This is a genomic window from Clostridium sp. TJA020, from assembly GCF_058310295.1.
The window spans coordinates 1-98,626 of the sequence record NZ_JBZEFC010000004.1 but is presented as its reverse complement, the minus strand read 5'-3'; the positions used below and the strand labels follow the sequence as shown (position 1 = coordinate 98,626).

General features: G+C 25.7%; 86 protein-coding genes, 1 other RNA gene, 1 pseudogene, 1 riboswitch and 1 other annotated feature. Of the genes and pseudogenes, 77 read left to right on the top strand and 11 right to left on the bottom strand.

All coding sequences use genetic code 11. The features are described 5' to 3' along the window. From AC4FQ1_RS08410 to AC4FQ1_RS08385, 6 genes are all read left to right on the top strand, one after another. The coding region (locus AC4FQ1_RS08410) for an SH3 domain-containing protein (protein WP_491169457.1) at positions 1-536 on the top strand (536 nt) is incomplete at its 5' end. A 254-nt stretch (positions 537-790) separates the two neighbouring features. After that, positions 791-1,149: a transfer-messenger RNA gene (gene ssrA, locus AC4FQ1_RS08405) on the top strand. Between the two features lie 457 nt (positions 1,150-1,606). Continuing rightward, positions 1,607-2,788: a NupC/NupG family nucleoside CNT transporter gene (locus AC4FQ1_RS08400; RefSeq protein ID WP_491169456.1), complete on the top strand. Its 1,182-nt coding sequence runs from the start codon at positions 1,607-1,609 to the stop codon at positions 2,786-2,788. A 252-nt stretch (positions 2,789-3,040) separates the two neighbouring features. Beyond that, the gene (locus tag AC4FQ1_RS08395; RefSeq protein ID WP_491169455.1) at positions 3,041-4,006 is read left to right on the top strand and encodes a tRNA dihydrouridine synthase; all 966 of its coding nucleotides are present in this window, start codon (positions 3,041-3,043) and stop codon (positions 4,004-4,006) included. 138 nt (positions 4,007-4,144) lie between these two features. After that, complete coding sequence (fliB, locus tag AC4FQ1_RS08390; protein ID WP_491169454.1) at positions 4,145-5,284, top strand: flagellin lysine-N-methylase; 1,140 nt, start codon at positions 4,145-4,147, stop codon at positions 5,282-5,284. A 126-nt stretch (positions 5,285-5,410) separates the two neighbouring features. Continuing rightward, on the top strand, positions 5,411-5,680 hold the full coding sequence (locus tag AC4FQ1_RS08385) for a hypothetical protein (RefSeq protein WP_491149043.1): 270 nt from the start codon (positions 5,411-5,413) through the stop codon (positions 5,678-5,680). 144 nt (positions 5,681-5,824) lie between these two features. Here the strand turns inward: AC4FQ1_RS08385 and AC4FQ1_RS08380 are convergent, their stop codons facing one another. Next, positions 5,825-6,289, bottom strand: coding sequence for a GreA/GreB family elongation factor (locus AC4FQ1_RS08380; RefSeq protein WP_303131083.1), 465 nt, complete (start codon positions 6,287-6,289; stop codon positions 5,825-5,827). Between the two features lie 181 nt (positions 6,290-6,470). Here AC4FQ1_RS08380 and AC4FQ1_RS08375 point away from each other — a divergent pair, with 181 nt between their 5' ends. The 8 genes and pseudogenes from AC4FQ1_RS08375 to AC4FQ1_RS08340 all read left to right on the top strand — a co-directional run bounded on the left by AC4FQ1_RS08375 (position 6,471) and on the right by AC4FQ1_RS08340 (position 13,589). Next, positions 6,471-7,322 (top strand): ParA family protein, encoded by an 852-nt coding sequence (locus tag AC4FQ1_RS08375; protein WP_491169453.1) that lies wholly within the window; start codon positions 6,471-6,473, stop codon positions 7,320-7,322. A gap of 3 nt (positions 7,323-7,325) precedes the next feature. Then, entirely contained in the window at positions 7,326-7,835 is a 510-nt protein-coding gene (locus AC4FQ1_RS08370) for a hypothetical protein (protein ID WP_491149040.1), read from the top strand. A gap of 154 nt (positions 7,836-7,989) precedes the next feature. Beyond that, the gene (locus AC4FQ1_RS08365) at positions 7,990-8,541 is read left to right on the top strand and encodes a hypothetical protein (protein ID WP_491149038.1); all 552 of its coding nucleotides are present in this window, start codon (positions 7,990-7,992) and stop codon (positions 8,539-8,541) included. A gap of 146 nt (positions 8,542-8,687) precedes the next feature. Further along, entirely contained in the window at positions 8,688-9,995 is a 1,308-nt protein-coding gene (locus AC4FQ1_RS08360) for a M20 family metallo-hydrolase (RefSeq protein ID WP_491169452.1), read from the top strand. Positions 9,996-10,155: 160 nt separating this feature from the next. Beyond that, complete coding sequence (locus tag AC4FQ1_RS08355) at positions 10,156-10,722, top strand: TetR/AcrR family transcriptional regulator C-terminal domain-containing protein (RefSeq protein WP_303129548.1); 567 nt, start codon at positions 10,156-10,158, stop codon at positions 10,720-10,722. Between the two features lie 185 nt (positions 10,723-10,907). Then, positions 10,908-12,269: a radical SAM/SPASM domain-containing protein gene (locus tag AC4FQ1_RS08350; protein ID WP_491149035.1), complete on the top strand. Its 1,362-nt coding sequence runs from the start codon at positions 10,908-10,910 to the stop codon at positions 12,267-12,269. A gap of 151 nt (positions 12,270-12,420) precedes the next feature. After that, positions 12,421-13,074 (top strand): annotated as a pseudogene (locus AC4FQ1_RS08345) (DUF711 family protein); the annotation flags it as partial. An 11-nt stretch (positions 13,075-13,085) separates the two neighbouring features. Beyond that, positions 13,086-13,589, top strand: coding sequence for a GNAT family N-acetyltransferase (locus AC4FQ1_RS08340; RefSeq protein WP_491169451.1), 504 nt, complete (start codon positions 13,086-13,088; stop codon positions 13,587-13,589). A gap of 34 nt (positions 13,590-13,623) precedes the next feature. Here AC4FQ1_RS08340 and AC4FQ1_RS08335 read toward each other — a convergent pair whose 3' ends face one another. Both AC4FQ1_RS08335 and AC4FQ1_RS08330 read right to left on the bottom strand, forming a co-directional pair. Next, the gene (locus AC4FQ1_RS08335) at positions 13,624-15,114 is read right to left on the bottom strand and encodes a response regulator transcription factor (RefSeq protein WP_491169450.1); all 1,491 of its coding nucleotides are present in this window, start codon (positions 15,112-15,114) and stop codon (positions 13,624-13,626) included. 15 nt (positions 15,115-15,129) lie between these two features. Next, positions 15,130-16,899, bottom strand: coding sequence for a sensor histidine kinase (locus AC4FQ1_RS08330; protein WP_491169449.1), 1,770 nt, complete (start codon positions 16,897-16,899; stop codon positions 15,130-15,132). A gap of 134 nt (positions 16,900-17,033) precedes the next feature. On the opposite strand from AC4FQ1_RS08330, the gene AC4FQ1_RS08325 reads away from it, so the two are divergent. From AC4FQ1_RS08325 to AC4FQ1_RS08300, 6 genes are all read left to right on the top strand, one after another. Further along, entirely contained in the window at positions 17,034-18,341 is a 1,308-nt protein-coding gene (locus AC4FQ1_RS08325; protein WP_303129543.1) for an ABC transporter substrate-binding protein, read from the top strand. 91 nt (positions 18,342-18,432) lie between these two features. Then, the gene (locus tag AC4FQ1_RS08320) at positions 18,433-19,443 is read left to right on the top strand and encodes a carbohydrate ABC transporter permease (RefSeq protein WP_303129542.1); all 1,011 of its coding nucleotides are present in this window, start codon (positions 18,433-18,435) and stop codon (positions 19,441-19,443) included. A 15-nt stretch (positions 19,444-19,458) separates the two neighbouring features. Next, positions 19,459-20,295: a carbohydrate ABC transporter permease gene (locus AC4FQ1_RS08315; protein ID WP_303129541.1), complete on the top strand. Its 837-nt coding sequence runs from the start codon at positions 19,459-19,461 to the stop codon at positions 20,293-20,295. Between the two features lie 36 nt (positions 20,296-20,331). After that, positions 20,332-22,332, top strand: a complete 2,001-nt coding sequence (locus tag AC4FQ1_RS08310) for a beta-galactosidase trimerization domain-containing protein (RefSeq protein ID WP_491169448.1) — start codon at positions 20,332-20,334, stop codon at positions 22,330-22,332. A 17-nt stretch (positions 22,333-22,349) separates the two neighbouring features. Continuing rightward, a complete protein-coding gene (locus AC4FQ1_RS08305) occupies positions 22,350-23,228 on the top strand; it encodes an ROK family protein (RefSeq protein WP_303129539.1) in 879 nt (292 codons plus the stop codon). A gap of 142 nt (positions 23,229-23,370) precedes the next feature. Beyond that, positions 23,371-23,991 carry a hypothetical protein gene (locus AC4FQ1_RS08300; protein ID WP_491169494.1) on the top strand — a complete coding sequence of 207 codons (621 nt, stop codon included), beginning with the start codon at positions 23,371-23,373 and terminating at the stop codon, positions 23,989-23,991. A gap of 170 nt (positions 23,992-24,161) precedes the next feature. Here the strand turns inward: AC4FQ1_RS08300 and AC4FQ1_RS08295 are convergent, their stop codons facing one another. Further along, positions 24,162-24,902 (bottom strand): GntR family transcriptional regulator, encoded by a 741-nt coding sequence (locus tag AC4FQ1_RS08295; RefSeq protein WP_303129537.1) that lies wholly within the window; start codon positions 24,900-24,902, stop codon positions 24,162-24,164. Between the two features lie 221 nt (positions 24,903-25,123). On the opposite strand from AC4FQ1_RS08295, the gene udp reads away from it, so the two are divergent. From udp to ygjK, 11 genes are all read left to right on the top strand, one after another. Continuing rightward, positions 25,124-25,936 (top strand): uridine phosphorylase, encoded by an 813-nt coding sequence (gene udp / locus AC4FQ1_RS08290; protein ID WP_303129536.1) that lies wholly within the window; start codon positions 25,124-25,126, stop codon positions 25,934-25,936. A 24-nt stretch (positions 25,937-25,960) separates the two neighbouring features. Further along, complete coding sequence (locus AC4FQ1_RS08285; protein WP_491169447.1) at positions 25,961-27,151, top strand: phosphopentomutase; 1,191 nt, start codon at positions 25,961-25,963, stop codon at positions 27,149-27,151. A gap of 118 nt (positions 27,152-27,269) precedes the next feature. After that, on the top strand, positions 27,270-28,073 hold the full coding sequence (zupT, locus tag AC4FQ1_RS08280) for a zinc transporter ZupT (protein ID WP_491169446.1): 804 nt from the start codon (positions 27,270-27,272) through the stop codon (positions 28,071-28,073). A gap of 68 nt (positions 28,074-28,141) precedes the next feature. Beyond that, a complete protein-coding gene (locus AC4FQ1_RS08275; RefSeq protein ID WP_303129533.1) occupies positions 28,142-29,617 on the top strand; it encodes a catalase in 1,476 nt (491 codons plus the stop codon). A gap of 411 nt (positions 29,618-30,028) precedes the next feature. After that, positions 30,029-31,216 (top strand): acetate/propionate family kinase, encoded by a 1,188-nt coding sequence (locus tag AC4FQ1_RS08270; protein WP_303129532.1) that lies wholly within the window; start codon positions 30,029-30,031, stop codon positions 31,214-31,216. 557 nt (positions 31,217-31,773) lie between these two features. Continuing rightward, positions 31,774-32,712, top strand: a complete 939-nt coding sequence (locus AC4FQ1_RS08265) for an ABC transporter substrate-binding protein (RefSeq protein ID WP_303129531.1) — start codon at positions 31,774-31,776, stop codon at positions 32,710-32,712. Between the two features lie 69 nt (positions 32,713-32,781). Next, positions 32,782-33,798, top strand: a complete 1,017-nt coding sequence (locus tag AC4FQ1_RS08260) for a FecCD family ABC transporter permease (RefSeq protein WP_303129530.1) — start codon at positions 32,782-32,784, stop codon at positions 33,796-33,798. Between the two features lie 3 nt (positions 33,799-33,801). Next, complete coding sequence (locus tag AC4FQ1_RS08255) at positions 33,802-34,806, top strand: FecCD family ABC transporter permease (protein ID WP_491169445.1); 1,005 nt, start codon at positions 33,802-33,804, stop codon at positions 34,804-34,806. Between the two features lie 17 nt (positions 34,807-34,823). Next, entirely contained in the window at positions 34,824-35,606 is a 783-nt protein-coding gene (locus AC4FQ1_RS08250; protein WP_491169444.1) for an ABC transporter ATP-binding protein, read from the top strand. 32 nt (positions 35,607-35,638) lie between these two features. Beyond that, on the top strand, positions 35,639-36,982 hold the full coding sequence (locus tag AC4FQ1_RS08245; protein WP_303129527.1) for an MATE family efflux transporter: 1,344 nt from the start codon (positions 35,639-35,641) through the stop codon (positions 36,980-36,982). A gap of 461 nt (positions 36,983-37,443) precedes the next feature. Next, entirely contained in the window at positions 37,444-40,119 is a 2,676-nt protein-coding gene (gene ygjK, locus AC4FQ1_RS08240; protein ID WP_491169443.1) for an alpha-glucosidase, read from the top strand. 41 nt (positions 40,120-40,160) lie between these two features. On the opposite strand, the gene AC4FQ1_RS08235 is transcribed toward ygjK, so the two are convergent. Further along, positions 40,161-41,276, bottom strand: a complete 1,116-nt coding sequence (locus tag AC4FQ1_RS08235) for a DEAD/DEAH box helicase (protein ID WP_491169442.1) — start codon at positions 41,274-41,276, stop codon at positions 40,161-40,163. Positions 41,277-41,511: 235 nt separating this feature from the next. Between AC4FQ1_RS08235 and AC4FQ1_RS08230 the strand changes: the two genes are divergently transcribed. From AC4FQ1_RS08230 to AC4FQ1_RS08200, 7 genes are all read left to right on the top strand, one after another. After that, complete coding sequence (locus tag AC4FQ1_RS08230) at positions 41,512-43,245, top strand: ABC transporter ATP-binding protein (RefSeq protein ID WP_491169441.1); 1,734 nt, start codon at positions 41,512-41,514, stop codon at positions 43,243-43,245. Beyond that, on the top strand, positions 43,238-45,019 hold the full coding sequence (locus AC4FQ1_RS08225; protein ID WP_491169440.1) for an ABC transporter ATP-binding protein: 1,782 nt from the start codon (positions 43,238-43,240) through the stop codon (positions 45,017-45,019). The genes AC4FQ1_RS08230 and AC4FQ1_RS08225 overlap by 8 nt, the downstream gene beginning before the upstream one ends. A 183-nt stretch (positions 45,020-45,202) precedes the next feature. Beyond that, entirely contained in the window at positions 45,203-45,355 is a 153-nt protein-coding gene (locus AC4FQ1_RS08220) for a zinc-ribbon domain-containing protein (RefSeq protein ID WP_303131111.1), read from the top strand. Between the two features lie 362 nt (positions 45,356-45,717). Continuing rightward, positions 45,718-48,939 carry an MMPL family transporter gene (locus AC4FQ1_RS08215; protein WP_491169439.1) on the top strand — a complete coding sequence of 1,074 codons (3,222 nt, stop codon included), beginning with the start codon at positions 45,718-45,720 and terminating at the stop codon, positions 48,937-48,939. A 134-nt stretch (positions 48,940-49,073) separates the two neighbouring features. After that, the gene (locus tag AC4FQ1_RS08210; protein ID WP_491169438.1) at positions 49,074-50,774 is read left to right on the top strand and encodes an ABC transporter ATP-binding protein; all 1,701 of its coding nucleotides are present in this window, start codon (positions 49,074-49,076) and stop codon (positions 50,772-50,774) included. Positions 50,775-50,922: 148 nt separating this feature from the next. Further along, positions 50,923-51,024: riboswitch (purine riboswitch) on the top strand. Between the two features lie 66 nt (positions 51,025-51,090). Further along, positions 51,091-52,401, top strand: a complete 1,311-nt coding sequence (locus AC4FQ1_RS08205; RefSeq protein ID WP_491169437.1) for an NCS2 family permease — start codon at positions 51,091-51,093, stop codon at positions 52,399-52,401. A gap of 384 nt (positions 52,402-52,785) precedes the next feature. Continuing rightward, the gene (locus AC4FQ1_RS08200) at positions 52,786-54,201 is read left to right on the top strand and encodes a L,D-transpeptidase family protein (RefSeq protein WP_491169436.1); all 1,416 of its coding nucleotides are present in this window, start codon (positions 52,786-52,788) and stop codon (positions 54,199-54,201) included. A 37-nt stretch (positions 54,202-54,238) separates the two neighbouring features. On the opposite strand, the gene AC4FQ1_RS08195 is transcribed toward AC4FQ1_RS08200, so the two are convergent. Next, positions 54,239-54,394, bottom strand: coding sequence for a hypothetical protein (locus tag AC4FQ1_RS08195; RefSeq protein WP_491169435.1), 156 nt, complete (start codon positions 54,392-54,394; stop codon positions 54,239-54,241). 105 nt (positions 54,395-54,499) lie between these two features. On the opposite strand from AC4FQ1_RS08195, the gene AC4FQ1_RS08190 reads away from it, so the two are divergent. Beyond that, a complete protein-coding gene (locus tag AC4FQ1_RS08190; RefSeq protein ID WP_491149000.1) occupies positions 54,500-54,967 on the top strand; it encodes a L,D-transpeptidase in 468 nt (155 codons plus the stop codon). A gap of 199 nt (positions 54,968-55,166) precedes the next feature. Here AC4FQ1_RS08190 and AC4FQ1_RS08185 read toward each other — a convergent pair whose 3' ends face one another. Next, the gene (locus tag AC4FQ1_RS08185) at positions 55,167-55,778 is read right to left on the bottom strand and encodes a class I SAM-dependent methyltransferase (protein ID WP_491169434.1); all 612 of its coding nucleotides are present in this window, start codon (positions 55,776-55,778) and stop codon (positions 55,167-55,169) included. Between the two features lie 269 nt (positions 55,779-56,047). Between AC4FQ1_RS08185 and AC4FQ1_RS08180 the strand changes: the two genes are divergently transcribed. From AC4FQ1_RS08180 to AC4FQ1_RS08155, 6 genes are read left to right on the top strand one after another with little or no spacing between them, the layout of a single operon-like run. Beyond that, positions 56,048-57,061, top strand: a complete 1,014-nt coding sequence (locus AC4FQ1_RS08180) for an ABC transporter ATP-binding protein (RefSeq protein ID WP_491169433.1) — start codon at positions 56,048-56,050, stop codon at positions 57,059-57,061. 1 nt (position 57,062) lies between these two features. After that, positions 57,063-58,343 carry an ABC transporter substrate-binding protein gene (locus AC4FQ1_RS08175; protein ID WP_491148995.1) on the top strand — a complete coding sequence of 427 codons (1,281 nt, stop codon included), beginning with the start codon at positions 57,063-57,065 and terminating at the stop codon, positions 58,341-58,343. 55 nt (positions 58,344-58,398) lie between these two features. Continuing rightward, positions 58,399-59,211: a carbohydrate ABC transporter permease gene (locus tag AC4FQ1_RS08170; protein WP_491169432.1), complete on the top strand. Its 813-nt coding sequence runs from the start codon at positions 58,399-58,401 to the stop codon at positions 59,209-59,211. Next, the gene (locus tag AC4FQ1_RS08165; protein ID WP_303129126.1) at positions 59,192-60,031 is read left to right on the top strand and encodes a carbohydrate ABC transporter permease; all 840 of its coding nucleotides are present in this window, start codon (positions 59,192-59,194) and stop codon (positions 60,029-60,031) included. Before AC4FQ1_RS08170 ends, AC4FQ1_RS08165 begins: the two co-directional genes overlap by 20 nt. Continuing rightward, entirely contained in the window at positions 60,031-60,960 is a 930-nt protein-coding gene (locus tag AC4FQ1_RS08160) for a prenyltransferase (RefSeq protein ID WP_491169431.1), read from the top strand. The genes AC4FQ1_RS08165 and AC4FQ1_RS08160 overlap by 1 nt, the downstream gene beginning before the upstream one ends. A 16-nt stretch (positions 60,961-60,976) precedes the next feature. Next, on the top strand, positions 60,977-61,807 hold the full coding sequence (locus tag AC4FQ1_RS08155; RefSeq protein WP_491169430.1) for an ABC transporter substrate-binding protein: 831 nt from the start codon (positions 60,977-60,979) through the stop codon (positions 61,805-61,807). A 59-nt stretch (positions 61,808-61,866) separates the two neighbouring features. Here AC4FQ1_RS08155 and AC4FQ1_RS08150 read toward each other — a convergent pair whose 3' ends face one another. Continuing rightward, entirely contained in the window at positions 61,867-62,388 is a 522-nt protein-coding gene (locus AC4FQ1_RS08150) for a Gx transporter family protein (protein WP_491169429.1), read from the bottom strand. 5 nt (positions 62,389-62,393) lie between these two features. Next, entirely contained in the window at positions 62,394-62,789 is a 396-nt protein-coding gene (locus AC4FQ1_RS08145) for a NusG domain II-containing protein (RefSeq protein WP_303129132.1), read from the bottom strand. 196 nt (positions 62,790-62,985) lie between these two features. Between AC4FQ1_RS08145 and AC4FQ1_RS08140 the strand changes: the two genes are divergently transcribed. The 12 genes from AC4FQ1_RS08140 to AC4FQ1_RS08085 all read left to right on the top strand — a co-directional run bounded on the left by AC4FQ1_RS08140 (position 62,986) and on the right by AC4FQ1_RS08085 (position 74,387). Continuing rightward, complete coding sequence (locus AC4FQ1_RS08140) at positions 62,986-63,465, top strand: FMN-binding protein (protein WP_303129134.1); 480 nt, start codon at positions 62,986-62,988, stop codon at positions 63,463-63,465. A 262-nt stretch (positions 63,466-63,727) separates the two neighbouring features. After that, positions 63,728-64,765, top strand: a complete 1,038-nt coding sequence (locus AC4FQ1_RS08135; RefSeq protein ID WP_491169428.1) for an FAD:protein FMN transferase — start codon at positions 63,728-63,730, stop codon at positions 64,763-64,765. 13 nt (positions 64,766-64,778) lie between these two features. Then, complete coding sequence (locus AC4FQ1_RS08130; RefSeq protein WP_303129136.1) at positions 64,779-65,654, top strand: LysR family transcriptional regulator; 876 nt, start codon at positions 64,779-64,781, stop codon at positions 65,652-65,654. Positions 65,655-65,667: 13 nt separating this feature from the next. Next, positions 65,668-66,630 carry a 1,4-dihydroxy-2-naphthoate polyprenyltransferase gene (locus tag AC4FQ1_RS08125; protein ID WP_491148987.1) on the top strand — a complete coding sequence of 321 codons (963 nt, stop codon included), beginning with the start codon at positions 65,668-65,670 and terminating at the stop codon, positions 66,628-66,630. 230 nt (positions 66,631-66,860) lie between these two features. After that, complete coding sequence (locus tag AC4FQ1_RS08120; protein ID WP_491169427.1) at positions 66,861-68,783, top strand: FAD-dependent oxidoreductase; 1,923 nt, start codon at positions 66,861-66,863, stop codon at positions 68,781-68,783. Between the two features lie 148 nt (positions 68,784-68,931). Continuing rightward, positions 68,932-69,900: a polyprenyl synthetase family protein gene (locus AC4FQ1_RS08115; RefSeq protein ID WP_303129142.1), complete on the top strand. Its 969-nt coding sequence runs from the start codon at positions 68,932-68,934 to the stop codon at positions 69,898-69,900. Between the two features lie 142 nt (positions 69,901-70,042). Then, a complete protein-coding gene (locus AC4FQ1_RS08110; RefSeq protein ID WP_303129143.1) occupies positions 70,043-71,200 on the top strand; it encodes an AI-2E family transporter in 1,158 nt (385 codons plus the stop codon). A 25-nt stretch (positions 71,201-71,225) separates the two neighbouring features. Then, positions 71,226-71,666 carry a type II 3-dehydroquinate dehydratase gene (gene aroQ / locus AC4FQ1_RS08105; protein ID WP_491148983.1) on the top strand — a complete coding sequence of 147 codons (441 nt, stop codon included), beginning with the start codon at positions 71,226-71,228 and terminating at the stop codon, positions 71,664-71,666. A gap of 148 nt (positions 71,667-71,814) precedes the next feature. Next, positions 71,815-72,747, top strand: coding sequence for a nucleoside hydrolase (locus AC4FQ1_RS08100; RefSeq protein ID WP_303129146.1), 933 nt, complete (start codon positions 71,815-71,817; stop codon positions 72,745-72,747). 85 nt (positions 72,748-72,832) lie between these two features. After that, a complete protein-coding gene (locus AC4FQ1_RS08095) occupies positions 72,833-73,261 on the top strand; it encodes a UDP-N-acetylglucosamine pyrophosphorylase (RefSeq protein WP_491169426.1) in 429 nt (142 codons plus the stop codon). 103 nt (positions 73,262-73,364) lie between these two features. Further along, the gene (locus AC4FQ1_RS08090) at positions 73,365-73,691 is read left to right on the top strand and encodes a hypothetical protein (RefSeq protein WP_303129150.1); all 327 of its coding nucleotides are present in this window, start codon (positions 73,365-73,367) and stop codon (positions 73,689-73,691) included. A gap of 129 nt (positions 73,692-73,820) precedes the next feature. After that, a complete protein-coding gene (locus tag AC4FQ1_RS08085) occupies positions 73,821-74,387 on the top strand; it encodes a flavodoxin domain-containing protein (RefSeq protein WP_491169425.1) in 567 nt (188 codons plus the stop codon). Positions 74,388-74,434: 47 nt separating this feature from the next. On the opposite strand, the gene fba is transcribed toward AC4FQ1_RS08085, so the two are convergent. Continuing rightward, on the bottom strand, positions 74,435-75,298 hold the full coding sequence (gene fba, locus AC4FQ1_RS08080; protein ID WP_303129153.1) for a class II fructose-1,6-bisphosphate aldolase: 864 nt from the start codon (positions 75,296-75,298) through the stop codon (positions 74,435-74,437). A 324-nt stretch (positions 75,299-75,622) separates the two neighbouring features. On the opposite strand from fba, the gene AC4FQ1_RS08075 reads away from it, so the two are divergent. Beyond that, positions 75,623-76,636, top strand: coding sequence for a polysaccharide deacetylase family protein (locus tag AC4FQ1_RS08075; protein ID WP_491169424.1), 1,014 nt, complete (start codon positions 75,623-75,625; stop codon positions 76,634-76,636). 57 nt (positions 76,637-76,693) lie between these two features. Here AC4FQ1_RS08075 and AC4FQ1_RS08070 read toward each other — a convergent pair whose 3' ends face one another. Beyond that, a complete protein-coding gene (locus tag AC4FQ1_RS08070) occupies positions 76,694-78,043 on the bottom strand; it encodes a tetratricopeptide repeat protein (RefSeq protein WP_303129156.1) in 1,350 nt (449 codons plus the stop codon). Between the two features lie 237 nt (positions 78,044-78,280). Here AC4FQ1_RS08070 and AC4FQ1_RS08065 point away from each other — a divergent pair, with 237 nt between their 5' ends. The 19 genes from AC4FQ1_RS08065 to AC4FQ1_RS07975 all read left to right on the top strand — a co-directional run bounded on the left by AC4FQ1_RS08065 (position 78,281) and on the right by AC4FQ1_RS07975 (position 98,385). Next, entirely contained in the window at positions 78,281-78,781 is a 501-nt protein-coding gene (locus AC4FQ1_RS08065; protein ID WP_303129158.1) for a DedA family protein, read from the top strand. A 202-nt stretch (positions 78,782-78,983) separates the two neighbouring features. After that, positions 78,984-80,312 (top strand): FAD-dependent oxidoreductase, encoded by a 1,329-nt coding sequence (locus tag AC4FQ1_RS08060; RefSeq protein WP_491169423.1) that lies wholly within the window; start codon positions 78,984-78,986, stop codon positions 80,310-80,312. 159 nt (positions 80,313-80,471) lie between these two features. Then, positions 80,472-80,756: a hypothetical protein gene (locus AC4FQ1_RS08055; RefSeq protein WP_303129163.1), complete on the top strand. Its 285-nt coding sequence runs from the start codon at positions 80,472-80,474 to the stop codon at positions 80,754-80,756. Beyond that, on the top strand, positions 80,744-81,775 hold the full coding sequence (gene fni, locus AC4FQ1_RS08050; protein ID WP_303129165.1) for a type 2 isopentenyl-diphosphate Delta-isomerase: 1,032 nt from the start codon (positions 80,744-80,746) through the stop codon (positions 81,773-81,775). Before AC4FQ1_RS08055 ends, fni begins: the two co-directional genes overlap by 13 nt. 96 nt (positions 81,776-81,871) lie before the next feature. Continuing rightward, positions 81,872-82,009 (top strand): six-cysteine ranthipeptide SCIFF, encoded by a 138-nt coding sequence (gene scfA, locus AC4FQ1_RS08045; RefSeq protein ID WP_035279055.1) that lies wholly within the window; start codon positions 81,872-81,874, stop codon positions 82,007-82,009. Positions 82,010-82,087: 78 nt separating this feature from the next. Further along, positions 82,088-83,440 (top strand): thioether cross-link-forming SCIFF peptide maturase, encoded by a 1,353-nt coding sequence (gene scfB / locus AC4FQ1_RS08040; RefSeq protein ID WP_303129172.1) that lies wholly within the window; start codon positions 82,088-82,090, stop codon positions 83,438-83,440. Positions 83,441-83,479: 39 nt separating this feature from the next. Continuing rightward, a complete protein-coding gene (locus AC4FQ1_RS08035; protein WP_491169493.1) occupies positions 83,480-84,691 on the top strand; it encodes a M16 family metallopeptidase in 1,212 nt (403 codons plus the stop codon). A gap of 51 nt (positions 84,692-84,742) precedes the next feature. Further along, entirely contained in the window at positions 84,743-86,161 is a 1,419-nt protein-coding gene (locus AC4FQ1_RS08030) for an aminotransferase class I/II-fold pyridoxal phosphate-dependent enzyme (RefSeq protein WP_491169422.1), read from the top strand. 105 nt (positions 86,162-86,266) lie between these two features. Further along, positions 86,267-86,641, top strand: coding sequence for a hypothetical protein (locus tag AC4FQ1_RS08025; RefSeq protein WP_303129176.1), 375 nt, complete (start codon positions 86,267-86,269; stop codon positions 86,639-86,641). A 201-nt stretch (positions 86,642-86,842) separates the two neighbouring features. Next, positions 86,843-87,098: a binding site (T-box leader), on the top strand. Between the two features lie 53 nt (positions 87,099-87,151). Further along, entirely contained in the window at positions 87,152-87,634 is a 483-nt protein-coding gene (locus AC4FQ1_RS08020; RefSeq protein ID WP_303129177.1) for an Lrp/AsnC family transcriptional regulator, read from the top strand. After that, positions 87,631-88,800, top strand: coding sequence for an aminotransferase class I/II-fold pyridoxal phosphate-dependent enzyme (locus tag AC4FQ1_RS08015; RefSeq protein ID WP_491169421.1), 1,170 nt, complete (start codon positions 87,631-87,633; stop codon positions 88,798-88,800). The genes AC4FQ1_RS08020 and AC4FQ1_RS08015 overlap by 4 nt, the downstream gene beginning before the upstream one ends. 85 nt (positions 88,801-88,885) lie before the next feature. Next, positions 88,886-90,268: an MATE family efflux transporter gene (locus tag AC4FQ1_RS08010; RefSeq protein ID WP_491169420.1), complete on the top strand. Its 1,383-nt coding sequence runs from the start codon at positions 88,886-88,888 to the stop codon at positions 90,266-90,268. 131 nt (positions 90,269-90,399) lie between these two features. After that, on the top strand, positions 90,400-91,110 hold the full coding sequence (locus AC4FQ1_RS08005; RefSeq protein WP_491169419.1) for a phosphatase: 711 nt from the start codon (positions 90,400-90,402) through the stop codon (positions 91,108-91,110). 66 nt (positions 91,111-91,176) lie between these two features. Then, positions 91,177-91,863, top strand: coding sequence for a hypothetical protein (locus AC4FQ1_RS08000; RefSeq protein ID WP_491169418.1), 687 nt, complete (start codon positions 91,177-91,179; stop codon positions 91,861-91,863). 220 nt (positions 91,864-92,083) lie between these two features. Then, positions 92,084-93,151, top strand: a complete 1,068-nt coding sequence (locus AC4FQ1_RS07995; protein ID WP_303130931.1) for an AEC family transporter — start codon at positions 92,084-92,086, stop codon at positions 93,149-93,151. 114 nt (positions 93,152-93,265) lie between these two features. Beyond that, positions 93,266-94,264: a 2-hydroxyacid dehydrogenase gene (locus tag AC4FQ1_RS07990; protein ID WP_303130930.1), complete on the top strand. Its 999-nt coding sequence runs from the start codon at positions 93,266-93,268 to the stop codon at positions 94,262-94,264. 136 nt (positions 94,265-94,400) lie between these two features. Continuing rightward, positions 94,401-95,939, top strand: a complete 1,539-nt coding sequence (locus AC4FQ1_RS07985; RefSeq protein ID WP_303130929.1) for an ATP-binding protein — start codon at positions 94,401-94,403, stop codon at positions 95,937-95,939. Positions 95,940-95,941: 2 nt separating this feature from the next. Then, positions 95,942-96,625 carry a response regulator gene (locus tag AC4FQ1_RS07980; protein WP_303130927.1) on the top strand — a complete coding sequence of 228 codons (684 nt, stop codon included), beginning with the start codon at positions 95,942-95,944 and terminating at the stop codon, positions 96,623-96,625. 257 nt (positions 96,626-96,882) lie between these two features. Continuing rightward, complete coding sequence (locus tag AC4FQ1_RS07975; RefSeq protein ID WP_303130924.1) at positions 96,883-98,385, top strand: DUF1846 domain-containing protein; 1,503 nt, start codon at positions 96,883-96,885, stop codon at positions 98,383-98,385. The last annotated feature ends 241 nt before the right edge of the window (positions 98,386-98,626 follow it).

The window sequence follows — 98,626 nt, the reverse complement described above, 5'->3', positions numbered from 1 at the left end:
TATCAGCAGATTATGTAAAAATAAATGATTCATCCTCAAGTAGTAACAATAGTTCATCAAATAACAATAGTAGCAATAATAAACCAGAGAGTACAGTAAAGACAGGAACAGTAACAGCAAGTGCATTAAATGTAAGAAGTGAAGCATCAACAAGCTCATCAATAAAAGGAAGCTTAAGCAGAGGAAGCAAAGTAGAAATAGTATCAACATCAAAAGGATGGCACAAAATAAAATATAAAGGCTCATATGGATATGTATCAGCAGATTATGTAAAAATAAATGATTCATCCTCAAATAGTAACAATAGTTCATCAAATAACAATAGTAGCAATAATAAACCAGAGAGTACAGTAAAGACAGGAACAGTAACAGCAAGTGCATTAAATGTAAGAAGTGGAGCATCAACAAGCTCATCAATAAAAGGAAGTTTAAGTAGAGGAAGTAAAGTAGAAATAGTATCAACATCAAAAGGATGGCACAAAATAAAATATAAAGGCTCATATGGATATGTATCAGCAGATTACGTAAAAATTTAATAATATAAATTACAGCTATTAAAACTATATTTAAAATAATAGTTTTAATAGCTTTTTAAAATTAAGTATGTAAAATTTTTCAATAAGTCTTTAAAAATAAAACAAAAAGGAAATAATAAAAATGATTAAAAATTTTTGGTTTAATATGCAGAATTTTTAAAAGAATGCTAAGTTGACAGTTAAGTTTATGTACTATATAATTATTTCATAAAGCAAAACTGAATATAGCGTTTTACAAATTAAACTTACAACATGGGGATGTTTTGGCTTCGACGGGGGTAAGTGAGATTTGGTAAGCGGGCCGAGGGAAGCATGGTGCCTCGATAATAAAGTATGCATTAAATATAAACGCAGAAGACAATTTTGCACTAGCAGCTTAATAAACGCTGCTCATCAGCCCCGGGTTGCCCACGACTTGGGATGTCTGGTGTCATTATTAGTGGGGAACCGAGCTTGGCAAAGCTTTGAGCTAGGAACGGAACTTATGAAGCTAGCGAACATGATGCCTGTCTGTAGGCGTTCATGTAAGCGAATTTTAATATATAGACTACGCTCGTAGAAAGCTGAATTAAACTACTTTCGGACACGGGTTCGACACCCGTCATCTCCACCAAATAATTTATAATATAATGGGAAACTTTTTATTGAGGTTTTCCATTATTTTTATTTTCAAACAATTATATATTTTTAATTAGCAACTAGTATATTAAAAAAGTAATTTTATAATTTCATATAAGTTAATAAATTTTAATAAAAATATATAGTAAAAAGAACTCTACTGCAATAATAGAGTTCTTTTTTATATTAAAAAACACATTTAATTTATTTATAAAATATAATTATATTAAAATAATTTTGATATAATTTAAAACAATACTTTACAAATATTGATAATAAATTTATAATAAGAATGTTTGTGATTAATTTTTGATTAATAAGAAAATTATACTTAAATTTAAGTTAAAAATCATAAAAGAATAAAGAGCAATCTACTAAAAGTGAAGTGTATTTATTTTAACATAGATGAACATAGTAATATTAAAGTTGTCGCACTTAAAAGGAGGATAAAAATGAAATATATCATTGGAATCGTAGGATTATTTGTTGTTTTGGCACTTGCGTGGGTTGCTAGTAGTGATAAGAAAAATGTAAAATACAAGCCTGTTATTATAATGCTTATTTTACAATTTATATTTGGTTTTGGATTACTAAATACTCAATTAGGAAATTATTTAATAGGTGGTATAGCAAATGGGTTTGAATCATTGCTTACATGTGCAGGAGATGGAGTAAATTTTGTATTTGGTGGCTTAGTAAATAATGATCAATTCTCATTTTTTATTAGTGTTCTTTTACCAATAATTTTTATTTCTGCTTTAATAGGTATTTTACAATACTTAAAAATACTTCCTTTTGTAGTAAGGGGAATAGGTGTAGTTTTAAGTAAAATTAATGGAATGGGTAAATTAGAATCTTATAATGCTGTAGCATCAGCTATACTTGGACAATCAGAAGTATTTATCTCAGTAAAAAAGCAACTTGGCTTATTACCTAAACATAGATTGTACACTCTTTGTGCGTCAGCTATGTCAACAGTATCAATGTCAATAGTTGGTTCTTATATGGTTCTTTTAGAGCCTAGATATGTTGTAACAGCACTTGTTTTAAACTTATTTGGTGGATTTATTATAGCATCAATTATAAATCCTTATACTGTAACAGAAGAAGAAGATATTTTAGTAGTAAATGAAGAAAATAAACAAACATTTTTTGAAGTTCTTGGAGAATACATTTTAGATGGGTTTAAAGTAGCTGTTATAGTAGCTGCTATGTTAGTTGGATTTGTAGCAATAATTGCTATGATTAATATGATATTCAAATGGATTTTTGGTATTAGCTTCCAAGAAATACTTGGATATTTATTTTCTCCAATTGCATTTTTAATGGGTGTACCTTTTAATGAATCAATACAAGCTGCTAGTGTAATGGCAACTAAGTTAGTATCTAATGAGTTTGTTGCGATGAATTTATTAAAAAGTGGAAGCATACATTTATCAGCAAGATCAATTGGTATTGTTTCTGTATTCTTAATCTCTTTTGCAAACTTTTCATCAATTGGAATTATTTCAGGAGCAGTAAGAGGTCTTCATGAAGAGCAAGGAACTGTAGTTGCACGTTTTGGATTAAAATTATTATATGGTGCAACCTTAGTAAGTATATTAACAGCAACTATTGTTGGATTAATTATATAAAATAAAACATATTAAAAATTTATATTTTATTATACATATAAAAATAATAGTACATAGAAACAGCAATGATATTTTAAATATTATTGCTGTTTTATTTATATTAGTTACTTTAAAAAAAGAAAAGTTTAAATAATAGAGTTAATAATTTAAAAATATAATTTTATAAAATTGAAAAGAAAAGAATTAAATAATGTGGATAAGAAAAAAGAAGGTTGATATAATAGTTTATATTAACAACAAAGGAGAAAATAAATGAAATATTATTTTGCACCAATGGAAGGAATAACAGGTTATATATATAGGAATGCTTACAAAAAGTTTTTTGATAATATTGATAAATATTTTACACCTTTTATTGTTCCAAATAATAGTAGAAGTCTTAAAACCAAAGAACTTAGAGATATATTACCTGAAAATAATAAAGGTATAAATATAGTACCGCAAATACTTACTAATGATTCAGAAGGATTTATTTTTACTGCAAATAAATTAAAGCAATTAGGATATGATGAAATTAATTTAAATTTAGGGTGTCCATCAGGAACTGTTGTTGCGAAAAATAGAGGTTCAGGATTTTTAGCAAAAAGAGATGAACTAGATAAATTTTTAGAGGAAATATTTAAAATAGATGATATGAAAATTTCTATAAAAACTAGAATAGGAAAAGATACTCCAGATGAATTTTATAAACTTATAGAAATTTATAATAAATATCCTATGGAGGAATTAATTATTCATCCTAGAACGCAAAAAGATTTTTATGGGAACAAGCCTAATTTAGAAGTATTTAGAGATGCTTTGAAATTAAGTAAAAATGATATATGTTATAATGGAGATATTTTTACAAAAGAAGATAATGATAAATTAATTAAAGAATTTAATCAAGTTAATAAATTTATGTTAGGAAGAGGAATACTTGCTAATCCAGGATTGATGAATGAAATTAAAAATAATGTGTTTATAGATAAAAAAATATTAAAGAATTTTCATGATGAAGTTTTTAATGAATATAGGGAATTATTTAATGAAGATAGAAATGCTATATTTAGAATGAAGGAATTATGGGGATATATGGTTCATATATTTTCAGATAATAAAAAATACGCTAAAAAAATAAAAAAAGCACAAAAGTTAGATGCTTATAATGATGCTGTTTCAAGTTTATTTGAGGAACAAGAAATTATAAAAGGAGCTGGATTATTTACTAATCAAGGTTAAAAATATAATTTTAATTTTAATTAAAGCATTACTAAAGCTCACAGTTAATTGTGAGCTTATTTTTATAAATTCACTTAAATATTATATGATAAGTAAAATATAGTTTTATTTAAGTAGAGAAAAATGGAGTTAGGTTATATGAATAAAGAAAATAATATATTTAAAATTTCAAATTATAATAAATTTAAGTGTGTAGCTAATAAATGTAAATTTACATGTTGCGAAGGTTGGGATATAAGTATAGATAGTATTACTTATGATAAATGGAAAAATGTAAAAGGTGATTCAACGTATATTTTAAAAAATGTAAAGAAAATTGATAATAAAAATACTTATTTAATAAAAAAATCTACTTATGAAGCATGTCCTTTTTTAGATAAAAAGGGGTTATGTTATATAGTTAAAAATTATGGGGAAGGATATTTATCTTCAACATGTCATATGTTTCCTAGAATAGAGAATGTTTTTGATGATAGAAAAGAACTTTCATTATCTTGTTCTTGTCCTGAAGTAGTAGAAATAATAAGTGATATGAGGGGAAAAATAGATTTATATTCAGATAATGCTATTAAATTTGAAAATAATTTATTAGAATTTAAAATTAGAGAAACTTTAATTAATATTATAAAACAAGAAGATTTTAGTTTAGAATATAAGCTAATTATATGTTTTGAAATGTTATCATCTATTTTAGAAGTTTCAAATTTAGATAATATTATATTAGAAGAAATAGAAAAATATAAAGATAAAGACTATATAGAGAATGTTTTTTATAAATATAAAGAAATTACTTTAAATATAGATGAGTCAATTGAAGAAATTAATTATTTATTTTTAGATATTATACAAAATTATAAAGAAGTACCTATGTTTAATAAATTTTTACAACATATTTCATACTTTTCCGAAGAAGTTGAAATTAATGTACTTGCATCAAAATGGAAAGAATTTAAGATTTTATTTGATAAATATAATAATTTAATTGAAAATTGTATATTATCTAAAATTATTAGTAATTGTGCAAAAGATAATGTTGAAGATACGTCAATATCTTTTCAAATGATTATTCTTAATTATTTATTTATAAGATATGTTGTATTTTTAAAATATTGTATTGATAATAAAGAGAAAATATATATTGAAGATGTAAAAGATTATATAGTTGTTTTTTCAAGAATTATTGAAAATAATGAAGAAGCAGTTAAAGAGTTTTTATTTGATGGATTTGGTGATGTTATTTTAGAAGTAGGATATTTATGTTTTATCTCTTTATTTTAATAAAATTTGTAAAAATAAAATATATTATAAATTTAAAAAAATAAAGTAAGTTTACTCTTATGTAAATTAATAAATTTAGTTTTAAAATAATAATATATAGAAAGAAATAATTTTTAAGGAGTAATAATGGAGGTTCTATATATTATTGGTATTATACTTTGTTTTGTATGTTATACAATAATATCAGTAACATACATTAGACTTGCAATTATTTTAGAAATGCCAATACTTTTGATATTATTTGCATTAGTAGTTTTTGTATTTGTTAGGAATTTAATTAAAATATTAAAAGGAAAAAAGGAGAGCAAATACTTTAAGACAAAAGTAACTTTGGCAGGATTTATTGGAATAATATTATGTATAGTTATTCTTAATATATTATCTAATTATATTTAGTTTAAATGTTAAATAAAAGGGGCTGTTAAAACAGTCCCTTTATAATTTTTATTTAGTTTAAATATTTTTATAAGTTTAAATTAGATAAATAGTATTAAAAATAGTTCTATAAAATAAATGAATTCTATTTTTATATAGTTTTTATTATAATATTTCTAATACTTCAACTGTATAATTTTCTCCAGGAGCATTAACTTCAACTATGTCTCCTGCTTTTTTACCTGATAATGCTTTACCTAAGTCAGATTCAATACTTATAAGCATATTCTCAGGGTCTAAATCCATTGTTGTTACAAGTGTTATTGTAACTTCATCACCATCTTCAACAAATTTAATTTTAGCTTTACTATTAATTCCAAGAGTTGACTTATCAATTTCGTCTTCATCTATTAAAGTCGCAGTTGAAATCATAGTCATTAAATATTGAATTCTATTATCGTTTTCTCTATAGTTTGCACAAGCCTCTTTATATTCAGCATTTTCAGATCTGTCACCATGGGCAGCTGCAACTAATTTTTCTTTAGCAATTTCAGCTCTTTTTACAGTCATTCTATATTCTAATTCATCTCTTAATTTTTTTATATTTTCCGCTGTTAGTTTATTATTCATAAAGTTTTAAACCTCCAAAATAATTTATGTCAATACTAATAGTATATATAAGAAAATAAAAGAAGACAAATAAACTTCATATAGCATATTAAAAACTTTTTTAAATTAATAAATAATTTATACTATTTAGAATATATTTTAATGAATAATATTTAAATTAAGCAATTTTTAGGAGATAAATATGTCAAAAGTAATTAGTTTCATTAATCTTAAAGGGGGAGTTGGAAAAACAACACTATTAGTAGCAACAGCAGAAGTTTTAGCATCACAGTATAAGAAAAAAGTTTTAGTTATAGATTTAGATCCACAAACAAATGCAACTGTACTACTTATTAGTCAAGATAGATGGAGTAAGGCTAATGAAAATAATAAAACAATACATCAATTATTTTTAGATAATATTGAAAATACTAAAGCATTTGATATTAATGAATCAATAATAAAAAATGTAAGTAATATAGGTGGAGGAATAGAAAATTTAGATATATTACCATCTAGTATAGATTTAATTGATATTTGTGATGATGTTTCATGGTTAAATAAAGAAAAAAATTCAATTTCAATACTAAAAAATGAACTTAAAAATTTAAAGAAAGAATATGATTATATATTAGTAGATTGTCCTCCAAATTTAGGGGCAATAACTATGTGTGGAATATATCTTAGTCAGTATTATATTATTCCTGTAATTGCTGATAGATTATCAACATATGGTTTAAGTCAAGTAATAAAAAAGATTAATAAAAAGTCTAGAGAAATTAAGAGGATAGATAAAGATTATTCTATAGAAGGTCTTGGAGTTATAATAAACAGATTTAGAAATAATAAACCTTATACAACTATAAAAGAAGCGTTAAGTATACAAAGTAATAATGGTGATATACCAAAGTTATTTAATACAGTTATAGGAAATAGGTCAATTATATCAAATTTATCTAATTTTGATGAAAGTAAAAATACAATAAAGGGTAAATATGAGCGTGAATTTAATACAATAAACAGTTTTGTTAGAGAAATAATGGAAAGGTGTTAAAATATGAGTAGAAAAGGTATATTATATGAGATAAAAGAAAGATTATTAAATGGAGAAAAAAGAGAAGATTTAAATAATGAATATAATAAGTCTACAGTTTCAAGGGTATATAATAAATTAGAAAAAGAAGGTTTATTAAAAATAGGAGAAGAAGAAAGTTTTTATAATAATAAAGAAAAGGATATTTTAAATCTACTTAAAGAAGCTTTAAATTTAATTAATGATGGAGAAGAATATAAAATAGATATATCTATAAGTAAAAAAAATATGAAGGATTTAAAAAAAATAACAGATGAAAATGAGATGATAAATCCATTTATTTTATACAATAATTCTAGTAAAGAATTAATGGAAAAAGAACTTAAATCTAAAAGTAAAGATTCAATGATATGTATAATAAAAAAATATTTTAAATATAATAATAAAATGCTAAAAAAATCTAAAGATGAATTAGCAAAATATATTTGTTTAGAAGTTGAAAAAGTATTAAATATAGGAAAGTGTTTTAAATAATATATTTAAAGCTGATACTAAAAAACAGACAATTTTAAGTTGTCTGTTTTTATTTTAAAATTAAAATTACATTTTAGCAAAGCTTTATAAAAAATAGGTTAATATGGTAAAATTGTAATTGGTATATTGTAGGTAATTATTTAGGGGGATAAAAATGAGAAATTATAAGAGCTACATAAATGATTTACAAAAGTATAAAGATATTGACTTAATAAATACAAGTGGAATAATAAAAATAAATATTGGACAAGAAGATTCATATATAACTTATGGTAATTCTATAGCAAAGGCTTTTATAACTACATTAGTACAATTAGAGCATAATAATGGAATGAATAGAAAATTAAAAAAATTATATAATGATATAGGCGATTCAGGAGTTAGTGTAGATATATTAGAAATATTAGAATCTGATAAACTTAAAGAAAAGTCTAAAGAATATATAGAAAAGTTTGATCCAACTCTTAATTATCAAAGAACTAAAGAGGGATTTACAGAAGAACATAAAAAAAAGTTATCAAAATGTAAAAGAGGAGAAAAACATAATAGAGCAAAACTTACTGAAAAGGAGGCTAGAAAAATAAAGGTTTTAGCAACTCAAGGGAAAATGACATCAACAGAAATAGCAGAACATTTTAATATTAGTCCAGAACAAGTTAGAAAAATAAAATTAGGATTAGCGTGGAGTCATATAAAAATAAAATAATATAGTAGAAGATAATTTTAGAAATATAAATTATCTTCTTTTTAATGTAATCAAACATAACAAATATTTATTTAAAAGAAAGATAAATAAAATTTTACTTATATTCATAATAATAAATGTAATATTAAACTAAGGATGTGTTTTTAGTGAATGAATTAATAGAAGAATTAGTTAATGATATAAAAGATAAAATAATAAATTATAGAAGGGATTTTCATAAGTTTCCTGAGATTGCATGGATGGAATTTAGAACAGCTTCTTTAATAGGTAAAGCCTTAATAGATATGGGATATGATGTTTATATAGGAAAAGAACTTATAAATGATAGGTATAGAATGAATATTCCTAATTTAGAATCTTTAGATGAAGGTTATAATAGGGCCATAAAACAAGGTGCATATAAAGAGCTTTCCAAAAGGATGAAAGGAGGGTATACAGCAGTAGTAGGAGTTTTAGAAAATGGAGAAGGCCCTACAATAGCCTTAAGATTTGATATCGATGCAGTTAAAGTAAGTGAAAGTAATGATGATTCTCATATACCTTTTAAGTATAGTTTTTCATCTGTAAATAATGGAGTAATGCATGCATGTGGACATGATGGGCACATTGCTATTGGATTAGGAGTTGCAGAAGTTATTTCAAAGCTTAAAGATAAATTTAAAGGAAAAATAAAACTTATATTTCAACCAGCAGAAGAAGGGGTTAGTGGAGCACTTGCTGTATCAGAATCAAAAGTTTTAGATGATGTAGATTATTTAATTGGTGGTCATATTGGAATAAAAGCAAGAAAATCTAAAGAAATAGTATGTGGGACAGATGGTTTTTTAGCGACTACTAAAATTAATGCAGAATTTAAAGGAAAGACTTCACATGCTGGTGTAGCTCCAGAAAAGGGACATAATGCATTACTTTCAGCTTCAACAGCAGTTTTAAATTTAGATGCAATACCAAGAAATAGTGAAGGAACTACTAGAATAAATGTTGGAAAATTAGTTGCTGGAAGTGGAAGAAATGTAATACCAGGACGAGCGTTTATGGAAATAGAAACTAGAGGTGAAACAACTGATCTAAATGAATATATGCAAGAATATGCAGAAAGAATTTTAAAATCTTCAGCAGATATGCATGATACACATGTTGATATTAAATGTGTAGGGAAATCAATAAGTGGAGAAAGTGATTATGAATTAATAAAAATAATTGAAAATATAGCAAAGGAAATAAATTATTATGAAAGTATAATTGAAAAAGAAGATTTTGGGGCTAGCGAAGATATATGTTATATGATGAAAAAGGTTCAAGAAAATGGAGGAAAAGCATCATATATTATGTTTGGTAGTGAACTTAGAGGAGAACATCATTCAGAAAAATTTGATTTTAATGAATTAGATATGATAAATGCAGTTAAAGTTTATTGTAGAATTATAATAAAGATACTTTCTGAAAAATGTTAGTAATTTATTTAATTAGAAGTATTATTGAGAAGAATATATTTAAGCTTAAATAAGGTTGTTTTACTAAAAAAAGCATATATGATACATTATAATAAATGGGATTAAAAAGTAATAAAGGACTTATTATATAATAAAAGCAAATAATGGATGTAGGTGAATTATGAATATTAAGAGAGAGGAAGTTCATTTAGCATTACAAGAAAGCTTCAAAAAATTAATATTAACACACAACTTTGAAAAAATAACAGTAAAAATGATTACTGATGGGGCGTCTCTTATTAGACCAACCTTTTATAATCATTACTCAGACAAATATGAGTTATTAGAAGAGATTTGTCATAATGATATATTTAGTGGAATTGAAATGCTTATTGAAAATAATATGCCAAAAGAAGCAATTTCTTATATGTTTACAAGAATTGAGAATAATAAAGAATTTTATTTTCAAGCTGTAAAAGTAACAGGACAAAATTCCTTTGAAGAAATTATGATTAAATATTCAACAAAAGTATTTTTGGAGTTGTTTAAAAAATGTAAAAAAAATTATAGCAATTTAAATGAAATATTTAATCCAAGTTATGTAGCAGAATATTATGCTAGGGGCTTAACATATTTAATAAATAAATGGATTGAAAATGGAATGAGTATACCAGCAAAAGAATTAGCAGAAAAATATGAAATTATATTAACTCAACCATTAGATAATATAATAGAAAATTTTATATAATTATATTAAATTTATACAATTTATATAATTTGTAAAAAGACAGCTACAAAGCTGTCTTTTTGTATATGTTTATAAGCATAAAAGTAAGATTGTACATTTAAAATGTTAAATAATTAGGTAAAATTGAATTATAAATTTATAAAATAAGGAGAGTTTTTACTTTTTTAAAAAGGGGGAAAAGGTCTATGTTAAGTCCAAAATACAAAGCAGAGCAATTAGTAATAAAGCAACTACTTAATTATTTAAGAAAAAATCCAGAAAAAAATCTAGGTAATATTGTTTCCTTAGTAAGAAAGTTTGATAACAAGGGTCTTTATAAAGAACAGTATGATGTTATAGAAGGATTTATAAAAGAAGAAAATAATAACTGGGTTAAGCTTATGAGCAAAATAGCAACTGAAGTAAATCCACATATAGTAGAAACAGTCTTTACAAACTTTTTATTAAATGCGGCTATTAGAGGATGTGAAGAAATAGATAAAAATATAGAAAAGTATGGTTATAGTATACCTTTTACTATATTAGTAGATCCAACTACAGCTTGTAATAAAAAATGTATAGGTTGTTGGGCTGCTGATTATAATAATGCATTAAATTTAAGTTATGATCAGTTAGATAAGTTATTTACTGAAGGAAAGGAACTTGGAATTTATTTTTATATTATGACAGGTGGCGAACCTTTAGTAAGAAAAGATGATATATTAAAGTTAGCTAAAAAGCATAATGACTGTGTTTTTATGATATTTACAAATGGAACACTTATAGATCAAAAATTCTGTGATGATTTATGTAAAGTTGGAAATATAGTTCCAACAATAAGTGTTGAAGGATTTGATGATGCAACAGACGGAAGAAGAGGAAAAGGTTCATGGGATGATATTATGAGAGCTATGGATCTTATGAAATCAAATCATGTACCTTTTGGTTTCTCAACATGCTTTACTACAGCAAATTGTGATAGTGTGTTATCAGATGAGTTTATAGATTTGATGATAGATAAGGGAGCATATTTTTCATGGTATTTTACATTTATGCCAATAGGATGTAAAACAGATACATCATTAATGGCAAATCCAGACCAAAGAGAAAAGTTATATAGAACTATAAGAGCTTGGCGTAATACTAAGCCAATATTTAACATGGATTTCTGGCATGATGCAGAATATGTAGGCGGATGTATAGCAGGAGGAAGAAGGTATTGTCATATCAACGCAAATGGTGATGTTGAACCATGTGTTTTCTGTCATTATTCAAGTGCAAATATTAAAGATGTATCATTAATAGAAGCTTTAGGACAACCTTTGTTCTTAGAATATCAAAAGAATCAACCATTTAATGAAAATCAATTTAGACCATGTCCAATATTAGATAATGCACCTAAGATTGCAGAAATGGTAAAGAATTCAGGAGCAAAATCAACAGAATTTATTGATCCAGAAGATGTTGATTCTTTATGTGAAAAGACAATAGAATACGGTAAAACTTGGGCAAAAAGAGCAGAGCCATTATGGAAAGAGAATATAGAGAATAAAAAGAAAAATAAGTAATAAATAAAAAAGGTGGTACAAGAATTTGTGCCACTTTTTATTTATTAAAATGAATATATAATTATTAAATAATACTATTAAAAATATAAATTTATATCAATATTGTATAAATTGACAAATTTATTTCATGAGTATAAAATTATAATAAAAATTTGATGTTGTTTCAGAAACTATAAATAAGACTGCATTTAAAAGAACAAGAATGGGTCAATTAGTAGCAAAAGAAGCGTCAAAAAGATTAGATGTTCCATTTGGAATAGTTGATTTATCATTAGTTTCAACTCCAGCTGTTGGTAACTCAGTTGCACATATTTTAGAAGAAATGGGACTAGAAGTTGTAGGAACACACGGAACTACAGCAGCACTTGCACTTTTAAATGATGCGGTAAAAAAAGGTGGAGTAATGGCAAGTAGTCATGTTGGAGGATTAAGTGGAGCATTTATACCAGTTTCAGAAGATGCTGGTATGATAGATGCAGTATTAAATGGTTCATTAAATTTAGAAAAGCTTGAAGCTATGACAGCTATATGTTATGTTGGATTAGATATGATAGCAGTTCCAGGAGATACAAGTGCTGAAACATTGTCTGCAATGATTGTAGATGAGTCAGCAATTGGGATGATAAATAATAAAACAACAGCAGTTAGGGTTATACCTGCACCAGGATGTAAAGTTGGTGATATGGTTGAATTTGGAGGACTTTTAGGTAGAGCACTTGTTATGCCGGTTAATAAATATTCATCTTCATTATTTATTAAAAGAGGAGGAAGAATTCCAGCACCAATACATTCATTTAAAAATTAAGGGAGATGTTTATGTTAATAAGAAAATCAGCTTATGAAGATGTGAAAGTTATAATGAAAATTATAAAGTCAGCACAGAAAAGTTTAAAAATGCAAAATGTAGATCAATGGCAAAATGGATATCCAAATGAAAAATCTATAAAAAGTGATATTTCAAATGATATAAGCTATGTTGTAATAAAAAATAATCAAATTGCAGCAACACTTGCTATTTCATTCGATGGTGAAAAAACTTATGATGAAATTCATGATGGTAAATGGATTAGTAATGGAGAATTTTGTGTTATACATAGGATTGCTATAGATGAAAATTATAAGGGAAGTGGATTAGCTTCTGATATTATAAAATATGTAGAAAGTACTTCTTTAAATAGAGGAGTAAATAGTATAAAAATAGATACTCATGAGGACAATATAGCTATGCAAAAATTACTTAAGAAAAATGGCTTTAAATATTGTGGTATCATTTATTTAGAAGATAATAGTAAAAGAATAGCTTTTGAAAAATTATTTTAAATATAAAGAAATCAGTAAAACATATAAGGTTGTTTTACTGATTTTTTATAGTATCATAAGATAGCTGTTTATATTTAAGTGGAGGTATACCAACATATTTTTTAAATATTTTGCTAAAATAATAATAGTCTTTATATCCAACTTTTTCAGCTATTTCGGAAATTTTTATTTCATTATTTTTGATTAATGACTTAGCTTTATCTATACGTCTTTTTGTTATATATTCAATTAAGCTTTCTCCAGTAATTTTTTTAAATGTAGAGCTTAGATGAGATGAATTTATAAAAAATTTATTAGATAAATATTCTAAGTTTAGGTTTTCAGATGTATAATTTTTATCTATATAATTTTTAACTTTTGTTATAATTTTAGTAGAGTCATTAAGTTTAGTTGGCTTATTTATTGATATTATTTTATTGTAATAACTAATACAATATACTTTTATATCTTCTAGACTTTTACTAGAATATAATAAATTATTTATTATGTAGTCCATATCTATTAATGATAAACTACTTTCATCTTTTAAAATTACAATATCTAAGGCTGTAAGGAAATATGATACTAATGTTTTTAAAGCATTTATATCTTTAAATTTTTCTATTTCATACATATAATATATAAGCTTAGATATAAGTTTATCTTTTGAATTTGTTCTAGCTAATAATTCAAAATCTAACTTTAAATTATTAGGAAGAGATAATGATTTATATTTTATTTCTTCAAATAAAAATATGCAATTTTTATTAAAAAATATTTTGGATGGAAATACTGTTAAACACTCAAATACTTTATCTTTTATTTTATTAGTTGATGCACTAAAATAGCAGTAATCTACTAATTTAGTATTTATAAGGGATAAAAATAAATTTTTAATATTTTCAGAATAAGTGCAATCTAAAATTAATATTTTATTATATTTTGAAAGACCATATATTACATCATAACTTTTAAAATTATTATCTAAAAATTTATACAAGTCTATTATATAAGATGTTTTACTTAATTCTACTGAAACAACTAAGTTTAAATTATCTTTAATAGTTAATGGAGAGTAATTTAAATTCAAGTCTTCACATAAAGAATCAATAATAAATTGATATTTCTTTTTTTCATTTATTTCATTTAAAGCTATTAAGTTTTTTTGTTCAGAATATATAATTGAAAAGCATTTTTCAATTGAATTATAAAGTTCATCTTTTTTTATTGGTTTTAATAAATATTCAATAATGTTGTATTGAATAGCTTGTCTTGCATATTCAAATTTTTCAAAGCCAGTTAAAAATATAATTTTAGTTTCATAGTATTCTTCTCTTAAAATTTTTACGAATTCAATTCCATTAATTAATGGCATTTGAATATCTACTATTGCAATATCTACATTATTGCTTTTAATTATTTCTAAAGCATCTAACCCGTTTGATGCTTCATAAATATTATCAAATTTAAATATACTATCCTTTAAGTATTTATTTATTTTAGCTCGTATTAAATATTCATCATCAACTAAAAGTATATTTATCATAAAAAGGTCTCCTTTCTATTTTTTATAAATTGCAGGAATAGTTATAATTATAGTAGTTCCTATGTTCTTTTTACTTATAATATTAAAGGTACAATTTTTATCATAAAATAAATTTAATCTTTCTATAGTATTTTTAACAGCAAATCCACCTTTTGAAGAGGAGGCTATTTTACCTTCAATAACTCTTTTTAACTCACTTTCTGTCATTCCAATTCCGGTATCTTTTATAATTATTTTAATATTATTCTTAAATTTTTCTATATCAATATTTATAAGCCCTTTTGTTTTACTATTTTTAATTCCGTGATATATAGAGTTTTCAACTAGGGGCTGTAAAAGTAATTTAAGACAAGTAAAATTTTCAATAGATTTATCATAGTTTATTTTGTAATCAAAAATATCATAATATCTGTACTTCATAATTTTTAAGTAATTTTCAGTTAAAGATATTTCTTCTTTAATTGTAATGAATGTATTGCCTTTATTTAATATACTTCTATAAAATGTTGAAAGATTTTCTAGCATATTAACAGCTTCATCATTCTTTTCTAGCTCTATAAGAGCAGATATATTTTCAAGTGAATTATATAAAAAGTGGGGTTTTATTTGAAGTTGTATTAATTCAAATTCAAATTCCTTTTTCTTATTTTGTTCGTATTTGATTTTATCTAAAAGATTTTTAATATATACAATTAGATGATTAAATTTTTTAGATAAAATCCCAATTTCGTCTGATGATGTAATTTTTATTTCAGTAGACCAATTACCTTTCTCTACTTCAGCAATAGCATAATATAAGTTATGAATAGGTTTTATTATTGATTTTGAAATTAATTTTGATAGTATATAAGAACATAGAAGTCCTATAAATATTAAAATTATTAATGAAATTATAAGAGATTCTTTTTCATGGATTATATCTTCTAAATATATATCAGCAACTATATTCCAATTAAGTTTATTATTATATAACATAAGAGTTAATTTATCTTTCGATTTATCTTCAATAATTAAAAATGGATTATCCTTATTAGCAAATTTAATGTTAGGTATTTTTTTATATATATTATTTGTAATGTCTTCACTATTAGAAGAGGAAGTTATAAATCCATCATCATTTATTAAAAAGAAATTTATATAATTACTTTTGCCTTTATTGTTTGTATAATTTTCTGAAAGAAAGGTTTCTTTAATGAAAAGCTCTAAATATCCAATTAGTTTTCCTGTATTCATATCAAAAATTTGTCTTGATATATATAGATTTGGCTTTCCTTGTATATCTAATATTCCACCATACCATTTATTAAAATCAATAGTTATATGATTTGAATGTATTAGACTTATGAATTTGCTATTTGATTGCATTTTAAATCCGTTTGTAGAATGAAGGATAGCACCAGAAATAACAGAATCTTTATACATAATTTTATCTATTTCTCTTTGTAATTTTAAGATTTCTTCTTTAGTAGGATATATATTATTTAATGAGCATTTTTTCAGTATAGTTTGTACATCATTATCAACCATAAGATTTGTGGAGTTAGATTCTGCAAAATTTAAAGTTATTTCTGTTTGATTTGAAATTAATTCTAAAGTAGTTTTTTCTCTAGAAATTGAAGTGTTTTTTAGTGTCCTGTATGTAAAAAAATAAGAAGTAAAAATAATTAAAAATATAATTGAAATAGAAACAAAGAAAGAAAAGTAAAATACTTTATCTTTAATAGATTTAAACTTAATATTATTTAATTTATTTATAATCTTTTCTTTAATTTTATACTGATTCATAAAACCTCCTTAAAATTTTACAAAATATGTAAACTCTAAAAATAATACAACTAAATGAAAAATAATACATTTAAACCTATTATTGTAAATGTTATCATAAAATTAACCAAAATAAAAGTGTGGGGGGATATTTTATGAGGAAAAAGATTATTGCTTGCATATTAGCTGCAATGACTATGACATCATTAGTTGCATGCGGAAGTAAACAGACTACTGCAGAAGGTGGAGGAGATACAGTAACTATAAAAATGTTATCAAGGTATAGTAGTGATCAAGGTCCTGATGACATAATGATTAACAGCAGAATTGAAAAATTTATGGAAGAAAATCCTAATATAAAGGTTGAGCATGAAGCTATAGGTGATGAAGCAACTTATAATAATATGTTTAAAACATCTATTGCAACAGGAGATGCACCGGACTTATTTGTAAATTATGGTGGAACACAATTTCAAGAATATGTTGAAAATGGATTATTTTTAGATTTAAGCACTGTTGCAAGTGAGGATAAGAAATGGGCTGATAAATATATACCAACAATGTTAGAAGCATGGAAATTTGAAGGTGTTGATGGATTTTATGGTGTTCCAGTTTCATGTTTCGCAACAGGAATTTATTATAATAAAGAATTATTTGAAAAGAATGGTTTAAAACCACCTAAAACAATTGAGGAATTTGAAAAGGTTTGTGATTCATTTTTATCAAAGGGTATAACACCATTTGTTTTAGGTGATAAAGACAATTTCAGAGGTGCACATCTTTTAGCAAACTTAGCATTAAAGAGAGCAGATTTTAAATATACAAAAGATGTTATTGATGGAAAAGTTAAATGGAATGATCCTGTTATGAAAGAAATGTTTGAATTAATGCAAAAGTGGCAAAAGAAAGGTTATTTAGGAGAAAATGTAACAACTATGGATTCAAGTGCAGAACAATCATTATTTTTAAATGGTGACACACCAATGCATTTAAATGGATCATGGTTTATGAATCAAATAAATGATTCAGATATTCCAGATAAAATAGGTTTTATTCCTTTCCCATATTTTGAGAAGCACCCAGAATATAAAAATAATTGGCATTCAGGTACTTCAGAAGGTATAAGCTTAGCAGCAAATAATGGAGAAGAAAAATTAGAAGCATCAATAAAATTATTAAAATATTTAACTGATGAACAAGCATATAATGAATCTCAAAAATTATCTAAGGGTGGAATATTCCCAGTAACAACAATGGAAAAAATTGATGATATTACACCAATTGCTAAATCTTTTAATGAAGTTTTTGTAGATGTTAAAGATACAAAACTTGAGCCAGGAGATTATGCAAAAAATCCACAATTAAGAGAAGAAATAAGAGATGCAATTCAAGGTATGTTTGCTGGTACAAGTGTTGATGACACTTTAAGTAGAATACAAAAAGTAACTGATATGAAAAAATAATCTATATTAATTAGGCAAAAATATTATGGGTCGTATATATTGCGACCCGTTTTACCTAATAAAGAATATTAATAAGTTTAGGAGGTAAAGGATGGGAAGGTTAGAAAATAACACAATGACAAAAGAAAATGCTAAAGAAAAATTTAATTTACAACCTAAAGAAGGTAATTATAAAATTGTTGAACATAAAAAAAATAATAAAATGAAGAAATCAAAATTTAAAAAGAGTTTAAAGGATAATTCTGCATGTATATTATTTATACTTCCTGCAATTTGTCTATATACTTTCTTTTATATATCACCTGTTATTAAGTCATTATATTTATCATTTGTAAAGTGGAACGGTATTCCAGCAGTTCCTAAAAAGTTCGTTGGGTTAGATAACTTTTTTAATATATTCCAAGATCCAGCTTTTTATAATGCTTTAAAAAATGTAGGTATTTTTATAGCTGTTAGTTTTCTTGTAATAATGCCTTTTGCGTATCTGTTAGCTCTTTTAGTTAGTAGCAGATATATTAAAGGAAAAAGATTTTTCAAAACAGTATATTTTTTACCTTCAATTTTACCAACAGCAGCAACAGGTTTAATGTGGACATTAATACTTTATAAATCAGGAGGAGCTTTAAATACATTATTAATAAATTTAGGAATGAATAATGCAGCACAAGATTGGCTTGGAAATCCTAAATTTGCTATTTTTACAGTTGCATTAGTAAATGCTTGGGTATTTATTGGATATAACATGTTAATATTTGTAGCTGGACTTACTAATATACCAGATGAGTTAATTGAGGCTGCAAAAATTGATGGGGCTAATGGATTTAAAGAACAAATACACATAGTGTTACCTCTTATGAAGGAAAGTTTCAAAATATTCTCTGTATTAGCTATAGTAGGGTCATTTAAGGTGTTTGATATTATTTATATTATGACTGGAGGAGGCCCAGGAGGTGCTACAGATGTACCAGTAACTTTATTATATGATCAAGCATTTAAATACAATAATTTTGGATATGGTAGTTCAATAGGTATGTTAATATTAGTGGCTGCAATTATATGTACATTAATATTAAATGGAGTATTTAAGTCAAAAGATGATTAGAATAGGAGGGATTATATGTTAAATAATAAAGAAAATAAATTAATGAAATATGGTATGTATATTTGTGCAATATTATGGGCTGTATTTAGTATTGCTCCATTAATATTTACACTTATGTCATCTTTTAAAAGTACAAATCAAATATACGGTGATGCTTTTGCACTTCCAGAAAGTTTAGATTTTACTAATTATCAAACTGCAATAAATAAAGCAGATATTGCAAAGGCTGTGTTTAATTCATTTTTATTAGCTATTTCAACAACTATATTAGTAGTAATTTTAGCTACTTTAGTTGCTTATGTAATAACAAGAACAAAGTTTAAGCTTAGAAATTTAGTATTAATTTATTTTGTAATGGGATTAACTATTCCAATGCATACAACAATAATTCCAATTGCAGATATTATAAATAGATATGGATTTAAAAATCAATTTATACCACTTATATTTTTATATGCAACATTCCAATTACCTTTTGCGATATTTATGATGTCAGGTTATATGAAAGGAATAAGTAAGGAAATAGATGAAGCAGCAATTATTGATGGATGTGGACGTTTAAGATTATTATTTGGAATATTACTTCCTTTAAGTAAACCTGCAGCAGCAACAATTTCTATATTCTCATTTTTAGGAGTATATAACGAATTTATTTTTGGTCTTATGTTCTTAACTGATAAAGCAAAGTATACAATTTCAGTAGCTCTTATGAGTTTAAATGGAAGATATTCATCTGATAAGGGAGCAATATTTGCAGCTATATGTATGTTTATAATTCCAATAATAATAATTTATATAGCATGTCAAAAACATGTTGAAAAAGGAATTACAGCAGGAGCAGTTAAGGGATAAAAGAATAATTATTTTAAAATTGGGGGAGAAGAATTTATGAGTTATAAAACAAGAAGTAGACAAGTTCATTTAGATTTTCATACAAGTCCATTAATTGAAGGAATAGGTAAAGATTTTAATAAAGAAGAGTTTGGGGAAGTTTTAGAAAAAGCTAGAGTTAATTCAATAACATGCTTTGCAAGATGTCATCATGGTTATTTGTATTATGATTCAAAAATAAATAAAGAGAGAATTCATCCTAATTTAGTAAACAAAAACTTATTAAAGGAGCAAATAGAAGCTTGTCATGAAAGAAACATAAAGGCGCCAATATATTTACCAGTTCAATGGGATAAGTTTACTTATGATGAACATCCAGAGTGGGTTTCAAAAGATTTAGACGGCAATATAATTAAAGGTGAAGGTGGAAAACCAGGATTTTATGAATTTTTATGTGTTAATACACCTTACAGAGATTTTCTTAAAAATCATGTGAGAGAAATATTAGAAATGTTTCCAGAGGCAGATGGATTATTCTTTGATATAGTTATGGTTGTTCCTTGTGCTTGTGAAAATTGTAAAAAGAGTATGGAAGAGCTTGGAATAGATTATACAATAAAAGGTGAAAGATTAAAATTCTCAGAAAAGATGTTAAATGAATTTAAACATGAAATGACTGAGTTTGTAAAAGAAATAAATGAAAATGTAACTATATTTTATAATGGTTCTCATATAAGTCCAGCACTTAAGGATTCAATAGATTCTTATAGTCATATTGAAATTGAATCATTACCAAGTGGTGGATGGGGATATATGCATTTCCCTATAACAGTTAGATATGCTAGAAATTTAGGTAAAGATTGTTTAGGAATGACAGGTAAATTCCATACTTATTGGGGAGATTTTCATTCATTCAAAAATTTAGCGGCACTTCAATATGAATGTTTTAATATGTTAGCTCAAAATACAAAATGTTCAATTGGAGATCAATTAGACCCAAGTGGAAAAATTTCAAAAGAAGTTTATGATTTAATTGGAAAAGTTTATAGTGAAGTAGAACAAAAAGAACCATGGTGTGAAGATGCTAAGCAAGTTTGCGAAATTGCTGTATTTACTCCAGAAGAGTTTATAGATTATAATGCAGTTAGTCCATTTGGGCTAAAACCTGCAATAACTGGCGCAACTAGAATGTTACAAGAAGCATCTCTTCAATTTGATATTATTGATAGTAAAATGGATTTTAATAAGTACAAATTATTAGTTTTACCAGAAAGAACTATAGTAAATGATGAATTTAAAGAAAAATTAGAATCATTTGTAAGAAATGGTGGTAAAGTAATAGCCGTTAATGAAGGTGGATTAAATGAAGAAGTAAATAAGTTTAATCTTCCATTTTTAAAAGTTAATTATGAATCACAAGGAGAATTTGCACCAACATTTATAGTTCCTGAAGGAAATTTATCTAAAGATTTATATAATACAGAGTATGTTATGTATGAAGAATCATTAAAGGTTTCTGCACAAGATGGTGCTGAAGTTTTATCATATTCAATAGAGCCATATTTTAATAGAACACCAGAACATTTCTGTTCGCATCAACATGCACCAAGTAGTGGAAAAGTTTATGGTCCAGCTATAATTAAAGGAGATAACTCAATTTATTTTGCTCATAAAATCTTCTCACAATATCAAAGTTATGGTTCAGTATGGTGTAAAAAGTTATTTATAAATGCTATTGATATGCTACTTGATAATAGATTAGTTAAACATGACGGGCCAAGTACAATAATAAGTACTTTAAATGAGCAAGAAAAAGAAAGTAGATATATACTTCATCTTCTTCATTATGTTCCAGAAAGAAGATGTCAAAGAATTGATGTTATAGAGGATATAATTCCTATATATAATTTAAATTTAAATATGGTATTAGATAAAAATATTAAGTCAGTTAAATTAGTTCCACAAAATGAAAATGTAGATTTTAATATTATAGATGGAAAGTTAGAATTTACTGTTAATAAAATAAATGGACATCAAATGGTGGAAATAAGTTATTAAGAAATGGGGAAACATTTATGAAAAAAATAATTTCTATAGATATTGGAGGAACTTTTATTAAATATGGATTAGTTGACCATTTAGGAAATATTATAGATAGTGGAAAAAAGCCAACTAATAAAAGTGGTATAGAAAGTTTTGTAAATGAGTTATGTGAAATAATAGATTCATATAAAAGCAATAAAGATATTTTTGGTGTATCTATTAGCATGCCTGGTTTTATAAATAATAAAGAAGGTATTCCATTAGCTTGTAGTGCATTAAGATTTATAGAAAATTATAGATTAAAAGATGTTTTAGAATGGAAAAGTGGTTTTACTGTAAAGGTAGAAAATGATGCAAACTGTGTTGCTTTAGCGGAAAAGTTTAATGGAAATGCATCAGAATGTGAAGATTTTATATGTATAACTATAGGTACTGGAATAGGTGGAGGAATTTATTTAAATGATAATTTGATTAGAGGTAAGCAGTTTAAGGGCGGTGAGTTTTGTTATATGATAACAAAAGATAAGAAAAATTATCAAAGATTAAATGAAAATTCATCTATGACAGCACTAATTAATATGTATAAGGAATACAAAAATATAGATAGCAAAGAAAAGATACTTGGAGATAAGATATTTGAGGAAGCTGAGTATGATGAAAATATAAAAGCTATTATTAAAGAGTGGTATGGAAATATTGCAAGAATGATATATAATGTTTCTTCAATATTAAATCCTGAAAAAATTTTAATAGGTGGAGGGGTAAGTGCTAGAGAAGACTTAATAGATGAGTTAAATAAAGCACTTAATGAAATACCATGGTGGCACTTTGTTGAATGTAAAATAGAAAAGTGTAAGCATGAAAATGATGCAGGTTTAATTGGCGCTGCTTATAATTTCTTTAACCTTTAAATAATAAAGATAGAAAGTATAATTAATTGTACTTTCTATTTTTTATTTAAAATTAAGTTATTTAAAATTTATATATTATAAATAATTATAAAATGTTATAATCTATTTTATGTTTAATATTAAAAAAGAAAGTGAGAAAACTATGGATAAAGAATTAATAGATGTAGTACTTATAAATAATTTAGGAGCAGAAGAACTTTTAAATGAGTTATATGGAGAAAAATTAAATTCTAAAAAGACTATATTAGAATATATAGAACTTACAAGTGTTTTTAAGCAAGAAGATGTAGATTCAGAAAAGATACAAGAAACTTATAACTATATTTATGAATGTATAGAAGCGATGGGAAATGCAATAAAGCCAAATACTATGATGTATTTAAAAAATACACTTAAAGGAAAACTTGGAAAGTTAGTTAAAGATAAAGATCCAAAAAAGGAAAATAGCTTTATTAAGTTTTTTAAAAAAGCATATCCTGCAAAAGAAAGAAGAAAAAACTTTACGTGGGTTCTTATGGATATAAATAATATAAAAAGTGATCAAATATGGACTACTTTAACTTATATAAATAGAGAATTAATAAAAAATAATATAAAGTTATCTCAAGAAGAAAAGAAAGATATAATAACCATGATAGAAAAATTAGTAAGCAAAAATAATATAAAATATGTAAATCAGGTTAAAAGTATGGAAAAACTTATTAATGAGTTAAAAATAAAAGTAGTCAATAAAAAAGATGGATTTAAGGTAGAAAAAAGATAAAAATATAAATATATTATTTTAAAATGAAATACGCAATAAATTTAAAAGAATAGTTTATTAAAGTTTAAAATAAGAAGAATTTTGAAAATAATTAAAAGATAAATAAAAAGATACTGTCATTAAATAATTAAATCTGTTTATGATAGTATCTTCTTCATTATTAATAATTATTATTTTATTGGATGAAATTTTATATCTGCATACTGCATAGGAATATAATTTTTATTAAATACTATTGGGTATTTATTGTTTTTATAAATAGCTTCTTCTATTAAATAAAATTGTTTTTCACAAGAAATAGGGTGACTTTTTGTTACGAAGCTACCGGCTGTTGAAAATTTTATATCAACTAAGGCATCGGTGCATTCATTATAAACTCTTTCTTCAACAAAATTTAAAAGCTCTTTTTTATTATTTAAATTAAGATTAAAAGAAGATATTGCTTCAATTGGCATTATTGTAAAGATATAAGCTATAGTGGTTCCTTTATGAATATACCATCTATCTATTCCAACAGTAGCTACAGATTCTTTTCCAAGTATTTTTGCAAAATAATCTGAAGGTGGTTGTATTTTTAAATCAAATTCAATATTATCAATTTCATGGTCTAAACATTTATATATAACATGTCCTATTTTTTCAAGACCTATTTTAGGAGCTGATGATTTTTTTGTTATAAAATTACCTTTTCCACGTATGTTTTTTATAAGACCATCATCTTGAAGCAATGATAATGCTTGACGAAGTGTACTTCTACTTACACCTAAAGTTTTAGCAAGATCAGGCTCAGATGGAAGTCTACTATGTTCAGAAAAGGAACCTTCTGTTATCATTTTAAAAAGTTTATTATAAACAGTTACATAGCGTAGTTCTTTTGCAGTGTCTATTACATTTATATTAATAGTATCCATTAAATCAACCTTTCTAATAATCGGACAAGTTGCATACAAGTTTGTTTTAAGTATTTGTTTTCTATAATATAAATTATAAAATATTTTAAAAAAATAGCAAATATAAAAAATGAAAAAAAGTGTAAACGATTGACAAGGGTTATAGTGCATGATATTATTTATATATAAATCATACAAGAAAATAGACAAGTTAAAGTTTTAAGTTTTAGGAGGCAATAAAAATGAGCAATGAACAAAATTCTAATAAAAAGTTAATTTATACAGAAGGTTCTGATAGACAATATCATATAGCAGTAGCACCAGGAGAAGTTGGAAGATATGTAATTATGCCAGGAGATCCAAAAAGATGTGCAAAAATTGCTAAATACTTTGATAATGCTGAACTTGTTGCAGATAACAGAGAATATGTAACTTACACTGGATATTTAGATGGTGTTAAAGTAAGTGTTACATCAACAGGTATTGGTGGTCCATCAGCTGCAATAGCTTTAGAAGAATTAGTTAATTGTGGAGCTGATACTTTCATAAGAGTAGGTACATGTGGTGGTATGGACCTTGATGTAAAAGGTGGAGATCTTGTAATAGCAACAGGTTCAATTAGAGCAGAAGGAACAACAAGAGAATATGTTCCAATAGAATTCCCAGCAGTAGCTAACTTAGATGTAGTTAATTCTTTAGTTTCAGCAGCTAAAACATTAAAAGCTCCTTATCATGTTGGAGTAGCGCAATCAAAAGATTCATTTTATGGACAACATTCACCAGAAACAAAACCAATAGGATATGATTTATTAAATAAATGGGATGCTTGGGTTAAATGTGGATGCTTAGCTTCAGAAATGGAAGGTGCAGCATTATTTATAGTAGGAAGTTACTTAAGAGTTAGAACAGGAGCTGTTTTCCTAACTGTAGCAAACCAAGAAAGAGAAAAGAGAGGACTTGAAAATGTTCAAGTTCATGATACAGAAAGAGCTATAAAGGTAGCAGTAGAAGCAATAAGAAATTTAATTAAATTAGATAAAGAAAATAGCAAATAGACGCAGGAAGAAGGTATTTTCAATATGGGAAAATATAAAAGAGTTTTTACAATAGTAATTGATTCACTAGGAATTGGAGCTATGCCTGATTCAGAAAAATATGGTGATGTAAATGTAGATACACTTGGACATATAGCTGAATCAGTAGAAAGTTTTAAAATTCCTAATCTACAAAAGATGGGAATATCAAATCTTCATAAAGTGAAGCATGTTGATAAAGTAGAAAAGCCTTTAGGATATCAAATGAGAATGGGTGAAGCAAGTGTTGGTAAAGATACAATGACTGGACACTGGGAGATGATGGGTTTACACATTACAAAACCTTTTAAAACATTCACTGATACAGGATTTCCTAAAGAATTATTAGATGAATTATCAAAGAGAACTGGTCATAATATAGTTGGAAATAAAAGTGCTAGTGGAACAGAGATATTAGATGAACTTGGAGAACACCAAATGAAGACAGGAGATATGATTGTTTATACATCAGCAGATTCTGTACTTCAAATTTGTGGTCATGAAGAAACTTTTGGATTAGATGAGTTATATAGATGTTGTGAGATTGCAAGAGAAATAACTCTTAAAGATGAATGGAAAGTTGGAAGAATAATTGCAAGACCATACATTGGAGATAAAAAAGGATCATTTAAACGTACTAGCAATAGACATGACTACGCATTAAAGCCATATGGAAGAACTGTACTTAATGAATTAAAAGATAATAATTTTGATGTAATTTCAGTAGGTAAAATCAAGGATATATTTGATGGTGAAGGAATTACAGAAGGAAATAAATCAAAAAGTTCAGTTCATGGAATGGAACAAACATTAGAAATAATGGATAGAGATTTTAATGGATTATGTTTTGTTAATTTAGTTGATTTTGATGCACTATGGGGACATAGAAGAAATCCAAAAGGTTATGCTGAAGAACTAGAAAAATTTGATGTTAATTTAGGGAAAGTATTAGATAAATTAAAAGATGATGATTTATTAATAATAACAGCAGATCATGGAAATGATCCAACATATAGTGGAACAGACCATACAAGAGAATATGTACCATTCTTAGCATATTCACCTTCAATGAAAGGCGATGGATTATTAGAAGATGCAAATACTTTTGCAACAATAGGTGCTACTATAGCAGATAACTTTGGTGTAAAAATGCCAGAAGGAACTATTGGAGAATCAGTATTAAACAAGTTAGACTAATAAAAAAAGAGAGTAGCTATAGTTACTCTCTTTTTTTATTTTAATATATTAATATAGACAAAAAACAATTCTAATAGTATAATTGATAATAATTTTCAATTAGAAATGAGGTGGTAGAATGAATAGTGTATTTACAGCTTTTTTATTAACATTAATAGCAGGATTAGCTACGGGGATAGGAAGTTTTATAGCTTTTTTTGCAAAAAAGACTAATACTAGATTTTTGTGTTTAAGTTTAGGATTTTCAGCAGGTGTAATGATATATGTTTCTATGATAGAAATATTCCAACAAGCAAATAAATCTCTTGTATTAGCTTTAGGGGAGAAAGTTGGAAGTATAGTTAATGTAATAGCATTTTTTTGTGGGATTTTTATAATTGCAATTATAGACAAGTTAGTTCCTAGTGAAGAAAATCCTCATGAAATTAAAAAAATTGAAGATATAAATGAAGATAAAATTAATAAAAATAAATCTCTTTTAAGAACTGGAGTTTTTACTGCTATTGCAATTACAATTCATAATTTTCCAGAGGGACTTGCTACATTTGTTTCTGCATTAAATGATGTAAGTTTAGCTATACCAATAACAATAGCAATAGCTATTCATAATATTCCTGAAGGAATATCAGTGTCTGTACCTATTTACTATGCTACTGGAGATAAGAAAAAAGCATTTTTATATTCATTTCTTTCAGGTATGTCAGAGCCTCTAGGAGCAATAATTGGTTACACATTACTTAGAAATATCATAAATGATATAACATTAGGTATACTTTTATCATCTGTTGCAGGTATTATGGTATTTATATCATTAGATGAATTGTTACCTACAGCTAGAAAATATGGAGAACATCATATATCTATATATGGATTAATTGCAGGAATGGCTGTAATGGCAATAAGTTTAATAATGTTTATTTAATCAGAAGTAGTAATATAGTTTAAGTTCTATTTATATATTAATTATAAATATATAAATAGGAGGATTATATGGGAAAACATAGATCAAAGAGATGTTACAATAATGAAGATAAATATATGACTAATAATGTAGGTAACCCAATAAGTAATGATAAGGATTCTTTAACTGTAGGAAAAAATGGACCAGCTTTATTAGAAGATTTAAATTTAATTGAAAAGTTAGCAAGTTTTGATAGAGAAAGGATACCAGAAAGGGTAGTTCATGCTAAAGGAGCTGGAGCTAAAGGTTATTTTGAATTAACTAGGTCAATGAAAGAATATACTATAGCAAAAGTTTTTACTGAAGTAGGTAAGAAGATACCAGTAGCAGTAAGATTTTCAACAGTAATTGGGGCTAGAGGCTCTGCTGATACGCTTAGGGATCCAAGGGGATTTGCAACAAAATTTTATACAGATGAAGGTATTTTAGATATAGTTGGTAATCATATACCGGTATTTTTTATAAGAGATGCTATGAAATTTCCGGATATGGTACATTCATTTAAACCATCTCCTGATAATAATTTAATGGATAAAAATAGATTTTGGGATTTTATTTCAAGTAGTCCAGAGTCAACTCATATGATAACTTTTCTTTTTTCAGATCTTGGAACTGTAAAAAGCTATAGAACAATGGGGGGATTTGGTGTAAATACTTATGTATGGGTTAATGATAAAGGAGAAAGGGTGTTTATAAAATACCATTGGGTTCCGCTTCTTGGTGTAAAAACTATTGATAGAAAAGAAGCAGAGATGCTTGCAGGTTTAGATCCTGATGTAGCAGTAAGAGATTTATATGAGCATATAGAAAAAGGAAATGTAGTTGAATATAAATTTAAAGTGCAAATTATGAAAGAAAGTCAAGTACAATCATTAGATTTTAATCCTTTGGATGCAACAAAAACTTGGCCAGAAGATAAGTTTCCATTAATTGATGTAGGTAAAATGACTTTGAATGAAAATCCTAAAAATTTCTTCGGAGAAATTGAGCAAATAGCTTTTTGTCCAGCAAATTTAGTCCCTGGTATAGAATTATCAGCAGATAAGTTATTACAAGGAAGAGGATTTTCTTATAAAGATAGTCAAAGACATAGAATAGGTTCTAATTTTCAACAGTTACCTATAAACAGGCCTAAAGTTGATGTTATAAATAATACTCAAGATGGACAAATGAGATATTATTATAATGAAGGTAAAGTTAATTATAAGCCTAATAAATTAAATAATAATAAGCCTATTGATTATCCACAAGGTCATCAAAAACCAAAGTTTGTTGAGGGATATGTAGTTAGAGAAGAAATAGACAAAAATGATAATTTTAAACAAGCTGGTGAGAGATTTAGAACTATGAGTGAAAAAGAAAGAGAAACATTGATTGATAATATAATAGCAGATATGTGGGAAGTAGATTGCGAAATACAATTAAAGGCTATAGAAAATTTTAAAAATGTTGATCCTGAATTTGGTAGGAGAGTTAGTGAAGGGTTAAATTTAAAAGAATTATAATAGAGTATAAAACTGTTTAAGTAATTATTAATAATATATGTATACTATGACATAATTAATATAATTTGACTAATTTAGATATTATTAAAAAAATATATTTTTGAAAAGATGTTTATAAATATATAAGCATCTTTTTTATAAATTTTAAATTTTGATGTAAAATAATAGTAAGAATATATTAAATTTTTTGACTATATTAAAAATAAAATAAAAAGTATAATATTTTTAATTATTTTTAAAATATTATCTTTAAAAATATTAAATTTCTAATGAAAATGTTGACATGGAATAAGTCAGAAGTTACAATAGGTTACAAGTAAAGGCTTACATTAGGGTGTATAATAAGGCTTTTAATGCTTTTAGGGAGGATTACTTATATTTTATTTTGTAAATTTATTGGAGGTTAATAATATGAAAGTACTTGTAATCAATTGTGGTAGTTCATCTTTGAAGTACCAATTAATAAATATGGAAAATGAGGAAGCAATAGCTACTGGTCTAGTAGAGAGAATTGGGTTAGAAGGATCTAGATTAGTTCATAAAAAAAATGGTGAAAAAAGTATTATAGAAGAATCAATAAAAGATCATAATGATGCTATAGAACTAGTTCTTAAAGCATTAATAGATGAAAACATTGGAGTAATATCAAGTTTAGATGAAATAAAGGCTGTTGGACATAGAGTTGTACATGGAGGAGAAAGATATTCAGAGTCAGTTGTAATTGATGAAGATGTTATAAAATATTTAGAAGAAATATCACCACTTGCACCACTTCATAATCCTGCTAATATTATAGGAATAAAAGCATGTCAAAAATTAATGCCAAATGTTCCGATGGTAGGAGTTTTTGATACAGCATTCCATCAAACATTACCTAAGAAGGCATATATATATGCTATTGATTATAATTTATATGATAAACATCAAATAAGAAAATATGGATTCCATGGAACTTCACATAAGTATGTATCACAAAAACTTGCAGATGCAATGGGTAAAGATATAAAGGACTTAAAAATTATAACTTGTCATTTAGGTAATGGAGCTAGTTTAGCTGCAGTTAAAAATGGAAAGTGTATAGAAACTTCAATGGGATTCACACCACTTGCTGGAGTTCCAATGGGGACAAGATCAGGTAATATAGATCCATCAATAATTCCTTTCTTAGTAAATGAATGTGGATATACTATGGAACAAGTTAATAATTCTTTAAATAAAGATTCAGGTGTTTTAGGAATATCAGGAGTAAGTTCAGATTTTAGAGATATTGAAGATGCTGCAGCAGAAGGAAATGAAAGAGCTCAACTTGCTTTAGATATATTCCACTATAAGATTAGAGAATTTATTGGATCATATATTATTGCTATGGGTGGAGTAGATGCAATAGCATTTACAGCAGGTGTTGGAGAAAACTCACCAGAAACTAGAGAAGAATGTTTAAAAGATTTAGAGTTTTTAGGAATTGAATTAGATAGAGAAAAGAATAAAGTAAGAGGAAAGTTAAGAGAAATTTCAACAGAGAATTCAAAAGTTAAAGCTTATGTTGTTCCAACTAATGAAGAACTTATGATTGCTAAAGAAACTGCAAATCTTATTTAATTTAAAAACAAAATATTTTATTAATAATGTGCTTTTAAGAAACTCTATAACTTTGTTATAGAGTTTTTTATAAATATTTAATTATAAGTGTTATTAAAATTTATATTTTTAAGTTAATTAATTTAAATTATATTATATATAAATAGTTGTTTAAAAATAATTTTATAATAATATAAGGCTTATATGAAAAAAGATAATAGTATTATTTAGAAATTAGTAGGAATTTAAATATAAATTTTGAATGAATTTATAGAATAATATTATTAGATAAATTTTAATTTTATTTCTATAATTTATATGTGATAAAAAAGATAGCTATTAAAAATGGCTATCTTTTTTTTATGAAATTAATTTAATATTTTATATTTATAGGGAATATTATGTGAAGATATTATAGCTTAATTGAAAAAATAATAAAAAATAAATATGGAAAATATTACTTTGAAAATAAATTGTGATAATAATTGACTGATAGATAAAATAAATATATAATTACTTTACGATTATGATATTCATTATCATTTAAAAAGGAATTGTAATTTAGGAGGAATATATTAATGAAGAAATTAAAATCGTTAATTTTGGTAGCAATATCGGTTATATCAATGGCTACATTTGTTGCATGTGGAAACACAAGTAAAGAAGATAATAAAGAATCAGTAAAAAGGGTTGTGAGTACTTTAAAAGGAGATATTGAAGTACCAACAAACCCTCAAAGAATAGTTGATATATCAGGAAGTAGTGAAGATTTAATAATTTTAGGATATACTCCTGTTGGAACAGCTAATATAGACTCGTATGACACAACTAAGGTTCCAAGTTATATGAGCGATAAATTTAAAGAAACTAAAGTTGTAGGACACTCAATGATGGAAACTATGGATATGGAAGCAATACTTTCTTGCAATCCAGATTTAATTATAATGAGTGAAAGACAAGAAAAAATCTATGATCAGTTAAAAGATATAGCTCCAACAATTATGATAAAAGATTATGCAAATGATTGGAGAAGTAGGTTAACTGATATTGGAAAGTTATTTGAAAAGGAGGATATAGCAAATACATGGCTTTCAAATTATGATAAAAAAGCAGAAGAATTAGGAAAAGAAGTAATAGCTAAAAATGCAAAAGAAACATATTTACCAGTACTTGCTAGCCAAGGGTCATTTTTAGTATTTACTGATGCTGGTATAGGTTCAATATTATATGATGATATGAAGTTATCTAGACCTGAAAATATGCCAAAGCAAGATAATATAACGCTTCCACAAGTTACTATGGAAGGATTAACTAAAATAGATGCTGATAATATTGTTGTAATTGCAGATGAATCAAATAAAAAAGATTTAGATAAAAGTAATGTTTGGTCACAAATAAGAGCAGTGAAAAATGGAAATGTTGTAATGCTTAATACAAGTCCATATTTTACTCAAGTATATAATCCTATAGGAAAAGAATTAATTTTAGAATCAATTAAAGAAGAATTATTAAAATAATTAAGAAGGTGGCAATAATAGAAGCCACCTTCTTAATTATAAGTTTATAAGTATAGTTTAGGAGGCTAAATGAATAAAAAAAGAAAGAGGAAGATAAATACATATAGCTTGATAGTAATAGGAACGATTTTATTGTTACTAGGGCTTTGGATTTCTATATCATTTGGAGCTAAAGAAATAGATTTATTTACAATTTTAAAAAGCATATTCAATAATGGAGATGATGTAAATATAAAAATAATAAGAGATATAAGAATACCTAGGGCTCTTGTATCTGCATTAGTTGGAGGGTTTTTAGCAGTTTCAGGAGCTATAATACAAGGGATAACAAGAAACCCAATAGCAGATCCTTCAGTAATGGGAATTACTCAAGGGGCAACCTTTACTATATCTATGGCTTTTGCTTTACAAATATTAAATCCCAAATTAGTTATAGGAAGTTTTGGACTTATGATATTTGCATTTTTTGGAGCAAGTATAAGTGGAGTTTTAGTTTATTTCATAAGTTCAAGAACAACTAGAAAAGTTAATCCTGTAAAATTAGCCTTATCTGGAACTGCAATAGGAACTTTATTAATATCTTTAGCTGTTGGAGTAGCAATGTATTTTAATTTATCACAACAATTAAGTTTCTGGATATCAGGTGGATTAATTGGGGTAAAATGGGAGAGTGTTTATTTATTAAGCATTATTGGAACTATTGGAGTTTTATTAGCAATGATAATTTCGCCTAAGATTACAATTTTAAGTTTAGGTGAAGAAGTTGCAATAGGTCTTGGTGAAAATACTAATAGAGTAAGATTAATTTCTATTTTTATAGTAATTTTATTAACTGGAGCATCTGTAGCTGTAGCTGGAAATATTATTTTTGTAGGTCTTATAGTTCCACAAATAGTCAAAAAAGTAGTTGGTTCAGATTTTAAATATATAATACCTACTTCTTTAATAGTTGGAGCTGTATTACTTGTATATGGGGACATTATATCAAGAATGATAAATCCACCATATGAAACACCCGTAGGGTCATTAACAGCTTTAATTGGAGCTCCAATATTTATATATTTAATTAGAAAAGGAGAGAGGTAATTAATGAGAAATAAAAAAAATATATTTATATTGTTAATTTTAATAGCTTTAATTTTTGCTACATTTTTAATTAGCTTAAACCTTGGATCTTTTTCTATGAATCCGTTAGAAGTAATAAAAACACTAATAGGACAAGGAAGTAAAAGTCATAATATAGTTATATTTGACATTAGATTACCTAGAATAATAATTGCATTATTAGTTGGAACAGCACTTGCAACAGCAGGTACGTTACTTCAAGGAGTTACTAAAAATGATTTGGCTGATTCAGGAATACTTGGAATAAACTCAGGTGCTGCACTTTTTGTAGTAGTATATATTTTTTTTATGAATGGTAATGTTTATGAAGGTGTAAGTAATTTTACCATATTTACTATGCCAATAGTGGCACTTTCAGGAGCTTTATTTGGGGCATTTTTAATTTACATTTTAGCATGGAAAAATGGAATAAGTTCTTCAAGATTGATTTTAGTAGGAATAGGTATTAACATAACTTTTTCATCAATACTTACTATATTTCAATTAAAATTTACTACACAAGAATTCAATAGAGTAATGGCATGGACACAGGGAAGTATATGGGGTTCAAATTGGAAATATGTTATGGCAATAGCACCATTAATAATTGTATTTATGACTCTTACAATATATAAATCAAGATATTTAGATATATTAAATTTAGGTGATGAAGTTTCAATTAATCTTGGAATAAATGTTGAAAGAGAAAGAGGAAAATTAATTATTTATGCAGTTATATTGGCTGGTGTTGCAACGTCTGTTGCAGGAAGTATATCTTTTTTGGGACTTATATCTCCACATATTGCAAGAAAATTAGTTGGTCCGAATCATAATACACTTATACCAATAGCAGCACTTATTGGAACTTTAATTTTACTAATAGGAGATACAATTTCAAGAAATTTACTAGCACCAATAGAAGTTCCAGTAGGAATTGTAGTAGCTATAATAGGTGTTCCGTATTTTGTTTATTTAATGTTGTCAGAATAATGGAGGAATAAATAAGGATGAATTGTATAAAAACTAAAGATTTAAATATATCTTATGGAAATTTAGATATTGTAAAAAATCTGAATTTAGAAATACCAAGAGGAAAAATAACTACAATTATAGGAGCCAATGGATGTGGAAAATCTACTATTTTAAAAACATTAGGTAGAATAATTAAGCCTAAGAGTGGATTAATATATATAAATGGAAAAGAGATAAATAGTCAAGATTCAAAAGAACTTGCAAAGGCTATGGCTGTATTACCTCAAAGTCCAAAGGCTCCAAATGGGTTAACAGTTGAGGAGTTAATTTCATATGGTAGATTTCCATATCAAAAAGGATTTGGAAAATTAAAAGATGAAGATAAAGAGATAATTAATTGGGCATTAGAAAAAACAAATATATTGGAGTTTAGAGATAGACCTATAGAGACATTATCAGGAGGTCAAAGACAAAGAGCGTGGATTGCAATGGCTTTGGCACAAGAAACTGATATTTTGTTACTTGATGAACCTACAACATATCTTGATTTAGCACATCAATTGGAGATTCTTAAGGTTTTAGAGGAACTTAACAAAAAAGAAGATAGAACTATAGTAATGGTAATACATGAATTAAATAATGCAGCTAGATTTGCAGATTATATGATTGGATTAAGAAAAGGTAAAATAATATGTACAGGTACTTCACATGAAGTTATGACAAAAGAAAATCTTAAAGAACTTTTTAATATTGATGCTGAGATAGTTAACGATCCAAGAAGTGGTAAGCCAGTTTGTATAACTTATGATATGGTATAAAACTATGTATACATAATTAAAGAGGTTTAAGAATGAAAAATTTAGAAAATTTAGCAGAAGAAAAGATTAGCAAATTAATTATTAAATATTCAATTCCAGCTATTTTGAGTATGTTAATAACTTCTCTTTATAACATTGTAGACAGAGTTTTTATTGGATCAATTAATGGTGTTGGAGCATTAGCTATAGCAGGGCTTGGAGTTACAATGCCTATATTTACTTTAATAGTATCATTTGGTGTTTTGATATCAATGGGAGCAACTACAAATATTGCAATAAAACTTGGAGAAGGAAATCATGAAGAAGCAGAAAAATACTTAGGAAATGCAGTACTTTTTTCAGTCATAATTTCAATTTTTATTATGATAATAGGACTAAATTTTATAAATCCTATATTAAATGTATTTGGGGCAAGCTATGATACTATAATTTATGCAAGAGAATATATTAGTGTAATACTTTTAGGGTCAGTTACTTGCATAACTGGATTTACATTAAATAATATTATAAGAGTAGATGGTAATCCAAAATTTGCTGCAAAAACTATGATATTAGGTTGTTTAATAAATATAATATTAGATCCAATATTTATATTTAAGTTTAATATGGGGATAAAAGGAGCGGCTATTGCAACTGTGCTTACTCAAGTTATTATATTCGCTATACTAATATATTATTTTTTAAGTGAAAAATCTACTATTAAAATAAGAAGATATAATTTAAAATTAGATTTTAAAATTATTAGAAAAATTATAATTTTAGGAATCTCACCTTTTATTATGGAACTTGCTACAAGCTTTGTTTCTTTAATAATGAATAATTACTTGAAAATATATGGAGGGGATTTAGCAATTGGTGCTATGACTGCAATTAATTCAATAATATTAATATTTATAATGCCTATTTTTGGAATAAATCAAGGTATTCAAGCTATTATAGGATATAATTATGGAGCAAAAAAATATAAAAGAGTTAAGGATACATTAAAATTATCTATTATATATTCAACAGTTATATCGATAGTAGGATTTTTATTAATTGAAATTTTCCCTAAAGTATTAGTTAGTGTATTTAGTAATGATTCACAGCTTATGGATGTGGCTATAATAGGAATTAGAGTATATTCATTAACGCTTCCTCTTATAGGAATTATACTTATTGGACCAGCGTATTTCCAAGCTATAGGTAAGATTAAGCAGTCAATGTTTTTATCAGTTCTTAGGCAGATTGTAGTATTAATTCCAATATTATTTATATTACCAAGATTTATTGGTTTAAGTGGGGTATGGTTAGCTCAGCCAATTACAGACTTAATAACAACTTTAATTATTGTAGTTTTATTAGTAACAGAATTCAAATTTAATAATAAGCAATAGTAAAAAAAATAATTTTAAGGGATAAAATAATAATATATTTATAGAAAATAAATTAATTTACAGTTTACAATATTTTACATAATAAATTAAATATATATGATAAATAAAAATATAAATAAGAAATATTGGTTAAATATATCTAGATTTTTTAAATCTAGATATATTTTTACAAAAAATTAATAAAAATATAATAAAATGTTGACATAAAAACATTTACATGCTAATATTTGCTATATAATGCAAGAAAATGGTGAAAATACTTATCATTTTTTATTGAGGTAATACCTAAATTAACTTTAAAACTCTTATATTATAATGCTGAAATATTATAAAAATATTTTGGTTTAATTATGGTGTAAGAAATGCTTGATTTAGGTGTTTTTTTATATAAATTTAAGGTTAAAATTTTGTTTTAACAAAGTTAATTATAATAAAAAGGCGTTTAGGGGAGGATTTTATTTATGGCTTTTAGAATGAAAAAGAAAGGGATTATAACAACGGCTGTATTAACAGCAGTATTAGTTGGAAATTTAGGGGGAATAAATGTTTTAGCTAAAGATAAGAGAGATAAGGTTACTGATTTTAAAAATGTTCTTAATGTAACTGCAAATCCAACATCACAAATATATGGATCATATTCAACAAATAAATATAACAATTTCTCAGATATGGGAGCATGGCATGGTTACTATTTACCAACTAAAGATGCTAAAGAGATATATGGTGGTTTCGCAGGTCCAGTAATAATTGGAGAAGAATATCCAACAAATATGTCTAAAACAATTAGTAAAATTATTATAGAAAATACAGAAACAAAAGAAAAATATGATTTAACTAAAGCAAAAAATGTAACTTTTAATTATTATCCAGGAAAATTGGTTCAAATATATGAAATGAAAGATTTTAACTTAACTTTAGAACTTATTTTTGCAAGTAATAGAAGTGCACTTATACAAACAAAAATAGAAAATAAAACAAATAAGGAATTAAACTTAAATTTAAAATGGACAGGAAGTATATTTGGAGAGCTTAATACAGGAAATAAAGTTATAGATTTAAAACAAAGTTTAGAAGCAACAGACAAAGGAGTTCAAGTTAACTTTTCACAATTAAGAGATACATGGAATTTCTTCTCAACTCCAGAAACTAAGTTTACAGTTCAATATGATGGAAATGTAAAAACAGAAGTTGAAGGAAAGAATTATGTAACTACATTAAATGATGAAGTTATAATAAAACCTGAAAAAGAGTTTAAAACTTATTCAACTCAAACATATACTTTTACTAATGAAGAATTAAAAAATGAAAAGAAGAATTTAGACAAATACATAGGGAATGGAGATAAATATTTTGCAGAAAATAATAGTCGTTGGCAAGGATATCTAGATAAAACTTTTGAAGGAGTAGAAAGTACTAATAATCCAGAATATAAAAATGCTACTGTTAAATCAATAGAAACTTTAATTACAAACTGGAGAAGTGCAGCAGGAGCAATTAAACATGATGGTATAGTTCCTTCAATGTCATACAAGTGGTTTATTGGAATGTGGGCATGGGACTCATGGAAACAAGCTGTAGCTACAGCAAAATTTAATGGTAAACTTGCTCAAGATAATATAAAAGCTTTATTTGATTATCAAATTAAAGGAAATGATGATTTAAGACCACAAGATAAAGGAACTATAATAGACGCTATTTTCTACAATAAAGATGAAGCAAGAAATGGTGATGGTGGTAACTGGAATGAAAGAAATTCAAAGCCAGCATTAGCAGCATGGGCAGTTTGGAATGTTTATAAAGAAACTAATGATAAAGCATTTTTAGCAGAAATGTATCCTAAATTAGTTGAATATCATAACTGGTGGTATACAAATAGAGACCATGATAAAAATGGTATAGCAGAATATGGTGGAATGGTACATGATGCACATTGGTTATACGATGAAAATGGAAATATTGTGAAAGATGAAAAAGGAAATCCTAAATTTAATGAAGATGAAGTAATATTAGCAGCTGCTTGGGAAAGTGGTATGGATAATGCTACAAGATTTGATAAAGAAGGAGCAGGCGGAGAAGATGTTGGTGTAAAGGTATTTGAGAATAAAGATAAAAATGGAAAGCTTCTTGGATATTCAATAAATCAAGAATCAGTTGATTTAAATGCATATCTTTATGCAGAAAAAGGATTTTTAAAATCAATAGCAAATGAATTAGGAAAGTCATCTGATGCAAATAAATATGATAAAGAAGCAAAATATGTAAGAGAATATGTAAGTGAAAATATGTTTGATGAGAAAACAGGATTTTTCTATGATCTTCAAATAAGTGAAGATGGAAAGAAGAAAAATATGTTAGATGAAAGAGGAAAAGGAACAGAAGGATGGATTCCTTTATGGGCAAAAATGGCTACTAGAGAGGAAGCAGAAAAAGTTAAAGATAATATGGTCGATCCAGGAAAATTCGATACTTTTGTACCTTTCCCAACAGCATCAAAAGATAATTCAAAATATGACCCAAGTAAATATTGGAGAGGACCAGTATGGCTTGATCAAGCATTATATGGAGTAGAGGCTCTTCAAAATTATGGATATAACAAAGATGCTGAAAGAATGGCTAAAAAGTTATTTAATAATGCAGAAGGATTAATGGGGGATGGACCAATTAGAGAAAATTATAATCCAGAAACAGGAGAAGGTCTTCATACTAAAAACTTTAGTTGGTCAGCATCAGCATATTATTTAATGTATAAGAATACTTTAACTTCAAAAAATACTACATCACAAGAAGCAATAGCAATTCCAACATCAAATAATAATGAAGAAAACAAACCAGAAAATAAACCAGAAAATAAACCAGAAAATAAACCAGAAAATAAACCAGAAAACAAACCAGAAAATAAACCAGAGAATAAGCCAGAAAATAAACCAGAGAATAAGCCAGAGAATAAACCAGAAAATAAGCCAGAAAATAAGCCAGAAAACAAACCAGAGAATAATAAGCCGAATGATGAAGGAAATCAAAATGTAGATAATAGCAAGCCTATGCCAAATACAGGATATAGTTTAGGATTTGCAGGAGTTTTAGCTGCAACTTCTATAGCTGCAGGAATAGGATTAATAAAAAGAAGAAAAAAATAAAAAATTAATTAATAAATAGAGCAATTATATAATTGCTCTATTTATTTTGTTATATTAATGTTACGCTCAGGTATTTTATAATCTAAAAGTTCTTCAATTTTTTTAAAATTACCTTCATGTCTTGGAACTACAAACATGCAAGTATAGCCATCTTCTCCAGCTCTACCAGTTCTTCCAATTCTATGAATATAACTTTCAGGGGTTTCAGGCACATCATAATTATAGATATGAGTAACTCCAGTTATGTCTATTCCTCTAGCTGCAACATCAGTTGCTATTAAATATTGAATATCAGCATTTCTAAAAGATTTTATTGTTCTTTCACGCTTAGATTGAGGAATATCACTATGTATTTTTTTGCAGTTAAATCCTTTTTTATGCATAGCTTCCTCTAAATCATCAACTCTTCTTTTAGTTCTACAAAATATTATAGCCATAAAAGGATTATCTTCTTTTAAAACTTCACATAAAGAATCTTGCTTCCATCTATCTGTTGTAAAAACAACATTTTGTTTGATTTTATCAACAGTTATATTTTCTTCTTTAATTTCAACTAAAACAGGATCGTTCATGTATCTATAAGCAAGTTTTTTTACTTTAGAATCTAGAGTTGCTGAAAAACAAAGAGTTTGACGTTTTTTTGGAACAAACTTCATAATTTCATCTATTTCATTTTTAAAACCCATAAAAAGAATTTGATCTGCTTCATCTATAACTATTGATTTAAGTTTACTTAAGTTTATAGTTTTTCTTTTTATATGATCTATTAATCTACCAGGAGTTGCAACTATTAAATGAACAGTATTTTTAAGTTTTTTTATTTGAGATGAAACATCTTTTCCACCATAAGCTGCAAGAATATTAATTGTATTATTTACATTAAGTTTATTTGCTTCTTCAGTTATTTGTATAGCAAGTTCTCTAGTTGGAGATATAATAAGAACTTGAGTAAAATTATCTTTATTTGATATAGATTGAAATAATGGTAATAAAAAGGCTAAAGTTTTTCCAGTACCAGTTTTAGCTTCACCAATTACATCCTTTTTGTTTAAAATATAAGGTATGCATTCTAATTGTATTGGTGTTGGTTTTTTAATACCATTTTTATTTAAAGTTTTAACTATATTATTATTTATTCCTAAATTATTAAAATTCATTAATTATTATCCTTTCAATAAAAAATATAAAAATGGAGCTTGGTATCCGGCGAAAGACAACCAAGCTCCACAATTAATTAGCACTTTACGTACCAACTGCTAGATAATCATATCATTTAAATTAAAATGAGTCAACAAGATATATAAATAATATAAATGGAAAATATACAAAATATAAAATTATTGCTATAATTTTTAATAATATTAAAATACTATGAGAGGAGATGAGAATTAAATGAGATTAATTTTAAAGTATTTAAAAAGGTATAAAGGATTAATTATTTTAAATGTATTATCGGTATTTGGATTTGCATTAGTAGAACTTGGGATACCAACTATAATGGCAAAAATTATAGATGTTGGTATTGTTTATAATGATATTCCCTATATAAGAAAAATGGGAATTATTATTGTTGTCATATCAATAATAGGATCTATTGGAACCATTATTTTAGGATATTGTTCCTCAAAAATTTCAACTAGTATAACTAGAGATATTAGAAATGATATATTTTGTAAAGTACAAGAATTTTCCCATAGTGAATATGATAAATTTGGAATATCTTCTATGATTACTAGAACTACTAATGATGCATTTCAATTACAACAATTTATAAATACTGTTTTAAGAACAGCATTAATCACACCAGTAATGTTTACTATAAGTTTAATAATGATAATAAAAACAAGTCTATCATTATCTTTAGTATTAGCTATAACAATTCCATTTATAATAGCAGGAGTAGTTATTATAGCCAAAGTATCTCATCCTATGTCAAAAAGGCAACAAAAAGGTTTGGATAAATTAAATAGAATCTCCAGAGAAAATTTAACAGGTATAAGGGTTATAAGAGCCTTTGGAAATGAAGATCATGAAACAGAAAGATTTAAAGATACAAATGAAAATTATGCTGATGTTTCAAAAAAATTAAATAAACTTATGTCAAGTGCTCAACCTACTTTTTTCTTATTACTTAATCTAGCTATAATTGCAATATTTTGGATTTCAAGTAAGATGATTAATACTGGGTCTTTAGAAGTTGGGCAATTAGTTGCATTTATTGAATATTTATTTCATGCAATGTTTTCAATTATGTTGTTTTCTTTAGTTTTTGTAATGTATCCAAGAGCTGAGGTATCAGCAAATAGAATACAGGAATTATTAGATGAACAACCGTTAATTAAAAATCCTATAAATGGAATAAAAAATGTGAAAGATGAAGGAAAAATAGAATTTGAAAATGTTACCTTCACATATCCTTATGGGGAAGAACCAGTACTTAAAAATATATCATTTACTGCTAATAAAGGTGAAACAATAGCTTTTATAGGTAGTACAGGAAGCGGTAAAAGTACACTTATAAATTTAATTCCTAGATTTTATGACGTTACTGAAGGAAATATAAAAATTGATGGAGTAGATGTTAGAGATTATGATTTGAAATTTCTTAGAAGTAAAATTGGATTTATTCCACAAAAAACATTATTGTTTACAGGCAGCATAGGTAAAAATATAAAGTTTGGTAAAAAAGATGCAAATAAGAATGAATTAATTCATTCTGCAAAAGTATCACAAGCATATGATTTTATAGTTAAAAAGCCTAATAGCTTTGATGAAGAGATAAGTGAAGGTGGAGCAAATGTGTCAGGTGGACAAAAACAAAGATTATCTATAGCAAGAGCTATAGTTAGAAAACCAGAAATTTATATTTTTGATGATAGTTTTTCAGCACTTGATTTTAAGACAGATGCTATATTAAGAGCTAAACTTAAAGAAGAAACTCATGATTCAATTGTTTTAATAGTTGCGCAAAGAATTAGTTCAATTCTTGATGCTGATAAAATAATTGTATTAAATGAAGGTGAAGTTGTAGGAGAAGGAACTCATAAGGAATTACTTAAATCTTGTGAAATTTATTATGAGATTGCTACATCACAACTTACAAAGGAGGAATTAGAAGATGAATAGATTAAAAAATATAAAAACTACTTTTAAGAAAATTTCTCCTTATATAAAACCATATAAAATAGGATTTTTATTGTCTATATTTTTTATAGTTTTAGCAGCAATTATAAGTTCATTATCTCCAATTATTGAAGGGCTTATAATTACTAAACTTACAGAAGATGTAATTGCTATTTCAAAAGGAATAGTAGGTGCAGGTGTAGATTTTACTTATATTACTAAAATTTTAATTATTTTAGCAATATTTTACGTTTCTTATACACTTTTAATTTATGCTTCAAATTTTTTATTAACAAATGCAATTCAAAATACAATTAGAGATTTGAGAAATTCTCTTTTAAATAAAATTAAAAGATTACCAATAAGCTATTTTGATAAAAATAGTTATGGAGACATTTTAAGTCGTATATCTAATGATGTTGATACAATATCAAATGCACTTCAGCAAAGCTTTAGTCAAGTTGTAAATTCAATACTTGCAGTAACTTTAGCAGTAGTTATGATGTTTACTATCAATATTACTATGGCAATACTTGCAACACTTATTATTCCTATAAGTTATTTAGTTTCAAGATTTATAGTAGGTAAGTCTCAAAGTTTATTTAAAAAGCAACAAAATGCTTTAGGAAAATTAAATGGAAGCGTGCAAGAGATGTATACTGGATTTAATGAAATAAAGTTATATGGAAAACAAGATGATGCAATTAAAGAATTTAAAGAAATAAATGAGGAACTTTGTACAAATGGATTTAAAGCACAGTTTGTATCAGGACTTATGTCCCCATTAGTATCATTAGTAACTTATTTAGGAATTGCAGTTATGGCATTTATAGGACCTATTTATGCAATCAAAGGCATAATTACAGTTGGTAACCTTCAAGCATTTATTCGTTATATATGGCAAATAAATCAGCCACTTTCACAAATAACTCAATTATCTTCAAGTATACAATCAGCTTTTGCAGCTGTAGACCGTGTACTTGAAATATTAGATGAAAAAGAAGAAACACCTGACCTTGTAAACTCTGCAAAAATTAAAAATTTACGTGGAGATGTTACTTTTGAGCATGTTAAGTTTGGATATAGCGAAGATAAAATTTTAATAAAGGATTTAAATGCTAAAGTAAAGAGTGGGCAAATGGTTGCAATAGTAGGTCCAACTGGAGCTGGAAAGACAACTTTAATAAATTTACTTATGAGATTTTATGATGTTAATGGTGGGTCAATAAAAATAGATGGTGTTGATATTAGAGATATGAAACGTAAAGATTTACGTTCAATATTTGGAATGGTTCTTCAAGATACATGGCTTTTTAATGGAACAATATATGATAATATTGAGTATGGTAGGTTTGGAGCAACTAAAGAAGATATAGTGAATGCTTGTAAAATTGCAAATGTACATCACTTTATTAAAACTTTACCTGACGGATACAATATGTTTTTAAATGAAGAAGCATCAAATATATCTCAAGGTGAAAAACAACTTTTAACTATTGCAAGAGCTATAATAAAGGATCCAGCAATACTTATATTAGATGAAGCTACAAGTTCAGTAGACACAAGACTTGAACTTTTACTTCAAAAAGCTATGCAAAATATAATGAAAGGTAGAACAAGTTTTGTTATTGCGCATAGATTGTCTACAATACGTAATGCAGATTTAATATTAGTTATTAATGATGGGAATATTATAGAACAAGGAAATCATGAAGAACTAATGTCAAAAAAAGGATTTTATGAAAAACTTTATAATAGCCAATTTGCAAATAAATAGATCTAAATTAAGTATAAATTATAAATAATAAAAATAAAGGTTGTTATATATACAATACTGTGTTATTATTAATGAGTAGCAAAAATGCTAACAACAAGAAAAGTTTCTCTTGGGTATATAATTTCTCTTAAATTAATTAGAGGTTATTATCAATTTGAATCTTTTAATTTAGGAGGATTTATTATGACAGATAAAGTAATAAAATGTAGAGATTGTGGCGAAGAATTCGTATTTTCAGTAGGAGAACAAGAATTCTACAAAGAAAAAGGATTCACTAATGAGCCAGTAAGATGTCCAGCTTGTAGAAGAGCTAAAAAAGAACAAAATAGAAGATAATTTTAGATTGTTATAAAGCTGTAGTTTAAACTACAGCTTTTTTTAGTTTAAAGGAAATATAATAATAAATTTACATTAAACTAAAATACTCTTATAAATTTTGATATTAATTATTTATTTTATTTTTAATTTAATAAATAAAAGGAAAAAATATATATAAATGGTATTTTATAATTGTTAAAATTAAAAAAATAAAGTTTTTATTCTAAACTATATTAATAATGTATATACAAAATAATTAAATTATAAATTATTTTTTAAAAGAACTATGTTAAATGGTTCTTTTTATTTTTGAAAAAGTAATATAAAGTGGTATATTTTTTTATATAACTAATGCATTAAAGAGAAAAGGTGGATGATGTATGAAAGAGGGGAACAGTAAGAGAAGTTTAGATAAGGTTTTTAGTTTTGCAATATTAATTTTATGGTGTGTAATAGCATTAGTTTTAGTATTTAATTCTCCATCACTAACTAAGTTAGTTACTGCTAAAGGGGGAATTCAATTACCTAACGATTATTCTTCAAAAATTTCAAGTATATTAAAAAATAATGATAAGTTTAATAGTAATGATAGTTATATAGCTATTTTTCATTCAAATAATGGCATAAATGAAGTTGATAAAGAAAATATTAAAAATACTATTGAAACTTTAAAGCGTGATAAAGATAGTATTTATATAAAAAGTATAGTAAATAGCTTTGATACACCAGAATTAAAATCACAGTTAGTATCAGATAATGATAAAACTATAATGGCATTAATAACAATAGACCCTAAAGGTGCTCAAACAAAAGAAATAAAAAATGTTATAGATAGTAAGTTAAATACGCCTGGAGTTTCTACATATCTTACAGGAGAAAAGTTAATAGAATCAGATGTTAATTTAGCAGCTCAAAGTGGGCTTAATAAAACTCAAAATATAACAGTAGTATTTATATTTATTGTTCTTATATTATTATTTAGGTCAATAGTTACGCCATTTATTCCTTTATTAACAGTAGGAATAAGTTATTTAGTTGCTCAATCTATTGTTGCAATATTAGCTAATAAATATAATTTTCCACTTTCAAATTATACACAAATATTTATGATATGTATTATGTTTGGAATAGGAACAGATTACTCTATATTGCTTTTAAATAGATTTAAATCAGAAATAGCTCAGGGTAAAAATAAATATGAAGCTGTAAAAATTACATATAAAACAGCAGGAAAAACTGTATTATCAAGTGCTATACCTGTATTTGTAGTTTTTGCATCACTTAATTTTATTGAATTTAATCTTTATAGAAGTGCTGTAGCAGTTGCAATTGGAATAGTATTTTTAATAATTGCATTATTTACTATATTTCCATCAGTTATGATTATTTTAGGTAAAAATATATTTTGGCCTGTTAAAAAGAAAATTTCAGTTGAAGAAAATAAATTATGGGGTAAACTTGGAAATTTTGCTTTTAGTAAGCCAATGCCAACTTTAATAGTTATATTAGTAATAACTGTTATACCAATATTATTTAATAATTGGAATGAATCTTTTAATAATTTAAATGAGATAGGAGATACGTATTCAGCTAAAGAAGGATTTAATATTGTAGCTGATGATTTTGGAATAGGTAAAGCATCACCTGTATCAATTTATATTGAAAATGATGATAATATGAAAAAGCCAGAATATATTGCTTTAATAGAAAAAATATCAAATGATATAGAAAATTCAAATAAGGGTATTACTTCAGTACTAAGTGTTACAAGACCAACAGGAACTAGACTTGATGAAATATATGTTAATAATCAAGCTGGGGATGTATATAAAGGAGTAAATAAGGCAAACGGTGGATTAAATGAGATTAAAGATGGACTAAATAAAGCAGGAAATAAAATAAATAGTTCAAAGCCAAAGCTTAAAGGGGCAGAGGAAGGAACAGAAAGATTGCAAGATGGTACACTTAAAACTAAAAAAGGTGTAGATGAACTTCAAAAAGCATTAAATGAGTTAGTAGATAGTATTAATTTGGAGCATAACGGTGCAACAGAACTTAAAGATGGAGTAGATAGTGCAAAAAATAAATTAGATAGTTTAAAGTTTAGTAAAGTAGAAATTGAAAATGCTTATAATGATATAACAGGTAAGGCAAGTGAAATATTAAATAAAGTAAGCAAATTTAATAATTTAATTAATGATAAAGATTTAGTAAATGTTGATAGTAGAGAAATAAAAGATGCTATATCATCAGTAAAAGATAATTTAAATGAATATTTAAAAACACACCCTGAAGCTAAAAAAGATAAAAATTTTCAAAAATTTAAAGGTGATTTAGATAGTTTAGATGGTAATGCAAATAATATTCAAGGAAAAGTAAATGATGATTTATTAAATAAAGTAAAAGATTTAAATGGAGACATTAAGTATTTAAACAATTGTTTAAATGAATTAAATAGTAAAAAAACTGAAATAATGAAAGATTTAAATAATTTTAATTCAGGAATAGAGAAGGTTGAAAATGGGTTAACTGCATTAGATTCAGGACTTTCAAAATCACTAAAAGGAGGGCAAGAAATATCAGGAAAAGTACCTGAAATATCAGATGCATTAACTAAAATAGAAGCTGGACAAGAACGAATTGAAAATGGATTTAAAGAATTTAGTTCACAAATAAATGAATTATCAGATGGATTAAAAACTGGTTCAAATGGTATTCAAGAAATTCAAGATGGACTTAGATATGCAAATGGATTTATTAATGATTGGTCTAATCTTTCATATAATCTTTCAGGAATTTGTGTTCCAGTAGAAATATTTAGTAATAGTAAATTTAAACAATCATTAAATCAATATATGAGTGAAGATGGAAACCTTGCAGTTATTAATGTAATAACAACTAAAAATCCATATTCAAATTATGCTGTTTCAGAAATCCCAATTCTTGAAAATGTAGTTAAAGATAGTGTAAAAGGAACACATCTTGAAAATGCAAATATTGGAGTTGGTGGAATAGCAAGTACGACTTATGAAACTAAGATGATGGCACAAAAAGATTATGATAAAGCATTAATTTTTGTAATAATTGGGGTATCTATAGCATTAGTTATAATTTTAAGATCATTAGTAATGCCAATATATTTAATGGCATCACTTATATTAACTTATTTTACCTCAATAAGTATAATTCAGTTTGTTGTTGAAAAAATAATGGGATATCCAGGTATATCATGGATAACATCATTTTTTGGATTTGTAGTTTTAATGGCACTTGGTATAGATTATTCTATATTTATAATGACAAGATTTAATCAAGATGAAAATAGTGATATGAAAACCCGTATAGTTACAACAATGAGGTTAATGGGAGGGGTAATACTTTCAGCAGTAATTATTTTAAGTGGAACATTTGCAGCATTAATTCCTTCAGGGGTATTATCACTTGTTGAAATATCAATGGTTGTATTAACAGGAATAGTACTTTATGTTGTAATTATATTACCATTATTTATTCCAGCTATGGTTAAAATATTTGGTAAAGCAAATTGGTGGCCATTTAAAGTTATAATAGAAAAATCTAATAATAATGAAAAAACTAATTAATTTATAAAAGCAAAGTCTAAATTATAGGCTTTGCTTTTTTTATGATAAATAATTAATTGTTAATATAAACTTTGAATTTTTGATATAATGTATATTAAACGGCTAAAATTTAATACGAATGAGAGGGATAAATTATGTTAAAAGAATTTATAAAATATTATAAGCCCTATAAGAAGTTATTTATATTAGATTTATTTGCAGCATTTACAGTATCGTTGTGTGATTTGGTATATCCTATGATAACAAGAAACATAATGGATGATGTTGTTCCTAATAAAAATTTTAGAATGCTTGTAATATTTGGTGTGGCATTATTACTAATATTTATACTTAAAGCAGGATTAAATTACTTTATGCAATATTGGGGTCATGTTGTAGGGGTTAGAATGCAAGCAGATATGCGAAAAAAAGTATTTATACATCTTCAAAAACTTCCAAACTCATATTTTAGTAACAACAAAACTGGTGTTATAATGTCTAGAATAATAAATGATCTTATGGACATATCAGAACTTGCACATCATGGTCCAGAAGATTTATTTATATCTTTAGTAATTATATTAGGATCTTTCTTTATATTACTAGGAATAAATATTCCACTTACAATAATAGTTTTTTCTATACTTCCATTTATAATTTTATTTGCAATAACTCAAAGAAAAAGAATGAGTAGAGCTTTTAAGGAAACTAGAGTTAAAATTGGTGAAGTAAATGCTACTTTAGAAAATAGTATAGCAGGAATTAGAGTTACTAAATCTTTTTGTAATGAAGAAGAAGAATTGAAAAAGATGGAAGAATCCAATAATATATTTAAAAAAGCTAGAGAAAAAGCATATAGAGTAATGGCTGGTTATTTTTCAGGTATGTTTTTTGGAACTGACTTTTTAGAATTAGTTGTTTTAATAGTTGCAGGATATTTTACTTATATGGATTATATTACTTTAGGAGATTTTGCAGCATATTTACTTTACGTAAAAATGTTTATGCAGCCTATTAGAAAACTAATAAACTTTACAGAGCAATATCAAAATGGTATGACTGGTTTTGAAAGATTTATGGAAATAATAAATCAAGAAACAGAAAAAGAAAGTGAAAACCCAATAGAGCTTAAAGATGTAAAAGGAGATATTGAAATAGAAAATTTATCTTTTACCTATGAAGATAATAATGAAGTGCTTAATAATATTAATTTAAAAATAGATGCAGGAAAAACAGTAGCACTTGTTGGGCCATCTGGTGGTGGAAAAACAACTTTATGTAGTCTTATACCAAGATTTTTTGAATTTGAAGATGGGGATATAAAAATAGATGGAACAAGTATTAAAGATGTTAGCTTAAATTCACTTAGAAATAATATTGGAGTTGTAGCACAAGATGTATTTTTATTTACAGGTACAGTAAAAGAAAATATAACGATAGGAGATAGGAATGCTACAGATGAAGAAATTATAGAGGCTTGTAAAAAAGCTAAGATACATGATTTTATAATGTCTCTTCCAAATGGATATGATACTTATATAGGAGAAAGAGGAGTTAAGCTATCTGGAGGTCAAAAGCAAAGAGTATCAATAGCTAGAATATTTTTGAAGAATCCACCTATTATGATTTTAGATGAAGCTACATCAGCTCTTGATAATGTAACAGAGAAAGAAATACAAAAATCATTAGAGGAATTAAGTAAAGATAGAACAAATTTAGTTGTAGCTCATAGATTGTCAACAGTAAAAAATGCAGATGAAATAGTTGTTTTAACAGAGAATGGAATAGAAGAAAGAGGAACACATAAAGAACTTATAGAAAAAGGTGGAGTGTATTCTAAACTTCATAGAAAATAAATAATGGTAGAAATCTTTTTAAATTAATTTAAATATTAAGGTTATATTTCAAAAAGATTTCTACTTTTTTTATTATATAAAAATATATAAATACGAATATTGACTAATGAATATAAGTGTAATATTATGTATATATACGAAATATAATATAAAAAATATAAAAAAATATCGTATAATATCGCAAATAAGGTTCGATAGTTTCTACCAGATCACCGTAAATGGTCTGACTACGATTTTTCTAAAGATTATATGGACAATCCTTTAGATTAATCAAAGCTTAAAAAGATTTCAAAAACTAAAGGAGGAAATATTAAAGATGAACTTTATATCAAAATTTTTCAAGTTTGAAAAAAGAAATGCTACTTTAAAAGGGGAATTAATTGGAGGGATAACAACATTTATAACAATGTCATATGTTTTATTTGTTATACCAGATATATTAAGTACAACAGGAATGGATAAAAATAGTGTTTTTGTTGCAACAGCATTAGCCGCAGCATTTGGAACACTAATAATGGGGATATATGCAAACTTTCCAATGGCACTTGCACCAGGCATGGGACTAAATGCTTTCTTTGCTTTTACTGTTTGTGGAGAGATGGGAATCTCATGGCAAGTTGCTCTTTCAGGAATTTTAGTTTCAGGAATAATTTTTGTAATAATTTCAGTATCAGGACTTAGAGAGCTTATTATAAAAGCAATACCTCAAAATTTAAAATCAGCAGTTACAGCTGGAATAGGATTATTTATAGCATTTATAGGTTTTAAAGGTGCAGGAATAGTAGTACAAAATGATGCTACTTTTGTTTCAATAGGTAATTTAACAAGTCCTAAAGTATTACTTGCTATATTTGGACTTTTATTAACAGGAGCATTAATGGCAAGAAAAGTTAAAGTTGCAATTTTTGTTGGAATGATATGTACAGTAATAGTTGGAATAATATCAGGGCTTATAGATACTCCAAGTAGAGTAATTTCATCAGTACCATCAATAGCACCTACTTTTGGATATGCACTTTCAAATATAAAAGAAGTTTTTACACCACAAATGCTTATGGTTGTTTTTACAATGTTATTTATGGATTTCTTTGATACTGCAGGGACTTTAGTAGCAGTTGGAGCAAAGGTTGGACTTGTTAAAGAAGATGGATCTATAGAAAATGGCTCTAGGGCTTTAGTTGCTGATTCAATTGCAACATGTGTTGGTTCTATATTTGGAACAACTAATACAACATCATATATTGAATCATTATCAGGTGCTTCTGTAGGAGCTAAAACTGGATTTTCAAGCGTTGTTGTAGGAGGAATGTTTTTATTATCAACATTCTTCTCACCACTTCTTTCAGTAGTAACTTCTGAAGTTACGGCACCAGCTCTTATAATTGTTGGATCACTTATGTGCGCTTCATTAGCTGATATTAATTGGAAAGAACCAGAAATTGCAATTCCAGCATTTTTAACAGTTATATTAATGCCTTTATCATATAGTATAGCTATAGGAATTGCTTTTGGATTTTGTGCTTATGTTGTATTAATGGTTTTAAAAGGTAACTTTAAATCTGTTCATCCTATAATGTATACTTTAGCAGGTTTATTTACATTTTATTTTATATTTGGACTATCTTAATTGATGCGATTAAATTTAATATAAAATTATGACTTTTATAAGGAAGCTATTAAAAATAGTTTCCTTTGATTTTTATTAAATTTACTAATAAAGAAATTTTAACTAAATAGTAATTGGCAAAATAGGAAAATACGAATATAATTAAATATGTTTTTATATATTAAAATTAAAATATTTTAAATTGTTTAAAATATATTTTTTAATATTATAATGCATTTTAATATTATTAAGTCAATTTTTAAGTAATAACATTAAAATAATTAAATTTATTATTTAAAAATTGATTAAATTGTAAATAAAAATTTAATATAGCGTTACTGTATTAAAAAAGGACAACCTTTGAAGAAAAATTTTGGTATAGTATTATAGGGAGGAATTGTTAATATGGAAAAAGATAGCGATAAAGGAAGTAGAAAAATGAGAAGGGATATTAATCGTAAAAAAACTATAATAGGAATTATAATTTCTATATCTATTTTACTTGCTATATATTTAGGAATGTCCATGTATTTTATTAATCATTTTTATTTTGGTTCATCTGTTAATTCAATAAGTATATCAGGATGTACTGTGGAAGAAGCTAATAAGAAAATTGAAGATAAAATCGGAAATTATAAATTAGAATTAGAAGGCAGAGATGGAGCTAATGAAGTAATAACTTCAAAAGAAATAGGATTAAAATATGATGCAGCTCAAACAGTTAAAGAGCTAAAAGAAGAACAAAGCCCTTTTAAATGGATTATAAAAATATTTAGTAATAAAGATACTGAAATAGATCTTTTAGCATCATATGATAAAAATCTTTTAAAGAAAACTATAAATAAGATGGTTTATTTTAATAAGAATAAAATTGTTAATCCTAAAAATGCTAGTTTTAAATATACTGATGGAAAGTATGAAATAGTAAAAGAAGTCTATGGTAATAAGGTTAATAAAGAAAAATTGTATAATGTAATAGTAGATGCAATTCATAATGGACAAAAAAGTGTAAACTTAGATAAAGCAAATTGTTATGATAACCCTAAATATTTAGCTGATTCAAAGAAGGTTATAGAAGCTAAGGATAAATTAGATAAATATGTATCTTCAGATATAACATACACTATAGGAGATAATAAAATAAATTTAAATGGTTCTATAATTCATAATTGGGTTAATGTAGATAAAGATATGAATGTTGTAATTGATGATCAAGCAGTTTCAAATTATGTAAATGGGTTAGCTAATGAATATAATACAGTTGGAAAAACAAGAGAATTTAAAACTTCATTAGGAACTGTTGTAAAAGTAAGTGGTGGATCTTATGGATGGAAAATAAATGTGCCACAAGAAGTTCAAACATTAATTTCAGAAATAAAAGAAGGTGCAAAGGTTACAAGAAAACCAGTATACTCTCAAACTTCTTTATCTTATGGAACTAATGATATAGGAAATACATATGTTGAAGTTAATTTAGATAAACAACATGTTTGGTATTATAAAGATGGAGCTCTTATTACAGAAGGTGATATTGTTACAGGTAATGCAAGTAGAAATTGGGCAACACCACCAGGAGTATATTATTTAAACTATAAAGAAAAAGATGCAACATTAAAAGGTGAAGATTATAAAACACCAGTTAAGTTTTGGATGCCATTTAATGGAGGGATAGGACTTCATGATGCGTGGTGGAGAAATAAGTTTGGTGGAAATATATATCAAAATCAAGGTTCACATGGTTGTGTAAATTTACCACCTCCAGTTGCAGAATCAATATTTAATAATATAACATCAGGAACACCTATTGTTTGTTATAAGTAAGTAAAATACGAGTGAATTTATTCACTCGTATTTTTATTTAATTTATATGTTGACTTTGAAAGCCTTCACGTTTTACAGAACGTTTCTTTTGAGTTCTGTTGTGATTTTTTCCTTCTTCACTAGTAAGGGGAGTTTGACAATTACATTTTGGCATTCTTGAAGCTTTTTTATCTGGTTGACTATCTTTTGGCATAATATCACCTCCACAAATAATTCAGTATTAGTATGCCTTAAAATCACAAAATATAAATAGTTAATATTATAATATAAAGGAAAAAATATTTTAAGGAGTAAGTTTATGAAAAATCCTGTTGAAATATATAATTCTCTTGATTTTAAAAATTTTAATATTGATATGTTAAAGTTTGTTAATGAAAATAATATAAAAAGTGATACTGGATATTTAATTACAACATCATTAAAAACAAAGTATACTTATATATTTAAAGAGGATGGTGGTAAATGGGAACAAATTTATAAATGGAGATGTACGGTTGGAAAAAAGACTACACCAACAATAAAAGGATATTTTTATATAACAGGCAGAAAACCTTACTTTGGAACTACTCAGTATAGGGCTAAGTATGCAACTAGATTTATAGGAAGATATTATTATCATTCAATTTTATATGATAGTACAGGCAAGTATGTAATAGATTCTAGACTTGGAATGGAAATTAGTCACGGATGTATAAGGCTTTTAACTCAAAATGCTAAATGGATATATGATAATATACCAAATTCAACACCTGTTATTATTGCGTAAGACAAGTATTAATAATAAATATGATACTATTAATTTTTTTTGTGTATTAAATAAAGAAATCAAAAGAGATATATTTGGAGAGAAAAAATGAAAGATTATAATATTATGATTTTTAATTTTAAAAGTAAATTTAAAATTTAATATTAAAAATAAGAAAATATTAATGGTATCTATAAAAAATAGATACCATTTTATAATTTTAATTTATATAAGCTAGCTTATATATTAAAAATCTTTCTCTTGAATCAGTTTTAAAGCTTTCAAGTCGTATTTCTTTATATAACATAAAAAATGTATAATTTTCTAAAAAGAAAATATAATCATCTGATGGATAAAATAATATAAGTTCTATAGCTCTTTTATATTCATAAACTGATTCTAAAATATTATCTAAAACTTTCATAAATATTTGAATAGAAAATGGATTAAAAAAATAAAATTTATTATCTTCTTTATTAATTTTATATTCTTCAGCTAAAATACAAGAAAAATTAATTTTACATTGATCCTTATTATATTTTTCAAGAAAATGTTCTTTATTAATTAAAGCTTGCTTATAAAAGTAATGATTCATTTCAATTCCTGTAACTTTAGAATTAAATAAATAACTTATAAAAAAATTAAGCCTTCCCATACCACATCCAAAATCAATTATTGAATCACTTTCTTTTAATTTATAATGTTTAAATAATTCGTTTAATGCCGAATATTCAGTAGGTTCGTATCTGTTATAGTGTATTGATGTTTCATCTAAATCTTGCTTTTTATTAGTTTTTATATTTAGTAATTCTTCATAATATTGTTCATTCATTAAAATACCTCTTATGTTTTTTATACATAAAAATAATATTATTAAATATTAATATAGTCAATTACAGAAAAGATATATAAAATAAAAGATTTTGATTGCTTAGTTATTTAAGATTTTTATATTGTATAGAATAAAAGTATTTCTAAATAATTTCATATATTTGTATAATTTAAAATGCTTTAAGATAGATTAATTTGGAGATGATAAAAATTAGTTATGTAGTGTTTAAGGAACTATTTAAAAGGTATAAAGGGAAAAAATTTAATACTTTGGAAAATATCAATTTAGAAATTAGTAAAGGAGAATTTGTTGTAATAGTTGGTCCAAGTGGTAGTGGAAAGTCTACTCTTTTAGAAATAATTTGTGGATTTGAAGAAGTTACAAGTGGAATTATAGAACTAGATGGCAAAGTTATAAATGATATTGAACCAAAGGATAGAAATATATCAATGGTTTTTCAAAACTATGCTTTATTACCACATTTAACAGCATATGAAAATATTGCATTTGGAATGAAAATAAGAAAAGTTGATAAAAAAGAAATTCATAATAAAGTTATGTGGGCTGCTAGTATATTAAATCTTCAAGATTGCTTAAATGCTAAACCTAAAAACTTATCTGGTGGTCAAAGACAGAGAATAGCATTAGCACGTGCCATTGTTAGAGAACCTAAATTATTTTTAATGGATGAGCCTTTATCTAATTTAGATTCAAAACTTAGAAATCAAACATCAAATGAAATAACAACATTACATAAAAAAATAAATGCAACAACTATATATGTAACTCATGATCAAGTGGAAGCCTTAACTATGGCAGACAAAATTGTCATTTTAAATGATGGAGTTATTCAACAAATAGGAAGTCCAAAAGAAATTTATAAAAATCCAAATAATATATTTGTAGCACAATTTATAGGAAAACCCGAAATTAATTTGTTTGATTTAGAAATTAAAAAGGATGAGTTAATTATTGAAGGGACAATAAAACTAAAAAAGAATGATTTATTAAATAATATAGATGAGGGTAAGTATATCTTAGGAGTTAGGTCAGAAAATATAAAAATTAATTTAAATAGTGGAAATATAAAAGCAAAAGTTGAAAAAATAGAATACTTAGGTAGCGAATATATTGTTTATTTAAATTATTTAAATAAGAAATTTACTAGTAAGGTAATTAATTTAGAAAATATTAATTTAAATGATGAATTATATATTAGTTTTGATTTAAATGAAGCTAATATTTTTAATAAAAATAACAAAAGAAATATGAGGGGAGAATGAAATGAGAAAAAAATTACTTAGTATTTTAATATTATTACCACTTGTTCTTACTGGATGTGGAACAGAGAAAAAAGAAGCAGCAGGAAAGATTGGAGGAACTATAACAGTTGTAACTGATAGAACTGATGCTGATAAGTTATTCGAGGATATAGAAACAAAATTTAAAGAAAAATATCCAGAAGTTGAAGATGTAGTATTTGAATCATCAAATGATTACACAAATTATATTACAACAAGAATGAACACTAAAAACTATGGTGATGTCTTATTTGTACCGTTTAGTATGAATGCAACTCCAGAGGAATATGAAAATTATTTTGAACCATTAGGAAATGTTAAGGATTTAGAAGAAAAATATATAGATGTTACAGAAGCTGATTATAATGGAGTATCTTATGGACTTCCAGCTGCATTAAATTCATTAGGTATAATTTATAATGAAAATGTTTTAAAGAAAGCTGGAGTAGAAAAAATGCCTACATCTTTAGAAGAAATGATAGAAGCTTGTGAAAAAATAAAAAAGAATACTGATGCTATACCATTTTATACAAACTATAACAATACTTTAGGTGTATGGGGTGGAGCATTAACTTCATATGGTGGAGAGCAATATAGATCAGAAATGCTTAAAAAAGGAACAGCATTTAAGGAAGGACAGCCTATAAGAGAAGTTATGGATTTATTTTATAATTTATCCTCAAAAGGATTAACAGAAAAGGATCCTATAACTGGAGATTACGGAAAGTCAATGCAATTGCTTGCTGATGGGAAAGTGGCAATGTTTATGATGGGATCTCAAGAGGTGCCAGATATACAAAAGTTAGCTAAAGGTGACAATAAAGAAGCAATAAAAATAGCTCCATTTCCAGTAAAATTTAATGGACAAACAAGCATACCATTTGGGGCGCCAGCAGTTGTTGGAATAAATAAAAATAGTGAAAATAAAGAAACTGCAAAAGCATTTTTAGAATTCTTTATTTCAAATGAAAGTGGTTATGCAAAAGAATTTGGTGGAATGAGCCCAGATAAAAATAGTTTAAGTGCTGATCAAAAGAAAATGTTTGAAGAAAATAATATAATACTTACAGTTCCAAAGGAAACACCAGAAACAGATAAATTATATAGCGATATAGCTAATGAAGTTGGTGTTGGAAGACTTAATGACGTTCTTCAAAATACTATAAATATAGGCTTATATCCAAATCAAAATAAAAGTTATAATGATTATATAAAAGAATTAGAAAATAAGTGGGAAAAAGCAGTAAAAAATAATGAAAAGTAAGCTTTTAAAAAAAGAAAGAAAGATTATCTTTTTCTTTCTTTTTTTTCCTATATTATTGTTAGTATTATTTGGTTTTTTGCCTATTATATCTTTAATAAATTATAGTTTTACCTCATGGAATGGATTATCTAGTAACAAAGAGTTTATAGGTTTTGATAACTTTATAAAAATATTTACAGATCCTAATTATATAGAAGTTTTTAAAAATAGTTTGTATTATTTTATATCTGGAGTTGTTCAAATTGTTATTGGATTATCTCTTGCAATAATTTTATCTTTTAAGGTGAAATTAAAAAACTTTTTTAAAGGAATTTATATATTTCCATTATTAATTAGTGGAGTGGCAATTTCTATGATTTTTAGAATGTTTTTTACACCTGATGGAACTTTTGATCAAATATTAACTTTTTTAGGACTTGAAAATATTATAAATTATTGGCTTGGTGACCCAAGATTTGTTAATTATACTTTAGCTAGTATATCCTTATGGAGATTTACAGGATTTAGTTTTATTATGTATTTTGGTGCCATACAGACTATACCAAAGGAATATTTAAAAATAGCAGAAATTGAAGGAGCAACAGTATTCCAAAAAGTTAGATATATTATATTACCTAATATACATACAGTATTAAAGATTAATTTTACATTACTTATAATAGGTGCTATATCAGCATTTGAAATACCTATGATAATGACAAATGGTTCAAATGGAACAACAACATTTTTATTAATGACTATGAAAACTGCTTTTGAAAATAAAAAAATAGGGCTTGCAGCAAGTATGGCAGTAATAATTAGTATTGTGATTATTGTTATGACATTTATACAGAAAAGAGTTTGTAAAAATGATGAATATGAATATTAAAAATATAATTTTAAAAATAATTAAATATATAATTTTAATTTTATGGGCTTTAATTATATTAATTCCACTTATAACAGTATTTTTTGGGTCATTTAAAACTTTAAATGAGTTTAATTCAACTAATGGAATAGATATTCCTAATAGTTTTTTAAACTTTGAAAATTATAAAAAGGCTTTTATTGATGGAAAAATGTTTATAGGATTTTTTAATACTTTTGTATTAATTTTATTTGGAGTAGGTGGAAGTATACTTATAGGATCTATGGTTGCTTTTATTATTAATCGTTTCCAGTTTAAATACAAAAAAATTATTTTATTTATGTATCTTTTAGTATCTATAGTACCTATGGAAATATCACAAGTTGCAACATTCAAAATAATAGATGCAATAGGTATATACAATACTAGATTAGCTCCAATAATTTTATATTTAAGTGCTGATGTTTTAATGATTTATATTTATTTGCAAATGCTTGAAAAAATACCTAAGGACATAGATAAGGCTGTTTTGTTAGAAGGAGGAAATTATTTTACATTATATAAAAAAGTTATATTTCCTTTACTTAAACCAGCCACTGCAACTATTGCAATGATTAAAGTTATATCAATATATAATGATTTTTACATTCCTTTTTTATATATGCCAGGAGAAAACTTAAATACTGTTTCAACTACAATATTCAAATTTATAGGTCCAGATAAAATAGAGTGGAATGTTATATGCGCAGCAGTAATAATAAGTATAATACCAATGATTTTAATTTTTTTATTTTTACAAAAGTATATATACAGAGGAATAACAGCAGGGAGTATTAAATAATGAAAGAAAGAAATTTTTTTAAAAGAGCATATACTGTTATGGAAATAAGGACAGGCTTTGCAACTGGACTTCCAGTTTTAAGTGGAGGACTTTTTGGAGCTTACTTATGTGGTGATATAAAGGTTTTATTATTACTACTTATGTTTATTTCAGGGTTTTGTTTCAACATTGTAGCTAATATTGCTAATGAAATAAGAGCCTATATAAAACATGAAGAGAATGAAGATACATTTACAGGTCATAAAGGTAGTGAAGGGTTAGTAAGGGGAGACGCAAAGATTAGAGATGCGATTATAGCACTTATGCTTATGATTGCATTAGGTGGAGCAACTGGGATTTTAATTGTATTAATAACAAAAGATATAAAAATACTTATTATAGGAATTTTAAGTTTAATTGCAGCTATATGTTATTCTTTAGGACCTAAACCATATATACTTTATCCAGTTGGAGAAATTGTTTCAGGAATTTTTGTTGGGTTAATAAGTTCATTAGTATCAGCTTATATACAACTAGGAAGCTTTAAATTAGAAATTTTTATATATTCTTTAATTTCAATGATAATGACTGTGTTTTTGATGTCTACAAATAATACATCAGATTATATAAAAGACAAGGGAGTAAGGATAACGCTTCCTCATGTAATTGGATTTAGAAATTCAATAAAAATACTTATTCCAGAAGGAATAGTAATGGTAGTTTCTTGGATAATCTTATATTTTATTGGAAGTATAAATTTAATAATTTTTATTACGGGATTATTTACATTTTACTATTATGGATATGTAAAGTTCTATAAAGATTATTATAAAATACAGGAAGTTTATAAAGAAATGGGAAGAGAATGGGGTCCTAGACCACTTCTTCTTATATATTCTTTTCATATTTTAGTATCAATAGAGTTTTTATTTTTTATAGTATTTAAGTAAAGGAAGGAAAGCTATTATGGATAAAATGAATTTAATATTAATTAGAAAAAATCCACTATCTATTCCAGCTATTCTTGCAAAGGAACTTGGAATATTTAAAAAGTATAATATAGATGTTAATTTAAAAGTTCCATATGATTTTAATTTTGATGGTAAAAGTCCATTTTTAGAAAATGAATCTGATGCTATGATGGGAGATTTAACTTTCTTTTTTTATATGTTAGATAGAGGGAAAAGATGTATTATAACATCAAATTTAACTAGAACAATAAGTTTAGTTGTATCAAAAAGATTTGATAGTAAAAAAGAAAAAATAAAATTTGGTGTTAATAGAAAAGGGATGTTTAGGTTGTTTTTAAAAGATGATTTAAAAGATATAGTAAAAAAACCGGAAATTATATGGATTAATAATACTTATGAGCGCATGGAAGCTTTAAAAAGTGGAAAAATAGACGGTTTAGTTGCTATAGAACCTTTTATAACAGAAATGGAAGATTACGGTTTTAAAAAAGTATGGAGTTTAAGAGAAAGTAAAAGAAACCTTGTTATGTGGTGTTTTGATGAAGATTATTATATAGAAAATAAAGAAGCAGTTAAAAATTTTCATAAGTCTTTAGAAGAAGCTAAAAAAATATTTAATGAAAGTACAGATAAAGAAAAGGTTGAAATAGGACTAAAATATGCAAAATATGATGCTAAAGAAGCGGAGAGATTAAAAGAATTTGAGTTTGAATATGGAAAAAATTTCGAGTTAGATGATTTTAATTTTTGTAATGAATGGATGTATAAAAATAATGAAATAAAAAATATGTATGATGGTGAAAAGCTTATAGCAAAAATATTTTAATGAAAAACACAGATATAAAATTTTATATCTGTGTTTTTTTATATAAAGTGTAGTTAGTGTTAATTTTTAAAATAAGGTAATTTTCTTAAGTGAGCTAGTAAGTAATTTGCTGATATTCCAACAAATATTCCAGTTCCTATTCCTGCTATAGATAATATAGGTAAATAAAGAAAAATACCAAAATTATTTAAGATTAAAGATGCTACAAGGAGCTGTCCAACATTATGAAAAACAGCAGCAGAAGCACTTACCCCAATTATAGAAACTTTATCTTTAAAAAGTTCTTTAACTAAAATTGCTACAAAAAAGCTTAAAATTCCGCCAACTGAACTATAAATTAATGTAGATAAATTCCCTACTAATAAGCTTGAGAGAATTATTCTTAAAGCTAAAACTAAAAAGGATTGCTTATAGTTGTCTAATGTATATATTGCAATCATTATAACTAAATTGGCTAGTCCAAGTTTCGCTCCTGGAGTTATAAATGGTACAGGTATCATATTTTCAATTGTAAAAAGAATTAAAGCCATAGATACTAAAGAAGATATATAAATCATTTTACTAGTTTTACTTAACTTCATATTTATTAATGTGAAAGTATAATATCATCATCATTAGTACTTTCATCTCCTTTAATTTCAATGATTAATTCGTGTGGTAAGCAAACTAAACTTTCTGTTACTTTATTTATAGTTCCTTGTTTTACACAAAGTTCATCTTTACAATCTGCATGAATCATCTTAATACCTGATTTATTTATAAGTATGGTGTTAGTTCCTTTATCTGTGTTTATAACTATTTTTTCATCATTTTTAATAGATGATAAATTAATAGTTTTATATAATTTTCCAGACACCTTTATATTAGCGTAAGTGGAAGAATAGTTTTTATTTAAAGCCTTAGCTGATATAAAATAAGGCGTAAAGGATATTATTATAAGAAAAATTATTATAACAATATCTAATTTTTTGAATATTTTCATTAGTTTTCTCCTGATAAATTAATTTTATTAATAAATCTGTAATTAAAGTTTAATTTATTACAAGAAAAATTGGTAATATAAAATTTTTATACTATATAAAAATATACGTTAATAAAGTTTTATTATTTCAGTGTATAATCCTTGATGAAAATAGTTAATTTTTTTATTTATTTATAAATTTTTAGGAGGAATAATAATGAAAAGAAAATTATTAGTAGGATTATTTGCAGCTGCATTATCATTATCATTAGTTGCTTGTGGAGGAGATAAACAAACTGATGCACCAGCAGCTGATAATAGTAAACAAGAAGCAACTATGAAAGATGGAACATACGAAGTTGAAACAAAAAATGCAGATGATAATGGTGGAAAAGCTAGAGCTTCAGTTACAATAAAAGACGGAAAAATAACAGAAGCTAAATATAATGAGTTTACTGATAAAGGTGATAAGAGAGAAGATAAAGAATACAATAAAATGATGAAAGAAAAAGCAGGCACTAATCCTTCAGAATATGAAGTTAAAATTGAAGAAGGTGTAGTTAAAGCTCAATCAGCAGATTTTGATGCAGTAACTGGTGCTACAAATTCATCAGCTAAAGCTAAAACTTTATTTGAAGAAGCTTTAAATAATGCAAAAGAAGGAAAAACTGATAAAGAATTAGTTGAAGTTAAATAATATTATATATTTTTAAGCCAATGATTTAAGATCATTGGCTTATTTTTATTATTTATAAAAATGATTGAATAAAAATGATTATTTAATAAATAATTTAATTTATAAAAAATAATTTTATAAAAATATAAAGTGAATTTAAAATGAAAAATAAAAATAAGAATTTATATTGTAAAAGTTTAATAAAAAAAGTAAAATATAAACGAACTGTAAACAAAATGTTAATACAGTATAAGAAAAATTAATAATAAAGGGGAAGAATTTAATGAGGAAAAAAACTAAAATTATAACATTTTTAATGCTTATAGTATTTAGTATAGGATTTTATGGATGTAAAAGTAAAAATGATAATGAACCTATAAGTAGAACTGAGCTTTTTATGGGAACATCTATAAAGGTAACTCTTTATGATGGTGGAAGTGAAAAAATATTGGACAAGGTATTTGATAAAATAGTAGAATTGGAAAATTTAGTAAGTATAAATAAATCAAATACAGAAATAGATAATTTAAATAAAAACTCAGGAATAAAAGCTGTAAAGTTAAGTGAAGATAGTTTTAATATAGTTAAGAAAGGGCTAGAATACTCAAAACTTTCTAATGGGGATTATGATATTACAATAGGACCATTAGTTAAACTTTGGAGCATAGGATTACCTGAGGCGAAAGTTCCTACAAAAAAAGAAATTTCACAAGCTATTAAAAGTATAGATTACTCTAATGTTTACATAGATGAAAATAATAGAGAAATTTTTTTGAAAGAAAAAGGAATGATGTTAGACTTAGGAAGCATTGCAAAAGGATATGCAGCTGATGAAATAGCAAAAATACTTAAAGAAGAAGGTGTTAATTCAGCAATTATAGATCTTGGTGGAAACATATATGCATTAGGTTACAAAAAAGAAAATAATAAATGGAAGATAGGTATACAAGATCCATTTACTGATAGAGGTAATGCAATTGGTACAGTTACTGTAGCTAATAAATCTGTTGTAACTAGTGGTATTTATGAAAGGTATATAGAAAAGAATGGTAAAAAATATCATCATATATTAAATCCTAAAACGGGGTACCCATATGAAACAAATATTGCTGGAGTATCTATAATATCAGATAAATCAATAGATGGAGATGCACTATCTACATTAGTTTTTACCAAAGGAATAGATAAAGGAATAGAGTTTGTTAATAAAATTGATGGAGTAGATGCAATTTTTATAACTAATGATAAGAAGGTTTATGTTACAGACGGTATAAAAGAAGACTTTAAAATAATTAATGAAAATTATAAATTAGTTAATTAAAGGGGGAAGGAACATGCAAATAGATAGTTTAAAATATTTTTATGAAGTAGCGGAGTTAAAAAGTATATCTAAGGTGGCAAATAATTCACATATATCTCAACCCGCACTAAGTCATCAACTTTTAAAATTAGAAAAAGAGCTTGGAGCAAAATTATTAGAAAGAAGTAATAGAGGTGTAGAATTAACAGAGCAAGGGAAGATAGTGTATAATTACGCAAAGAAAATTTTAAATTATCATAATAATATGGTACAAGATGTAAATATAAAAAATTCTTTAAAATACGACCTTGAAATAACAAATGCTAATATATCAGCAAATTTCTTAGTTTCTAGAATTGCAAAAGATATAGGGAAAATATTTAAAAATTTTAATGTTAATATAAATAATAATTGGGAAAGTAATCAACAATCTTTATTACTTCATAATAAGTCAGATATAGTTGTAGGGTGCAATATGATATATGATGTAGATTTATCATCAAATTATATAGGAAGTGATAACCTTATATTTATAAGCAGAGAAAAAATAAAAGAAGAAAACATATCTAATCAATCAGTAGCTATATTAGATGATGGAAGAAGTAATATTTTAAATAGCATTAGAGACTTTGATAACATTAATATAACCTTAAGAAGTAATTGCTTAAGCACTATAAAAGAATATTTAAATAATAGCAATACTTTAGCAATAGTTCCTAAAATAGCTGTAAGGTCAGAGATAGAGTCAGGGGAGTTTATAGATTTAGGCTTTAAAAATTATGAAAAGTCATATGACTTATTTATAACTTATAGAAAAAATATTGAGAATAGAATTAAAAAGAAAATAAATATATTTATTAAAGATTTAGAAAAAGTTTTAAATTATGATAATAAAAATATAGCGGTTTAAATAGGTGAGCAATATGACTTTAAAAGGATATTTAAGTTTTGTTGAAATACAGACAAAAATAGCTAGCTTAATTCCATTTTTATTTGGAACTTTATATAGTATATACAGATATGGAAAGGTAGACTTAGCGAATTTAATATTTATGTTTATATCAATGATATGTTTTGATATGGTAACAACTGCAATAAATAATTATTGTGATTATGAAAACGAAATAAAACATAGTAATGGAAAATATTTTGGTAAAAATCCAATGTTTATTCATAAAATTTCTAAAAAGAAAGGGATTATAACTATATATACATTACTATTTATATCTATAATATTTGGAATAATATTAACTGTTAGGACAAGTTTGTTAGTATTATTTTTAGGAGTAATATGCTTTTTTATAGGAATATTTTATACTTTTGGACCAATACCTATATCAAGAATGCCTCTTGGAGAAGTTTTTTCAGGATTATTTATGGGGTTCTTAATTACATTTTTAACTATATATATTAATATATTTGATTTAGGATATTTTTCAATAAGTATATTAAATGGTGAATTTATAGCAAAAATCAATATTTTTGAAACTATTAGCATATTTTTAGTAAGTATACCTTTAATAACAGGAATAGCTAATATAATGTTATCTAATAACATATGTGATTTAGAAGATGATAAAAAAGTATCAAGGTTCACGTTGCCATATTATATAGGAGAAGATTTTGCTATAAAATTATATAAAATACTATATTATTTTGGATACTTTGCAATTTTAATATCAATTATTTTAAAAATTTTACCTATAACATCAATTATAGTTTTTTTTACTATTCCTATCGTAAACAAGAATATAAAAGAATTTGAAAATAAGCAAATTAAATCAGAAACTTTTGTATTGGCAGTAAAAAATTTTGTCATTATAAATTTTGCATATATATTAGCTTTAATTGGCAATTTTGTTATTTTTAATATATTAGATATTTAAATTTATTATGATATATAAAAAAAAATTATGATATTCATTGAAATTAGTAGGGGATTAGTTGGCTATTTTTAAGGGTTAAGGGGAATTTAAATATAAGGTTTATATTTAAAAAGATTGTTTGTTAATTAATAAACAAATATAGACAGTAATAAGTTTAACTTATAGAATAAACATGCTAAAGAAGTTAAATTAAAATATTAAAAACAAAATTAAAGAAGAGAGGGAATAATATGTCAACTAAAATTGTTATTTTGGGTGCAGGTTATGCAGGGGTTCATGCAGCTAAAAAATTAGCAAAAAAGTATAAAAAGAATAACGATGTTGAAATTACATTAATTGATAAAAATCCGTATCATACACTAATGACAGAATTACATGAAGTTGCTGGTGGAAGAGTACCAGAGGAATCTGTTAAAGTAGAACTTTCAAGAATATTTCATAGAACGAAAGTAAAAGTTGTTGTTGATTTTATTGAAAATGTAGATACTGATAATAATGTAGTTACTACAAAGCAAGGTGAATACAAATATGATTATCTAATGGTTGGAATAGGTAGTGAGCCTGCATTTTTTGGAGTTCCAGGTGTAAAGGAAAATGGATTTACTTTATGGTCTTTAGAAGATGCCCTAAAAATAAAGAAGCATATTAAAAATAGAGTTAAAGAAGCTTCATTTGAAAGAAATTCAGAAAAAAGAAAAAGAATGCTTACATTTGTTGTGGCAGGATCTGGGTTTACTGGAATAGAAATGGCTGGAGAGTTACTAGAGTGGAAAACTACTTTAGCTAGAGAATATAGAGTTTGTGAAGATGAAATAAAGATATTAGTTGTTGAAGCTATGTCAACAATATTAAATATGCTTGATAGAAAGCAAGCAGATAAAGCTGAAAAATATATGGTTAAGCATGGTGTTTCTATTCTTAAAAACTCGCCAATAGTTGAAGTAACTAAAAATACTATTAAATTAAAAGATGGAAAAGTGATTCCAACAGAAACATTAATATGGACGTGTGGTGTACAAGCAAATCAAGACTTAGAAGATGTTGATGTAAAGAAAGCTAAAGCAGGAAGATACTTAGCTAATAAATATATGCAAGCTGAAGGAAAAGAAAATGTATATGTTGTTGGAGATGTAGCATATGTTGAGGAAAATGGAGGAAAATCAAATCCTCAAATAGTTGAAGCAGCAGAACAAACTGCAACAACAGCTGCTAAAAATATAATAGCATCAATAGAAAATAAAGAAAAAGTTGAATTTAAATCAAGTTATCATGGTTTCATGGTATCTATAGGTGGAAGATATGCAGTAGCAGACCTTATGGGAATTAAGTTATCAGGATTTTTTGCTATGGTGATGAAACATCTTATAAATATGGTCTATTTATTCGGAGTTAATAATGTACATGCCGTATATAATTATCTTCAACATGAGTTCTTTGCTATGAAGGAAAGAAGATGTATAATGCGAGGTCATTTATCTTCAAAAGGAAATAGGTTATGGCTTGTTCCTCTTAGAATATATATAGGATCTTTATGGCTTATTGAAGGTCTTAAAAAATTAATTGGAGAAGAAACATGGAAGAAAGCATTTGAATCTGCATCAAGTGCATCAGATGCAGCTGGTGGAAGTATAGGTGCTTACATCCAATCTTTATTTGATAATATGACAATCGGATGGGATAGCTGGATGAAGATGGGGAATGTAAAGATGCCATTTTCTTGGCTTCAAGATACTGTTACTGGAGCATCAGCAGCTACAACTGATGCAGCTGTATCAAATATGCCAACACCTATATTTGATAGTATGCCAAAGTTTTATGAATCTATAATGGAGATATTTATGCCAAATCCTGAAGTGGCAGTTTGGTTCCAAAGGATAGTTGTGTTAACAGAAATTGCTATAGGGTTATGTTTAATAGCTGGATTATTTACATTTTTAGCATCAGCAGCATCAGCATTTATGACTGTTAACTTTATATTCTCTGCAATGGCAGGATGGGATATATTATGGTTTACATTTGGTAGTATTGCTTTAATGTGTGGAGCTGGAAGAACATTTGGATTAGACTATTATGTAATGCCTTGGATTAATAAAATTGTTGGTAACTTATGGATGGGAAAAAGAGAACCAATATATGAAATACATGGTAAGTAATTAGTATTTAATTATTATAAAGTAGAGAATGATTTATTCTCTACTTTATATAAAAATATTAATGTAGTGTGTGATAATAGTATTTTTATAAGTTATATTATCAGACTTTATATTAATAAAGTATTTATATAGAAAACGAGGGAGAAAAATGGGGAATTTTTGGACTGATTATCCTATTATAAATAAAGAAATAGAAGAAGTAAAAAAACAAATAAGTTTAAATGCAAAATGTAAGGACAAAGTTATAGAAAAGAGTATATTAGATTTATTAAATTCAGGTGGTAAAATGTTAAGGCCTGCCTTTTTGATTATTGCTTCAAAATTTGGAGATTATAATGAGGAAAGAGTAAGGGCACTTGCTTCTGTTGTAGAGATGTTTCATATGGCAACATTAGTTCATGATGATGTAATAGATGATGCACCTCTTAGAAGGGGAAAGGAAACTGTTCAATCTAAATATGGTAAAAATTATGCTGTATATATAGGTGATTATTTATTTTGTTTATGTTTTAGGATACTTGGGACAACATCATCAATAGAAAGGGGAATTGATGTTGATGCTAAAGTTATGTCTAGAATTTGTTTGGGAGAGGTTGAGCAGTTAAATTCAAGATTTAATAGAAATGTATCAATAAAAGATTATTTAAAGAGAATATCAGGAAAAACAGCAGAACTTTTTTCGCTTAGTTTTTATATAGGTGCAGCTGAAAGTTCATGTGATAAAAAGATTTGTAGACTGTTTTGGGAGATAGGACATAATATAGGGATGGCATTTCAAATAATTGATGATATATTAGATTACATAGGTACAGATGAGGAAATAGGAAAAAAATCAGGAAATGATTTAAAGGATGGAATATATACTTTACCATTATTATTAGCATTAAAAAATAATAAAGAAGTATTTGAAAATTTATTAGATAAGGAATTTTATTCTAATGAGGAAGTTAATAAAATAATAAATTTAGTCAAGGAAAATGATGGTATAAGTGAATCTATAATTCTTGCTGAAAAGTATTCAAATAAGGCATTTAAAAATATAGATAAATTGCCAGAAAATGAGTATAAATATATATTAAAAGAAGTAACTGAAAAGTTACTTAAAAGAAGCTATTAAATGGAGGTCTATATTAAGTTAAAATTACTTAATATAGACTACTTTATTTTTAGAAATATAATTATAAGAATTATTTTAGAATTACTTAATTAAATTTATGTTATAATAAAAAATGATACTAAATGGAAAAAGAGGTAATACAATGAAAGTAGATTGGAATAGAAAATATACAACTATATCAGTTTATGCTGTTATTTCTGTATGTGCAGTAATAGTATTTTATTTAGCTATGTCTCAACTTGGACATTTATTAGATAAAATAAGTGGTGTAGTTAATATATTTAAACCATTTATATGGGGATTTGCAATGGCTTATCTTTTAGATTTTGTTCTAAGATTTTATGAAAATAAAATATTAAAAAAAGGTGTATTTAAAAAGCTTAAATCAAAAAGAGGTATTGGATTATTATTTACATATATGACTGCGTTTATAGTAATAGGATTGTTTATTCAATTTGTACTTCCACAACTTATTGATAGCATAGTTGGATTAGTAAATGATATACCAAGTTATATTGATAATACTAGTAAATTTATAAATCAAACTATCGCAAGTCTTGACCTTCAAGAGCATTATTTAACTATAATAAATGAAAAATTTAATAATATATTAGATTATGTAATAAAAGCATCTACTAATTTATTACCAATGCTTGGTGCAGGATTAACTACTGTTTTATCAAGCATATGGAATATAGTTTTAGGTATTATAGTATCTATTTATTTATTAATAGAAAAAGAAAAGTTTTTTGCATTAGCAAAAAAAATAACTTATGCAATATTTAATAAAAAGGCAGCCGAAAAGACTATTGAATTAACACATAGAAGCAATGAAACATTTGGAAAGTTTTTAAGTGGAAAAATTTTGGATTCATTTATAATTGCCATTTTAACATTCATAATATTAACTATAGTAAAAATGCCATATACACTTCTATTGTCAGTAATAATAGGAATAACTAACATAATTCCTTTTTTTGGACCATTTATAGGGGCTATACCATCAGTTATAATAGTATTATTTGTTTCACCAACAAAAGCTTTTTGGCTTATTGTTATAATATTTATAATTCAACAACTAGACGGTAATATTATTGGTCCTAAAATACTTGGTGATTCAATTGGAATATCTGCATTTTGGATTTTATTTTCAATATTAGTAGCAGGGAAGTTTTTAGGATTTGTAGGAATGGTAATAGGAGTTCCACTTTTTGCAGTATTATATTCTATAATTAAAGAAATTGTTGAAGCTAGACTTGATAAAAAAGGTCTAAAGACAGACACTAAAGATTATATGTAGCAGTTTTGGTGGAGGATTTTTATATATGAAATTTATGATAATTAATGGACCTAATTTAAATATGATAGGTGTAAGAGAAAAAGATATATATGGTATAAAAACTTTTAAAGATATTTGTGAATTTATAGAAAAAGAAGCTATAAAGAAAAATCATGAATTAGTATTATATCAAAGTAATTCAGAAGGAGAAATAATTGATTTTCTTCAAAAGGCATATTTTGAAAATTATGATGGAGTAATAATAAATCCAGGTGCATATACACATTATAGTTATGCTATACATGATGCTATAAAATCTATATATCAAGTTCCGACAGTTGAGGTTCATCTTTCTAATATACATTCAAGAGAAGAATTTAGAAGAGAATCAAAAACAGCACCAGCATGTATAGGGCAAATATCTGGCTTCGGTGAATATGGATATATTCTTGCTATGGATGCTTTAGAAAATTACATTAAGAAATAATTTTGTTTTATAAGCTTAAGAATTGTACTTTCAATTTTTAAGCTTATTTTTATATTTTATTTTGAAGAGTATATATTTAAAATATTTACAGAAACAAAAGTATATAAGCAAAATATAATGAAATAAAAAGTAATTTTTAGGTGATATTATGAGAAAAATAATTATTGATACAGATACAGCTTCAGATGATGCTGTTGCTATAATTACAGCTCTTAGAGAAAAAAGTATAAAAGTGCTTGCTATAACAACTGTAGCTGGAAATGTAGATGTAGAAAGAGCTACAGAAAATGCATTAATTGCAATAGAAAAAGCTAAAACTTATGCACCGCCAGTTTATAAGGGACTTAGTAAACCATTAATTAAGGAACAGGTAGAAGCAAAAGATATTCATGGAAAAGATGGCTTAGGTAATACAAACTTTCATCCAAATAAATTAAAGGCAGAGAGAGAGCATGCAGTAAAAGCTATTTTGAGAATTATACAGGAAAATCCCTATGAGATTGAGCTAGTAACTCTTGGACCACTTACAAATATTGCTTATGCATATTTACTTGCACCTGAAATTATGAGAAAATTAAAGTCGATAACATTAATGGTTGGAAATGGAATAGAGGGTGGAGGAAATATTACTGAATTTGCAGAATTTAATGCTTATGCTGATCCCGATGCATTAAAGATAGTTATGGAAATAGATGTTCCACAAGTAATATTAGGATGGGATGTAGCGATAGGCGATGGAATTATAACTTATGATGAAATTAATGCTTTAAAAAAATTAGATTCAAATACTGTAAAATTTGTTCTTGATATATGTAAAGAAATTTGTACAGTTTGCAAACTTAAAGGGAAAAAAGGTGTTGGATTTGCAGACCCATTGGTTATAGCAGTTTTTACTCATCCTAATTTAGTAAAAAAATCTATAGATACTAATTTAGAAGTAATAACTAATAAAGGCGAAAAAGAAGGGCAAGTTATTTTGAGTAATATAAAAAAAATTAATAAATCAACAGAAACTGTAATTACAAACGTTGATGGAGTTTCTATAAAAAAATATTTGTTATCAAAATTAATTGATGAATAAATTTTAGTGTATATTGATAAAATTTTTTCAACAATATATACTATTAATTAGAAATAGTGATTACTTAAGAAAAGAGGGTTTGAATATGAAATATAATTTAAATATAAATGATTTAGGAAATATACTAAAAAAGTTAGATGAAAATTATGATTTAGAATTAATGACTAAAATAGAATTAAGTGGTGGATGGCTTACTATGCATGGAAAAGCATCTATTACTAAGATTCCAGTAGATGGATTATCAGGATGTGCTAGTAAAGGAAATAATATTATACACATAAAGGTTAAAAGTAAATCAACTGATGGAACTATTATTAAAATTACAGGAGCAAAAGATAAAAAATTTAATATATATATTTCATCAACAAGATATAAAGAATTATCTCCTGATGGAAGTTTAAGTCTTAATCAAATAAAAGTAAATAATGAGGAATGTAAACTTAGAATTGATAATGATATAATATTTAAAATTAATACTAGTGCAAAAAATGTAGAAGATTTGATTAATTGTTAGATTTTTCAAAGAGCTAAACTAAAAAGTTTAGCTCTTTTCTATTTATTTTTAAAATTATAGTGATATAATAAAATAGTTATTCAAATTTTCATGAGGTGATTATATGTTAAAAGATAATTATGTAGAATTACAAAGAGCATCAAACGAACTTGATAAGTATCACAATGAAGGAAAAAAGGACAAGCTTATTGAATATTTAATGGGATTAAATATAAATATTATAAAAGATATTCATGTTATCTTGCATATTGGAAAAAATGAATTAAATAATTGTATACACAAGCCTTTTGAATTGTATAAAAAAACAATGCTTACATTTGATGCATTAAGAGGATGGCAGGAAAAAGAAGTAGAAGTTAATAAGATAGTGGAGTGTGAAGCCTCATACGCACATTTTAAAAATGGGTTAGAAATACTTGAATTAATTTAAAGGAAAAAATAGCTTTGGAAACATATTATGTTTTTAAGGCTATTTTTTTTATTTAAGTACAAATTAAATATTGGAAAAAAATGTTTTTTTAAAATATAATATTTATAGAGGGTATATGGGAGGGGTTTTATGGTATTTGAAAATGTAGTTATATTATATAAATCTAAGTATGGAAGTTCAAAGAAGTATGCTAGTTGGATTAAAGATGAATTAAAGTGTGATATGTTTGAAAAAGACAAAGTTTCTTTAAAAGATTTAAAAAAATATGATAGTATAATTTATGTCGGTGGTGTATATTCAAACTCTGTAAATGGATTTGATAGTTTAGTAAAAAAGTTTGATGAATTGATAAATAAAGAGATAATTTTAGTGGCTGTTGGCTTTTCATTAGGAAACGAAAATGAAATTAATAAAATAAAAGATTTTAATTTAAAAGATGCTCTTAAAAATAATGTAACCTTATTTTATTTAAGAGGTGGATTTGATTTTGAAAAGTTAAAATTTTTCGATAAAACAGCTATGAAATTACTTAGAAATAGATTGGTAAATAAAAATAGGGCTTTAACTGAAGAAGAAAGATTTTTATTGAGTTGTTATGAAAAATCACATGATTGGACTAATAAAAAAAGTTTAGATAAAATATTAGATTATATAAATAAAAAAACAATAAAAACAAAAATTAAAGTAAAATGTTAATAAAAAAGTCATCTTTAATAAAGATGACTTTTTTATTTAAATATAGATTATGCTCTGTTTATTGAACCGAACATTTCCATTTTTGATTTAACCATGTCTTTGATTGCTTCAAATCCTGGTGCAAGAAGTTTTCTTGGATCGAATCCTTTTCCTTCTAGGTCTTTTCCTTCTTCAATGTATTTTCTAGTAGCTTCTTGGAAAGCTAATTGACATTCTGTATTTACGTTGATTTTTGAAACGCCAAGTGATATAGCTTTTTTAATCATTTCATCAGGAATTCCTGTACCACCGTGAAGAACTAATGGCATTGGAGCAGTAGCTTTTTCTATAGCAGCTAAAGCATCAAAATCAAGTCCTTTCCAGTTTGCTGGATATTTTCCGTGGATGTTTCCGATTCCAGCAGCTAACATTGTAACTCCTAAATCAGCTATTTGTTTACATTCTTGAGGATCTGCAATTTCTCCAGCTCCAACAACTCCGTCTTCTTCTCCACCAATTGAACCAACTTCAGCTTCTAATGATAAACCTTTTCCTCTAGTTAATTTAACTAACTCTGAAGTTTTTTCTATGTTTTCTGCTAATGGATAGTGTGATCCATCAAACATTATTGATGAGAATCCAGCTTCAATAGCTTTGTGAGCTCCTTCGTAGCTACCATGGTCTAAGTGTAATGCAACTGGAACTGATATGTTTAATTCTTCTAACATTCCATTAACCATTCCTACTACTGTTTTGTAACCACACATATATTTTGCAGCACCTTCTGATACTCCTAGGATTACAGGTGATCTGTTTTCTTCTGCAGTTAATAATATAGCTTTAGTCCATTCTAAGTTGTTGATGTTGAATTGACCAACTGCGTATTTACCTTCTCTTGCTTTATTTAGCATTTCTTTTGCTGAAACTAACATGTGCAAAACCTCCAATATTTTAATTTAATTGTTTATTTTGAGAAGTAATTGCTATTACAAAAATTTCTCTCTATTCATTAGTATAACTCAAAATTATAATTATGAAAATAGCAAAATCGATAAAATTATTACATAAAGTATGAATAAGTAACAATATATTCAAAAATTACAAAGGTGTATACGAAGTGTTAAACTTATATGAATTAATGATTTTGTTTCCAAATAGTAATCTTTAATGAAGAATTAAAGTATAAAATAGTAATTGATTTTACATTAAATTTACTTAAATTAAATATTTATATAGAAACAGGTGGATAAATAAAAATGAATTATTCAAACAGAAGTAAAAGAAAAAACAAAGCATTTAAGAGAAGAAGAATTATTACAATAGGAGTGGCAGCTTTAATTGTTATTTTAGGAGCAGGAACTTATGCTTTTGCCCATCATAAAAGTGAAGCTGATTTAGAAAATAATAAAAAAGTACAAGCTAAACAAGAAGAAGTTAAAAAACCAGAGCCAACTGATGTAATACCAGGACAAAATATTATTTATGCAGCAGATAAATATGCAGTTCCAGCAAATGATGTTTATGATATGATAGAAACTAGAAATAAAGTGAATGATGAAAAAGAAGTATTTTTAACATTTGATGATGGTCCTAGTGAAAATACAAGTAAAATATTAAAAATATTAAAAGAAAATGATGTACATGCTACTTTCTTTATAATGGGTAATCAATTAAAAGAAAGTGAAGAAAATAAACAACTTTTAAAAGAAGAATTATTAGACGGAAATGCAATAGCAAATCATACAGTAAGCCATAATTATCATAAATTATATCCAGGAAATAGTGTTAGTGTTCCAGTATTTATGAAAGAGTTAAATGAAAATAATGAAATGATGAAAGAAATTCTAGGAAAAGATTTTAGTACTAGAGTAATAAGAATGCCAGGTGGATATATGTCAAGAAAATACTATCGTGACTCACACTTAAAGGCTTTAAATGAGGATTTCAAAAAAGAAGGTATAATATCAATAGATTGGAATGCTGAAACTGGAGATGCTACAGGAAATAACCTTCCTGTAAGTACTTTAATAAATGGTGCAAGAAAGTCTACAAAAGGAAGTTTAAAACATATTGTTTTATTAATGCATGATGCAGCAGCAAAGAAGACTACAGTTGATGCTTTACCAGAGGTAATAAAAATTTATAAAGATGCTGGATATAAGTTCAAAGTAATAAAAAATGCACCTATGAGTTATTTTGAATCAAAAGATAATATTGATAAAAATAATGATAATAAAAATAGTAAAGAAAATGAAAATATAAATAAATAATATTAAAATAAAAAGATTAACAGAAAGATAAAATTTTCTAACTGTTAATCTTTTTTATTATTTATATAAAATATCTTTAGTTACATCATTATAGTAAGGTGAGCTTGGATATGAATTTTCAATGTGTTGAGCATATTCTTTAGCTTTCTTGTTATCACCTTTGTTATGATAATAAAGTGATAAATTATATAATATTTCAGCTGTATATAAGTCTGAATGAGGATATTTATCTAAATATTCTTGGAAATATTTAGCTCCATCATCTTTTTTATCAATTGAATTATATGTAGATCCAAGAAAATATAAAATATGAGGTTCTAAATAACTACCATTGCAGTATTTATAAGCCTTGGTAAAACTATCTAACGCTTTATCATAAGTTTTAAATTTGTATTGCTCTAGTCCTTCGTTATAGAATTTTTCTATTCCTTTAGTTTTCATAAGTTCAAGAGCCTTATCATAATTTTCTTTAGTAGCATCAGTAATAGTATTTTGTGGATTTTCTTCTAGTAAAGTATAAATTTCATTATAATCATTTTTTGATATTGCATCTGAAAGTTTACTATTAAGCTCCTCAGCTGACATTTTTGCTTTTTCTTCAGTTTGCTCTTGTTTAGTTTCATTATTAGCTGGTGCTTTAAAGTGTTTGATTCCAACGTAACTACTTATTACAACAATAAGAGCACAAACAGCTATTATTGCAGACTTTTTACCTTTATTTGAAGGTTTATCATTTTTTGTTTTATTTTTATCTGCTGTTTCTTCTTTAGTAGAAGCATTTAAATCTTTAGTTTTAGAATTTTCTCTATTAGAATCTTTTTCTATTTTTTTAGAATTAGACTCATCTTTTCTTAAATCTTTTTTATTATCTTCCTTGTCATTTACTACTTGTTTATTTTCTATATTAGTTTCAAATTGTTTTTTATTATTTTTATTTTCTAAATCTTTTTCTTTAGGTTCGTTATTTATAATGGTATTTTTTGCTAAAGGTTCTTTTTGTTCTAAAATTTTTGGATTTTTATTATCTTTAGCTTCTTCTTTTTTATGTTCTATCTTTTTAGCTTCTTTTTTTTGTTTTTCTATTTTTTTTGCTTCAGAATTAATAAACTTACTTAAATTACTTAAATTTAAAGTTAAATTTAAAGCTCTTTGTTTAGTTTCATCATCTACATCTTGAAGGCGCATCTTAGCAGTAGGGTTATTATTATATTCTGCATTTATTTGCCAATTAAGTACAGCTTCTTCTATTCTACCAAGTTTTAAAAGAGCCTCTCCTTCAAGTTCAAGAGCTTGTTCATTATTGTATTCTTTTTCAAGTATTTTATCGCATATTTTTAAGACTTCTTTATAATTTTTATTATCATATAAATCTTTGGCTTTTTTAAGCCTTTTATCAAAATTACCCATAGTTCCTCCTTATAAAATGCTTCCATATATTATTTTAATACATAATGTCAAGAAATTTATTTCGAAAATATTTCTTTTAATAAAAAAATATAAAAATATATTTAAAAATCATGTATTTCTTATAAAAATAAAGTCTTTAGTATAGATTTTAAATAAATAAAACAAAAATAAATAGTAAAAATATAGATAATTTGTTAATATATTTTATAACTATTAAAATTTTTGAGGTGAGTTTAGATGAATTTAGAAGTAATTTTTGAGTATTTTTCTCAATATGGATTATTATTTCTGTTTATTATAGTTTTTTTAGAATATTTAAATTTACCAGGATTACCAGCAGGGATTATAATGCCAGCTGCAGGAGTTTTAATTGATAAAGGACATATTAATTTTTTTACAGCAATAGTTGTTTCGGTATTGGCTGGATTACTTGGTAGTATATGTTTATATGCAATAGGTAGATATGGGGGTACAGTATTATTAGAGAAGTATATAAAAAAATTTCCGAATCAAAAACAATATATTTATAAAATATCAGAAGAAGTAAAAAGGAGAGGAAATTATGGTGTACTTATTAGTAAGTTAATTCCGGTAGCTAGAACTTTAGTATCAATACCTGCAGGAGTTTTTAAAATAAATTTTTTAGGATTTTCAATATTTTCAACTATTGGGATAATTATTTGGAATACAGCATTTATAAGTTTTGGTTATATATTTAGTGATGTTATTTTTAAATAATTATTTTAAAATTTGGATAAGATATAAGGAGAATTACACATATTTTAATAATTGTATAGTGTAATTCTTTTTTTGTTAATAGTATCTGATAAAATTTAACAAAAAAACTATTTACAAATCTTATCTAAAGAAGTATCATTTAACTATAAAGATTATTGGATAATACTTATTAATTAATATAAAATATCAGGAGGTACTTATAATGAAAGTTATAGTTGTAGGTTGTACTCATGCAGGAACTGCTGCAGTAGTAAATTTAAAAGGATTATATCCAGAATGTGAAGTTACAGTATATGAAAGAAATGATAATGTATCATTTTTATCATGTGGTATAGCACTTCATGTTGGAGATGTAGTTAAAGATTTAAATGATATGTTCTACAATTCTCCAGAAGGTTTAGCAAAATTAGGTGTAAAAACAAACATGCAACATGATGTTTTAGATATAGATTTTGACAATAAAAAAGTTAAGGTTAAAAATTTATTAACTGAAGAAGAATTTGAAGATAGTTATGATAAATTAGTTTTAACTATAGGATCATGGCCAATAGTACCAAAATTTGAAGGTGGAGATCTAGAAAATATAGTTCTTTGTAAGAATTATAACCAAGCAAAGGTTATAACAGAAAAAGGCAAAAAAGCTAAGAATGTTGTTATAATTGGAGCAGGATATATTGGAGTAGAGCTTGCAGAGGCATTCCAAATGTTAGGCAAAAATGTAACATTAGTTGATGCAGAAGAAAGAATAATGGCAAAATATTTAGATAAGGAATTTACTGATGTTGCTGAAAAGGAATTTAAAGATCATGGAGTAAAATTAGTTTTAGGTGAAAAAGTTAGTTGCTTCAAAGGAGAAGGCGGAAAAGTATCTAAGGTTGTAACTGATAAAGGTGAATATGATGGAGATTTAGTTGTATTATGTATTGGATTTAGACCAAATACAACTCTTATTAAAGATAAGCTTAAAACTTTACCAAATGGTGCAATAATAATTGATGAATATATGAGAACAAGTGATGAAAATGTATTTGCTGCTGGGGATTGTTGTGTTGTTAAATATAATCCAACAGGAGAAGATAGATATATTCCACTTGCAACAAATGCAGTAAGAATGGGTACTTTAGTAGCTAGAAATATTAAAAAACCAACTATAAAATATATGGGAACACAAGGTACATCAGGTATAAAAATATATGAACAATGTATAGCTTCAACAGGATTAACTGAAGAAGGAGCTAAACTTGCAGGAATAGAATGTGAAACTTCAACAATTGAAGATAATTATAGACCAGAATTTATGCCAACTTATGAAAAAGCTATGGTTAAGATTGTATTTGACAAAAATACAAGAAGAATATTAGGTGGACAAATAATGTCAAAAGTTGATTTAACACAATTTATGAATACTTTATCAGTCGTTATTCAAAATAAAATGACAGTAGAAGAACTTGCTATGACAGACTTTTTCTTCCAACCACACTTTAATAAACCATGGAGTTTATTAAATCAAGTAGCACTTAATGCACTTTAATAAAAAGGTTAAAATATCTTAGTATAGTATAATTTGAGGATTTGATATAAGACCTATAGCATTTTATGCCGTAGGTCTTTTATTTTGTTTTAAAATTTTAAGAGTAAAATTCATATTTTATGTTAATCCTAAATTTATATTAATTTAGGAGTGATTAATTTGAATATAAAAATTGATGAAAAGGCAAAAATAGCATTAAAACAATTAATTAAAAATAGTATTGATGATTACGTTAGAATAAAAGCAAGCTTAGCTTGTGGTTCTTCTTATTATGATTTATTTATGGATTTTAAAAGAGAAAATGATAAAATGGTTGTTATAGATAATATTAAGTTTATTTTTGATGAGTATTCAGAAAAAGCTTGTAATGATATTATAATACTGTATGATAAAGATATTTACGTAAAAGGATTTTATATTAAGGAGAATAAATGCAAGATTTAGAAAATGTAAAATTAAGAAAAGAAGAGCATATAAAGTATGCAAAAGAATCCTATTCTAATGATGATTATTTTAAGGATGTAATAATATTAAATAATTCTATACCAGAAATTAATTATGATGAAATATCTCTTAAAACAAAATTTTTAGGAAATATTATTAATATGCCTTTAATAATAAATGCTATGACTGGTGGGGCTGACTTAAGTTTTAATATAAATAGAGATTTAAGTATTATAGCAAATGAATTTAATATACCAATGGCTGTTGGATCACAATCTATAATGCTTAAAGATAAATCTTTTGAAAATAGCTTTAAAATTGCAAGAAAGAATAATAAAGATGGCATCATTATTTCTAATTTAAGTGCTATGAGTTCTCTTGAAAATGTAAAAAGGGCAGTTTCTTCATTAGAGGCTAATGCTATTCAATTACATTTAAATGTTTCTCAAGAACTTGTTATGACTGAAGGTGATAGAAATTTTAAAGGTATGCTAAATAATATAGAAAATATAATAACAAATATAGATGTACCTGTTATAGTTAAGGAAGTAGGCAGTGGAATAAGTTTTGATGCTTGTAAAAAGCTAAAAAATATTGGAGTTAAATATATAGATGTTGGAGGAAAAGGTGGTACAAGCTTTATAAAAATTGAAGCTTTAAGAAATAATAGTGATATATGTAAAGAGCTAATGCAGCTTGAAATACCAACCCCACAATCTATATTATTTTGTAGAGCTGTAAGTGATGATTTAAACATAATATCCTCAGGGGGAATTAGTAATTCAATACATTTAATAAAATCATTAATACTTGGGGCAAATATAGTAGGTATTTCAGGAGCAATATTAAAAGTATATTTAGAAGGTGGAATTTCTAAGGTTAGTGATTATATTAGAAAGATAGAAAATGATAGTAGAATATTTATGGGATGTTTAGGGTGCAATGAAGTTGATGATTTAAAAAATATAAAATATTATTATAAGAATCAAGAGATGGTTAATCATTTTATTAATAATTAAACAAAACTAATAATAACATTAATAATTACTGTGGAAGAAATGTTTGTATTGTGATATAATTTGTATGTTATTCTTTAATAATGGAGGAGTAAGGATATGAAACATATAAAGACAATCAACAAAACAAACATCAAAAATAGTTTAAAGAAGCCTGGATGCAAAGAATGTGCAAACTCATGCCAATCAGCATGTAAGACTTCATGCACAGTTGCAAACTTAGAGTGCGAAAACTAATAAATGAGCAGTAACTTAAAGATTTAAGTTGCTGCTTAATTATTAATGTGCAAGATATATGAGGAGGAATTTTTAAAAATGGCATTAATACATAAATTTAAGCAAGGAGACAATAGTTTTGTCTTAGATGTAAATACTGGAGCAGTTCATATAGTTGATGATTTAGTTTATGATATAGTTGATGATAATGCATTAAGAGATAAAGATATAATTATAAATGAATTAAAAGATAAATATCCTGTTGAAGCTATTAGCGAAGCTTATGATGAGATAAAGGAATTAGTAGATGAGGACATGCTTTATACTAAAGATATGTATGAAGATATAGCTCATAGTTCAATGGATGATAGAGATTATATAAAAGCTGTATGCTTAAATATAATACATGGATGTAATTTAAGATGTAAGTATTGTTTTGCAGATGAAGGAGAATACAATGGACATAAAGGGGTTATGGACATTGAAACTGCAAAGAAGGCAATTGATTATGTTGTTAAAAGAAGTGGCCCAAGAAAAAATATAGAAATTGACTTATTTGGTGGTGAGCCAACACTTATAATGGACACAATTAAAGAAATAATAGCTTATGCAAGAGAAAATGAAGCTAAGTGGAATAAAAATATAAGATTTACAATGACAACTAATGCTACTCTTTTAAATGAAGAAATGATGGATTTTATGGATAAGGAAATGGGAAACATAATTCTTTCATTAGATGGTAGAAAAGAAGTTAATGACAATGTAAGAATAAAAGTTGATGGTTCAGGTTCATATGATGATATACTTCCAAACATTAAAAAAATGGTGGAAAAGAGAAATAAGAATAAAATGTTCTATGTAAGAGGAACATTTACAAGAGCTAATACTGATTTTTATGAAGATGTTATGGCTATGGCAAATGAAGGTTTTAGAGAAATTTCAATAGAACCAGTTGTATTACCTGATGAGCATCCATTATCACTTAGAGAAGAAGATTTAGATACAATATTTGAAAACTATGATAAGTTATATGATGAAATGGTTAGAAGAAAGAAAGAAGGAGACGAATTTAGATTCTATCATTTTAATGTGGATTTAAATGGTGGACCTTGTGTTTACAAGAGAATTTCAGGATGTGGAGCAGGTTTTGAATATGTAGCAATAACTCCACAAGGAGAGGTTTATCCATGTCACCAATTTGTTGGTAAAGAAGAATACAAACTTGGAACAATATATGATGATTCATATAATTCAGAGCTTGGAAAGAAATTTAAAAAGGCACACATATACAATAAGCCAAAATGTAGAGAATGTTGGGCAAGATTCTATTGTAGTGGAGGATGTCAAGCAAACAATGTTAATTTCAATGGCGATATAAATGTTCCTTATGAAATTGGTTGTAAAATGCAAAAGAAGAGAATTGAATGTGCAATAGCTTTAAAAGCGGAATAATATATTAAAAAGTGTACTTAAAGGAGAGATATTTAAGTGATTAAGGAATATACTTTAAAAAATGGCATTAAATTAATATATAAAAATCATAGTTCAAATCTTACATCTTTATGTGTTTCATTAAAAGGTGGAGCATTAATGGATGGAGAAAAGTATGGGGTAGCCCATGCCACAGAACATATGGTTTATAAAGGAACAAAAAATAGAACTGAAGAACAAATAAATATAGAATTAAGTGAAATTTTTGGTTTTCAAAATGCTATGACTAATTATCCTTATGTAATATATTATGGAACCTTATTAAGTGAAGATTTATCAAAGGGAATAGATTTGTTTTCAGACATTATAATTAATCCTGTATTTGATAAAAATGGTTTTAATGATGAGAAGAAGATAATAATAGAAGAACTTAAAGAATGGGATGAAGAGATAGAACAATATTTAGAAGATAAGTTATTTATAAATTCTTTCAATAATAGAAGAATTAAATATCCCATAATAGGAACTTTTGAAAGTTTAGAAAACTTAAAGGTAGATGATATAAAGGAATTTTATAATAAAGTATATTTCCCAAGTAATATAAGTATATCTATTATTACTAATATAGAATTTGATAAAGTTATTCATATTTTAGAAAAGTACTTTGGAAGTTGGAATAAAAAAGAAGAAGAACTTAATAAAATTGTTTATGAAAAAAATGATGAAAAATATTTTGAGGAAGCAAAACAAAATATTAAAACAAGTAAGATTCAAATTAATTATCCTATAGATAATTTAAATAATAAAGAAATTAAGGCTCTCAAAATATTTAATGAATACTTTGGAGATGGAGTAAACTCTAAACTTTTTGATACATTAAGAACAAAATATAATTTAGTATATGATGTATTAACTAGAGTTTGCTATGAAGAAGGAATTAAGTTCTATAAAATAACTTTAAGTACATCAAAAGAAAATTATAAAAAAGCTATAAAAATTATAGATAAATGTGTTAATGATTCATTAAAATTAAATGAAAGATTAACAGATAAAGATTTAGATAAATTTAAAAAGAGCTTTAAGCTTAAAAGATTATTTAGAGAAGAACAGAGTATAGTGCTAGCAAAAGAACTTGCTACATTTAATACTATGTTTAATGATTATAATATATATATTGATGAAACAGAAAACTTAGATGATATAGATTTAAATTTTATAGTAAAAACTATAACAAAAGTATTTGATAAAAAGTTTATTCAGGTTTTAAAATAAAAAAGTTGCCTTAAATTAGGGCAACTTTTTTATAATAAAGGAGGAAAATATATGAAAAAAATACCTTTATTAAAAGCTTTATTAGATTATCATAAAGAAAAAAATCTTATACTTTCCATGCCAGGAAATAAGTGTGGTATTGGATTTTTAGGAGATAAGCTAGGAGAAGAATTTGTAAATAATTTAGGTTTTTTAGATATTACAGAAAATGATCCTTTAGATAATTTACATTATCCAGAAGGTGTTATTAAAGAAAGTGAAGAGCTTTTAGCTAAAACATACAATGCCCAAAATGCATTCTTTCTTGTAAATGGAAGTTCTTCTGGAAATTTAATTTCTATTTTTAGTGCCTTTAATGAAGGAGATGAAGTTTTAGTAGAAAGAAATTGTCATAAGTCTATTTATAATGGATTAATACTTAGAAAATTAAAAGTTACATATATAGAACCAGTAATAGATAATATAAATGGAATTTTCTTGCCTCCAGATGAAAATAGGATTTATGAAGCTTTTAATAAATGTAAAAAAGCAAAAGGAATAATTCTTACAAATCCTAATTATTTTGGAATAAGTTATGATATGGAAAATATAATTAAAGACTTAAAAAGCAAAGGATTAAAAGTAATAATAGATGCTGCACATGGGGCTCACTTTATTGCAAGTGAAAGATTACCTAAAAGTTTAACTTCATTAGCTGATTATGTAGTGCTAAGTGCTCATAAAACATTACCGTCATTAACTCAAAGTGGATATTTAATTGTAAATGATAAAAATTCAGATGTTTTATTTTATAAAAATGCATTTTTAAGTACATCACCATCATATCTTTTAATGGCATCTTTAGATTATGCAAGATATTATTTAGACGAATATGGACAGAAGAAATATGATGAATTAATAGATTTAGCAGAGTTTTGGAAAGCAAAAATTAATTGTATTGATAAAGTAAAGTTACTATCTAATTCAGATTTAAATAATGGTTATGAAATTGATAAAAGTAGATATGTACTTATATTAGAAGAAGGGTATAGTGGATATAAACTTCATGAGCTTCTTAGAAAAGAAAAGATTCAATGTGAAATGGGATTTTTAAGAGGTGTTGTTTTAATATTATCACCATTTAATAAGGACAAAGATTTTCAGAAAATTTATGAGGCACTTTTAAAAATAAATTTTGAAGCCATAAAATATTATGGTAATATTGAAAGTTTTAATATAAATACAAAAAAGGTGTTTGAGCCTTTTGAAGTGTTTAAAAAGGATTATGAACTTATAAGATTAGAAGATTCAATAGGAAAAATAGCTAAAGAAGCAATAGTGCCATATCCACCAGGTATTCCTTTAGTATGCCAAGGAGAATTAATAACAGAAGATGCAATAAATATTGTAAAAAATTATTTAGAAAATAATAAAGATGTTATAGGTACTTTAGATGGAAAAGTTAAAATTATAAAAGACAATATGTATTAAAATAATATAAAATTATACAAAGAAAGTAACAATAGTTAAATACATTCATATATTATTACTAAAGAGTTTTAATTATACTAAAGAGTGAGAAAGAGAGGAATTAAAATGACTAGATGTAATAAAGGTTATGGAGAATGTAAAAAAGAAAAATGCTATTGTATACCATGCAAAGATAACAAATGTGAAAAGTATGAAAGATGTGCAGAAGAATTAGCAGCACAAAATAGAGCATTATTAGAAGCAATAAATAAAAAATTAAGAGAAGCTAACTGCTTACAAGAAGAAGCAGCTAAATATAGATTAAAAGCAGATCAACTATCAGAAAAAGCTGACAAAAAATTAAGAGAAGTTGAATGTCTATTAGAAAAATTTGAAGAAATAATTAGAAAAACAAATATTTTATTCTGTAAGGCTATAGAATGCTATAAAGAAGAAGCTGAAGATGATTTTGACTGTGATGGATACTGGAAGTGTAGATAAGTAATATGTTGGATGTGAAAATTTAAATTTTCACATCCTTTTTATAAAATAATTTACTCTAATTGGAAATTTTATTTGTTAAATATAAATTATATTGCAAAACAAATTATATTTAAATATTAATAATAAATTACAAAATTTTAATTAATAAAAGTATTGAATTTATTAAAATATAGTCATATAATAGATAAAAAATAAATGTAAAAAATTTTGAAGAGGAAGAGTACATAAAATAGTTCCTTTAAAGAGAGCTAAAGTTTGGTGGAATTTAGCAAGGGTATTTATGGAAGCAGCCTTGGAATTGCTTATTGAGAACTAAGTTTAATGCTTAATAAAATAAGCCGTAATCCTAACGTTAAATAGGAAAGGAATAAATTTATTCTTATAGAGTGAATAAATATAGCGATATATTTATTTATTAGGGTGGTACCGCGAATTAGTAACCTTCGTCCCTTTATTGTGGATGGAGGTTTTTTTTATTTTAAATAAATTAGGGAGGATTTAAGAGATATGGAAGAAATTCTTGAGGTTTTAGAGAAAAACAGTAGATATAGTGATGAAAAAATAGCTATAATGACTGGAAAGACAGTAGAAGAAGTAAGAGAAGCTATTAGAGATTATGAAGAAAAAAATATAATAGCAGGGTATACTACATTAATAAATTGGGAAAATACAGGAAAAGAGACAGTTACAGCATTAATTGAAGTAAAAATAACACCTCAAAGAGGTCAAGGTTTTGATAAAGTTGCAGAAAGAATATATAAATTTTCAAATGTTAAAGCTTGTTATTTAATGAGTTCTGGAGGTTTTGATTTAACTGTAATAGTAGAAGGAAAAACAATGAAAGAAGTTGCTATGTTTGTATCAGAAAAACTTGCAGTTCAAGAATATGTACAAGGTACAGCAACTCATTTTGTACTTAAAAAGTATAAAGATCATGGAACTATATTTAAAGATAAGAAGATTAGTGATAGGGAGGCTATATTTATATGATAATGGAAAATATGATTTTAGATAATATAAAAAATATGCCCCCATCTGGAATAAGAAAATATTTTGATATGATAAACGAAATGGAAGATGTAATATCACTTGGAGTTGGTGAGCCAGACTTTGTAACACCTTGGAATGTTGTAGAAGCTGGTATATATTCATTAGAAAAAGGACATACACATTATTCTTCTAATGCTGGATTTATTGAACTTAGAGAAGAAATAGCAAATTATTTGTATAGAAAGTTTAATTTATCATATGACCCAAAAGAAGAAATATTAGTTACTGTTGGTGGAAGTGAGGCTATTGATTTAGCACTTAGAGCGCTTGTAGGTCCTGGAGATGAAGTTATAATTCCAGAACCTAGCTTTGTTGCTTATAAAGGATGTACAACTTTTACAGGAGCAACAGCAAAAATAATAAACTTAAAGGCTGAAGATGAATTTAAACTTATGCCAGATGATTTAAGAGATGCTATAACAGATAAAACAAAAGTTTTAATACTTCCTTTTCCAAATAATCCAACTGGAGCTATAATGACAAAGGAAGAATTAGAAAAAATAGTTGATGTTGTTAAAGATAAGAATATAATAATTCTTTCAGATGAGATATATGGAGAGTTATCATATGATAAAAAACATGTATCAATTGCAGAATTTGAAGAGGTTAAAGATAAAACACTTATAATAAATGGTTTTTCAAAAGCTTATGCAATGACTGGATGGAGACTTGGATATGCTTGTGGAAATAAAGTATTAATAGATGCCATGAAAAAAATACATCAATATGCAATAATGTGCTCACCAACAACAGCGCAATATGCAGCAATTGAAGCACTTAAGCATGGAGATGATAGTGTAAGAGAAATGGCATCAGAATATAATAGAAGAAGAAGAGTTTTAGTAAATGGTTTTAGAAAAATGGGACTTGAATGTTTTGAACCATTAGGTGCATTATATGTATTCCCATGTATTAAGTCGACAGGTATGACTTCAGATGAATTTTGTGAAAAACTTCTTATGGAAGAAAGGGTGTTAGCTGTTCCAGGAAATGCCTTTGGTGAATCTGGTGAAGGATTTATAAGAGCATGTTATGCTGCATCTATGGATGATTTAATAGAAGCTATAAAAAGGATAGATAAATTTATAAATAAATATAAAGCATAGTTTTTTAACTATGCTTTTTGTTCACATTTTAAGTAAAATAATGTAAAATTTATAATATATTAAATTTGTGGAGGTTTTGGTTTAAATGACTGATAAAAAAATAGATTTAGGTACAGGAAAGATAAATAATTTATTATTTAGATTAGCACTTCCTGCAATTATAGCTCAAATAGTTAACGTTCTATATAATATTATAGATAGAATATTTATAGGAAGAATACCAAATGGAGAAATTGCTATGGCGGGAGTTGGAGTAGCTTTTCCAATAATAATGATAATATCAGCTTTCAGTGCGCTTATTGGTATGGGTGGAGCGCCTCTTGCAGCTATAAAGATGGGAGAGAAAAATAATGATGAAGCTGAAGAAATACTAAGTAATAGTTTTTCAGCTCTTATATTATTAGGAATTATACTTACTATAGTTTTTACTATTTTTAAAGAACAAATGCTTTGGGCTTTTGGAGCAAGTGAAGCTACAATAAAATACTCAAGTGATTATTTAGGATTATATATTTTGGGAACTATATTTGTTCAAATAGCATTAGGAATGAATCCTTTTGTTAACACACAGGGATTTGCGAAGACTGGTATGGCTACTGTTATAATAGGTGCTATAATTAATATAATTTTAGATCCTATATTTATATTTGGTTTTGGAATGGGGGTTAAAGGTGCTGCTCTTGCAACAGTTTTAGGACAATGTGTCTCAGCTATATGGGTTCTTAAATTTTTATTTAGTCAAAAAAGTATATTAAAAATAAGAAAAGAGTACATGATTCCAAAACTAAAAATTATATTTCAAGTAGTAGCTCTTGGAGTTTCACCTTTTATAATGCAATCAACAGAAAGTCTTGTAATGATTATAATGAATAATCAATTATTAAGATATGGTGGAGATTTAGCAGTTAGTGCTATGACTATAATGAGTAGTATAATGCAGATAGTGTTATTACCTCTTGTAGGTTTATCCCAAGGTGCTCAACCAATAATAAGTTATAATTATGGAGCAAAAGAAGGAAATAGAGTAAAACAAACATTCAGATTATTATTTACTTATTGTTTATGTTATACAGGAGTTATGTGGATTGCTTTAATGATGGCTCCAGGTTTTTTTGTATCGATATTTAATGATAATTCAAATCTTATGGATATAACAACTTGGAGTATAAAAATATTCTTTGGTGGAGTTATTGCATCAGGAGCACAAATAGCGTGCCAACAAACATTTTTAGCTCTTGGACAAGCTAAAACATCATTAATATTAGCTCTTTTAAGAAAGATAATACTTCTTATACCATTAGCATTAATATTACCTATGATTTTTGAAAATAAACTTAAATGGACTTTAATGGCAGAACCAATTGCAGATATAATAGCAGCAACTATTACTGTAATATGTTTTGTATCATTTTATAATAAAAAACTTTCAGAAGATGCATTAGGTTCTGATAACGTTAGTAAAGCTTAATATAAATAAAAAAGGACTTTTTACTTAGAGTGAATTCTTAGTAATAAAGTTCTTTTTATTTAATAATTATAAAATTATGATTAAAAAATTTTTTGTGGTAAAATATATTAGTAGTATTAAGGAGGTAAAAAATGAGAGAATTAATAGACTTACATACACATACTGTGTCTAGCGGTCATGCATATAGCACAGTTAAAGAAAACATAGATAGTGCAAGAGATAAGGGAATTAAATATTTAGGAATTTCAGATCATGCTCCTAAAATGCCAGGCACTGCACATATATATCATTTCCATAACTTAAGAGTTATTCCTAAACATATTGATGGTGTTAATGTTTTTGTTGGGGCAGAAGTTAATATATTAGACTTTAATGGAAATGTAGATTTAACAGATGATGATTTAAATAATCTAGATTATGCAATAGCAAGTTTTCATCCACCTTGTATAAATCCTGGAACAGAAGAAGAAAATACAAGAGCTGTTATAAATGTTATGAAAAAGCCAAACATAAAAATAATAGGTCATTTAGATGATTCAAGATATCCTGTTAATTATGAAGAAGTTGTAATTGCTGCAAAAGAAAATAATATTTTATTAGAATTAAATAATTCATCTTTAAGACCAAATGGTTTTAGAGTAGGAGCCTTAGAAAATGATAAAAAAATGTTAGAGTTTTGTAGAAAACATAAAGCCAAAATAATATTTGGTAGTGACTCTCACATATGTTATGATATAGGAAAGTTTGATAACTGTATAAATTTAGTAGATGAAATAAATTTCCCAAAAGAACTTATAATTAATTATAATGAAGAAGAAATAAAAGGTATATTTAATATATAAATTGTTTAGGGCTATTTTAAATAGCCCTAAATTACTTTTACATAAAAATAAGAGGGGTAAGTATTAATGGGGGATAATAAAACTGTAAATATATTTTATTCTTTAGAAAATGAAGAAAATATATTGAATAAATTCAATAGTGATATTTTTAAAGTATATAATCATATTTTTAAAAAAGATAAAATTATAAAATTTATTAAGTATTATAATTTTTGTTTTGATATGTACAATGTGAATTTTATAAGTTTTAATGATATAAATTATTTTACTAAAACAAATTTATTTAATAATAGTTTTGTAAATATAATAATATGTAATATTAAAGAAAAAGAGCATTGTATAAAGAAATTTATTAATTTAAACAAAATAATTTTTATAGAAAATAAATATATAAAAACTAGAAAAGATATAGATATGATTATTTTATTAAAGGAAATATTATTTTTTTACTTTAATAATTATGATAAAAGTATAGAATTAAAAGATATTTATGTATATGTATCAAAATTATATAATAAAGAGAATTGTGGAATGGGAGTATATGATACATTAAAAGAGTGTAATAAATTATATAATCAAAGAAAAGTTAAAATTAATGTTATTAGTGGAAGTGAATTAAATATGGAAAGTTTATATTATATATTTGATCCACTTTTAGAGTATACAAATGAAAACTCTAAAGTTAGGTTTGAAAATATTATACAAAGCAATATAAAGAATAATTTTATAATTAATATATTAGGAGCTGAGTAAAGCTCTTTTTTTTATAAAAATTTGACTAAAACTTAACAAAAAAATGAATTATTTAATTTATTTAAGTAAATAAATTAAATAATAAAACTTAAAAAACTTAAATAATTATTTAGAAATTTAAATATAATTGTGAGTTAATTGTTAATGTTATAACATAAGTGTGAAATTAATAACAAAAAGATTTGAGAAAACTTTATAAACTGAGGAGGAATTAAATTAGATGGATATCTTAAGTATTTTAGGAAAAACATTAACAGATAACGCAATTATAGGTGCAATATTTTCATCAATAGCAATTATTTTTTTAGGATTTTATTTAAGAAAGAAAAATATAATAAATGATAGTGCTGCAAAAATATTAAGTAAGGTAGTTTTATCAGTATCACTTCCAGCATTAGCATTAAAATCATTTTTAGTAGATATTAATAAGAAAAGCTTACATGAAGGAATAAATCTTTTAATATGGGGATTTGCAATTTATATAGTTCTTATATTTATAACTAAGTTATTTTATTCAAGATACAAGGGAGATAAACAAGATGCTTTAAGAGTATTAACAGTATTTGGATCAACAACTTTCTTTGGAACTCCGATTGTACAAGCTGTTTATGGAACAGTAGGAGTTATGTATTCTTCAATATTCAATATAGCTTATAGAGTGTTCCTTTATTCATATGGATTTATTAAAATGTCAGGTTTGAAGATGGATAAAGAAAACTTTAAGAAAAATGTTAAAACTATGTTTTTAAATCCAATTATTATAGCAACATTTTTAGGTTTATTTATATGGTTATTCCAAGAGTCATTACCACAAGTAGCTGTTTCTACTAAAGAAGGGGTAAAAAACTATGCATTTTTAAGAATTGACCAAACATTACCATGGCTTTATAAACCTTTAACTTACTTAAGTGCTTTATGTTCACCACTTGCATGGTTATCAATTGGAGCTAATTTAGCTACAATACCATTTAAAGAAGCTATGGGATCAAAAGATTCTTGGTACTATAGCATTCAAAAAGTAATTATAGTTCCATTAATAAATATAGTATTATTATATGTTTTAAATGTAACTGGAATTTTACCAGTATCATATATTGGACTAGCTACTGTAGTAATAATGATGGCAGCGCCAACAGCAACAGTTGCAGCAGCTTATGCTATAAGCTTTGATAAAGAATCAGTTCTTTCATCAAATTGTTCATTATTATCAACTATAGTTGCAGTAGTAGCAATGCCAATATGGATAGTTGCTTTAGAAGTAATTAAAAATATAGGGTTATTTGTATAGTTAAATTTTAAATGACTATAATTCAGGAATTAGATTTAAAAACTTTTTCCTGAATTAAGTCTTATTTTAATATAGATATATTTTTATATATTTAAAAAGAAGGGAAGTTTTTTTATGTCAATTAAGTTAGTTTGTTTTGGAGTAAGACCAACAGAAGTTGAATTTTTTAATAAATTAAATAAATATGGATATGATTTAAAACTTGTAGAAAAAGGATTAAATCATGAAAATGTAAAGGAAGCTATAGGAGCAGAAGCTATAATGGTTAGGGGTAACTGTATGGCTGATAGACAAAACTTAGAGCTATTAAAAAATAATGGATTAAAGTATGTACTTACTAGAACAGTAGGATTTGATCATGTTGATTTAGAAGCAGTAAAGGAATTTGGATTAAAGTCAGCTAGAGTTCCAGGATATTCACCAAATGCAATAAGTGAACTTGCAGTAACTCTTGCAATGATGTTACTTAGACATACAGCTTATACAGTAAATAGAACAAGAGAAAAGAATTTCATTGTTGATGCTAATATGTTTAGTAAAGAAATTAGAAATTGTACAGTTGGAATAATTGGAACTGGAAGAATAGGACTTACAACTGCTAAGCTTTTTAAGGGACTAGGAGCAAAAGTTATTGGTTATGATGTATTTCAAAGTGATGCAGCGAAAGAAATTGTTGAATTTGTAAGTCAAGAAGAATTAATAAAAACTTCAGATGTAATTTCAGTACATATGCCATATATAAAAGGAGTAAATTATCATTTAATAAATGATGAATTTATAAATAATATGAAAGATGGCGGAATAATTATAAACACAGCAAGAGGAGAACTTCAAGATATAGAAGCAATTATAAGAGGAATTGAAAGTGGAAAACTTGGTGGTTATGGAGCTGATGTATTAGAGGGAGAAAGTAGAGTTTTCTTTAAAGATCTTAAGGGACAAGAAATAGATGATAAAAATATAGAAAAACTTATAGAAATGTTCCCTAAAGTATTATTAACTCCTCACATGGGATCATATACAGATGAAGCTTTAACAAATATGATAAGTATTTCATATGATAATTTAAATGAATATTTAACAGAAAGTAATTGTAAAAATGCAATAGCTTAGTATATTTATAATAAAGCCTTACTTGTAGAAAACTATAAGTAAGGCTTTTTATAATTAAGGTTTAAAAAATAAAAAATGTCGAAAAAAATAAAATAATTATGTATAATCTAATATAAAAAGAATAAAAGGAGAGAATATGAGTTTTAAAAGTCGTGTACGAAAACGTAGTATTATAATAGCGATAATACCATTAATCCTTGCTTGTATATTTTTTATGAAGCTTAGAGTTGACGATCTTAATGATGAAATAAAACAAGATTTAAAAGAAATTTCATATGTAATAGCTAATACCCCAATAGTTCAAAATACATTAGAGCAAAGAAAAAATAATTTTGAGATTCAATCTTATGTAAGTAAATTTGTGAAAAACTTTAAAAACATAGATATAATTGTTGTTGGAGATATGACCGGAGAAAAATACTCACATCTTGATGTTAATCAAATAGGACAAAAGTTTGTAAATACAGATAATAAAGATGTAATTAAATATGGAACAAGTTATTATTCAACAATGGAAGGTTCTATGGGTGTTACAGTTAGATACTTTGCTCCAATATATAATAATGATAAACAAGTTGGGTTTGTTATGGTAGGTAAATACTTAAAAGATGTTGAGTCAGTAACTAATAAGGTTATAGTTATAACAATATGCTTATTTGTTTTAATATTGCCAATTACAATAATATTATCAGAAACATTTGCAAGAAAAATAAAAAGAGAAATGCTTGGTATGGAACCTGATGAAATAGCAAGATTATATAATGAAAAGAGAATAATACTTGACTCCATAGATGAAGGTGTAATTGCCATAGATAGAAATAATAAAATTTTAGAAATAAATGATAATTGTTTTAAGATGCTAGATACATTAAATATAGAAGAATTAATACAAAAAATTTCTAAATATATAGATAATAAGAGTAGTGTAAAAATGAAAGAAATAACATTAAGTGGTGAAAAGGTATTTGTAAATTTAAGTTTTATAAAAGAGAAAGAAAAGTATTTAGGTGCTGTTGTTACTTTAATGAAAAGTGAAAATATAAATAGACTTGCAAGAGAAATAACTGGTATAGACGGATTACTTAAAAATATTAGAGCAAATGTTCATGAATTTAAAAATAAATTACATGTTATTTTGGGACTTATAAATCTAGAAGAATATGATGAAGCAAAAAAATATATAAGTGAGTGTCAAAAGGAAGTTTTAGAAAATACAACTACTGTTGCAGGAATAAAGGATAATTTAATAAGTGCTATGCTTCTTAGTAAAAAACTTATTGCAAATGAAAAGAATATAAAATTTATAATAAATGAAGATTCTTATATGATGCATTCACATGGAAGAGTAACTTCAATTGACATAATAACTATACTTGGAAATCTTATAGAAAATGCTTTTGATGCATGTATAGAAAAAGGTTCTAGTGGAGTTGTAGAAGTTTATATAGGTGAAGATGAAAAAATAATAAATATAGAAGTTACAGACAATGGAATTAATATAAATAAAAATATAAAAGACAATCTTTTTGAAAATGGAGTAACATCTAAAGGTACAGGGAGAGGAATTGGATTATCAACTGTAAAAGGTAGAATTGATCTTTATGGTGGAAGTATAAAAATAAAAGAAAACAAAAGAAATAAAAAATTTATAATAAGTATATTAAAGGAGGAATAGGTGTGAACAAAGTAGTTATTGTTGAAGATGATCCTATGGTAGCTTTAATAAATAAAAAATATGTTGAGATGATTAATGGATTTTCAGTATTTAAAACTGTATCTAATAAAGAAGATTTAATAGATGTTTTGGAAAAAGAAAATATAGATTTAATATTATTAGATGTTTACTTACCTAAAGAAAATGGTATAGAAATATTAAAATATATTAGAGATAAAGGAATATTATCAGAAGTTATAATGATGACAGCAGCAGATAAATCAGAAGAAATAAAAACTGCTTTTGCATATGGAGTAGTAGATTATTTAATAAAGCCATTTGAATTTGAAAGATTTAAGAAAGCTATAGATAAGTATATTAAAAAGAGAGAACTTTTAATTCAAAATACTAAGTTAGATCAAAATGATTTAGATAGATTATATAATAATGATAATTTAGTTAATGAAGAAAATAAACTTCCAAAAGGAATAAATAAAAATACATTAAATAAGATATACAATGTTATAAATGAAAATAATGAAGAATATTGGACTATAAGAGGTATATCAAAATTAACAGGTGTAAGTAATGTTACTATAAAAAAATATGTTGATTATTTAGAAAATATAGGTGAAGCTGAAGTAACAATAGATTATGGTAATGTTGGTAGACCAGAATACAAATATAAATTTATAAAAGAGAATTAAATATAGAAAATAACTCTAAAAATGTATATAATATAATTAAACATGTTTTGGAGATGATTTTATGAACTATCATAAGTATAAATATATTGGATTATTAGGACTTTTATCTTTAATAGGGCTAAAAGGATTTACATCTAACAATCCAATATATTTTCTGTTTTTTATAAACATTTTATGGTTCACATATTTTTATGAAAATAGTTTAGTTTACAAGAATAAAAAATTTAAATAAAAAATAATTAACAAAAGGAGAAATTATGAAAATAGGATTTGATCATAAAAAGTATTTAGAAGAACAGTCTAAATATATTTTAGAAAGAGTAAATAATTACGATAAACTTTATTTAGAATTTGGAGGTAAGCTTCTTCAAGACCTTCATGCAAAGAGAGTATTACCTGGATTTGATGAAAATGCAAAAATAAAATTATTACATAAGTTAAGAGATAAAGCTGAAATAATTATTTGTGTGTATGCAGGTGATATTGAAAGAAATAAAATAAGAGGAGACTTTGGTATTACATATGATGCTGATGTATTAAGACTTATTGATGAACTTAGATCATATGATTTAGATGTAAATAGTGTTGTAATAACAAGATATGATGAACAACCTTCTACAAATATTTTTATAAATAAGCTTGAAAGAAGAGGAATAAAGGTATATAAACATAGAGCAACTAAAGGATATCCAACAGATGTAGATACAATAGTAAGTGATGAAGGATATGGAAAAAATCCATATATAGAAACTACAAAACCAATAGTTGTTGTTACAGCTCCAGGACCAGGAAGTGGAAAACTTGCAACATGCTTAAGTCAACTTTATCATGAAAATAAAAGAGGAAATGTTGCAGGATATTCAAAATTTGAAACATTCCCAGTATGGAATGTACCATTAAAGCATCCATTAAATATTGCATATGAAGCTGCAACAGCAGATTTAAAAGATGTAAATATGATAGATTCATTCCATTTTGATGCTTATAATAAGGTAGCAGTAAATTATAATAGAGATATTGAAAGTTTTCCAGTATTAAAAAGAATTATAGAAAAAATAACAGGAAAAGAATCTGTATATAAATCACCTACTGATATGGGAGTTAATAGAGTAGGTTTTGGAATTATAGATGATGATGTAGTAAAAGAAGCTTCAAAACAAGAGATTATAAGAAGATATTTTAAAACTGCATGTGAATACAAAAAAGGTTATGTAGATAAAGAAACATTTCAAAGAGTATCACTTATAATGAGTGAATTAAATTTAGTAGAACAAGATAGAAAAGTTGTAACTAAAGCTAGAGAAAATTCTGAGAGATTAAAGAAGTTAAAAGGTGGTAACGAGATATGTCCATCTGTTGCAATTGAATTAGAAGATGGAACTATAGTTACAGGTAAAACATCAGAACTTATGGAAGGCACAGCAGCAGCTATTGTTAATGCTATTAAATATTTTGCTGATATAAATGATGATATTCATTTAATTTCACCAGTTATATTAAATCCTATAATAAGATTAAAGAAAGAAACATTAGCATCTAAAAGACCAGCTCTTAATTGTGAAGAAGTTCTTATGGCACTTAGTATATGTGCAGCTACTAATCCTATGGCGCAAGTTGCTGTTGAGAAACTTTATAAGCTTAAAGGAGCTCAAGCCCATTCAACTACAATAGTAAGTAATAATGATGAACAAACATTTAGAAAACTTGGAATAGATATAACTTGTGATGCTGAATATGCAACTCAAAATTTATATTATTAATTATAATAGATAAGAGTTTAACTCTTATCTATTTTTTTGTAGAAAAAAATAGAAAAATTTTAAAAAGATGTTTACAACGGATAATAATTATTATATAATAATAAATGTAATCAGGAAAAACAAAAACGAATTAAGATTTATAAATGAAAATTAAAATAAAAAAATGTGTGTTTAAGAAGAGGAGAGATAGTATATGAAAAAATTTATATGTACAGTATGTGGATACGTTTATGAGGGAGAA

Bases quoted from the DNA above. Each gene is read 5' to 3' on its own strand.
- AC4FQ1_RS08335 (WP_491169450.1), bottom strand. From the start codon at position 15,114: ATGATAAATATACTTTTAGTTGATGATGAATATTTAATACGAGCTAAA.
- AC4FQ1_RS08260 (WP_303129530.1), top strand. From the start codon at position 32,782: ATGAATAAAAAAAGAAAGAGGAAGATAAATACATATAGCTTGATAGTA.
- AC4FQ1_RS08020 (WP_303129177.1), top strand. From the start codon at position 87,152: ATGGAAGAAATTCTTGAGGTTTTAGAGAAAAACAGTAGATATAGTGAT.
- AC4FQ1_RS08095 (WP_491169426.1), top strand. From the start codon at position 72,833: ATGAAATATAATTTAAATATAAATGATTTAGGAAATATACTAAAAAAG.
- AC4FQ1_RS08065 (WP_303129158.1), top strand. From the start codon at position 78,281: ATGAATTTAGAAGTAATTTTTGAGTATTTTTCTCAATATGGATTATTA.
- AC4FQ1_RS08400 (WP_491169456.1), top strand. From the start codon at position 1,607: ATGAAATATATCATTGGAATCGTAGGATTATTTGTTGTTTTGGCACTT.
- AC4FQ1_RS08085 (WP_491169425.1), top strand. From the start codon at position 73,821: ATGGTATTTGAAAATGTAGTTATATTATATAAATCTAAGTATGGAAGT.
- AC4FQ1_RS08385 (WP_491149043.1), top strand. From the start codon at position 5,411: ATGGAGGTTCTATATATTATTGGTATTATACTTTGTTTTGTATGTTAT.
- AC4FQ1_RS08275 (WP_303129533.1), top strand. From the start codon at position 28,142: ATGGGAAAACATAGATCAAAGAGATGTTACAATAATGAAGATAAATAT.
- scfA (WP_035279055.1), top strand. From the start codon at position 81,872: ATGAAACATATAAAGACAATCAACAAAACAAACATCAAAAATAGTTTA.
- AC4FQ1_RS08030 (WP_491169422.1), top strand. From the start codon at position 84,743: ATGAAAAAAATACCTTTATTAAAAGCTTTATTAGATTATCATAAAGAA.
- AC4FQ1_RS08000 (WP_491169418.1), top strand. From the start codon at position 91,177: ATGGGGGATAATAAAACTGTAAATATATTTTATTCTTTAGAAAATGAA.
- AC4FQ1_RS08200 (WP_491169436.1), top strand. From the start codon at position 52,786: ATGGAAAAAGATAGCGATAAAGGAAGTAGAAAAATGAGAAGGGATATT.
- AC4FQ1_RS08025 (WP_303129176.1), top strand. From the start codon at position 86,267: ATGACTAGATGTAATAAAGGTTATGGAGAATGTAAAAAAGAAAAATGC.
- AC4FQ1_RS08325 (WP_303129543.1), top strand. From the start codon at position 17,034: ATGAGGAAAAAGATTATTGCTTGCATATTAGCTGCAATGACTATGACA.
- AC4FQ1_RS08130 (WP_303129136.1), top strand. From the start codon at position 64,779: ATGCAAATAGATAGTTTAAAATATTTTTATGAAGTAGCGGAGTTAAAA.
- AC4FQ1_RS08355 (WP_303129548.1), top strand. From the start codon at position 10,156: ATGAATATTAAGAGAGAGGAAGTTCATTTAGCATTACAAGAAAGCTTC.
- AC4FQ1_RS08295 (WP_303129537.1), bottom strand. From the start codon at position 24,902: ATGGATACTATTAATATAAATGTAATAGACACTGCAAAAGAACTACGC.
- AC4FQ1_RS08110 (WP_303129143.1), top strand. From the start codon at position 70,043: ATGAAAGTAGATTGGAATAGAAAATATACAACTATATCAGTTTATGCT.
- AC4FQ1_RS08090 (WP_303129150.1), top strand. From the start codon at position 73,365: ATGTTAAAAGATAATTATGTAGAATTACAAAGAGCATCAAACGAACTT.
- fni (WP_303129165.1), top strand. From the start codon at position 80,744: ATGCAAGATTTAGAAAATGTAAAATTAAGAAAAGAAGAGCATATAAAG.
- AC4FQ1_RS08395 (WP_491169455.1), top strand. From the start codon at position 3,041: ATGAAATATTATTTTGCACCAATGGAAGGAATAACAGGTTATATATAT.
- AC4FQ1_RS08375 (WP_491169453.1), top strand. From the start codon at position 6,471: ATGTCAAAAGTAATTAGTTTCATTAATCTTAAAGGGGGAGTTGGAAAA.
- AC4FQ1_RS08340 (WP_491169451.1), top strand. From the start codon at position 13,086: ATGTTAATAAGAAAATCAGCTTATGAAGATGTGAAAGTTATAATGAAA.
- AC4FQ1_RS08215 (WP_491169439.1), top strand. From the start codon at position 45,718: ATGAAAGAGGGGAACAGTAAGAGAAGTTTAGATAAGGTTTTTAGTTTT.
- AC4FQ1_RS07985 (WP_303130929.1), top strand. From the start codon at position 94,401: ATGAGTTTTAAAAGTCGTGTACGAAAACGTAGTATTATAATAGCGATA.
- zupT (WP_491169446.1), top strand. From the start codon at position 27,270: ATGAATAGTGTATTTACAGCTTTTTTATTAACATTAATAGCAGGATTA.
- AC4FQ1_RS08305 (WP_303129539.1), top strand. From the start codon at position 22,350: ATGAAAAAAATAATTTCTATAGATATTGGAGGAACTTTTATTAAATAT.
- AC4FQ1_RS08310 (WP_491169448.1), top strand. From the start codon at position 20,332: ATGAGTTATAAAACAAGAAGTAGACAAGTTCATTTAGATTTTCATACA.
- AC4FQ1_RS08100 (WP_303129146.1), top strand. From the start codon at position 71,815: ATGAGAAAAATAATTATTGATACAGATACAGCTTCAGATGATGCTGTT.
- AC4FQ1_RS08010 (WP_491169420.1), top strand. From the start codon at position 88,886: ATGACTGATAAAAAAATAGATTTAGGTACAGGAAAGATAAATAATTTA.
- AC4FQ1_RS08145 (WP_303129132.1), bottom strand. From the start codon at position 62,789: ATGAAAATATTCAAAAAATTAGATATTGTTATAATAATTTTTCTTATA.
- AC4FQ1_RS08115 (WP_303129142.1), top strand. From the start codon at position 68,932: ATGGGGAATTTTTGGACTGATTATCCTATTATAAATAAAGAAATAGAA.
- AC4FQ1_RS08365 (WP_491149038.1), top strand. From the start codon at position 7,990: ATGAGAAATTATAAGAGCTACATAAATGATTTACAAAAGTATAAAGAT.
- ygjK (WP_491169443.1), top strand. From the start codon at position 37,444: ATGGCTTTTAGAATGAAAAAGAAAGGGATTATAACAACGGCTGTATTA.
- AC4FQ1_RS08185 (WP_491169434.1), bottom strand. From the start codon at position 55,778: ATGAATGAACAATATTATGAAGAATTACTAAATATAAAAACTAATAAA.
- AC4FQ1_RS08330 (WP_491169449.1), bottom strand. From the start codon at position 16,899: ATGAATCAGTATAAAATTAAAGAAAAGATTATAAATAAATTAAATAAT.
- AC4FQ1_RS08070 (WP_303129156.1), bottom strand. From the start codon at position 78,043: ATGGGTAATTTTGATAAAAGGCTTAAAAAAGCCAAAGATTTATATGAT.
- AC4FQ1_RS08270 (WP_303129532.1), top strand. From the start codon at position 30,029: ATGAAAGTACTTGTAATCAATTGTGGTAGTTCATCTTTGAAGTACCAA.
- AC4FQ1_RS08140 (WP_303129134.1), top strand. From the start codon at position 62,986: ATGAAAAGAAAATTATTAGTAGGATTATTTGCAGCTGCATTATCATTA.
- AC4FQ1_RS08300 (WP_491169494.1), top strand. From the start codon at position 23,371: ATGGATAAAGAATTAATAGATGTAGTACTTATAAATAATTTAGGAGCA.
- AC4FQ1_RS08175 (WP_491148995.1), top strand. From the start codon at position 57,063: ATGAGAAAAAAATTACTTAGTATTTTAATATTATTACCACTTGTTCTT.
- scfB (WP_303129172.1), top strand. From the start codon at position 82,088: ATGGCATTAATACATAAATTTAAGCAAGGAGACAATAGTTTTGTCTTA.
- AC4FQ1_RS08315 (WP_303129541.1), top strand. From the start codon at position 19,459: ATGTTAAATAATAAAGAAAATAAATTAATGAAATATGGTATGTATATT.
- AC4FQ1_RS07995 (WP_303130931.1), top strand. From the start codon at position 92,084: ATGGATATCTTAAGTATTTTAGGAAAAACATTAACAGATAACGCAATT.
- AC4FQ1_RS08155 (WP_491169430.1), top strand. From the start codon at position 60,977: ATGGATAAAATGAATTTAATATTAATTAGAAAAAATCCACTATCTATT.
- aroQ (WP_491148983.1), top strand. From the start codon at position 71,226: ATGAAATTTATGATAATTAATGGACCTAATTTAAATATGATAGGTGTA.
- AC4FQ1_RS08350 (WP_491149035.1), top strand. From the start codon at position 10,908: ATGTTAAGTCCAAAATACAAAGCAGAGCAATTAGTAATAAAGCAACTA.
- AC4FQ1_RS08135 (WP_491169428.1), top strand. From the start codon at position 63,728: ATGAGGAAAAAAACTAAAATTATAACATTTTTAATGCTTATAGTATTT.
- AC4FQ1_RS08370 (WP_491149040.1), top strand. From the start codon at position 7,326: ATGAGTAGAAAAGGTATATTATATGAGATAAAAGAAAGATTATTAAAT.
- AC4FQ1_RS08380 (WP_303131083.1), bottom strand. From the start codon at position 6,289: ATGAATAATAAACTAACAGCGGAAAATATAAAAAAATTAAGAGATGAA.
- AC4FQ1_RS08320 (WP_303129542.1), top strand. From the start codon at position 18,433: ATGGGAAGGTTAGAAAATAACACAATGACAAAAGAAAATGCTAAAGAA.
- AC4FQ1_RS08285 (WP_491169447.1), top strand. From the start codon at position 25,961: ATGGGAAAATATAAAAGAGTTTTTACAATAGTAATTGATTCACTAGGA.
- AC4FQ1_RS08005 (WP_491169419.1), top strand. From the start codon at position 90,400: ATGAGAGAATTAATAGACTTACATACACATACTGTGTCTAGCGGTCAT.
- AC4FQ1_RS08225 (WP_491169440.1), top strand. From the start codon at position 43,238: ATGAATAGATTAAAAAATATAAAAACTACTTTTAAGAAAATTTCTCCT.
- AC4FQ1_RS07990 (WP_303130930.1), top strand. From the start codon at position 93,266: ATGTCAATTAAGTTAGTTTGTTTTGGAGTAAGACCAACAGAAGTTGAA.
- AC4FQ1_RS08235 (WP_491169442.1), bottom strand. From the start codon at position 41,276: ATGAATTTTAATAATTTAGGAATAAATAATAATATAGTTAAAACTTTA.
- AC4FQ1_RS08255 (WP_491169445.1), top strand. From the start codon at position 33,802: ATGAGAAATAAAAAAAATATATTTATATTGTTAATTTTAATAGCTTTA.
- AC4FQ1_RS08160 (WP_491169431.1), top strand. From the start codon at position 60,031: ATGAAAGAAAGAAATTTTTTTAAAAGAGCATATACTGTTATGGAAATA.
- AC4FQ1_RS08075 (WP_491169424.1), top strand. From the start codon at position 75,623: ATGAATTATTCAAACAGAAGTAAAAGAAAAAACAAAGCATTTAAGAGA.
- AC4FQ1_RS08190 (WP_491149000.1), top strand. From the start codon at position 54,500: ATGAAAAATCCTGTTGAAATATATAATTCTCTTGATTTTAAAAATTTT.
- fliB (WP_491169454.1), top strand. From the start codon at position 4,145: ATGAATAAAGAAAATAATATATTTAAAATTTCAAATTATAATAAATTT.
- AC4FQ1_RS08250 (WP_491169444.1), top strand. From the start codon at position 34,824: ATGAATTGTATAAAAACTAAAGATTTAAATATATCTTATGGAAATTTA.
- AC4FQ1_RS08265 (WP_303129531.1), top strand. From the start codon at position 31,774: ATGAAGAAATTAAAATCGTTAATTTTGGTAGCAATATCGGTTATATCA.
- AC4FQ1_RS08125 (WP_491148987.1), top strand. From the start codon at position 65,668: ATGACTTTAAAAGGATATTTAAGTTTTGTTGAAATACAGACAAAAATA.
- AC4FQ1_RS08210 (WP_491169438.1), top strand. From the start codon at position 49,074: ATGTTAAAAGAATTTATAAAATATTATAAGCCCTATAAGAAGTTATTT.
- AC4FQ1_RS08120 (WP_491169427.1), top strand. From the start codon at position 66,861: ATGTCAACTAAAATTGTTATTTTGGGTGCAGGTTATGCAGGGGTTCAT.
- AC4FQ1_RS08245 (WP_303129527.1), top strand. From the start codon at position 35,639: ATGAAAAATTTAGAAAATTTAGCAGAAGAAAAGATTAGCAAATTAATT.
- AC4FQ1_RS08165 (WP_303129126.1), top strand. From the start codon at position 59,192: ATGATGAATATGAATATTAAAAATATAATTTTAAAAATAATTAAATAT.
- AC4FQ1_RS08015 (WP_491169421.1), top strand. From the start codon at position 87,631: ATGATAATGGAAAATATGATTTTAGATAATATAAAAAATATGCCCCCA.
- AC4FQ1_RS08195 (WP_491169435.1), bottom strand. From the start codon at position 54,394: ATGCCAAAAGATAGTCAACCAGATAAAAAAGCTTCAAGAATGCCAAAA.
- udp (WP_303129536.1), top strand. From the start codon at position 25,124: ATGAGCAATGAACAAAATTCTAATAAAAAGTTAATTTATACAGAAGGT.
- AC4FQ1_RS08220 (WP_303131111.1), top strand. From the start codon at position 45,203: ATGACAGATAAAGTAATAAAATGTAGAGATTGTGGCGAAGAATTCGTA.
- AC4FQ1_RS08205 (WP_491169437.1), top strand. From the start codon at position 51,091: ATGAACTTTATATCAAAATTTTTCAAGTTTGAAAAAAGAAATGCTACT.
- fba (WP_303129153.1), bottom strand. From the start codon at position 75,298: ATGTTAGTTTCAGCAAAAGAAATGCTAAATAAAGCAAGAGAAGGTAAA.
- AC4FQ1_RS08150 (WP_491169429.1), bottom strand. From the start codon at position 62,388: ATGAAGTTAAGTAAAACTAGTAAAATGATTTATATATCTTCTTTAGTA.
- AC4FQ1_RS08060 (WP_491169423.1), top strand. From the start codon at position 78,984: ATGAAAGTTATAGTTGTAGGTTGTACTCATGCAGGAACTGCTGCAGTA.
- AC4FQ1_RS07975 (WP_303130924.1), top strand. From the start codon at position 96,883: ATGAAAATAGGATTTGATCATAAAAAGTATTTAGAAGAACAGTCTAAA.
- AC4FQ1_RS08230 (WP_491169441.1), top strand. From the start codon at position 41,512: ATGAGATTAATTTTAAAGTATTTAAAAAGGTATAAAGGATTAATTATT.